This window comes from Streptomyces sp. NPDC088116 (assembly GCF_044741745.1).
In the GTDB taxonomy this organism is placed as follows: domain Bacteria; phylum Actinomycetota; class Actinomycetes; order Streptomycetales; family Streptomycetaceae; genus Streptomyces.
Genome location: NZ_JBIUTF010000002.1, coordinates 1,105,822 through 1,221,164, shown reverse-complemented (window position 1 = coordinate 1,221,164; position 115,343 = coordinate 1,105,822). Strand labels below are relative to the sequence as shown.

Annotated in this window: 92 protein-coding genes and 1 tRNA gene (2 of these 93 only partly in view); 37 read left to right on the top strand and 56 right to left on the bottom strand. The window is 70.3% G+C overall.

The features are described from left to right. Positions 1–1,396: the 5' portion of a 30S ribosomal protein S1 gene (gene rpsA / locus ACIOJD_RS11625; RefSeq protein ID WP_401885778.1), read on the bottom strand. The gene continues 110 nt to the left of window position 1, outside the view; only the first 1,396 of its 1,506 coding nucleotides appear in the window; it begins with the start codon at positions 1,394–1,396; the stop codon falls past the left edge of the window. 342 nt (positions 1,397–1,738) lie between these two features. Between rpsA and ACIOJD_RS11620 the strand changes: the two genes are divergently transcribed. Together ACIOJD_RS11620 and hrpB are read left to right on the top strand one after the other, a co-directional pair. Next, entirely contained in the window at positions 1,739–2,689 is a 951-nt protein-coding gene (locus ACIOJD_RS11620; RefSeq protein ID WP_401911180.1) for a class I SAM-dependent methyltransferase, read from the top strand. 115 nt (positions 2,690–2,804) lie between these two features. Then, positions 2,805–5,432 carry an ATP-dependent helicase HrpB gene (gene hrpB / locus ACIOJD_RS11615; protein WP_401911177.1) on the top strand — a complete coding sequence of 876 codons (2,628 nt, stop codon included), beginning with the start codon at positions 2,805–2,807 and terminating at the stop codon, positions 5,430–5,432. A gap of 101 nt (positions 5,433–5,533) precedes the next feature. On the opposite strand, the gene ACIOJD_RS11610 is transcribed toward hrpB, so the two are convergent. Both ACIOJD_RS11610 and polA read right to left on the bottom strand, forming a co-directional pair. After that, positions 5,534–7,276 carry a lytic transglycosylase domain-containing protein gene (locus ACIOJD_RS11610; protein WP_401911174.1) on the bottom strand — a complete coding sequence of 581 codons (1,743 nt, stop codon included), beginning with the start codon at positions 7,274–7,276 and terminating at the stop codon, positions 5,534–5,536. A gap of 353 nt (positions 7,277–7,629) precedes the next feature. After that, positions 7,630–10,341, bottom strand: coding sequence for a DNA polymerase I (gene polA / locus ACIOJD_RS11605; protein ID WP_401911172.1), 2,712 nt, complete (start codon positions 10,339–10,341; stop codon positions 7,630–7,632). Between the two features lie 266 nt (positions 10,342–10,607). On the opposite strand from polA, the gene ACIOJD_RS11600 reads away from it, so the two are divergent. The 7 genes from ACIOJD_RS11600 to ACIOJD_RS11570 all read left to right on the top strand — a co-directional run bounded on the left by ACIOJD_RS11600 (position 10,608) and on the right by ACIOJD_RS11570 (position 19,912). Further along, a complete protein-coding gene (locus tag ACIOJD_RS11600) occupies positions 10,608–12,896 on the top strand; it encodes an FdhF/YdeP family oxidoreductase (protein ID WP_401911169.1) in 2,289 nt (762 codons plus the stop codon). A 191-nt stretch (positions 12,897–13,087) separates the two neighbouring features. Continuing rightward, positions 13,088–13,615, top strand: coding sequence for a PaaI family thioesterase (locus ACIOJD_RS11595; RefSeq protein ID WP_401911166.1), 528 nt, complete (start codon positions 13,088–13,090; stop codon positions 13,613–13,615). 617 nt (positions 13,616–14,232) lie between these two features. After that, a complete protein-coding gene (locus tag ACIOJD_RS11590) occupies positions 14,233–15,465 on the top strand; it encodes a branched-chain amino acid ABC transporter substrate-binding protein (RefSeq protein WP_401911163.1) in 1,233 nt (410 codons plus the stop codon). Positions 15,466–15,568: 103 nt separating this feature from the next. After that, positions 15,569–16,498, top strand: a complete 930-nt coding sequence (locus tag ACIOJD_RS11585) for a branched-chain amino acid ABC transporter permease (RefSeq protein ID WP_401911161.1) — start codon at positions 15,569–15,571, stop codon at positions 16,496–16,498. Positions 16,499–16,503: 5 nt separating this feature from the next. Then, complete coding sequence (locus tag ACIOJD_RS11580; RefSeq protein ID WP_401911159.1) at positions 16,504–18,309, top strand: branched-chain amino acid ABC transporter permease; 1,806 nt, start codon at positions 16,504–16,506, stop codon at positions 18,307–18,309. Positions 18,310–18,314: 5 nt separating this feature from the next. Continuing rightward, positions 18,315–19,199 carry an ABC transporter ATP-binding protein gene (locus ACIOJD_RS11575; RefSeq protein WP_401911157.1) on the top strand — a complete coding sequence of 295 codons (885 nt, stop codon included), beginning with the start codon at positions 18,315–18,317 and terminating at the stop codon, positions 19,197–19,199. Beyond that, entirely contained in the window at positions 19,196–19,912 is a 717-nt protein-coding gene (locus tag ACIOJD_RS11570) for an ABC transporter ATP-binding protein (RefSeq protein WP_401911154.1), read from the top strand. The genes ACIOJD_RS11575 and ACIOJD_RS11570 overlap by 4 nt, the downstream gene beginning before the upstream one ends. A gap of 91 nt (positions 19,913–20,003) precedes the next feature. On the opposite strand, the gene ACIOJD_RS11565 is transcribed toward ACIOJD_RS11570, so the two are convergent. Beyond that, positions 20,004–20,657, bottom strand: a complete 654-nt coding sequence (locus ACIOJD_RS11565) for an ANTAR domain-containing response regulator (RefSeq protein ID WP_401911151.1) — start codon at positions 20,655–20,657, stop codon at positions 20,004–20,006. A 99-nt stretch (positions 20,658–20,756) separates the two neighbouring features. Between ACIOJD_RS11565 and ACIOJD_RS11560 the strand changes: the two genes are divergently transcribed. Continuing rightward, a tRNA-Leu gene (locus tag ACIOJD_RS11560) sits at positions 20,757–20,831 on the top strand. A gap of 108 nt (positions 20,832–20,939) precedes the next feature. Next, the gene (locus ACIOJD_RS11555; RefSeq protein WP_401911149.1) at positions 20,940–21,722 is read left to right on the top strand and encodes a transcriptional regulator; all 783 of its coding nucleotides are present in this window, start codon (positions 20,940–20,942) and stop codon (positions 21,720–21,722) included. 10 nt (positions 21,723–21,732) lie between these two features. On the opposite strand, the gene pyk is transcribed toward ACIOJD_RS11555, so the two are convergent. Both pyk and ACIOJD_RS11545 read right to left on the bottom strand, forming a co-directional pair. Continuing rightward, positions 21,733–23,166, bottom strand: coding sequence for a pyruvate kinase (gene pyk, locus ACIOJD_RS11550; protein WP_401911147.1), 1,434 nt, complete (start codon positions 23,164–23,166; stop codon positions 21,733–21,735). Positions 23,167–23,376: 210 nt separating this feature from the next. Next, entirely contained in the window at positions 23,377–24,093 is a 717-nt protein-coding gene (locus ACIOJD_RS11545) for an SIMPL domain-containing protein (protein WP_401911757.1), read from the bottom strand. A gap of 302 nt (positions 24,094–24,395) precedes the next feature. Between ACIOJD_RS11545 and ACIOJD_RS11540 the strand changes: the two genes are divergently transcribed. Further along, positions 24,396–26,231 carry a 5'-nucleotidase C-terminal domain-containing protein gene (locus ACIOJD_RS11540; protein ID WP_401911145.1) on the top strand — a complete coding sequence of 612 codons (1,836 nt, stop codon included), beginning with the start codon at positions 24,396–24,398 and terminating at the stop codon, positions 26,229–26,231. A 66-nt stretch (positions 26,232–26,297) separates the two neighbouring features. Here ACIOJD_RS11540 and ACIOJD_RS11535 read toward each other — a convergent pair whose 3' ends face one another. The 4 genes from ACIOJD_RS11535 to ACIOJD_RS11520 form a co-directional block, all read right to left on the bottom strand. After that, positions 26,298–27,707, bottom strand: a complete 1,410-nt coding sequence (locus ACIOJD_RS11535) for a lysine N(6)-hydroxylase/L-ornithine N(5)-oxygenase family protein (protein ID WP_401911143.1) — start codon at positions 27,705–27,707, stop codon at positions 26,298–26,300. Positions 27,708–28,081: 374 nt separating this feature from the next. Continuing rightward, on the bottom strand, positions 28,082–30,679 hold the full coding sequence (gene pepN / locus ACIOJD_RS11530) for an aminopeptidase N (RefSeq protein WP_401911142.1): 2,598 nt from the start codon (positions 30,677–30,679) through the stop codon (positions 28,082–28,084). A 317-nt stretch (positions 30,680–30,996) separates the two neighbouring features. After that, the gene (locus ACIOJD_RS11525) at positions 30,997–31,383 is read right to left on the bottom strand and encodes a chorismate mutase (protein ID WP_401911139.1); all 387 of its coding nucleotides are present in this window, start codon (positions 31,381–31,383) and stop codon (positions 30,997–30,999) included. A 97-nt stretch (positions 31,384–31,480) separates the two neighbouring features. Then, positions 31,481–32,344: an AraC family transcriptional regulator gene (locus ACIOJD_RS11520; protein ID WP_401911755.1), complete on the bottom strand. Its 864-nt coding sequence runs from the start codon at positions 32,342–32,344 to the stop codon at positions 31,481–31,483. Between the two features lie 280 nt (positions 32,345–32,624). On the opposite strand from ACIOJD_RS11520, the gene ACIOJD_RS11515 reads away from it, so the two are divergent. Continuing rightward, complete coding sequence (locus ACIOJD_RS11515; protein WP_401911136.1) at positions 32,625–34,541, top strand: beta-galactosidase; 1,917 nt, start codon at positions 32,625–32,627, stop codon at positions 34,539–34,541. Between the two features lie 116 nt (positions 34,542–34,657). Here ACIOJD_RS11515 and ACIOJD_RS11510 read toward each other — a convergent pair whose 3' ends face one another. After that, positions 34,658–35,542, bottom strand: a complete 885-nt coding sequence (locus ACIOJD_RS11510; protein WP_401911134.1) for a S1 family peptidase — start codon at positions 35,540–35,542, stop codon at positions 34,658–34,660. A 331-nt stretch (positions 35,543–35,873) separates the two neighbouring features. On the opposite strand from ACIOJD_RS11510, the gene ACIOJD_RS11505 reads away from it, so the two are divergent. Both ACIOJD_RS11505 and ACIOJD_RS11500 read left to right on the top strand, forming a co-directional pair. After that, a complete protein-coding gene (locus tag ACIOJD_RS11505; protein WP_401911752.1) occupies positions 35,874–36,722 on the top strand; it encodes a hypothetical protein in 849 nt (282 codons plus the stop codon). A 44-nt stretch (positions 36,723–36,766) separates the two neighbouring features. Then, the gene (locus ACIOJD_RS11500; RefSeq protein WP_401911132.1) at positions 36,767–38,395 is read left to right on the top strand and encodes an ankyrin repeat domain-containing protein; all 1,629 of its coding nucleotides are present in this window, start codon (positions 36,767–36,769) and stop codon (positions 38,393–38,395) included. A gap of 76 nt (positions 38,396–38,471) precedes the next feature. On the opposite strand, the gene ACIOJD_RS11495 is transcribed toward ACIOJD_RS11500, so the two are convergent. The 6 genes from ACIOJD_RS11495 to ACIOJD_RS11470 form a co-directional block, all read right to left on the bottom strand. After that, positions 38,472–38,858, bottom strand: coding sequence for a barstar family protein (locus tag ACIOJD_RS11495; protein ID WP_401911129.1), 387 nt, complete (start codon positions 38,856–38,858; stop codon positions 38,472–38,474). A gap of 72 nt (positions 38,859–38,930) precedes the next feature. Next, positions 38,931–39,323 carry a ribonuclease domain-containing protein gene (locus ACIOJD_RS11490; RefSeq protein ID WP_401911127.1) on the bottom strand — a complete coding sequence of 131 codons (393 nt, stop codon included), beginning with the start codon at positions 39,321–39,323 and terminating at the stop codon, positions 38,931–38,933. Between the two features lie 229 nt (positions 39,324–39,552). Continuing rightward, on the bottom strand, positions 39,553–41,133 hold the full coding sequence (locus ACIOJD_RS11485; RefSeq protein WP_401911124.1) for a DEAD/DEAH box helicase: 1,581 nt from the start codon (positions 41,131–41,133) through the stop codon (positions 39,553–39,555). A 93-nt stretch (positions 41,134–41,226) separates the two neighbouring features. Beyond that, entirely contained in the window at positions 41,227–41,430 is a 204-nt protein-coding gene (locus ACIOJD_RS11480; protein WP_015607926.1) for a cold-shock protein, read from the bottom strand. A 347-nt stretch (positions 41,431–41,777) separates the two neighbouring features. Continuing rightward, a complete protein-coding gene (locus ACIOJD_RS11475) occupies positions 41,778–42,278 on the bottom strand; it encodes a pyridoxamine 5'-phosphate oxidase family protein (RefSeq protein ID WP_401911121.1) in 501 nt (166 codons plus the stop codon). A 55-nt stretch (positions 42,279–42,333) separates the two neighbouring features. Continuing rightward, positions 42,334–43,071 (bottom strand): SDR family oxidoreductase, encoded by a 738-nt coding sequence (locus ACIOJD_RS11470; RefSeq protein ID WP_401911118.1) that lies wholly within the window; start codon positions 43,069–43,071, stop codon positions 42,334–42,336. A gap of 93 nt (positions 43,072–43,164) precedes the next feature. On the opposite strand from ACIOJD_RS11470, the gene ACIOJD_RS11465 reads away from it, so the two are divergent. The 4 genes from ACIOJD_RS11465 to ACIOJD_RS11450 all read left to right on the top strand — a co-directional run bounded on the left by ACIOJD_RS11465 (position 43,165) and on the right by ACIOJD_RS11450 (position 47,783). After that, positions 43,165–44,028, top strand: coding sequence for a LysR family transcriptional regulator (locus ACIOJD_RS11465; RefSeq protein ID WP_401911115.1), 864 nt, complete (start codon positions 43,165–43,167; stop codon positions 44,026–44,028). Between the two features lie 55 nt (positions 44,029–44,083). After that, positions 44,084–44,551, top strand: a complete 468-nt coding sequence (locus ACIOJD_RS11460; protein ID WP_401911113.1) for a PPOX class F420-dependent oxidoreductase — start codon at positions 44,084–44,086, stop codon at positions 44,549–44,551. Between the two features lie 524 nt (positions 44,552–45,075). After that, positions 45,076–46,053, top strand: a complete 978-nt coding sequence (locus ACIOJD_RS11455; protein WP_401911110.1) for a 4-hydroxy-3-methylbut-2-enyl diphosphate reductase — start codon at positions 45,076–45,078, stop codon at positions 46,051–46,053. 170 nt (positions 46,054–46,223) lie between these two features. Then, positions 46,224–47,783, top strand: coding sequence for a purine-cytosine permease family protein (locus ACIOJD_RS11450; RefSeq protein WP_401911108.1), 1,560 nt, complete (start codon positions 46,224–46,226; stop codon positions 47,781–47,783). Positions 47,784–47,949: 166 nt separating this feature from the next. Here the strand turns inward: ACIOJD_RS11450 and pabB are convergent, their stop codons facing one another. The 11 genes from pabB to ACIOJD_RS11395 all read right to left on the bottom strand — a co-directional run bounded on the left by pabB (position 47,950) and on the right by ACIOJD_RS11395 (position 65,687). Further along, positions 47,950–50,064, bottom strand: a complete 2,115-nt coding sequence (gene pabB / locus ACIOJD_RS11445; protein ID WP_401911105.1) for an aminodeoxychorismate synthase component I — start codon at positions 50,062–50,064, stop codon at positions 47,950–47,952. Positions 50,065–50,185: 121 nt separating this feature from the next. Continuing rightward, entirely contained in the window at positions 50,186–51,193 is a 1,008-nt protein-coding gene (locus ACIOJD_RS11440) for a diiron oxygenase (protein ID WP_401911102.1), read from the bottom strand. A gap of 54 nt (positions 51,194–51,247) precedes the next feature. Beyond that, positions 51,248–52,090, bottom strand: a complete 843-nt coding sequence (locus ACIOJD_RS11435; protein WP_401911100.1) for an arylamine N-acetyltransferase — start codon at positions 52,088–52,090, stop codon at positions 51,248–51,250. 69 nt (positions 52,091–52,159) lie between these two features. Then, complete coding sequence (locus ACIOJD_RS11430; RefSeq protein WP_401911097.1) at positions 52,160–52,987, bottom strand: 4-hydroxybenzoate octaprenyltransferase; 828 nt, start codon at positions 52,985–52,987, stop codon at positions 52,160–52,162. A gap of 98 nt (positions 52,988–53,085) precedes the next feature. Then, entirely contained in the window at positions 53,086–54,255 is a 1,170-nt protein-coding gene (locus ACIOJD_RS11425; RefSeq protein ID WP_401911094.1) for a cytochrome P450, read from the bottom strand. 360 nt (positions 54,256–54,615) lie between these two features. Next, a complete protein-coding gene (locus ACIOJD_RS11420; RefSeq protein WP_401911091.1) occupies positions 54,616–55,494 on the bottom strand; it encodes an SAM-dependent methyltransferase in 879 nt (292 codons plus the stop codon). Between the two features lie 46 nt (positions 55,495–55,540). Then, positions 55,541–56,575, bottom strand: a complete 1,035-nt coding sequence (locus ACIOJD_RS11415) for a polyprenyl synthetase family protein (protein ID WP_401911090.1) — start codon at positions 56,573–56,575, stop codon at positions 55,541–55,543. Between the two features lie 839 nt (positions 56,576–57,414). Further along, positions 57,415–58,173 carry a vWA domain-containing protein gene (locus ACIOJD_RS11410; RefSeq protein WP_401911087.1) on the bottom strand — a complete coding sequence of 253 codons (759 nt, stop codon included), beginning with the start codon at positions 58,171–58,173 and terminating at the stop codon, positions 57,415–57,417. 248 nt (positions 58,174–58,421) lie between these two features. After that, on the bottom strand, positions 58,422–59,882 hold the full coding sequence (locus tag ACIOJD_RS11405; RefSeq protein ID WP_401911084.1) for a glutamate synthase subunit beta: 1,461 nt from the start codon (positions 59,880–59,882) through the stop codon (positions 58,422–58,424). Next, the gene (gene gltB, locus ACIOJD_RS11400; RefSeq protein ID WP_401911082.1) at positions 59,875–64,452 is read right to left on the bottom strand and encodes a glutamate synthase large subunit; all 4,578 of its coding nucleotides are present in this window, start codon (positions 64,450–64,452) and stop codon (positions 59,875–59,877) included. Before gltB ends, ACIOJD_RS11405 begins: the two co-directional genes overlap by 8 nt. A 506-nt stretch (positions 64,453–64,958) precedes the next feature. Next, positions 64,959–65,687 carry a VIT1/CCC1 transporter family protein gene (locus ACIOJD_RS11395; protein ID WP_401911079.1) on the bottom strand — a complete coding sequence of 243 codons (729 nt, stop codon included), beginning with the start codon at positions 65,685–65,687 and terminating at the stop codon, positions 64,959–64,961. Positions 65,688–66,008: 321 nt separating this feature from the next. Between ACIOJD_RS11395 and ACIOJD_RS11390 the strand changes: the two genes are divergently transcribed. The 7 genes from ACIOJD_RS11390 (at position 66,009) to ACIOJD_RS11360 (ending at position 74,443) form a co-directional block, all read left to right on the top strand. Continuing rightward, complete coding sequence (locus ACIOJD_RS11390; RefSeq protein ID WP_401911076.1) at positions 66,009–67,034, top strand: ADP-ribosylglycohydrolase family protein; 1,026 nt, start codon at positions 66,009–66,011, stop codon at positions 67,032–67,034. Positions 67,035–67,423: 389 nt separating this feature from the next. Then, the gene (locus ACIOJD_RS11385; protein WP_401911750.1) at positions 67,424–68,851 is read left to right on the top strand and encodes an ADP-ribosylglycohydrolase family protein; all 1,428 of its coding nucleotides are present in this window, start codon (positions 67,424–67,426) and stop codon (positions 68,849–68,851) included. After that, positions 68,748–70,037 (top strand): ADP-ribosylglycohydrolase family protein, encoded by a 1,290-nt coding sequence (locus ACIOJD_RS11380; protein ID WP_401911073.1) that lies wholly within the window; start codon positions 68,748–68,750, stop codon positions 70,035–70,037. Before ACIOJD_RS11385 ends, ACIOJD_RS11380 begins: the two co-directional genes overlap by 104 nt. Then, positions 70,034–71,548: an ADP-ribosylglycohydrolase family protein gene (locus ACIOJD_RS11375; RefSeq protein WP_401911070.1), complete on the top strand. Its 1,515-nt coding sequence runs from the start codon at positions 70,034–70,036 to the stop codon at positions 71,546–71,548. Before ACIOJD_RS11380 ends, ACIOJD_RS11375 begins: the two co-directional genes overlap by 4 nt. Continuing rightward, positions 71,545–72,429: a ribokinase gene (rbsK, locus tag ACIOJD_RS11370; RefSeq protein ID WP_401911067.1), complete on the top strand. Its 885-nt coding sequence runs from the start codon at positions 71,545–71,547 to the stop codon at positions 72,427–72,429. The genes ACIOJD_RS11375 and rbsK overlap by 4 nt, the downstream gene beginning before the upstream one ends. Beyond that, positions 72,426–73,652 carry a CaiB/BaiF CoA transferase family protein gene (locus ACIOJD_RS11365; protein ID WP_401911064.1) on the top strand — a complete coding sequence of 409 codons (1,227 nt, stop codon included), beginning with the start codon at positions 72,426–72,428 and terminating at the stop codon, positions 73,650–73,652. The genes rbsK and ACIOJD_RS11365 overlap by 4 nt, the downstream gene beginning before the upstream one ends. Positions 73,653–73,699: 47 nt before the next feature. Further along, on the top strand, positions 73,700–74,443 hold the full coding sequence (locus tag ACIOJD_RS11360; protein WP_401911748.1) for an HpcH/HpaI aldolase/citrate lyase family protein: 744 nt from the start codon (positions 73,700–73,702) through the stop codon (positions 74,441–74,443). 166 nt (positions 74,444–74,609) lie between these two features. Here ACIOJD_RS11360 and lgt read toward each other — a convergent pair whose 3' ends face one another. The 11 genes from lgt to hisI form a co-directional block, all read right to left on the bottom strand. Next, positions 74,610–75,716 (bottom strand): prolipoprotein diacylglyceryl transferase, encoded by a 1,107-nt coding sequence (gene lgt / locus ACIOJD_RS11355; protein ID WP_401911061.1) that lies wholly within the window; start codon positions 75,714–75,716, stop codon positions 74,610–74,612. A gap of 90 nt (positions 75,717–75,806) precedes the next feature. Continuing rightward, a complete protein-coding gene (locus tag ACIOJD_RS11350) occupies positions 75,807–76,688 on the bottom strand; it encodes a DsbA family protein (protein ID WP_401911059.1) in 882 nt (293 codons plus the stop codon). A 76-nt stretch (positions 76,689–76,764) separates the two neighbouring features. Further along, positions 76,765–77,577: a tryptophan synthase subunit alpha gene (trpA, locus tag ACIOJD_RS11345; RefSeq protein ID WP_401911056.1), complete on the bottom strand. Its 813-nt coding sequence runs from the start codon at positions 77,575–77,577 to the stop codon at positions 76,765–76,767. Then, positions 77,574–78,809, bottom strand: a complete 1,236-nt coding sequence (trpB, locus tag ACIOJD_RS11340; protein ID WP_401911053.1) for a tryptophan synthase subunit beta — start codon at positions 78,807–78,809, stop codon at positions 77,574–77,576. Before trpB ends, trpA begins: the two co-directional genes overlap by 4 nt. Positions 78,810–79,118: 309 nt before the next feature. Then, positions 79,119–79,328 carry a tryptophan biosynthesis modulator TrpM gene (trpM, locus tag ACIOJD_RS11335; RefSeq protein ID WP_401911050.1) on the bottom strand — a complete coding sequence of 70 codons (210 nt, stop codon included), beginning with the start codon at positions 79,326–79,328 and terminating at the stop codon, positions 79,119–79,121. Positions 79,329–79,335: 7 nt separating this feature from the next. Beyond that, positions 79,336–80,145, bottom strand: coding sequence for an indole-3-glycerol phosphate synthase TrpC (gene trpC / locus ACIOJD_RS11330; RefSeq protein ID WP_401911048.1), 810 nt, complete (start codon positions 80,143–80,145; stop codon positions 79,336–79,338). Positions 80,146–80,325: 180 nt separating this feature from the next. Further along, positions 80,326–80,799, bottom strand: coding sequence for a DUF2752 domain-containing protein (locus tag ACIOJD_RS11325; RefSeq protein WP_401911745.1), 474 nt, complete (start codon positions 80,797–80,799; stop codon positions 80,326–80,328). A gap of 214 nt (positions 80,800–81,013) precedes the next feature. Next, positions 81,014–81,325: an HGxxPAAW family protein gene (locus ACIOJD_RS11320; RefSeq protein ID WP_401911045.1), complete on the bottom strand. Its 312-nt coding sequence runs from the start codon at positions 81,323–81,325 to the stop codon at positions 81,014–81,016. A gap of 172 nt (positions 81,326–81,497) precedes the next feature. Continuing rightward, entirely contained in the window at positions 81,498–82,190 is a 693-nt protein-coding gene (locus ACIOJD_RS11315) for a TIGR02234 family membrane protein (RefSeq protein WP_401911042.1), read from the bottom strand. A 94-nt stretch (positions 82,191–82,284) separates the two neighbouring features. Beyond that, positions 82,285–83,772, bottom strand: coding sequence for an anthranilate synthase component I (locus ACIOJD_RS11310; RefSeq protein ID WP_401911040.1), 1,488 nt, complete (start codon positions 83,770–83,772; stop codon positions 82,285–82,287). 75 nt (positions 83,773–83,847) lie between these two features. Beyond that, on the bottom strand, positions 83,848–84,225 hold the full coding sequence (gene hisI, locus ACIOJD_RS11305; RefSeq protein WP_401911038.1) for a phosphoribosyl-AMP cyclohydrolase: 378 nt from the start codon (positions 84,223–84,225) through the stop codon (positions 83,848–83,850). Positions 84,226–84,309: 84 nt separating this feature from the next. Here hisI and ACIOJD_RS11300 point away from each other — a divergent pair, with 84 nt between their 5' ends. Next, a complete protein-coding gene (locus ACIOJD_RS11300; protein ID WP_401911035.1) occupies positions 84,310–84,945 on the top strand; it encodes a TIGR03085 family metal-binding protein in 636 nt (211 codons plus the stop codon). 52 nt (positions 84,946–84,997) lie between these two features. On the opposite strand, the gene ACIOJD_RS11295 is transcribed toward ACIOJD_RS11300, so the two are convergent. From ACIOJD_RS11295 to hisD, 10 genes are all read right to left on the bottom strand, one after another. Further along, on the bottom strand, positions 84,998–87,985 hold the full coding sequence (locus ACIOJD_RS11295) for a LuxR C-terminal-related transcriptional regulator (RefSeq protein ID WP_401911033.1): 2,988 nt from the start codon (positions 87,983–87,985) through the stop codon (positions 84,998–85,000). A gap of 188 nt (positions 87,986–88,173) precedes the next feature. Then, complete coding sequence (locus ACIOJD_RS11290) at positions 88,174–89,127, bottom strand: alpha/beta hydrolase (protein ID WP_401911030.1); 954 nt, start codon at positions 89,125–89,127, stop codon at positions 88,174–88,176. A 250-nt stretch (positions 89,128–89,377) separates the two neighbouring features. Further along, the gene (gene hisF / locus ACIOJD_RS11285) at positions 89,378–90,145 is read right to left on the bottom strand and encodes an imidazole glycerol phosphate synthase subunit HisF (RefSeq protein ID WP_401911028.1); all 768 of its coding nucleotides are present in this window, start codon (positions 90,143–90,145) and stop codon (positions 89,378–89,380) included. Next, on the bottom strand, positions 90,142–90,600 hold the full coding sequence (locus ACIOJD_RS11280; RefSeq protein ID WP_401911026.1) for a RidA family protein: 459 nt from the start codon (positions 90,598–90,600) through the stop codon (positions 90,142–90,144). Before ACIOJD_RS11280 ends, hisF begins: the two co-directional genes overlap by 4 nt. Then, positions 90,597–91,358: a bifunctional 1-(5-phosphoribosyl)-5-((5-phosphoribosylamino)methylideneamino)imidazole-4-carboxamide isomerase/phosphoribosylanthranilate isomerase PriA gene (priA, locus tag ACIOJD_RS11275; RefSeq protein WP_401911023.1), complete on the bottom strand. Its 762-nt coding sequence runs from the start codon at positions 91,356–91,358 to the stop codon at positions 90,597–90,599. The genes ACIOJD_RS11280 and priA overlap by 4 nt, the downstream gene beginning before the upstream one ends. After that, entirely contained in the window at positions 91,358–91,993 is a 636-nt protein-coding gene (gene hisH, locus ACIOJD_RS11270) for an imidazole glycerol phosphate synthase subunit HisH (protein ID WP_401911021.1), read from the bottom strand. Before hisH ends, priA begins: the two co-directional genes overlap by 1 nt. Then, the gene (locus tag ACIOJD_RS11265) at positions 91,990–92,157 is read right to left on the bottom strand and encodes a hypothetical protein (RefSeq protein ID WP_401911018.1); all 168 of its coding nucleotides are present in this window, start codon (positions 92,155–92,157) and stop codon (positions 91,990–91,992) included. The genes hisH and ACIOJD_RS11265 overlap by 4 nt, the downstream gene beginning before the upstream one ends. Continuing rightward, positions 92,154–92,747, bottom strand: coding sequence for an imidazoleglycerol-phosphate dehydratase HisB (gene hisB / locus ACIOJD_RS11260; RefSeq protein WP_401885623.1), 594 nt, complete (start codon positions 92,745–92,747; stop codon positions 92,154–92,156). Before hisB ends, ACIOJD_RS11265 begins: the two co-directional genes overlap by 4 nt. Further along, on the bottom strand, positions 92,744–93,880 hold the full coding sequence (locus ACIOJD_RS11255; protein ID WP_401911016.1) for a histidinol-phosphate transaminase: 1,137 nt from the start codon (positions 93,878–93,880) through the stop codon (positions 92,744–92,746). The genes hisB and ACIOJD_RS11255 overlap by 4 nt, the downstream gene beginning before the upstream one ends. Then, positions 93,877–95,199 (bottom strand): histidinol dehydrogenase, encoded by a 1,323-nt coding sequence (hisD, locus tag ACIOJD_RS11250; protein ID WP_401911014.1) that lies wholly within the window; start codon positions 95,197–95,199, stop codon positions 93,877–93,879. Before hisD ends, ACIOJD_RS11255 begins: the two co-directional genes overlap by 4 nt. A 269-nt stretch (positions 95,200–95,468) precedes the next feature. Between hisD and ACIOJD_RS11245 the strand changes: the two genes are divergently transcribed. The 4 genes from ACIOJD_RS11245 (at position 95,469) to ybaK (ending at position 99,629) form a co-directional block, all read left to right on the top strand. Further along, entirely contained in the window at positions 95,469–97,013 is a 1,545-nt protein-coding gene (locus ACIOJD_RS11245) for an oxidoreductase (protein WP_401911742.1), read from the top strand. A 335-nt stretch (positions 97,014–97,348) separates the two neighbouring features. Beyond that, positions 97,349–98,365, top strand: coding sequence for a hypothetical protein (locus ACIOJD_RS11240; RefSeq protein ID WP_401911011.1), 1,017 nt, complete (start codon positions 97,349–97,351; stop codon positions 98,363–98,365). Between the two features lie 5 nt (positions 98,366–98,370). Continuing rightward, positions 98,371–99,111, top strand: coding sequence for an LON peptidase substrate-binding domain-containing protein (locus tag ACIOJD_RS11235; RefSeq protein WP_401911009.1), 741 nt, complete (start codon positions 98,371–98,373; stop codon positions 99,109–99,111). A 17-nt stretch (positions 99,112–99,128) separates the two neighbouring features. Further along, entirely contained in the window at positions 99,129–99,629 is a 501-nt protein-coding gene (ybaK, locus tag ACIOJD_RS11230) for a Cys-tRNA(Pro) deacylase (RefSeq protein ID WP_401911006.1), read from the top strand. Positions 99,630–99,833: 204 nt separating this feature from the next. Here the strand turns inward: ybaK and ACIOJD_RS11225 are convergent, their stop codons facing one another. From ACIOJD_RS11225 to ACIOJD_RS11210, 4 genes are all read right to left on the bottom strand, one after another. Continuing rightward, entirely contained in the window at positions 99,834–100,502 is a 669-nt protein-coding gene (locus ACIOJD_RS11225) for a DUF2567 domain-containing protein (RefSeq protein ID WP_401911004.1), read from the bottom strand. 34 nt (positions 100,503–100,536) lie between these two features. After that, the gene (locus ACIOJD_RS11220) at positions 100,537–101,373 is read right to left on the bottom strand and encodes an ABC transporter permease (protein WP_401911002.1); all 837 of its coding nucleotides are present in this window, start codon (positions 101,371–101,373) and stop codon (positions 100,537–100,539) included. Between the two features lie 139 nt (positions 101,374–101,512). Further along, positions 101,513–102,484: an ABC transporter ATP-binding protein gene (locus tag ACIOJD_RS11215; protein ID WP_401911739.1), complete on the bottom strand. Its 972-nt coding sequence runs from the start codon at positions 102,482–102,484 to the stop codon at positions 101,513–101,515. Positions 102,485–102,611: 127 nt separating this feature from the next. Beyond that, positions 102,612–103,988 (bottom strand): NYN domain-containing protein, encoded by a 1,377-nt coding sequence (locus ACIOJD_RS11210; protein WP_401911001.1) that lies wholly within the window; start codon positions 103,986–103,988, stop codon positions 102,612–102,614. A 232-nt stretch (positions 103,989–104,220) separates the two neighbouring features. On the opposite strand from ACIOJD_RS11210, the gene ACIOJD_RS11205 reads away from it, so the two are divergent. Continuing rightward, positions 104,221–104,400 carry a hypothetical protein gene (locus ACIOJD_RS11205; RefSeq protein WP_401910998.1) on the top strand — a complete coding sequence of 60 codons (180 nt, stop codon included), beginning with the start codon at positions 104,221–104,223 and terminating at the stop codon, positions 104,398–104,400. A gap of 75 nt (positions 104,401–104,475) precedes the next feature. Here the strand turns inward: ACIOJD_RS11205 and dnaE are convergent, their stop codons facing one another. Next, positions 104,476–108,012: a DNA polymerase III subunit alpha gene (dnaE, locus tag ACIOJD_RS11200; RefSeq protein ID WP_401910995.1), complete on the bottom strand. Its 3,537-nt coding sequence runs from the start codon at positions 108,010–108,012 to the stop codon at positions 104,476–104,478. A 301-nt stretch (positions 108,013–108,313) separates the two neighbouring features. Between dnaE and ACIOJD_RS11195 the strand changes: the two genes are divergently transcribed. The 4 genes from ACIOJD_RS11195 to ACIOJD_RS11180 all read left to right on the top strand — a co-directional run bounded on the left by ACIOJD_RS11195 (position 108,314) and on the right by ACIOJD_RS11180 (position 113,145). Continuing rightward, positions 108,314–109,654: a DUF2252 domain-containing protein gene (locus ACIOJD_RS11195; protein ID WP_401910993.1), complete on the top strand. Its 1,341-nt coding sequence runs from the start codon at positions 108,314–108,316 to the stop codon at positions 109,652–109,654. A 115-nt stretch (positions 109,655–109,769) separates the two neighbouring features. Further along, on the top strand, positions 109,770–110,453 hold the full coding sequence (locus tag ACIOJD_RS11190) for a hypothetical protein (protein WP_401910991.1): 684 nt from the start codon (positions 109,770–109,772) through the stop codon (positions 110,451–110,453). Positions 110,454–110,557: 104 nt separating this feature from the next. Further along, the gene (locus ACIOJD_RS11185; RefSeq protein WP_401910989.1) at positions 110,558–111,373 is read left to right on the top strand and encodes a DsbA family protein; all 816 of its coding nucleotides are present in this window, start codon (positions 110,558–110,560) and stop codon (positions 111,371–111,373) included. Between the two features lie 194 nt (positions 111,374–111,567). Continuing rightward, positions 111,568–113,145, top strand: coding sequence for a serine/threonine-protein kinase (locus ACIOJD_RS11180; protein ID WP_401910986.1), 1,578 nt, complete (start codon positions 111,568–111,570; stop codon positions 113,143–113,145). Positions 113,146–113,349: 204 nt separating this feature from the next. Here ACIOJD_RS11180 and ACIOJD_RS11175 read toward each other — a convergent pair whose 3' ends face one another. Next, on the bottom strand, positions 113,350–113,919 hold the full coding sequence (locus ACIOJD_RS11175) for a dienelactone hydrolase family protein (RefSeq protein ID WP_401910983.1): 570 nt from the start codon (positions 113,917–113,919) through the stop codon (positions 113,350–113,352). A gap of 58 nt (positions 113,920–113,977) precedes the next feature. Here ACIOJD_RS11175 and ACIOJD_RS11170 point away from each other — a divergent pair, with 58 nt between their 5' ends. Continuing rightward, a complete protein-coding gene (locus ACIOJD_RS11170) occupies positions 113,978–115,087 on the top strand; it encodes a mechanosensitive ion channel family protein (RefSeq protein ID WP_401910982.1) in 1,110 nt (369 codons plus the stop codon). A gap of 65 nt (positions 115,088–115,152) precedes the next feature. Here the strand turns inward: ACIOJD_RS11170 and ACIOJD_RS11165 are convergent, their stop codons facing one another. Beyond that, a protein-coding gene (locus ACIOJD_RS11165) for a Na+/H+ antiporter (protein WP_401910979.1) crosses the window boundary here: on the bottom strand, positions 115,153–115,343 show its final stretch. It continues 1,396 nt past the right edge of the window; 191 of the gene's 1,587 nt are visible here — the last part of the coding sequence; its start codon lies off the right edge, out of view; the stop codon is at positions 115,153–115,155.

Here is a 115,343-nt window from a genome sequence, read left to right as displayed (position 1 = left end):
CCGGAGCGCTGCCGGCACCGGCGGGCGCGGCAGCACCCTCGGCAGCGGCGGCCTCGTCGGCCTCGCGGGACTTGATGACCTGAGCCTGGTGCTGCTCGAAGCGCGTCTGCGCCTCGGCGTACTGGGTCTCCCACACCTCGCGCTGGGATTCGAAGCCCTCGAGCCAGTCGTTGGTCTCGGGGTCGAAGCCCTCGGGGTAGATGTAGTTGCCCTGGTCGTCGTAGGACGCCGCCATGCCGTAGAGCGTCGGGTCGAACTCGACCGCGGCCGGGTCGCCACCGAAGGCCTCGTTGGCCTGCTTCAGCGAGAGGCTGATGCGGCGACGCTCCAGGTCGATGTCGATGACCTTGACGAAGATCTCGTCGTTGACCTGGACGACCTGCTCCGGGATCTCCACGTGGCGCTCGGCCAGCTCGGAGATGTGGACCAGACCCTCGATGCCCTCGTCGACGCGGACGAACGCACCGAACGGAACGAGCTTCGTGACCTTGCCGGGAACGACCTGGCCGATCTGGTGCGTCCGGGCGAACTGCTGCCACGGGTCTTCCTGCGTCGCCTTGAGCGACAGGGAGACACGCTCGCGGTCCATGTCCACGTCGAGAACCTCGACGGTGACTTCCTGGCCGACCTCGACAACCTCGGAGGGGTGGTCGATGTGCTTCCAGGACAGCTCGGAGACGTGCACCAGACCATCGACGCCGCCGAGGTCCACGAACGCACCGAAGTTGACGATCGAGGAAACGACGCCGGAGCGGACCTGGCCCTTCTGCAGGGTCGTGAGGAAGGTCTGACGGACCTCGCTCTGGGTCTGCTCCAGCCAGGCACGGCGGGACAGCACCACGTTGTTGCGGTTCTTGTCCAGCTCGATGATCTTGGCCTCGAGCTCCTTGCCCACGTAGGGCTGGAGGTCGCGGACACGACGCATCTCGACGAGGGAAGCCGGCAGGAAGCCACGGAGGCCGATGTCGAGGATGAGACCACCCTTGACGACCTCGATGACGGTACCGGTGACGATGCCGTCTTCTTCCTTGATCTTCTCGATCGTGCCCCAGGCGCGCTCGTACTGAGCACGCTTCTTGGACAGGATGAGACGGCCTTCCTTGTCCTCCTTCTGGAGAACCAGGGCCTCGATCTCATCGCCCACGGCGACGACCTCATTGGGGTCGACGTCGTGCTTGATCGAAAGCTCGCGGGAAGGAATGACGCCTTCGGTCTTGTAACCGATGTCGAGCAGGACCTCGTCCCGGTCGACCTTCACGATGACGCCGTCGACGATGTCGCCGTCGTTGAAGTACTTGATCGTCTCGTCGATCGCGGCGAGGAAAGCTTCCTCGTTACCGATGTCGTTGACCGCAACCTGCGGGGTGGTGGCGGTGGTCTCGGTGCTGCTCGTCATGTGGGAAAGGGCTCCGGTACGGACATTGAGTCGTAGGTACTGCTACGCCGAGAGCCCGATATCGCCTCTGCACCAACCGGACAGCCAAGGAAGCGCCGCCCCTGGACAAATAGGGAAAGCGCCTCGACAACCGAGGGGTCTTATATACAGATGCGAGCGCGGCTGCTACGTCTGAGGCGCGCAAGCCCGCAGCGCAACCTTTAGCATACGGGGGCAGCCGGGCGGGGTCAATGCGCGAACGCGCACACCCGGGGTGGAACCTCTCATACCCGGCACAACAAGCGTTTGATGAGGCCACAACGGCCCCACGACCACTCTTCGCACACTACGACGACGGGCACGATGATCCAAGAGCACGCAGCCGAAGCCGGACACACGACGCCGGGAACCGGACATGGCACCGAACCCGTACCCGACTCCGTACCCGAACCCGAACTCGACTCCGTACCCGTACCCGTACCCGTACCCGAACTCGACTCCGGACTCGAACCCGAACCCGAAGCCACCCGCCGCGACAGCGGGGAGGTGGAGAGCAGCCGGGCCAACCGCGGCTGGTGGGACCGGAACGCCGACGACTACCAGATAGAGCACGGCACCTTCCTGGGGGACGACCGGTTCGTCTGGGGCCCGGAGGGGCTCGACGAAGTGGAGGCCGGACTGCTCGGCCCGCCGGAGTCGCTGGAGGGGCTGGACGTCCTGGAGATCGGGGCGGGCGCCGCCCAGTGCTCCCGCTGGCTGGCCGCGCAGGGCGCGCGCCCGGTGGCGCTGGATCTCTCGCACCGCCAGCTCCAGCACGCACTGCGCATAGCCGAGGGCCGCTCCCTCACCTTCCCGCTGGTGGAGGCGGACGCGGGTGCGCTGCCCTTCCGTGACGGCTCCTTCGACCTCGCTTGTTCCGCCTACGGCGCCATCCCCTTCGTCGCCGATCCGGTGAAGGTGTTCCGCGAGGTACGGCGGGTGCTGCGGCCCGGCGGGCGCTGGGTCTTCTCCGTCACGCACCCGATCCGCTGGGCGTTTCCGGACGAGCCGGGGCCCGAGGGCCTGTCGGTCTCGTCCTCGTACTTCGACCGCACTCCCTATGTCGAGCAGGACGAGGAGGGGCAGGCGGTGTACGTCGAGCACCACCGGACGGTCGGCGACCGGGTACGGGACGTCGTCGCGGGCGGCTTCCGGCTGATCGACCTGGTGGAGCCGCGGTGGCCGGAGTGGAACACCCAGGAGTGGGGCGGCTGGTCCCCGCTGCGGGGGAACCTGATCCCGGGATCGGCGATCTTCGTCTGCGTACGGGACTGAACCGCCGCTCGCGTACGGTACTGAGCCGCCCGTTCGCGTACGGGACTGAACCACCCGCTCTCCTGTCAGCGGGACCGAGTGGGGCCGAGGGGCTCGCGGGTACGAGACTGAGCGGGTGATCCGCGACGACATCCTCGGCAGTCTTCCCGTACATACGGCCGTCCCCGCGCTGAAGAGCGCCCTCGAAGAGCACGGCTGCGCGGTGCTGTGCGCGCCGCCGGGGACGGGCAAGACGACGCTGGTCCCGCTGGCGCTGGCGGGGCTGCTCGGCGACGGACCGGCGCGGCGGGTCGTCGTCGCCGAGCCGCGGCGGATCGCGGCACGTGCGGCGGCCCGCCGGATGGCCTGGCTGCTCGGTGAGCGCGCCGGGGAGCGCGTCGGCTTCACCGTGCGCGGGGAGCGCGTGGTGGGGCGCGACACGGTGGTGGAAGTGGTGACCACCGGGGTGCTCCTGCAGCGGCTCCAGCGCGATCAGGAACTGGCCGGGGTCGATGTGGTGATCCTCGACGAGTGCCACGAGCGGCATCTGGACGCGGACACCGTGGCCGCTTTCCTGCTGGATGTACGGGCCGCGCTGCGGCCGGAGCTACAGCTGGTGGCGGCGTCGGCGACGACCGACGCGGCCGGCTGGGCGCGGTTGCTGGGGGACGCGCCGGTGGTTCAGGCGCGGGGCGTCTCGTATCCGGTGGAGGTGGTCTGGGCGCCGCCCGTGAAGCCCGTACGGCCGCCCCACGGCATGCGGGTCGATTCGGCGCTGCTGACGCATGTGGCGTCGGTCGTGCGGCGGGCGCTGGCCGAACGGGACGGTGACGTGCTCTGTTTCCTGCCGGGAGTGGGGGAGATCGGCCGGGTGGCGGGCCTGCTGGGAAGCACCGGCGCCGAGGTCCTCCAGGTGCACGGGCGGGCACCGGCGGCGGTACAGGACGCGGTGCTGGCCGGTTCCTCGGGCGCTTCGGGTTCTTCGGCAGCCGGATCTTCGGGAGCTTGCGGCTCTTCGGGCGGTCGGCGGGTCGTCCTGGCCACGGCGGTCGCCGAGTCGAGCCTGACCGTGCCGGGCGTACGGATCGTCGTGGACGCGGGGCTCGCGCGTGAGCCCCGTACCGATCACGCCCGGGGGCTGAGCGCCCTGACGACGGTGCGGGTGTCGCAGGCGGGCGCCCGGCAGCGGGCCGGGCGGGCCGGGCGCGAGGCGCCCGGGGCCGTCTACCGCTGCTGGACCGAGGCCGAGGACGGCCGGCTGGCCCGCTTCCCCTCCCCCGAGATCAAGGTCGCGGATCTGGCGGCCTTCGCGCTCCAGGCCGCGTGCTGGGGCGACCCCTCGGCGGACGGCCTCGCCCTGCTGGACCCGCCGCCGGCCGGTGCGCTGGCCGCCGCGCGCGCGGTGCTGACCGCGATCGGCGCGGTGGACGGGAACGGGCGGGTGACGGACCGGGGCGTACGGATGGCCAGGGTCGGCCTGCACCCCCGGCTCGCGCGGGCGCTCCTCGACGGCGCGCGGCAGGTGGGCGCGCGCCGGGCGGCGGAGGTCGTGGCCCTGTTGAGCGAGGAGCCGCCGAGGTCGTACGGGGACGATCTGACGGCGGCGTGGCGTGCGGCCCGTGGGGGCGGGAGCGGTGACGCGTACGCCGCGCGCTGGCGGCAGGAGGCGCGGCGGCTGACCTCGGCGGCGGAATCGGCATCAGGATCGGTCGCGCGATCGGTATCGGGCTCGGGCTCGGGATCGGCGGCGATCTCGGCGTCGGCCGCCGGGCGGGAGCGGGGCGGCGCGGCCGGCACCGATGACGCGGTCGCCGGGCTCGTCGTGGCGCTCGCCTTTCCGGAGCGGGTGGCGCGGGCCCGGGGCGACGGGACATATCTGATGGTGTCCGGCACCGGGGGCGAACTGGGCGACGGTTCGCGGCTGCGCAGCGCGCCCTGGCTGGCGGTGGCGGTCGCTGACCGGCCGGCCACGGCCGCCGCCGCGCGGGTACGGCTCGCCGCGGTCATCGACGAGGACACGGCGCGGACCGCGGCCGGGCAGCTGCGTGTGGCGGGCGAGGAAGTGCGCTGGGAGGGCGGCGATGTCGTCGCACGGCGGGTGGAACGGCTCGGCGCGGTCGAACTGTCCGTACGCCCCCTGAAGGCGCCGGAGCCGCCCTTGGTACGCGCGGCTCTCCTGGACGGGCTACGGCGCGAGGGACTCGGCCTGCTGCGCTGGACGCGGGACTCGGAGGGGCTGCGCGAGCGGCTCGGTTTTCTGCACCGGGAGCTGGGCGGGGCCTGGCCGGACGTCTCTGACGCGGCTCTGCTGGAACATCCGGACGCCTGGCTGGAACCCGAACTGTCCAGGGCCCGGCGCCGGTCGGACCTGGCCCGGCTCGACGCGGGCCAGGCGCTGCGGCGCCTGCTGCCCTGGGCGACGGGCGAGGCCGCACGGCTGGACGAGCTGGCGCCGGAACGTATCGAGGTGCCGAGCGGGTCGCGGGTACGGGTGGAGTACGGCGGGCCGCAGCCCGTACTGGCGGTGAAACTCCAGGAGTTGTTCGGCCTCCGGGAGACCCCTGCGGTCGCCGGGGTTCCGGTACTGGTCCACCTGCTCTCCCCGGCGGGGCGCCCCGCGGCCGTGACGGCGGACCTGGCGTCCTTCTGGCAGGAGGGGTACCGGGCCGTACGGGCGGAACTGCGCGGCCGCTATCCCCGCCACCCATGGCCGGAGGACCCGTCCACGGCCACGGCGACGCGCCGCACGAACAACCGGCGGTGACGTTCACGCGCGTACACACGCGTGAACGCGTCCCGCCCTCCGTCCGGTCGGCCGGTCGGAGGGCGGGACGGCATACGGCGCCGAAGAGTTGAGGCCTGGGGTCAGGCGACCTTCAGCTCGATCGTCAACGTCGCGCCGCCCTCGGTTTCGAGGCGGAGCAGGAACGTGCCCGCCGTGCCGTCCGCGAAGATCTTCGGGAGCCGGAGGACACCCTGGGCGTCGGTCTTGAGGTCCGTCAGCTCGCGGAGCGGGTTGCCCTTCGCGTCCTTGAAGTAGGGGCCCTTGCCGTGCGGGGTGACGTCGGCGGCGGAGGTGATCATGGTGGCGGTCACCGCCACGCCCGATGCCACGGCGTTCTTGTACGTGGCCGTGACCTCGACCGGCTCGGCGAACTCGGTGCCGGGCGCGGCCGTCAGCTCCTTGTCGGAGGTCCTGGCGAGAGCGTCCGCCTGACGGGCGGTGACGGTCGCGGCGTGGTCGGCGGGTGCGATGCCCCGGACGGTGGTGGTGGCCCGGATCGTGAAGTCACCGGCCTTCTCGCCCGCTTGGAGGGCCGGGGCGATCGCCATGCCGTCCTTGGTCGTGATGAGGGTGACCTCGGACTTGGCTCCGAGGAAGCGGGCTTCCGTGTCACCGATGATCTCGAAGCGGACCGGCACCCCGGCGACGGGCTCGGCCTTCGCGTCGACGGCACGCACCGCGATCCGTCCGGCGAACTGGCCGCCGGCCACGGCGGTCAGCGTCCCCGTGCCGGCCTTCTGCAACTGCTTGACAACGGGCTTGGGGGGCTGGGGAGGCGTGGGGGTGGTGGACGGAGGCGTGGGTTCCGGGCTGCCGCTGCCGCCACCGCCGGGCTTCGTCGGACTCGAACCGCCACCGCCGGGCTTCGTCGGGCCCGAACCGGCACCGCCCCCGGGCTTGGAGGGCGACGAACCGGGAGGGCTGGGGCTCGGCGTGTGCTGGGGCTTCGTCGGGCTCGGGGTCGGGCTGGTGCTCGGACCCGGCGTCGGCGAGGAGGCGGAACTGTCCGGACCGCGGTCGGCGGGCAGCACGCCGGTACCGTCCGGGACCTCGTGCGTACCGTTCTTGTAGTACTGGAACCAGGTCAGGACCGTGTTCAGGTACTCCTGCGAGTGGTTGTAACTGAGGATGGCCTGGTGCAGACCGGCGTCGGCGGAGAGGTCCCGGTTCGCGTGGCAGAGATACTTCGCGGCCGCCAGCGCGGCGTCGTAGATGTTGTTGGGGTCCTCGCTGCCGTCGCCGTTGGCGTCCTGGCCCCAGGTCGCCCAGGTCGAGGGGATGAACTGCATCGGGCCGACCGCCCGGTCGTGGGTCGTGTCGCCGTCGTACTCGCCCTTGTCGGTGTCGGAGATGTTGGCGAACCCGACGCCGTTGAGCACCGGGCCGAGGATCGGCGCGTGTGTGGTGCCGTTGGCGTCCACCCGTCCGCCGCGTGCCTGGCCCGACTCGACCTTGCCGATCGCGGCGAGCAGTTGCCAGGGCAGGTTGCAGCCCGGCTTGCTCTCCGCGAGGGCCGCTTCCGCCTGCTTGTACGCGGCCAGCACCGTGGCCGGAATACCCGCTTGCGCCGGACCCGTGGCCGGCAGGTCTATCGAGGTACCCGGCTTGCCGGGCGTGGTGAGCGGCGGAAGCTCGGTGTAGTACGGGGAGTTGCCGGTGGCCGAGGTGCCGGGGGGCGGGGTCGCGTCGGCGGCCCGGGAGTCACCCGTGCCCGTGGGGATGGCGCCGGGCGCCTGCGAGGCGGAGAGTGCCGCGATGGCGGCGGCGGCCACCGCAGTGGTGGTCGCACTTCTGCGCAGTCGGCGACCGAATAGCGCTGTCATATGTCTGGTCCCTCCCCGTGGTCGGCTTTCCGCGCTCCCCGCGCGAGGACACAGGCGACCCTACGTCAACTCGTGGCCCCAGCACACCGGTCCGTGACGGCCTTTCACCGGTACGCCGTCCGGCGGGGTGCGGGTGCGGGTGCGATGTGTGGGTGGTCCGGGGGCCGGGGCCTCCGGAGCGCATGTCGGGACCGCATGATGTACGGCGTGTGCGGCCGGTGGGCAGCGGTGCGGGTTGTCGTACGCCACACATCACGCTCTACGTCCGCACACGTCACCTCCTGCGCCCCCGTCCCCCTCCCGCCCGTCGCCCGGCTGCCGGTGTCGTTGTGCGGGAGGGGTCGGCGCAGTGATCAGTGCGCCGCCGACTCCCAGTTGTCGCCCACGCCCACCGAGACATCCAGCGGCGCCCGCAGTTCGACCGCGGTCGGCATTTCCCGGCGCAGCAGCTCCTCCACCCGGTCACGCTCGCCCGGGGCGATCTCCAGGACGATTTCGTCATGGACCTGGAGGAGCATCCGGCTGTTCAGGGAAGCCTCGGTCATCGCCCGGTCGACCTTGAGCATGGCCACCTTGACGATGTCCGCCGCCGTGCCCTGGATCGGTGCGTTGAGGGCCATGCGCTCGGCCATCTCACGGCGCTGCCGGTTGTCGCTGTTGAGGTCGGGCAGATAGCGGCGGCGGCCCAGCATCGTCTCCGTATAGCCCGTGGCCCTGGCCTCCACGACCGCTCGGTGCAGATAGTCGCGGACGCCTCCGAAGCGCTCGAAGAAGGTGTCCATCAGCCCGCGTGCCTCGGCCGCCTCGATGTTCAGCTGCTGGGAGAGGCCGAACGCCGAGAGCCCGTAGGCCAGTCCGTACGACATCGCCTTGATCTTCCGGCGCATCTCGGGGTCCACGGCGGACTTCTCCACACCGAACACCTGGGAGGCGACGGTGGTGTGCAGGTCCTCACCGGAGGTGAAGGCCTCGATCAGCCCCTCGTCCTCGGAGAGATGGGCCATCACCCGCAGCTCGATCTGGCTGTAGTCGGCCGTCATCAGCGACTCGTAGCCCTCGCCCACGACGAAGCCGCGGCGGATGGCCCGGCCCTCGTCGGTGCGCACCGGGATGTTCTGGAGGTTGGGATCGGTGGAGGAGAGCCGGCCGGTCGCCGCCACGGTCTGGTTGAAGGTGGTGTGGATCCGGCCGTCCGCTCCGATCGTCTTGATCAGGCCCTCGACCGTGACCCGCAGCTTCGCCTGCTCGCGGTGGCGCAGCATGATGACCGGCAGTTCGTGCTCGGTCCGGGCGGCGAGCCAGGCCAGCGCGTCCGCGTCCGTGGTGTAACCCGTCTTGGTCTTCTTCGTCTTGGGCAGGCCCAGCTCGCCGAAGAGGACTTCCTGGAGCTGCTTGGGCGAGCCGAGGTTGAACTCATGGCCGACGGCGGCATGCGCCTCCTTCACGGCCTGCTGCACGGCGCCCGCGAACTGCTGCTCCATGGCCTCCAGATGCGACCGGTCGGCGGCGATGCCATGGCGCTCCAGCCGGGCCAGCAGCACGGAGGTCGGCAGCTCCACATCATGGAGCAGCTCGGTGGCACCGACCTCACCCAGCCGCTCGGTGAACGCGTCCCCCAGGTCGAGGACCGCCCGCGCCTGTGTCATCAGCGCCTCGGCCTCGGCCTGCTCGTCCGTACCGAAGGCGAGCTGTCCGTCGGCGGCGGCCGCCGGGGCCAGCTCCCGGCCGAGGTATTCGATGGCCAGCGCGTCCAGGGCGAAGGAGCGGCGGCCCGGCTTGACCAGGTAGGCGGCCAGGGCGGTGTCCATCGTGACGCCGTCGACCCGCCAGCCGTGCTCGGGAGCGACCCGCATGGCGCTCTTCGCGTTGTGCATGACCTTGGGCCGGCCGGCGTCGGCGATCCAGGCCGCGAAGGCCTGCTCGTCGGCCTCGTCCAGCTGGGTCGGGTCGAACCAGGCGGCGGCGCCACCCGCGGCGGCGAGCGCGACCTCGGCGACACTGCCGGTGCCCAGCGCCCACGTGTCGGCCGTGGCGACACCGAGCGGCTGTGCTCCGTGCTCGGCCAGCCAGGGCGCGAGCTCTCCCGAGCCGAGGACCGCGCCGTCCAGCTCGACACCGGCGGCGGGCGGCGGGGCCTCGTCCTCGACGGCGCCGGGGTCCACGGCGAGCAGCCGCTCACGCAGGCTGGGGTTACGGATCTCCAGCACGTCCAGCACGCCCTTGACGGCCGCACGGTCGTACGGGGCGCGCTCCAGGTCCCGCGCGCTCTTGGGCAGCTCGACGTCCTTCACCATCTCCGTGAGCCGGCGGTTGAGCCTGACCGACTCCAGGTGGTCACGGAAATTCTGGCCCGCCTTGCCCTTGACCTCCTCGGCGCGCGCCACCAGCTCGTCGAAGGAACCGAACTGGTTGATCCACTTCGCGGCGGTCTTCTCCCCCACCCCCGGAATGCCGGGCAGGTTGTCGGACGGGTCGCCGCGCAGCGCCGCGAAGTCCGGATACTGGCTGGGCGAGAGCCCGTACTTCTCCTGAACCTTCTCGGGTGTGAAGCGCGTCAGCTCGGAGACGCCCTTCGTCGGATACAGCACCGTCGTGTGCTCACTGATCAGCTGGAACGAGTCCCGGTCTCCCGTGACGATGAGCACCTCGAAGCCCGCGGCCTCGGCCTGGGTGGCGAGCGTCGCGATGACGTCGTCCGCCTCGAAGCCGTCGATCGCGAACCGGTCCGCGTGCATCGCGTCGAGCAGCTCGCCGATCAGCTCCACCTGCCCCTTGAACTCGTCGGGCGTCTTCGAGCGGTTCGCCTTGTACTCCGGGAACTCCTCGGAGCGCCAGGTCTTGCGGGACACGTCGAACGCCACGGCGAAATGCGTGGGCGATTCATCACGCAACGTGTTCGCCAGCATCGACGCGAAGCCGTAGATGGCATTCGTCGGCTGACCGGTCGCGGTCGTGAAATTCTCCGCGGGCAGCGCGAAGAACGCCCGGTACGCCAGAGAGTGCCCGTCCATGAGGAGCAGGCGAGGACGGTTGTCTTCGGTCTTCTTCGATGCTGTCTCAGCCACAGACCCGATCCTGCCACGCCCCACTGACATTCCCGACCGGCGCGATCCCGGCCGCCCCTCGCTCGCCCCCGACCAGCGCGAACCCGGCCACCCCGCACACGACCCCGGCCGCCCCGGCCGCCGCCCCGCAACAACCGGGCTGCACACCCGCCGGGCGGGCCCGCGCACCGGGCCGGCCCCACCCGTCCGGACTCGGACTCCCCACCGTCAGTGGCGCGTGACAGGATCGGCCCCAAACCGAGAACGCGTACCCGAGGGAGAGCGTGATGGCCAGCAAACCGCCCGCAGGTGACCCGGTCCAGGACGCGCCAGAGGTCTCGGCCCCCAAACACGCGGCCGCGGGACTCCCCGCCATCGCGCACACACTCCGTATCGCCCAACAGCAGATGGGCGTGCGGCGCACCGCTCAGACGCTGCTCAAGGTCAACCAGAAGAACGGTTTCGACTGCCCCGGCTGCGCCTGGCCCGAGGGCGACCACCGGCACACCGCGGAATTCTGTGAGAACGGCGCGAAGGCCGTCGCGGAAGAGGCGACACTGCGCCGGGTCACCCCCGAGTTCTTCGCCGCCCATCCGGTGTCCGACCTCGCCTCCCGCAGCGGCTACTGGCTGGGGCAGCAGGGCCGGATCACCCAGCCCATGCTGCTGGAGCGGGACACAGAAGGACCGGGCGGCGACCACTACGCGCCGGTGAGCTGGGAGCGGGCCTTCGCGATCATCGCGGAGGAGCTGACGGCGCTCGGCTCCCCCGACGAAGCCCTCTTCTACACTTCGGGCCGCACCAGCAACGAAGCCGCGTTCCTGCTCCAGCTCTTCGCCCGCGAATTCGGCACGAACAACCTCCCCGACTGCTCCAACATGTGCCACGAGTCGTCCGGCTCGGCGCTCTCGGAGACCATCGGCATCGGCAAGGGCAGCGTCTCCCTGGAAGACCTCCACCAGGCCGACCTGATCATCGTCGCCGGACAGAACGCGGGCACCAACCACCCCCGGATGCTCTCCGCGCTGGAGAAGGCCAAGGCGGCCGGCGCCCGGATCATCTCGGTCAACCCGCTGCCCGAGGCCGGCCTGCAACGGTTCAAGAACCCGCAGACCCCCCAGGGCATGATCAAGGGCGCCGCCCTCAACGACCTCTTCCTCCAGATCCGTATCGGCGGCGACCAGGCCCTCTTCCGGCTGCTCAACAAGCTGATCCTTCAGACCCCGGGCGCGGTCGACGACACGTTCGTGGCGGAACACACCCACGGGTACGAGGAGTTCACCGCCGCCGCGCAAGCCGCCGACTGGGACGAGACCCTGGCCGCCACCGGCCTGGAGCGCGCGGAGATCGAACAGGCCCTCTCCCTCGTCCTCGCCTCGGAACGCACCATCGTCTGCTGGGCCATGGGCCTCACCCAGCACAAGCACTCCGTGCCGACCATCCGCGAAGTCGTCAACTTCCTGCTGCTGCGCGGCAACATCGGCCGCCCCGGCGCGGGCGTCTGCCCGGTGCGCGGGCACTCCAACGTGCAGGGCGACCGCACGATGGGCATCTTCGAGCGCCCCGCCCCCGCCTTCCTCGACGCCCTCGACCGGGAATTCGGCATCACCTCGCCACGCCACCACGGCTACGACGTCGTCCGGTCCATCGAGGCGCTGCGCGACGGCGAGGCCAAGGTCTTCTTCGCCATGGGCGGCAACTTCGTCGCCGCGACCCCCGACACCGACGTCACCGAAGCCGCGATGCGCCGCGCCCGCCTCACCGTGCACGTCTCCACCAAACTCAACCGCTCGCACGCGGTGACCGGCGCACGCGCGCTGATCCTGCCCACCCTGGGCCGCACCGACAAGGATTTCCAGGCGGGCGGCCGTCAGATCGTCACCGTCGAGGACTCCATGGGGATGGTGCACGCCTCCCGCGGCAACCTCCCGCCCGCGAGCCCCCACCTGCTCTCCGAACCCGCCATCGTCGCCCGCATGGCACGCGCCGCCCTGGGACCCGCCTCCACCACCCCGTGGGAGGACTTCGAGAAGGACTACGCGAACATCCGCGACCGGATCGCCCGCGTCATCCCCGGCTTCGAGGACTTCAACGCGCGCGTGGCCCGCCCCGGCGGCTTCGCGCTCCCGCACGGCCCCCGCGACGAACGCCGCTTCCCCACCGCCACCGGCAAGGCCAACTTCACCGCCGCGCCCGTCGAGTTCCCGAAGCTGCCCGAAGGGCGGCTGCTGCTCCAGACCCTGCGCTCGCACGACCAGTACAACACCACCATCTACGGCCTCGACGACCGCTACCGCGGCATCAAGGGCGGCCGCCGGGTCGTGCTGGTGAACCCCGAGGACGCGGCCGAACTGGGCCTCACCGACGGCGCGTACACCGACCTCGTCAGCGAGTGGAAGGACGGCGTGGAGCGCCGCGCCCCCGGCTTCCGGGTCGTCCACTACCCCACCGCACGCGGCTGCGCCGCCGCCTACTACCCGGAGACCAATGTGCTGGTCCCGCTCGGCTCGACGGCCGACACGAGCAACACCCCGGCGAGCAAGTCCGTCGTCGTGCGCTTCGAGCAGTCCGCCTGAGCGGCCTGGAGCAGCCGGCCTCGGACAGCCTGGGCCCGGCCTCCGGACCGGGGCTCTGCCGGGCCGGTCGTCGCGGTCCCGGGACGACCGGCCCGACAGAACCTAAGCGTTTGCTCAGCCGTGTCTGATAGACAGGACAAGACGGTGCACACAGCACGCACTTGACGACCACAGCCGATCGGAGCCGGGCCATGGGTGAGCAGTCCACCACGAAGTTCCCGCAGGGGATCATCGACGAGTACGCCGCGCTCGGCGTCGACCTGCCCGCGCTCTTCTCCGCCGGACACCTGGGCACCCGTATGGGCGTGGAGATCGTCGAGGCGTCACCGGACCGCGTCGTCGGCACCATGCCCGTCGAGGGCAACACGCAGCCGTACGGACTGCTGCACGGCGGCGCCTCGGCCGTCCTCGCGGAGACCCTCGGCTCCATCGGCGCGATGCTCCACGGCGGCAGCTCCAAGATCGCCGTGGGCGTGGACCTCAACTGCACGCACCACCGCGGCGTCCGCAGCGGCATCGTGACCGGCGTCGCGACCCCCGTGCACCGCGGGCGCACCACCACGACGTACGAGATCGTCATCACCGACGAGCACGGCAAGCGCGTCTGCAGCGCCCGGCTCACCTGCCTGCTCCGCGACGCCGGAACCGATGCCCGTGCCGGCTCCGGCGCCGCCACCAGCACGGACACCCCGGCCGCCGGCGACGGTACGCGAGACTGACCGCACGAGACGCGCGGACCCGGCCGGCCGGGCGCACGAGCCCGGCCGGTCGGATCACGCAACCCGGCCGTACGGACCGGCCCGCCCCGCCGGCGGGCCCGACGCCACTTCCCGAACGCGCCCCAGCCCCACCCCAAGTACCGCAAAAGCCCGGCCCACAGCTAAAAGCGCCTACGGGCACTCATGTGCGCAATGCGGAAAAGAGCCGCAGAATCCAGGATTCCCTTTCCTGGACGTAACGCCGCGTAATAAGGGCGCAACATGGAAGCGGAGTCCCTCCCTCCTCGGAATCCGCCCCGCCGATCCTTCCCGACACCCGGGACGGCCCGCCCACAAAACCGTCCGCACGGCGGGCACCTCGGCCCCGTCCTGCTGGTTCCTCGCAGCCCGCGCGGCCAAAGAGCCCCAAACCCCTCTTTCAGCCACGCAATTGATCTACACAAACCCCTCCGTAGTAACAAGAGAGTCACAGCATGGTCCACACCTCTGCTGCATTCCTGTGACTCGTGCTTATAGTCACTGCCAGTCACTGCGCCGCCGGAATCCCTTCGAGTTCGGCTCCGGCGCTCGACCCGGCGTTTCCAGAAGGGGCGCCGCGCCAGGGGAAAGGCCTGAACGTGCGTCACCGTTCCTTCTTCTTCATCACCACCGCGATCACCGCGGGGGCACTCACACTGTCCGCCTGCGGCTCCCGCGACGACAGCGGCAGCGGTGACGGCGGCGGCACCACCGTCGTCATCGGCCTCGACGCGCCGCTCACCGGCGACCTCTCCGCGCTCGGCCAGGGCATCAAGAACTCCGCCGACCTCGCGGTCAAGACCGCCAACAAGAACAAAGAGGTCGACGGAGTCACCTTCAAACTGGAGGCCCTCGACGACGTCGCGCAGGCCTCCACCGGCCAGCAGAACGCCACCAAGCTCGTCTCCAACAACGACGTCATGGGCGTCGTCGGCCCCCTCAACTCCGACGTCGGCCAGTCCATGCAGAAGGTCTTCGCCAACGCCAACCTCGTCCAGGTCTCGCCCGCCAACACCAACCCCGAGCTGACCCAGGGCAAGGACTGGCAGAGCGGCAAGAAGGTCCGCGGCTTCAAGACGTACTTCCGTACCTCGACGACGGACGCCATCCAGGGCCCGTTCGCCGCGCAGTACATGTACAACGAGAAGAAGCTCAAGAAGGTCTACGTCATCGACGACAAGAAGACCTACGGAGCCGGCCTCGCCGCCACCTTCGCCCAGGAGTTCAAGAAGCTCGGCGGCAAGGTCGTCGGAAGCGACCACATCAACCCCGACGACAAGGACTTCTCCTCCGTCGCCAGCAAGGTCGCCGCGACCGACGCCGAACTGGTCTACTACGGCGGCGAATACCCCGCCGGCGCCCCCCTCGCCAGCCAGATCAAGAACGCCGGCGCCAAGATCCCCACCATCGGCGGCGACGCGCTCTTCAGCGCCGAGTACATCAACCTCGCCAAGGCCAACGCCGAAGGCGACTTCGCCAGCTCCGTCGGCGCCCCGCTCGAGACCCTCGACACCGCCAAGAAGTTCATAGCCGACTACAAGAGCGCCGGCTACAAGGACGCCTTCGAGGCGTACGGCGGCTACTCCTACGACTCCACCTGGGCCATCATCCAGGCCGTCAAGGCCGTCGTCGAGAAGAACGACGGCAAGCTCCCCGAGAGCAAGGACGCCCGCGAGCAGATCACCGCGGCCATGCAGGACGTCAGCTTCGACGGAGTCTCCGGCAAGGTCGGCTTCGACGAGTTCGGCGACACCACCAACAAGCAGCTCTCCCTCTACGAGGTCAAGAACGGCAAGCACGTCGCGGTCACGAGCGGCGAGTTCGAAGGCTGATCCGAGCCCTCCGGCCCCACCCCGTACATCTGAATACCGCGCGGGGGCGCCACAAGCGCCCCCGCGCGGCCGTATCTGACCACACTCACTCGGAGGCCCCGCGGTGAACGATCTGCCGCAGCAACTTGCCAACGGCCTGCTACTCGGCGCGCTGTACGGACTCATCGCAATCGGTTACACGATGGTCTATGGCATAGTCCAGCTCATCAACTTCGCCCACGGCGAAATATTCATGATCGGCGGCTTCGGCGCGCTGACCGCCTACCTGTGGCTGCCCGCCGGCACCAGCCTCCTGCTCGCCCTGCCCCTCATGATCCTGATGGCCATGGCCTGCTCCGTACTCGTCGCCATAGGCGCCGAACGCTTCGCCTACCGACCCCTGCGAAGCGCCCCCCGGCTGGCACCACTCATCACCGCGATCGGCCTCTCCATCGCACTCCAGCAAGCCGTCTGGGCCTTCTACCCCGACGCCACCAAGTCCCGCCCGTTCCCCGAATTCGACGGCGGACGACTCGACCTCGGCGCCTTCGCCATCGGACGCGGTGACCTCTTCCTCCTCATCGCGGCCCCCGCCTGCATGATCGGCCTCGGCTTCTTCGTCTCCAAGACCCGCACCGGCCGCGCCATGCAAGCCACCTCGCAGGACCCCGACACCGCCAAGCTCATGGGCATCAACACCGACCGCATCATCGTCACCGCCTTCGCCATCGGCGCCGCGTTCGCCGCCATCGCCGCCGTCGCCCACGGCCTCAAATACGGCGAAGTCAACTTCAAGATGGGCTTCATCGCCGGCCTCAAGGCCTTCACCGCCGCCGTCCTCGGCGGCATCGGCAACATCTACGGCGCCATGATCGGCGGACTCGTCCTCGGCCTCACCGAAGCCATGGCCACCGCCTACATCGAGAACATCCCCGGCATGTCGCAGTTCGGCGGCGGAGCCTGGAAGGACGTCTGGGCCTTCGTCCTCCTCATCCTCGTACTGCTGCTGAGGCCCCAAGGCCTCCTCGGCGCACGCGTCGCGGACAGGGCGTGATACCCATGACCACCACCACACCCCAGCAGGACACCCCGGCCACCACCCAGCACACCCCGCCGGTCATCCCCCTGCCCACCTCAGCCGCCCGCGCGGCCACCGCCCTCGGCGCGCTCCTCACCCTCGCGAGCACCTTCCTCGCCTGGACCTGGACCGCGGAATTCCCCGGCGACCTCACCGTCACCGGCTACCCCGGCGGCCTCCAGGTCCTCACCCTCACCGGTGCCCTCCTCACCCTCATCTTCACCACCGCCACCTACGGCATCCGAGGCCTCGGCTGGCTCACCCCCGGCGGCAAGAGCAGCGCCGTCCTGCTCCTCGCCCTCGGCACCTTCGCCACCACCTGGTACACGATCATCGCCATCGCCGTCGAACTCGGCGGACTCGCCAACCTCGAACCCGGCGGCTGGGTCGCCGCCGCCACCTCCCTCCTCACCCTCGTCGCCGCGTTCGGACTCCCCATCGACGTCCCCGCCGACACCGACAGCCAGGGCCGCACCCCGACACTCCCGCAACGCTTCGTCCAGGCCTTCAAAGCCCCCGTACCGGACAAGGCCGCACCGCTCCCGTCCTGGTTCGAAATCGTCATCATCGCCGTATCCTTCGGCCTCGGCCTGTTCGTCTTCACCTACGGGATCGACACCGAATACGCCGAACTCTTCATCGGCTTCCTCCTCATGGTCGGCTTCGGCACCACCGCCGTCGCCCGCGCCGGACTCAACCGCCGGCTCGCCACCCTCACCGCCACCCACAAGAACGTCACCGTGACCGCGGCCTTCGTCGCCGCCTTCGCGTTCCCGTTCACCCAGAGCAACGACGCCTACGCCACCATCGGCGCGAACATCCTCATCTTCGCCACCGTCGCACTCGGCCTCAACGTCGTCGTCGGCCTCGCCGGACTCCTCGACCTCGGATACGTCGCCTTCCTCGGCGTCGGCGCCTACACCGCGGCCCTCTTCTCCGGCTCGCCCTCCTCCACCATCGGGATCCAGCTCCCCTTCTGGGCAGCCGTACTCGCCGGCGCCGCCGCCTCACTCATCTTCGGCGTCGTCATCGGCGCCCCCACCCTCCGCCTCCACGGCGACTACCTCGCCATCGTCACCCTCGGCTTCGGCGAGATCTTCCGCATCGCCATGCAGAACATGGACGGCGCCTCCGGTCCCGACATCACCAACGGACCCAACGGCATCCCCAACATCCCCGACCTGGAACTCTTCGGCTTCAACCTCGGAGAGCCCCACACCGTCCTCGGCGTCGAACTCGGCAGGTTCTCCAACTACTACCTGCTCATGCTGTTCTTCACGATCATCGTCGTGACCGTCTTCCGCCGCTCCGACCAATCACGCATCGGCCGCGCCTGGGTCGCCATCCGCGAAGACGAGACAGCAGCCCGCGCCATGGGCATCAACGCCTTCCGGCTCAAACTCCTCGCCTTCGCCCTCGGCGCCACCCTCGCCGGAATGGCCGGCACCGTACAGGCCCACGTGACCTTCACCGTCACCCCCGCCCAGTACAAATTCGTCGAAGCCGTACCGCCCAACTCCGCCTTCCTCCTGGCAGCGGTCATCCTCGGCGGCATGGGCACCGTCAGCGGCCCCCTCATCGGCGCCTCACTGCTCTACCTCATCCCGGCCAAACTCCAATTCATGTCCGACTACCAACTGCTCCTCTTCGGCATCGCCCTCATCCTCCTCATGCGATTCCGCCCCGAAGGCCTCATCGCCGACCGCAGGAAGCAGCTCGAATTCCACGAGACCGGCCAACTCGACGCCCCCAAGGGCGATATCGGCCTCAGCAAAGCGGGGACGTGACCCAGATGACCACCGACACCACCCAGACCAGCGTGGCCACCGGCACCCCCGTCCTCCACGCCTCCGGCGTCACCATGCGCTTCGGCGGACTCACCGCCGTACGCGACGTCGAACTCACCGTCAACAGCGGCGAGATCGTCGGCCTCATCGGACCCAACGGCGCCGGCAAAACCACCTTCTTCAACTGCCTCACCGGCCTCTACATCCCCACCGAGGGCACCGTCTCCTACAAAGGAAAAGTCCTCCCCCACCGCTCCCACCTCGTCACCCAGGCCGGCATCGCCCGCACCTTCCAGAACATCCGGCTCTTCGCCAACATGACCGTCCTGGAAAACGTCCTCGTCGGCCGCCACACCCGCACCAAAGAAGGCCTCCTCTCCGCACTCCTGCGCGGCCCCGGATTCAAAAAAGCCGAACGCGAATCCGAAGAACGCGCCATGGAACTCCTCGAATTCACCGGCCTCGCCCACAAACGAGACCACCTCGCCCGCAACCTGCCCTACGGAGAACAGCGCAAGCTCGAAATCGCCCGCGCCCTCGCCAGCGAACCCGGCCTGCTGCTCCTCGACGAACCCACCGCGGGCATGAACCCCCAGGAGACCAGGACCACCCAGGACCTCGTCTTCGCCATCCGCGACCAAGGCATCGCCGTCCTCGTCATCGAGCACGACATGCGCTTCATCTTCAACCTCTGCGACCGCGTCGCCGTCCTCGTCCAAGGCGAGAAACTCGTCGAAGGAACCGCCGAGGTCGTCCAAGGGGACGAACGCGTCGTCGCCGCCTACCTCGGCACCCCCTACGAAGGCGCCCCCGGCGCCGAAGAGGCCTCCGAAGTGGAGGCCGCCGAGGCGAAGCAGAACACGCCCGGCACAGAAGGAGACAACCAGTGACCGCCCTCCTCGAGGTCGAAAACCTCAAGGTCGCCTACGGCAAGATCGAAGCCGTCAAAGGCATCTCCTTCAGCGTCGAAGCCGGCCAGATCGTCACCCTCGTCGGCACCAACGGCGCCGGCAAGACCACCACCCTGCGCACCCTCTCCGGACTGCTCAAGCCCGCGGGCGGCCGCATCACCTTCGACGGCAAACCCCTCGACGGAGTCGGCGCACACAAAATCGTCGCCCTCGGCCTCGCCCACTCCCCCGAAGGCCGCCGGATCTTCCCCCGGCTCACCATCACCGAAAACCTCCAGCTCGGCGCGTTCCTCCGCGACGACAGCGACGGCATCGCCAAGGACATCCAGCGCTCCTACGAGCTCTTCCCGATCCTCGGCGAACGCCGGAAACAAGCCGCGGGCACCCTCTCCGGCGGCGAACAGCAAATGCTCGCCATGAGCCGCGCCCTCATGTCACGGCCCAAACTCCTCATGCTCGACGAACCCTCCATGGGACTCTCGCCGATCATGATGCAGAAGATCATGGCCACCATCAGCGAACTCAAGGAGCAGGGCACCACCATCCTGCTCGTCGAGCAGAACGCCCAGGCCGCGCTCTCCCTCGCCGACCAGGGCCACGTCATGGAAGTCGGCAGGATCGTCCTCTCGGGCAGCGGACAGGACCTCCTGACCGACGAATCCGTCCGCAAGGCGTACCTCGGCGAGGACTGACCCCGAACCGAGCGACCCACACACGTCAGGAGGCCCGCCCCGATGTTCCGGGGCGGGCCTCCTGACGTACGGAACCGGGACGGGCCGCGAGCTACTGTCCCTTCGACGCCTTCTTCTCACCCGCGTCCTCGATGACCGCCTCAGCCACCTGCTGCATCGACAACCGCCGGTCCATCGACGTCTTCTGAATCCAACGGAACGCCGCCGGCTCCGTCAGCCCGTACTGCGTCTGCAACACCGACTTCGCCCGGTCCACCAGCTTCCGCGTCTCCAGCCGCTGCGAAAGATCCGCGACCTCCTGCTCCAGCGTCTTCAGCTCCGTGAACCGCGACACCGCCATCTCGATGGCCGGCACCACATCACTCTTGCTGAACGGCTTCACCAGATACGCCATCGCCCCGGCGTCCCGCGCCCGCTCCACCAGATCACGCTGGGAGAACGCGGTCAGCATCAGGACCGGCGCGATGGACTCCTCCGCGATCTTCTCGGCGGCGGAGATCCCGTCCAGAACCGGCATCTTCACATCGAGGATCACCAGATCCGGCCGGTGCTCCCGGGCCAGCTCGACGGCTTGCTCACCGTCACCGGCCTCACCGACGACCGAATAGCCCTCTTCTTCGAGCATCTCTTTGAGGTCGAGGCGGATCAGGGCCTCGTCCTCTGCGATGACGACGCGTGTCGTCAGCGGCGGGACGTGGGACTTGTCGTCGTCGTCGACGGGCTGGGGCGACTCGGGGGCGGTCACGGGGGCTCCTCGTTCCAGACAGGGTGCTGCTCCCCATGAGCCTACCGAGCTGCGGTAAAGTAGGCCCAGGCGGGGGACCTTAATCCCTTGCATTCTCAGGCCCCAGTACTCCAACTGGTCAGAGAGGCCGCTCTCAAACAGCGGACAGTGTGGGTTCGAATCCCACCTGGGGCACTTTCCTTCGATTCCAAGGTCACGGGAAAGCTCGCGTCAACCACTTGATCGCGTGAATTTCCACGGTTCCGTGACCATGTGCCGGGCTTCTTGACCAGCATCGGCCCCATGTACGACCTCCAGACACGACAGCGAGCGTTGTCGCTGGTCGACCGGGGACAGAGCCTCAGCGCCGTCAGCAAGCAGACTGGCATATCCCGCGCGGCGATCCGCTCATGGCAGATCCGAATCGACCCGCTTCCTCGTATGCGGGGACGGACAACCGCCTGCCCAAGGTGTCTGCCCGAGCCGGTCGCACCGGCCGACTCCGCTTCGTACGCCTACCTGTTGGGCCTCTACCTGGGTGACGGCTGTATCAGTCGCCACCGTCATGGCGGCTACTACCTGCGTATCGCGTGCGCGGATGCCTGGCCCCGCCTCATCGACCGGTGCCGCACCGCGATCACCGCTGTCCGGCCCGGGAACACCGTATGCCTCCTCCAGAAGCAGGGGTGCGTCATGGTGACGTCCTACGACAGGCACTGGCCGTGCCTGTTCCCTCAGCACGGGCCGGGCAAGAAACACGATCGCCCCGTCGGCCTCGAACCCTGGCGGCAAGACATCGTGGACGCGCACCCGTGGGAGTTCGTACGCGGCCTGATCCACTCCGAACGCTGCCGCGTCACCAACTGGACTGAGAAGATCATCGGTGGTGTGCGCAAGCGGTACGAATACCCTCGCTACTTCTTCTCCAACGCGTCCCGCGACATCCTGCGGCTCTTCACCGACGCCCTCGACTCGGTCGGCGTCGAGTGGAAACCCGCCAACCAGAACCGCGCCGTCCAGAACGTCTCCGTCGCCAAGCGCGCCTCCGTCGCTCTCATGGATGCGCGCATCGGGCCCAAGTACTGACCCGTACCCGCTACTTCGGGCTGTCGTCCTCGCCGATGTGGTGCACCCGTACCAGGTTCGTCGAGCCCGCCACTCCGGGCGGGGAGCCTGCCGTGATCACCACGATGTCGCCCTTCGCGCAGCGGCCGATCTTGAGCAGTTCCTCGTCCACCTGCGCGACCATCGCGTCCGTGGAGTCCACGTGCGGGCCGAGGAACGTCTCCACGCCCCATGTGAGGTTCAGCTGGGAGCGGGTGGCCGGGTCGGGGGTGAAGGCCAGGAGCGGGATCGGGGAACGGTAGCGGGAAAGGCGTTTGACGGTGTCGCCGGACTGGGTGAAGGCGACCAGGAACTTCGCGCCGAGGAAGTCGCCCATCTCGGCCGCCGCGCGGGCGACCGCGCCGGCCTGGGTGCGGGGTTTGCTGCGTTCCGTGATGGGGGGCAGGCCCTTGGCGAGGATGTCTTCTTCCGCCGCTTCGACGATGCGGCCCATCGTCCTGACGGTCTCGACGGGGTATTTGCCGACGCTGGTCTCGCCGGAGAGCATCACGGCGTCCGTTCCGTCGATGACGGCGTTGGCGACGTCGGATGCCTCGGCGCGGGTGGGGCGGGAGTTCTCGATCATCGAGTCGAGCATCTGGGTGGCGACGATGACGGGTTTGGCGTTGCGCTTGGCCAGTTTGATGGCGCGCTTCTGGACGATCGGGACCTGTTCGAGGGGCATTTCGACGCCGAGGTCGCCGCGGGCGACCATGATGCCGTCGAAGGCGGCGACGATGTCGTCGATGTTCTCGACGGCCTGGGGCTTTTCGACTTTGGCGATGACGGGGAGCCGGCGGTCCTCCTCGTCCATGATGCGGTGTACGTCGTCGATGTCGGCGCCGCTGCGTACGAAGGAGAGGGCGATGACGTCGGCGCCGGTGCGCAGGGCCCAGCGGAGGTCTTCGATGTCCTTGTCGGAGAGGGCGGGTACGGAGACGGCGACGCCGGGGAGGTTGAGGCCCTTGTGGTCGGAGACCATGCCGCCTTCGACGACGCGTGTGTGGACGCGGGGTCCGTCGACGGAGGTGACTTCGAGGGCGACCTTGCCGTCGTCCACGAGGATGCGTTCGCCGGTGGTGACGTCGGCGGGGAGTCCTTCGTAGGTGGTGCCGCAGGTGTGGCGGTCGCCTTCGAGGGGTTCGACGGTGATGGTGAACTCGTCGCCGCGTTCAAGGAGTACGGGGCCTTCGCTGAAGCGGCCGAGGCGGATCTTCGGTCCTTGAAGGTCGGCGAGGATGCCGACGCTCCGGCCGGTTTCTTCGGCGGCTTTGCGTACGCGCCGGTAGCGCTCCTCGTGGTCGGCGTAGGTGCCGTGGCTGAGGTTGAGGCGAGCTACGTCCATTCCGGCCTCGACCAGTGCCTTGATCTGGTCGTACGAGTCGGTGGCGGGCCCCAGGGTGCAGACGATTTTCGCTCGGCGCATATGTCGAGCCTAGACCTTACCGACCGGTAGGGATTTGGTCGTACATGACTACTCAACAACCCCTGTGTGAAAGGTAATTGACAAGAGTTGAATTGTGCGCGGGGGTGCTCCGATGAGCATTTTTCGCTTTGTCGGAACGCGGTCAAAGAACGTGGAAGTGACAGGACGCGGAAGTGACAGAACGTGGGAGTGACGGGAAGTCGTGGAGTGTCAGGAGGTGAGGTCCGGCGGGGTCATGGTGAAGCGCGCGTTCACCTGCGCGTACACGGTCTGGCGCTGTGGTTCGAGGTCGAGTGCGGGGGCTTCGGTCGCTTCGGCGCTTCCGTAGCTCATGCCGCGCAGTCCGCCGGGAGCGGCCGGCATGCCGTATCCGGCGCTGTTCTCCGCACCGAGGTCGGCGAGCTCGACCAGGGCCGCGAGGTGGGCGCCGAGGGCTCCGGCGTATTCGCGGGCGCGCTGGACGGCTTCCCGTACGGCCTGGCGGCGGGCTTCGCCGTGGGCCGGTGAGTCGGGGCGCAGCGCCCACCAGGGGCCGGTGACGTGGGTGAGTTCGAGGTCGGCGAGGCGGGTGGTGAGTTCGCCGAGGGCGGTGAAGTCGGCGAGTTCGGCGCTGAGGTGGACGCTGCCGTGGTAGGCGCGGACGCGTTCGCCGCGTCCGTGGCGGGTGAGTTCGGGGCTGATCGAGAAGGAGCCGGTTTCGAGTTTTTCGACGGAGTCGCCGTAGGTCTTGATGAGGGCGAGCACTTCGGTGTTGCGGCGGGTGAGGTCGTCGAGTGCGGTGCGCCGGTCGGTGCCTCGGGCGCTGATGGCGATGCTGATCCTGGCGATTTCCGGGTCGACCACCAGGCGTGCTTCGCCTCGGACGGCGACCCTGGGGGTGTCGGGGGTGCCGTAGGGGGCGGCGGGGGTGGGTGCGTCGGTGGTCACTGGGGCTCCCTCGTAGGTCGGCGGCCGGCCGCCGACCCGTACGGCGGTTGTCGCTGGGCGGCGATGACCCGCTGTACGGCGGCTGTCGCCGGCCAACTGCTGTGCGCGCTTCACGTACATGAGCTGCATGCGTACGTGCTCCATGCGTGCTCCATGTACGTGCTCCACTCTCGCATTCGGGTCCGACAATCGGCGGTCACCCGATCGAAACCGTACGAGGGTGTTGCGGTGCGGGTCTGTGAGCCAGAATCTACGCGCGTCGTGCATCGGATCGAGGGACGCATGGGATCGAGGGAGAAGAAATGCCGCTGAACCGTAGGACGTTCCTGGGCAGTACCGCTGCCACCGGTGCTGGTGTGGCGCTGGCGGGAGGGGTGGCGGGGCCGGCCGAGGCCGCCGGCCGGGGCCCTGGCGCGGGTCACGGTCATGACGGTGGCCATGGGGGTGCGGGGAAGGGGAAGCGGTATTCGTTCACCGTGATGGGGACGACCGACCTGCACGGCAACGTGTTCAACTGGGACTACTTCACGGACAAGGAGTTCGACGACGCGGCTCACAACGATGTGGGGCTGGCCAAGATCTCCACGCTGGTGGATCAGGTCCGTGAGGAGAAGGGCCGTCACAACACGCTGTTGATCGACGCGGGTGACACGATCCAGGGCACCCAGCTTTCGTACTACTACGCCAAGGTCGATCCGATCACCGCCGCGCGGGGTCCGGTGCATCCGATGGCGCAGGCGATGAACGCGATCAGTTATGACGCGGCGGCGCTCGGCAATCATGAGTTCAATTACGGTATTCCGGTGCTGCGGAAGTTCGAGGAGCAGTGTCGTTTCCCGCTGCTCGGTGCCAACGCACTGGACGCGAAGACGTTGAAGCCCGCTTTCGCACCGTATGTGATCAAGAAATTGCGGACGCCGTTCGGGCGTGAGGTGAAGGTCGCGGTTCTCGGGCTGACGAATCCCGGTATCGCGATCTGGGACAAGGCGAATGTCCAGGGGAAGATGACGTTCCCGGGGCTGGAGGAGCAGGCGGCGAAGTGGGTGCCGAAGCTGCGGTCCATGGGTGCGGATGTGGTGTTGGTGTCGGCGCATTCGGGGACGGACGGTTCGTCCTCGTACGGCGATCAGCTCCCCTATGTGGAGAATGCCGCGACGCTGGTGGCGGAGCGGGTGCCGGGTATTGACGCGATTCTGGTCGGGCACGCGCATGTGGAGATCCCGGAGCGCCGGGTGGTGAACAAGGAGTCCGGCAAGGATGTGGTGTTGTCGGAGCCGCTCAAGTGGGGTCAGCGGCTGACGCTCTTCGATGTGGATCTGGTGTGGGAGCGGGGTTCCTGGACGGTCGAGAGGGTCGGTTCGCGGGTCCTGAACTCCAACACGGTCGCCGAGGACAAGAAGATCACCCGGCTGCTCTCGGACGAGCACCGCAAGGTGGTGGCGTATGTCAACCAGGTGATCGGTACGTCGACCGCGGCGATGTCCACGGCCGACGCGCCGTGGAAGGACGAGCCGATCATCGATCTGATCAACCATGTCCAGGTGGAGACGGTGAAGGCGGCGCTGGCCGGTGGTGAGTGGGCGGGGCTGCCGGTGTTGTCGCAGGCGTCGTGTTTCTCGCGTACGGCTGGTATCCCGGCCGGTGATGTGACGATCAGGGCCGCGGCGGGGCTTTATCCGTTCGAGAACACCCTGGAGGCACGGCTGTTGACGGGCGCTCAGATTCTGGAGTACTTGGAGTATTCGGTGAGGTATTACGTCCGGACGGCGGCCGGTGCGCCGGTGGACACGTCGAAGCTGACGAATGCCGACAGTATTCCGGATTACAACTATGACGTGGTGTCGGGTCTGACGTACGAGATAGACATCGCGAAGCCGGTGGGTTCGCGGATCGTGAATGCGCGGTTCGGGGGTGCGGCGGTGGATCCGGCGGCGAAGTTCGTACTGGCGGTGAACAATTACCGGGCGAGCGGGGGCGGGAACTTCCCGCATGTCGCGGCGGCTCAGCAGTTGTGGGCCAATTCGGACGAGATCCGTAACACGATCATCGGGTGGGTACGGGAGGCGGGGACGGTCGATGCGGGCGCGTTCGCCTCGGTGGACTGGAAGTTGACGCGGGACGGTACGCCGGTCTTCTGATCCGGGAGTGCCCGGAGGAAAACCCACGGTTTCCTTGGGCTTCCTCCGGCGTGCTTCCGATGAGTTTCAGCGTACTTCGGTGAGTGGGACCAGGCCCCTTGGCTCGGGCAGCGAGCGGGTCTGGTTCCGGCCGTCGAGGCCGAAGCTGGTGAACGCGGTGCGCCGGGGCAGTGGGTAGGGCTCTTTGCCGGTGAGGTGGTTGAGGATGGTGGCGCTGCGCCAGGCCGCGAGCCCGAGGTCGGGTGCGCCGACGCCGTGGGTGTGCCGTTCGGCGTTCTGTACGTAGACGGAGCCGGTGACGCCGTCGTCGAGCATGATCCGGTGGTGCTCGTCGATGCGGGGGCGTTCGGCGTTGTCGCGGCGCATGTACGGGTCGAGCCCGGCGAGGATCCGGTCGAGGGAGCGTTCGCGGTAGCCGGTGGCGAGGACGACGGCGTCGGTGGTGAGCCGGGAGCGGGCGCCCTGTTGTGCGTGTTCGAGGTGGAGTTCGACTTTGGTGACGGCGACGCGTCCGGCGGTGCGGACGGAGACTCCGGGGGTGAGGACGGCGTCGGGCCAGCCGCCGTGGAGTGTGCGCCGGTAGAGCTCGTCGTGGATGGCGGCGAGGGTGTCGGCGTCGATGCCTTTGTGGAGCTGCCACTGGCGGGGGACGAGATCGTCGCGTACCTGCTGGGACAGGGCGTGGAAGTAGCGGGTGTAGTCGGGGGTGAACTGTTCCAGGCCGAGCTTGGAGTACTCCATGGGCGCGAAGGCTTCGGTGCGGGCGAGCCAGTGGATCTTCTCGGCTCCCTTGGGGCGGGCGCGCAGCAGGTCGAGGAAGATCTCGGCGCCGGACTGGCCCGATCCGATGACGGTGATGTGGCCGGCGGCCAGGAGCCGTTCGCGGTGTTCGAGGTAGTCGGCGGCGTGGATGACGGGGGCGGCGGGGGCGGCGACGAGGGGTTTGAGGGGGTCGGGGATGTACGGCTCGGTGCCGATGCCGAGGGCCACGTTGCGGGTGTGGGCGCGGCCGAGGGCGGCGGCTTCGCCGTCGGTGCCGAGCTGGGTGAAGTCGACTTCGAAGAGGGCGCGTTCGGGGTTCCAGCGGACGGCGTCGACCTGGTGGCCGAAGCGGAGTCCGGGGAGTTGCCGGCTGACCCAGCGGCAGTAGGCGTCGTATTCGGCGCGCTGGATGTGGAAGCGCTCGGCGAAGTAGAAGGGGAAGAGCCGGTCGCGGGCCTTGAGGTAGTTGAGGAAGGTCCAGGGGCTGGCGGGATCGGCGAGGGTGACCAGGTCGGCGAGGAAGGGCACTTGGAGGGCGGCGCCGTCGATGAGCAGGCCGGGGTGCCAGTGGAAGGCGGGGTTCTGGTCGTAGAAAGTGGCGTCGAGTCCGCCGTGGACGCCGTCGGCGAGAGCGGCGAGGGAGAGGTTGAACGGGCCGATGCCGATGCCCACCAGGTCGCGGGGCTGGTCGAGTTCGGCGGGTTGGGCGGTCATCGGCAGATACTGCCTTCCACGAGTCGGGCGCCCGGGGGTCCCGGGGGTCGGTGGTGGTGCCTACGGGGGACAACGATCCGGACCCGGGAGTGGTATCGCCGTGGGCGCAAGTGTGGTGAAGGACGGCTGAAAAGACTCCACTTGGCCCCGCCCCGGATCCGCCGTACGCGTGTACGTGCGCCTGCGCGGTGCGTGCGTGTACGGCGGACCCCGGCCCCGCCCCGGGGCGCGCTCTCGGCGCAGCCCGCGGGGTTGCCGGTGCCCGCGGGTTTGCCGGTGCCCGCGGGGTTGGTGGTGCCCACGGGTTTGCCGGTGCCCGCGGGGTTGGTGGTGCCCGTGGGGTTGGCGGCCGGTCGGACCGCGCCGGACGACGGTCAGCCGGTCGGCCGGGCCGTACGGACCCGCAGCGCCCGGTGGGCGTCGTCGAGCTGGTCGGCGAGTTTGCGACGCAGCGCCGGGATCATGTCCGTACGGTCCAGGCACTCCTGGCCGAGGCGCAGTGATTTGGCGTCGATGGCGTACGCGGGGAAGGCATAGCGGCCCGCGGCGTCGGCGATGGCGGGGCCGCGGCGGTCGGCGAGGGCGACGGCTTCGGGGTAGTAGCGGGGGACGTATTCCTGTACGAGGTCCGCCTGTTCGGGATGCCAGAATCCTCGGGCGGTGGCGCTGAACAGGTAGTTGGAGAGGTCGTCGGAGTCGAACATCGAGGCCCATGCCTGGGCTTTGGCGGCCGGGTCGGGCAGGGCGGCACGGCAGCGTGCGGCGCCTTCCTGGCCGGTGGCGCTGGGGTCGCGGTCGAGTTCGGCGTCGATGGTGGCGGCGTCGACGGCGCCGAGTACGGCGAGGCGGGTGAGAATGCGCCAGCGCAGGTCGGGGTCGAGTTCGGGGCCGCCGGGGACGCTGCCGGAGTGGAGCCAGTCCTGGATGGTGTCGGGCTGGGTGGCGGCGTCGATGAAGTGGCGTACGGCGGTGAGGCGCAGCCCGGGGTGGTTACCGTCCTCGGTGCGGCGGATGAGGTCGCGGCAGACGCTGGTGAGGGTGGCGAGGGCGGCGGGCCGGTTCTCGGGGGTGAGGTAGCGGTCGGTGATCTGGCCGGCGGCGAAGGCGAGGACGCCTTGGACGATGGCGAGGTCGGTTTCGAGCGGGAGGTGGGTGCGAGCGGCGCCGAGGTAGGCGGCGGGTGTCATGCCCGGGGTGGCGGGGGGCATGTCCGATCCGCCGTGTGCCGGGGAGTCGCTGCCGCCGTCGCGGACCAGGTCGCGGGCGGCGTTCCAGATGACGGTGCGGGTGAGGGGGTCGGGGATGCCGGAGAGGGCACACAGGGCGGTGTCCCAGGAGGGGCCGTCGAGCCGGACCTTGGCGTAGGTGAGGTCGCTGTCGTTGAGGACGAGGAGGGCGGGACGGCGGCCGGTACGGGTGCCGGTCCCCGTCCCGGTGCCGGTGCCGGTGTCGGCGTCCGCGCCGGGGCTGTCGGGTACCGGGAGGTCGAGTGCGAAGCGCTCGCGTTCGATGAGGCGGGCGGGGTCGACGGGGTCGATGTCGTAGGCGCCGACGGCGATGTGGTGCGGGCGGCTGCCGTCTCGTACGACTCCGAGGTTCCACGCGGTCGCGCTGCCGGTGATCTCGGGGGTGAGGGTGTCGACGCCGGTGGTACGGAGCCACTGGGCGGCCCAGGCGTGCACATCGCGCTCGGTGGCCCGGCCGAGGGAGTCGATGAAGTCGGCGAGGGTGGCGTTGCCGAACTTGTGCCGGGCGAAGTGGATGTTGATACCGGCGAGGAAGTCCTTCTCGCCGAGCCAGGCGACGAGTTGGCGCAGTGCGGAGGCGCCCTTGGCGTAGGAGATGCCGTCGAAGTTGAGCAGGGCGGACGCGGTGTCGGGGACGGCGTCCGGGTCGGGGGCGACGGGGTGGGTGGAGGGACGCTGGTCGGCGTCGTATCCCCAGGCCTTCCTGCCGATGCCGAAGTCGACCCAGGTGTCGGTGAAACGGGTGGCTTCGGTGAGGATCTGGTAGCCCATGTACTCGGCGAAGGACTCGTTGAGCCAGATGTCGTCCCACCAGGCGAGGGTGACGAGGTCGCCGAACCACATGTGGGCCATTTCGTGGGCGATGACCACGGCGCGGGTCTGCCGCTCGGTGTCGGTGACGGCGGAGTGGTAGACGTATTCGTCGCGGAAGGTGACGAGGCCGGGGTTCTCCATGGCGCCCGCGTTGAACTCGGGGACGAAGGCCTGGTCGTACGAGTCGAAGGGGTAGGGCTCGTCGAACTTCTCGTGGTAACGGTCGTAGCAGGCACGGGTGATGTCGAAGAGCTCGTCGGCGTCGGCGTCTAGGTGGGTCGCGAGGGAGCGCCGGCAGTGGATGCCGAAGGGCAGTCCGGCGTGTTCGGTGCGTACGGAGTGCCACGGGCCGGCGGCGACCGCGACGAGGTAGGTGGAGATGAGCGGGGTGGGCGCGAGGGTCCACTGGCGCGGGCCGGTCTGCTGGGCGATGCCGTTACCGAGGACGGTCCAGTGGTCCGGTGCGGTGACGGTGAGTTCGAAGACGGCTTTGAGGTCGGGCTGGTCGAAGGCGGCGAAGACGCGCTGGACGTCGTCCAGGAACAGCTGGGTGTAGACGTAGGTTTCGCCGTCGGTGGGGTCGGTGAAGCGGTGCATGCCTTCGCCGGTACGGGAGTACCGCATGTCGGCTTCGACGCGCAACTCGTGCTCGCCCGCGCCGAGTCCGGTGAGTGCGAGCCGGTTCCCGGTGAGCGCCGCGGGGTCGAGGGGCTGTCCGTCGAGGGTGACGGAGCGCAGACCGGCCGGCTTGATCTCGACGAAGGTGTCTCCCGCGGCCCGTGCGGTGAAGTGAACGACGGTACGGGAGTCGAAGGTGTCGTCGCCGGTGGTGAGATCGAGAGCGATCGTGTACCGGTGGACGTCGAGGAACTGGGCTCGGGTCTGCGCTTCGTCGCGCGTCAGTACGGACATGGGGCCATGCTGCCCGATGGGCCGCAGGGCGCGCAGCAGTGTTCTTTGCGCTGTCAGCGCACGGCGACGGCTCCGCGGGCCTGTGCCAGGGGCCCTTGTGACGTGAGGGGAAAGTGGAGCGGCGTCACTGCCCCCGGTGGTACGTATCCGCAGCCGTTCCGCAGCCGTTGCTGTCGCTTCGGCTGTCGCTTCGGCTGTCGCTTCGGCTGTCGCTTCGGCTGTCGCTTCGGCTGTCGCCTGTCAACGCGCGGGGTGGCTCCGGCGTTCCCGTACGGAGCGGTGCGTGGCCGTCCGCCTGTGGTCGGCCCGTACGGCCGTCACGACGACGGTGTCCCGCCGCCGGCGGCGCCTTCCCCACCGTCCACAGTGCTCTCGCCACCGGTCCCGCTGCGTGTCTCGTCCGCGATCGTCTCGTGGTGGCGGATCACCTCGGCGACGATGAAGTTGAGCAGCTTCTCGGCGAAGGCCGGATCCAGCCTGGCGCTCTCCGCCAGCTGCCGGAGCCGGATGATCTGGCGGGCCTCGCGGGCCGGGTCGGCCGGGGGCAGCTGGTGTTCGGCCTTGAGGAGGCCGACCTGCTGGGTGCATTTGAAGCGCTCGGCGAGCATATGGACGACGGCCGCGTCGATGTTGTCGATGCTTTCGCGGAGGCGGTTCAGTTCGGCGCGTACGGAGTCGTCGATGCCGGCGTTGCTCGTGGTCATGGTCCGGCAGCTTAGACGGACCGGCGTTCGACCGGCTGAGGGTGGCCAGGATGCGGGATCGGGGCGCGGTCAGAGGGGCGGGATCAGAGGGGCGGGATCACGACGCCGGGGCCGGGACGTCGTCGCCCCGGCCGGCGCCCGGGACCGCACGGGCCTGCTGTTCTCGGAACCGGACGGGGGCCATGCCCACCCGGCGGGTGAACAGTCGGGAGAAGTAGGCGGGGTCGTGATAGCCGACCCGGCGGGCGACCGCGGCGACGGGGAGTTCCGTGGCGGCGAGGAGTTCCTTGGCGCGGCCGAGCCGGATACCCAGGAGGTAGTCCTTGGGCCCGCGGCCGACGGCCCTGCGTACGACCGTGCGCAGTTCGGCGGGGGTCATTCCGTGGCGGGCCGCGTGTTCGGCGACCGTGAGCGGGCGGCAGGCGTCGCGGGTCAGTGCCTGGAGCACCGGGTCGCCCTCGGCGTCGACGTCGGCGCGGGCCCGGCGCAGTACGACGAGGAGTTCGTGTACGGCCGCGCCCGTCTCGACTTCGAGCAGCGGGTTGCCCCGGCGGGCGGCGCGGGCGATCCGGGCGACGGCGGCTCGGGCGCCGGTCGCGTCGGAGAGGGGGACGACGGGCCGGTCGGGCTCGATGTAGCCGAGTTCGGTGTAGGTGGCGGTGGCGGGTCCGGTGAAGGCGACGAAGCTCTCGTCCCAGCCGTGGTGCTGGTCGGGGCCGTAGTGGTGGGGGGTGCCGGGCGTCAGCCAGAGCACCGCGGGCGCGCTGACGGTGGTGCGCCGCCCGTCCGCCGACCGGAACCAGCCGCTGCCCGCGCTGATGACGACGGCCACATGGTGGTCGAGGGTGCGCGGTCCGACCGTGGGCAGACAGCCGTGCTGGAGTCCGACGCCGAGGCAGACGAGGCCGAGGCGGTGGTGGGCCGGGCTGGGGGTGAGATACCGCATCCACGTGTCGTACATCCGCTTCCGCCCTTTCTCCCTGTCGCTGTCGCTGGTCCTGTCCCTGTCCCTGTCGTCGTCCCTGTCGTCGTCCCTGTCGCTGTCCCTGTCGCCGTCCCTGTCGCCGTCCCTGTCGCCGTCGCCGTCGCTCTCACCAACCGGCATCCCACCTCTTCGGTTGTGTCCAAACAGAGCTGATCTTTGTCCATGGACCGTCCGCTCGCCAGGGGGAGAAGGTGGGCCATGACCAGTGACGGAACGCACGGCGGGCCGAAGGACAACGGGCAGGAGAGCGGTAACGGTGGCTGAGTTCACGGTGGGGGACGAGCATTTTCTGGTGGACGGCCGGCCGGTCCGGCTGCTGTCGGGGGCGCTGCACTACTTCCGGGTCCATGAGGCGCGCTGGGGCCACCGGCTCGCGATGCTGCGCGCCATGGGCCTCAACTGCGTGGAGACGTACGTCCCGTGGAATCTCCATGAGCCGGAGCCCGGCCGTCACCACGACGTGGCGGCGCTCGGCCGGTTCCTGGACGCGGCGCGCGAGGCGGGGCTGTGGGCGATCGTACGGCCGGGCCCGTACATCTGCGCGGAGTGGGACAACGGCGGTCTGCCGCACTGGCTGACGGGCCCGCTGGGCGCGCGGGTGCGGACACGGGACGCGGCGTTTCTGGGGCCGGTGGAGCGGTGGTTCCGCCGTCTGCTGCCCCAGGTCGTGGAGCGCCAGATCGACCGGGGCGGTCCGGTGATCATGGTGCAGATCGAGAACGAGTACGGGAGTTACGGCACCGACCAGGTCTATCTGGGCCGGCTCACCGAGCTGGTCGGGGAGTGCGGCGTGACGGTTCCGCTGGTCACCTCGGACGGGCCCGAGGACCACATGCTCACCGGCGGCTCCGTCCCCGGGCTGCTCGCGACGGTCAACTTCGGCTCGGGTGCGCGCGCCGCCTTCGACGTACTGCGCGCGCACCGGCCCCACGGACCGTTGATGTGCATGGAGTTCTGGTGCGGCTGGTTCGAGCGCTGGGGCGGGGAGCGGGTCGTACGGGACCCGGCGGACGCGGCCGCCGCGCTGCGGGAGATCCTGGAGGCGGGCGCCTCGGTCAATGTGTATATGGCGCACGGCGGGACGAACTTCGCCGGCTGGGCGGGCGCCAATCGCTCCGGTGAGCTGAACGGGGGCGCGCTGGAGCCGGATGTGACGTCGTACGACTACGACGCGCCGATCGACGAGGCGGGGCGGCCGACGGAGAAGTTCCGGCTGTTCCGCGAGGTGTTCGCGCAGTTCCAGGACGGTCCGCTGCCCGAGGTCCCGCCGGCTCCGCCCGCGCTGGCCGGTCCCGTACGGGCGGAGTTCACCGGGTGGGCGTCGCTGGACGAGGTCATGGACACGCTCGGCGGGCCCGAGTCCCGGACGGCGCTGCCGCCGTCCTTCGAGGAACTGGACGTCGACCGGGGGCTGGTGCGCCACCGGCTGACGATCCCGGGGCCGCGCAAGCCCGGTCCGCTCACCCTGGCCGGGCTGCGCGACATGGCCGTGGTGTACGTCGACGGCGTACGGGCCGGGGTGCTGAGCGGGGAGGCCCCGGCGCTCGCGGAGCCGGTGGCCGGGCCGGCGTCGGTCGAGATCTGGGTGGAGTCGCTGGGCCGGGTCAACTACGGGCCGCGCCTCGGCGAGTCGAAGGGCATCACGGGCGGGGTGCTGCACGAGTTGCAGTATCTGCACGGGGTACGGTCCCGGGGCCTGCGGCTGGACGCGTTCGACGACGCGTCGGCGGTCGGGCGGATCCCGCTCAAGGCACCGGAGTCGGCACCGTCGTTGACGCCGGAGTCGGCACCGTCGTTGACGCCGGAGTCGGCACCGTCGTTGACGCCGGAGTCGGCACCGTCGTTGTCCCCGGAGTCGGCTCCGGAAGCGGACCGGGAGACCGGCTCGGAAGCGGACGCGCAGCCGGCACACCGCCGGGTTCCGGACCGGCTCGGTCACCGGGGGCTGTACCGCGCGGAGTTCGAGGTCCGTGGCGTCGGCGACGCCTCGCTCACCCTCCCCTCCTGGACCCGGGGCTTCGTCTGGGTGAACGGTTTCTGCCTGGGCCGCTACTGGTCGCGGGGGCCCCAGGAGTCGCTGCACGTTCCCGGTCCGGTGCTGCGCGAGGGCGGCAACGAGCTGTGGGTGCTGGAGCTGGAGGCCGCGGGCGAGGGGTACGTACAACTCGGCTGACCGAGGCGGGAAGAGAACCAGATCAGGAGGAGAGACGGGAAGAGAGGGACGGACAGGGCACGTTGGCCCCCGTCCGCCCCTCTCCTACGTGTATGTCCCGCTGTTCAGCTCGGTGCTCAGAGGGTCGAGGCGGCCGACTGGATCGCGGAAGCGAAGTTCGAGACCTCGGTGTAGACACCGGGGTATCCGGGGCGGGCGCAGCCGTTGCCCCAGCTCACGATGCCGATCTGGATGAAGGCTCCGGCGTTGTCCTTGCGGAACATCGGGCCACCCGAGTCGCCCTGGCAGGTGTCGGTGCCGCCCTGGGAGTATCCGGCGCAGATCTCTTCGGCGGCTATGATGTCGCCGCCGTACGACGCGCTGCAACTGGCGTCGGAGACGAACGGAACGGTCGCCTTGAGGAGGTAGCGCTGCTGGCCGCCGCCCTCGGTGGCCGCGCCCCAGCCGGCGACGGTGAAGTTGCCGGTGTTGTACGTGGCGTTGGTGGCGATCTTCAGGGTCGGCTGGTTGATCGGCGACGCGAGCTTGATCAGCGCCCAGTCCTTGCCCGAGCCGTTGTAGCCGGGGGCCTGGAGCACCTTGGTGGACTTGACCTTGATGGCGCTGGTGCTCTGGAGGTCCACGACCCCGGCGGTGGCCGTGATGCTGGTGTTGTTCCCGGAGCCGTCCACACAGTGCGCGGCGGTCAGGACGATGGTCGAGGAGTACAGCGCGCCGCCACAGCCCATGGAGAGCCGGACCATGAAGGGGAATTCACCCTGCGCGGCGCGGGTGCCACCGACGACGGGCGGCGCGACGGGCGCGGCGGCCTTGGTGGTCTTGTCCGGCGCGGGCGCGGCGGAGGCCGAGCTGGGCTGAAGACTGACAGCGGCGAGAACGACGGCGCCGGCGGCGGCGCATCTCTTGAGGACACCCAGAACGCTCAAGGGTCTGCCTTTCGTGGGGGCTGCTGGAGGTGGGGGTGGTGCGGCGGGTAGCGCTCGATCGCCGGGCCCGGTCATTGCGCGTAGATGTGACACGCGCAGACCTGAGACGAACAGATCTGACACGCGTAGATCTCACACGTGGGGCTGACATGGGCTCGACAAAAAAGCGTGATGCCGGATTATGCGGAGAAGATCAGCGAAGTCACAAGAGGCAGTTTTCAGCCATCCCGAGGACACGTTTGCCGGACACTGTCCGCTGAACGGACGGATCCCCCGCCGCCCCAGGCCCGTCCCCGTAAAGTTGACGCGGTGCGGGCCGGGCTCCGTCCGGCCCCGGACCGTCCTTCGAGGGGGTACGGATGTGACGAACGGCGGCGAGGTCGTCCACGGCTATCCGCACATCGAGATGGCGCGAGCGGCGATCACCGCGCTCTACCGGCGCCTCTCCCCCGACGGCATCCGCTCGTACGCGACCAGCGTCGCCCCCGCCGATGTGGCCTTCTCCGACGTGGACGATCTCCATCTCGGCACCCAGCGGGTGGCCCGCGCCCTGGTGGGGCAACTGCGCCTGCCGGACGCGCGCGTGATCGTGAGCTTCCGCGAGATGCGGCACGCGGCGAACGTCGAGCTGACGGCCGGGCCCGAGTACTTCATCGAGCTGAACAACCGTTTCCGCAGCCACCGCAGGGACATCGGCGCCGCCCTGGCCCACGAGATCACCCATGTCCTGCTGCACCGGCTCGGGCTGAGCTTCCCCGGCACCCGCGACAACGAGATCCTCACCGACACCGCAACCACCTATCTGGGTGCGGGCTGGCTGCTGCTCGACGCGTACCGCGAGGACCGCGACTCCAGCCAGAAGCTCGGCTATCTCACGCCCGAGGAGTTCGGCTACGTACTGGCCAAGCGCGCGCTGGTCTTCGACGAGGACCCCCGGATCTGGTTCACCAGCCCGCAGGGCTACACGTCGTATACGAAAGGCAGGGCGCGGGCGCTGCGCGACGAACAGCAACCGCCGCTGACCACCGCCGGCTGGTCGGGCCGGCACCGCTATGCCAAGGACCGCCGGTACGCCCTCGATCATCCGGGCGCCGCCACGGACCCGTCCTCGCCCTACGCGTTCGAGCTGCTGCCGGAGGGACCGCGGGTCTCGTTCCCCTGCCCGACCTGCCATCAGCGCATCCGGATCCCCGTCCAGGGCCGGGTCCGGGCGCGGTGCGGACTGTGCCGGACGGTACTGGAATGCGACACCTGAACGCCTGAACGACGCCGATACCGGGGCGAACGTAGGGTCGAAGCATGACGAAAGAGCCCGCGGCGGATACCCAGGCACTGTTCGAGGCGGTGTACGGCGGCGAGAGTGACGCCGTCGTCCGCCTGCTCCGGGCGGGCGTGCCGGCCGAGGCGACCGACAGCGAGGGCCAGACAGCTCTCTACCTGGCGGCTGTCAGCGACGAGGCGGGGCTGGTACGGCTGCTGCTGGCTGCGGGCGCCGACCCGCAGCGGGCGAGCGGCCCGGAGCGCGGGGATCTGCCGCTGTGCGCGGCGGCCTGCGGCGGGCACACCGAAGTCGTCCGGGCCCTGCTGGCGGCGGGCGCCCGGCCCGACAGCCGGGAGCAGTTCGATTTCACGGCCGTCACGTGGGCGGTGGTCCAGGGTTTCCCCGACACGCTGGAGGCGCTGCTGGAGTACGGCGCCGACCCCGACCTGCCGAGCCCCGGCGGTGAACCGCCCCTCCAGCTGGCCGCCCGCCGTGGCTCCACACCGTCCGTACGGGTCCTGCTGCGCTACGGCGCGGGCGCGCACGCCGGAACAGCCGACGGCACACACGACGGAGCGCGCGACGAAACGCACAATGCCGACGGCGTGCGCCTCGGGGCGCGCGAAGCGGCGCTCGCCGAGGCACGGCGCTGGATGGCGCTCGACGTGGAACAGGAACTGCGGGACGGCCTGCTGCGCGCCTATGGCGACGGATACGAGACGGTCGTACGCCGGATCGAGGAGGACGGCTCACTGACCGTCGTGGTCGAACTGCTGCGGGACGGCGAGCCGATGGCCGGGCAGGAGCAGCAGACCGGGCACGCGGCCGTCGCGACACTCCTGGAGGCGGAGCTGGGCATCGCGACCCCGTACGAGGAGCTGGCGGGGCGCGCGCTGCACTGCGGCGATCCCGGGCGGGACGACTGGACCGAGTCGGTGGCCGCGCTGTCGCGGCGCGGCGACGAGGAGACGTTCCAGGCGGCGGCTGCCTGGTGCGCGAGCGACGAGCCGTTGCGGCGGGCCTTCGCCGCCGGTGTACTGGCGCGGCTGGGCACGGCGGACGGGGCGGACGGGGCGAGTCCGTTCACGGCTCGCGCGGTGCCCCTGCTGCGCGAGCTGTCCCGGGAAGCGGAAACGGCCGAGCCGGAGCTGGTCCGCGTGGTGGTGCGGGGCCTGGGCCTGCACGGCGACCCGGCCGCGCTGCCGGAGATCCTGCGCCACACCGCCCATCCGGACGCCGCGGTACGGCGCCAGGTCGCGCTGGCGCTGGCCGGACTCGTACCGACCGGAAATGGCGAGGACGAGCGCGAATGTGACGACGGCTCCGGCCACGCCGGGGTGCGGGCGCTGATCCTGTTGAGCAGGGACGCGGACGCCTCGGTCAGGGACCGGGCGGTGCCGGCCCTGGCGGAGGTGGACGCGGACACCCACGAGATCCGTGAGGCGCTGGCGGCCCGGCTGAACGACCCGGACGCGGACACTGCGGCGGAGGCGGCCAAGGGTCTGGCGGTCCGTCAGGATCCGCGCGCGGTCGATGTGCTGGCCCGGATCCTCGCCGACGAGGATCCCGGCGGTTACGCGCGGGCGACGGCGGTGGCCGCCGTACGGTACGTACCGCACGGCCCGGAGCGGCGGCGGCTGGAGCGGACGCTTCCCCGGCGCCGCTGATCAGAGGGACGGCACAACCCCGGGCGCCCCAAGGGCCACGAGCCTTGTCCAACGATCCGGCCGACCGGCCGACCCGTCAGAGAAGGCGGAGCACGCCGGGCGCTTCCTCCTCGATGAGCCGCACCAGCTCGTCGAAGACCGTGGTCCCCCGGCCGGCCCGTACCTCGTCCAACCGCACCTGGATCGCGGCCCTGTTGCCCGGCGCCGCACGCTCCAGCCGCCGCTGGAGCGTGCGCACGGTCTCCTCCTGGCCCAGGGCCCGGCGCGAGAGTTCGTGCCGGCGCCACTCGATGACGAAGTCGCCGTCGTCCGGCGTTCCGTACCCGCCGGAGAGGCAGTCGGCGAGCGCGTCGAGATTGCTCCCGAAGTACCCGCCGGGCCCGTTCACGGCCGCACCGATCACCTGCCAGAAGCGGTCGAGGCCGGTGACCTCCGCCCCGTCGATCACATACGTCACCGTCATGGGACGGAGGTTACCTTCCGGTTGTCTCAACGGCCGTGACTCGGCGGCCGTGGCTCAGCAGCTGTACGTGACTCAGCAGCTGTACTTGACCAGCGAGAACGACGCGTAGTGGTCGGACGTGTAGTAGTCCTCGTCGGTCTTGTTGCCCGTGACGATGCGGCGAGCGCCACGGTTGGACGAGCCCGGGGTGATGACCGTGTACTCGTGGTAGTAACTGGCGGACTGGCTCGGCAGGATGCCTTCGCGGTTCTGGAAGACGCCGCCGTCCTGGGAGTACGGGTACGGCCCGCCGACCTCGATGAGGTCGAGGGTGTCGTGTGCCTGGGACGGCAGGTTGGAGTAGCAGATGCTGCCGACCGCGGTGGGGGCCGCGGTGGCGGCGGTGGCGGTGACCCCGCCGACCAGGAGCGTGGAGACCAGGGCGGCGACGCCGCCGAGGGTGGCGATACGTGGGGGAATTCGCATGGCACCTATGATGACGCGCGTAGACGCGTACACGTCAATCCCAACTACGGGTAATTTCCCGGAAGTTAACCATCGGTCCCGAGTCCGTAGCGTGCCGTACATCCACGCCGTAGAACCCGCCGCGGACCGAGACCGCCCCCGGATCTCACGCCCTGCCCCTTCCCGGGGCAGCCAAAAGCCCGGCACCGCGCTGAACGCGATGCCGGGCTCGAGCAGTTGACGGACGGCCTCAGGCGGCGGTGCGACGCCCGCCCTCGGTGCCCCGTCCCGGACGGCTCCGGCGGCCCCGGCTGCCACGGGAGGCGCTGCCGCCACCGAGCCGCGCCGCTCCGCCGGAGGAGGCGCCTCGGGCAGACCCGCCGGAGGTGGCACCGGCCGCGCCGCCACCGCCGGTGTTCTTACGGGCCGGCCGCGACGGCCGCGACTTCTGCTTCGCCTGGACGACGGGCTGCGGCACGTCGATGGTGACGGCCACCCCGGAGGGCTCCCGCGCACCGGTGAGCTGTGTCAGCTCCTCGTCCGTCGACTTGATCCTGGCCGACCTGGGCGCGATACCCGCGTCGGACATCAGCCGGGTCATCTCGCGCCGCTGCTCGGGCAGCACCAGCGTGACCACACTGCCGGACTCCCCCGCGCGGGCGGTGCGCCCGCCACGGTGGAGGTAGTCCTTGTGGTCGACGGGCGGGTCGACGTTCACGACGAGGTCGAGGTCGTCGACATGGATGCCACGGGCCGCGACATTGGTCGCCACGAGGCAGGTGACCAGGCCGGTCTTGAACTGTTCGAGCGTCCGGTTGCGCTGCGGCTGCGAACGGCCGCCGTGCAGCCCGGAGGCCCGTACACCGCTCGCCAGCAGTCGCTTGACCAGCCGGTCCACGGAACGCTTGGTGTCCAGGAAGAGCAGCACCCGGCCGTCACGCGCCGCGATCCGCGTGGTGACTTCCTTCTTGTCCGTCTCGTCCAGGACGTACAGCACGTGGTGTTCCATCGTGGTGACCGCACCCTGGGACGGGTCGACGGAGTGGACCACGGGGTCGTTGAGGTACTGCCGTACGAGCCGGTCGATGTTCTTGTCCAGCGTCGCCGAGAACAGCATCCGCTGCCCGTCCGCCTCGACCTGCTTGAGCAGCGCCGTGACCTGGGGCATGAAGCCCATGTCGGCCATCTGGTCGGCCTCGTCGAGCACGGTGATGGAGACCTGGTCGAGCCGGCAGTCGCCGCGCTCGATGAGGTCCTTGAGCCGTCCCGGCGTGGCGACGAGCACCTCGGCGCCGCGCCGCAGCGCGCCCGCCTGCTTGCCGATGGAGAGTCCGCCGACGACCGTGGTCAGCTTCAGATTGACGGCGGTGGCGTACGGCGTGAGCGCGTCGGTCACCTGCTGCGCCAGCTCGCGCGTGGGCACCAGCACCAGGGCGAGAGGCGCGCGCGGTTCGGCACGCCGGCCGGCGATGCGGGCGAGCAGTGCCAGGCCGAAGGCGAGGGTCTTGCCCGATCCGGTGCGTCCACGGCCGAGTATGTCGCGGCCGGCGAGGGAGTTCGGCAGAGTCGCGCCCTGGATGGGGAACGGCTCGGTCACGCCCTGCGCGGTAAGGGTCTTGAGCAGGCCGGCGGGCATGTCCAGCTCGTCGAACGCCTCGACGGCGGGCAGTGCGGGGGTGAGGGTTTCCGGCAGCGTGAATTCCTGCGGGCGCGCGGCGGCGCGGCGGGCGGGTGCCTTCGCCGAGCCCTTCGCGGGTCCCTTGGCGCGGGAGTTCACCGGGCGCTTGCCGGCGGGTCGGGCAGCACGGGCCGGGCGTTCGGGTCGAGTCATACGGAAAAATGCCTTCCTGGGCCTGAGGACAGCGCGAGCCGGGGCCCGCACCTGCACGGTGCGGGCCCCGGCTGCGAGGTACGCGTCCGGGAACTAGGCCGGGACGATGTTCTCCGCCTGCGGGCCCTTCTGGCCCTGCGTGACGTCGAACGAGACCTTCTGGCCCTCCTGGAGCTCACGGAAGCCCTGGGTGGCGATGTTCGAGTAGTGGGCGAAGACGTCGGCGCCGCCGCCGTCCTGCTCGATGAAGCCGAAGCCCTTTTCCGAGTTGAACCACTTCACGGTGCCAGTAGCCATGTCATTCTCCTAAAACAGGTGCAGAGCCGGAAATCCGCACTTTACGAATTCCTCGTCGCCGCATTGAGCCCCATCCGGAGAAGCCGGCAAAAACAATAATGCGCCTGAGGAACATTCCCGTCAGGCGCACATAAAGTTCATGGGTACCAAAACTGCAACGCAGTCAGCCTAGCACGCCCCGGTGGCGGGAATCGAGCGGGTCGCCGAGGAAGATCGCGACACCCGCCGGCACCCGCCCCCGGCGGCCTCCAGCGCGGCCGGGGCCGCCTCGCAACAGCCCTTCGACGCCCGCCGCCCCTCCCCTCTCGTCCCCTCCCCTCTCCTCTCACCCCTCCCGGCGCGTCCCCTCACCCCTCCTCGCGCGGCGGGCTGTCGTCGCCCCGCCGCCGTACGGTGCGCAGCGCCCGCTCCGGCCGCCAGACCTGTACGAACAGCTCGTCGCCGTCCATACCGGTCCGTACGACCTCGGCGAGATCCGCGCGGAAAAGATGGAACGGCAGCGGCGGCGCGACCGTCTCGGCGAACCGTGCGAGCACAGCGGCGTCGGTCACCTCCACCGCACGCCCGCCGACCCGGACGTCGCCGTCCTCCATCCTGTCGCCCGCACCCGGATTCGCGTGTACGGCGAAACGCGGATCGCGCAGCAGATCCTGCGCCTTTCGGGAATTCGGCATCATGCCGAGCCACAACTCCCCGAAACGGAAGGCGACTTCGAGTCCGGTCAGACGCGGGGAGCCGTCACCGCGGAGAGTGCCGAGGACATGGTGGGGGTACTTCTCGAATCGCCGCTGAACGGTCTCGGCGAAGCGCGGCTCCGCCGAGACGAAATCGGCCCAGGTGAATGTCATGCGTACAGCCAACCGTGGATACCCGACATCTTCTGTCGCCATTTTCGTCAGGCGGTCACCAGGGGACGACGCCTTCGTCCTCGAAGAACGAGCCGGTCGGGCCGCCGTCGGGCAGCGTGGCGAGCCGGATCGCCGTGGCCGCGCCCTGCTCAGCGGTGCGGGGCCCCTGGAAGCCGGTGAAGTCGGTCGCGACCAGTCCCGGGCAGGCGGCGTTGATCAGGATGTCCGTACCGGCGAACTGCCGGGCGTACTGCACGGTGACGGCGTTGAGGAACGTCTTCGACGGCGAGTAGGCGGCCATGACGGGGCCGATCTCGATGTCCGGGTCCGCCTGCCGGGTCAGGGAGCCGACGGAGCTGGAGACGTTGACGATGCGTGGCGATGTCGAGCGTCGCAGCAGCGGCAGCATCGCGTTGGTCACCCGGATGACACCGATGACGTTGGTCTCCACTACCGTGCGGAGCACGTCGAGGTCGAGCGTGGTCGGGTCCTGCCCCCACCCCGGCCCCATCTCTCCCGAGATGCCGGCGTTGTTGACCAGGACGTCCAGGCGCCCGGCCTGCCGTTCGACCAGTTCCGCGGCATCGGTGACGCTCCGGTCGCCGGTCACGTCCAGCGGCACTCCGAACGCGTCCACCCCGGCGGCGCGCAACTCCTCGACGGCGGCCTCGAGTCGGGCCCCGTCACGGGCTCCCACACCCACGCGATACCCGAGGGCGCCCAGCCCGTTCGCGATTTCGTAACCGATCCCCTTGTTCGCGCCGGTCACCAGCGCGGTCTTCGTTTCGTTCATGCCTCCGATACTCGCTCGCGGACGAGCGACGCATCCAACACCGACGCGGTGCCCTGTCATACCCGGCAGGTATCACCGAAGTAGGGTGTGGCCGTGGACACCTTGGAGACACGCGAGTTGAGGTACTTCACGGCCGTCGCGGAGGAACTGCACTTCGGCCGCGCCGCCGAGCGCCTCGGGATGGCCCAGCCACCCCTGTCCCGGGCGATCCAGCAGCTCGAGCGGCGCCTCGGCGTCACCCTGCTGGAACGTAACCGCCGCGGTGTCTCCCTGACCGGCGCCGGAGAGGTGCTGCTGCACGAGGGCCGTGCGGCCCTCGACGCGACGACCGCCGCCGCTCGCCGTACCCGTCGCGCCGGTGGCGCCGACAGTCCGGACGGCCCCCGAGATCGCCTGGTGCTGGCGGTGAAGGCCGCCGGGTCCCACGAACTGCTGCGGAAGCTTCTCGACGCCTACGCGGCCGAGCCCGACGCCGCCGAGATCGAAGTGCTGCCGAGCGGCATGTGCGAGCAGGAAGAGATGCTGCGCGACGGTCGTGCCGACGCGGCGTTCATGCACGCGCCGTTCAACTCCCTCGCCGGATTCGACAGCGAGGAACTGCTGACCGAGGGACAGAGCGCCATCCTGCCCGCCGGTCACCCCCTCGCCGCACGCAAGACGCTGTCCCTGGCCGACATCAGCGACATCCCCGGTCTCCCCCTCGCCCGCTGGCCCCGCCACGGCACGTACCCGCCCGGCCCGGGGCCCGAGATCCACGACCAGACGCAACTGGCCCAGCTGATCGCCCTCGGACGCACCGCGGCCGTCTTCCCCGACTCCGCCCGCGCCTGGCTGTGGGCCGAGCACACCGCCGTCCCCCTGACCGACGCACCCCCCGTCGTCACCCACATCGCCTGGCCCGCGCACAGCCGCTCCCTCGCCCTGGCCGGACTGATCCGCACGGCCGCGCGGCTATGACCGTGCGAGGCACTCGACTTGATCCGCAAGGATGCGAGGGAGTACGAAGGTGAGCATGAGCACCGACGCGAGCGACACCGGGCTGACCCAAGCGATCCGCGCACGGATCGAGGCGCCCACCTTCTGGTACGTCGCCACCACCGCGCCGGACGGTTCGCCGCACATCAGCCCGATGTGGGTCGGGCTCGACGGCGACCTGGTCTTCTTCAACACCTCGATCGGCCGGGTCAAGGAGCGGAACCTGCGCAATGATCCGCGTGTGTCCCTCTCCCACGCCGATCCGGACAATCCCTACGACCGCGTACAGATCCGCGGCCGGGCCGTCCGGTTCGTGGAAGGGCCGCAGGCGGAGCGGGACATGGACGGGCTCACCCGTACATATCTGGGAGCCGAGCGCTACCCGTGGCTGCTCCCCGGCGAGCAGCGGGTCACCGTACTGATCGAGCCCTCCCGGGTACGCCACGTCGTCGGCGTGGAGCCCTTCCCGCCCGGCGTCCTGCCGTCGCCGGGCTCTGACAGCTGAAGCGCGTCCCTACGCTCAGGTCCGGTCGAGCCGCACCGCGGAATGGTTCCGGGTCCCGAAGTCCTGATGCTCCGGCCCGGGAGGCACCGACCGCGCGCCCCCGGGATCGTCGAGCACGGCTTTTCGTGCCGGGACCGGCCGAGGAAATGGGTAGGTACAGCACAAGCAGCACCCTTGGTCAACCTGCGGTCAACACTCGTGTCGGCACGTCTGTGACCGCGACCTGTTCAGTCGTACGGACCGTCCGTTACCGTAGCGTTGTGCTGTTTCAGCTGCGACCCCTGGTGCGCGATGCCCTTACCGAGCCGCCCGTGACCCCAAGGTCTGTGCGTCGGGCGGCCATCCGGGTCCCGACCTGGGCGTAGTGGAACTGGCCATCGCCCCGCACCCGCGTCTTCGGCTCGCCCCGCGATGAGCGCTCAGCGACGCCAGAACACACTCACCACACTGGACACCGTCGCCCTCCCACTCCACATCATGGCCGTACTGCGTTCCCTGACCTTCCCCACAACGTCGAGGACCACATGACGAACTCGCCCGCAGTATCCGACCCGGCCGCACAACCCCGCCGCGTCCTGCTCGCCTCTCCCCGCGGATGGTGCGCGGGCGTGGACCGCGCCGTGCTCGCCGTCGAGAAGGCCCTGGAACAGTACGGGGCGCCCATCTACGTCCGCCACGAGATCGTGCACAACAAACACGTCGTGCAGACCCTGCGGAACAAGGGCGCCATATTCGTCGAACGCACGGACGAGGTGCCCGAGGGGGCCATCGTCCTGCTGTCCGCCCACGGCGTCGCCCCGACCGTCCACGCCGAAGCCGCCGAGCGCAACCTCGCGACCATCGACGCGACCTGCCCGCTGGTCACCAAAGTCCACAAGGAAGCCGTCTGGTACGCGCGGGAGGACTACGACATCCTCCTGATCGGCCACGAAGGACACGAAGAGGTCATCGGCACCAGCGGCGAAGCCCCCGACCACATCACCCTGGTCGACGGCCCCGACGACGTCGCGGATCTCTCGGTGCGCGACGAATCCAAAGTGGTCTGGCTCTCCCAGACCACCCTCTCCGTCGACGAGACCATGGAAACCGTCGATGCCCTCAAGACGCGCTTCCCGAACCTGACCTCCCCGCCCAGCGACGACATCTGCTACGCCACGCAGAACCGCCAGACCGCGGTGAAGAAACTCGCCGAGGACGCCGAACTCGTCATCATCGTCGGCTCCAAGAACTCCTCCAACTCCGTCCGCATGGTCGAGGTCGCCCTCGACGCCGGCGCGCCCGCCGCCCATCTGGTCGACTTCGCTCACGAGATCGACGAGGCCTGGCTGGAGGGCGTCAGCACGGTGGGGCTGTCCTCCGGCGCCTCCGCCCCCGACGTCCTGGTCGACGGCGTACTGCAATGGCTCGCCGAGCGCGGCTACGCCGATGTCGAGACCGTGACGACCGCCGACGAGTCCATCACCTTCGCCCTCCCCCACGAGCTCCGTCGCAACCTGCGATGACACCACAGGCGGCTGTCCCGCTCCTGTGCGGGACAGCCCCTGGATGAGTAAGTCCGAAGTCGCCCCATCCTCCCCAGCCCGCGCCACCGACGGTTGCCGCTGGTCAGGGGCGGGACGCAGACTGTGGCCCCGCCCCTGACCACGGGGCGATGCCACAGGCGGACCGGAGGATGAAACCCGTGACCACGTCGATCACCGAGATCGAGACCCATGGCGTCGAACGCATACCGGACGAGGACCGGTCGGCCCGCCCGATCGACCTCTTCCGGCTGGCTTTCGGCGGCGCCAACACCTTCGCGACCTGCGTACTCGGCGCCTTTCCCGTCCTGTTGGGGCTGTCCTTCCTGCAAGGTCTCGCGGCGACCGTCCTCGGCCTGGTCGCCGGGGCGCTGCTGCTCGCCCCCATGGCGCTGTTCGGCCCGGCGAACGGCACGAACAACGCGGTCTCGTCCTCGGCACACCTGGGAGTCCACGGCCGGATCGTCGGCTCGTTCCTCTCGCTGCTCACCGCCATCGCGTTCTTCTCGATCTCGGTGTGGTCCTCGGGTGACGCGCTCATCGGCGGGGCCCACCGGCTCGCCGACGTACCGGAGTCGGAGTTCTCGTACGGCGTCGCCTACGCGGTGTTCGCGGTCCTCGTCCTCATCGTCTGCGTCTATGGCTTCCGCTTCATGCTGCTGGTCAACAAGGTTGCCGTGACGGCCGCGTCGGCGCTCTTCGTGCTGGGCGCCGTCGCCTTCGGCGACGATTTCGACCCCGGCTACGCGGGCACCTTCGCCTCGACCGCCGACCCGCTGTTCTGGCCGTCGTTCATCGGCGCCGCACTGATCGTGCTGTCCAACCCGGTCTCCTTCGGCGCCTTCCTCGGTGACTGGTCCCGCTACATCCCGGCCGCGACACCGCGCCGCCGGGTGATGGGCGCCGCGTTCCTCGCCCAGCTCGCCACCCTGCTGCCGTTCGTCTTCGGCCTGGCCACCGCCTCGGTCATCGCCACAAAGGCCGCCAAGTACGTCGACCCGGCCGCCCCCAACTACGTCGGCGGGCTGCTGGCGATCTCGCCCGGCTGGTACTTCCTGCCGCTGTGCCTGATCGCACTGATCGGCGGCCTGTCCACCGGCACCACGGCGCTCTACGGCACCGGCCTCGACTTCTCCAGCGTCTTTCCGCGCTTCAGCCGGGTCCGGGCGACCTTCCTCATCGGGGCACTGTCGATCGTGTTCCTCTTCCTCGGCCGGTTCGCCCTGAACCTGACCCAGTCCATCTCCACCTTCGCGACGCTGATCGTCACCTGCACCGCGCCCTGGATGACCGTGATGGTTCTCGGCTATGTCACCCGCCGTGGCTGGTACGACGCGGAGGCGCTGCAGGTCTTCAACCGCCGTCAGCGCGGCGGCCGTTACTGGTTCACTCACGGCTGGAACTGGCGCGGGATGTCCGCCTGGCTGGTGTCCGCCGTCGTGGCGCTGCTCTTCGTGAACCTGCCGGGCCAGTTCGTCGGCCCGCTGGGCGACCTCGCGAACGGGGCCGACATCTCCCTGCCGGTCGGTCTCGCCCTCGCGGCCATGAGCTACCTCGGCCTGCTGATCGCGTTTCCCGAACCGCGCGCGGTGTACGGGCCGGACGGCCCCCGCCTCGTGCGGGCCTCCGCCGCCGACACTCCGCCCATCACCGACTCCCCGGGCGGCCCCGACGACCTCTCCGCCACCGCGACCGCTCCCGAGCACACCTGAGCGGCAATGGCCGCGGCGGCCTCCGGCACGGTGCCCGACTCGACGTGTTCGGATCAGGCCTGCGCGGGCGCGCGGGCGGCTACGACGGGGGATCTACGACAGCAACGAGCCCCCGGTGACCAACCTGGCCGGGGGCTCGCTCACGTATTCACTGGACCCGCGGCGCCTACGAGCGCGGAACCCTCGCCTTCGGCAGTGCCCGCAAAGTCGCTTGGGCCTTGAGCAGCATCTCCTCGTACTCCGCCTCGGGGTCGGAGTCGAGGACAATGGCGCCGCCCGCGCCGATGGTCAACTCACCGTCGTGGCTCACGGCGGTGCGGATGGTGATGCTGAGGTCGGTGGTGCCCGTGTATCCGATGAAGCCGAGGGCTCCTGAGTAGACTCCGCGGGCTTCGTCCTCCAACGTGTCGATGATCTCCATGGTGCGCAGCTTCGGCGCTCCCGTCATGGATCCGCCGGGGAAGCAGGCCCCTACCGCGTCGACGACGGACGTGTCGTCGCGCAGCGTCCCGGTGACCGTGGAGACCAACTGGTGCACGGTGGCGTACGACTCCGTCACCATGAGTGCCGGGACAGCGACGCTGCCGACCTCGCAGATCCGTCCGAGGTCGTTGCGGAGCAAATCCACGATCATGAGATTCTCCGCGCGCGTCTTGGGATCCATCTGCAAGGAGCGCCGCCTCTCATCATCGGTTCGCGGGTCCGGGTGACGGGGCGCTGTTCCCTTGATCGGTTTGGTCTCCACCGTGCGAGCGGCGTCCACCTTGAGGAACCGCTCGGGCGAGGAGCTGAAGACCGTGACCTCGCCGAGGCGCAGAAACGCGGCGTAAGGAGCGGGGTTGAGCCGGCGCAGGCGCTGGTAGTAGGCGACATCGTCCACTGGTGCGGGCAGGCGGAGTTTGTTGGTGAGGCATATTTCGTAGCTCACGCCCTCCCGCAGTAGTCGATCGCACTCATGGATGTCGGCCAGGTACTGGGTGCGCGGGCGGACCAGGCGTTTCGACGCGTCATGGTTTTCGGCGAGGGGCGGCGGAGACGTGTCGGGCCGTGCTGTGGGCAGGTCGGCCAGTGTGGGGACTACGGTACTGATCCACTTCTGGGCGGCGTCCACGTCCTGCTGCTCGCACACGGCGACGACATAGGTACGGTTTTCGGCGTGGTCCACGGCGATGAATCGGTCGGCTTGAAGCCACACGGCGTCCGGGGTCTGGGACCGGTGGGTGCGGTCGGCGCCGAGATCGGCCTTCAACTCGTAGCCGAAGTAACCGACGTAGCCGCCGGCGAAATCGAAGGGCAACTCCTCGGTACCGGTGACCACGCGGCCGGTGCGGCGGTTGAGGGCGTCGAAGATGGTGCCGTCTTCCAGACGCGGAATACCTCCCGCGGGGTCCACGACGACATGCTGGTCTTCCACACGGTAGGTCAGCATCTCCGTTCCGGGCTCTTCCGCGGAGCCGAAGAAGGAGAAGCGGGCCAGGCCCGGTTCGACGTGCGAGCTGTCGAGCCAGAAGGAGCGTGCGCCGGCGCCGTACAGGTCCAGGAACGCGGCCTCGGCGTCGACGGCTCCGTCCAGGACGCCGACCTGCACCTGGAGTCGTACGGGGTCCGGGTGCGGAGTCGACGGTGCGACGGACGCGGCCAAGTCACCGGTTCCGGTGGTGACTTGGCGATCGCGGATGCCGGTACTGCCCTCGTGCGAGCCCGGGGCGAGTGCCAGGTCGCGGAAGTTCGCCAGGAGGAGCGCACCGTGCTCCGTGCAGATCGACTCGGGGTGGAACTGCACCCCCCACCAGGGGCGGTCGCGATGAGCCAGACCCATGACCACGCCGTCCTCGGCGCGCGCGGTGATCCGGAGATGCGCGGGCACGGGTTCGGCGATGCTCAGTGAGTGGTAGCGCACGGCGGTGAACTCCTGCGGGATACCGGCGAAGAGTCCGTCACCGCTGTGCTGGATCGTGGACAGGTATCCGTGTCGGGGCTGCGGGGCGGGGGTGACCCGCGCGTCCGCCAGGAGTCCCATGCCCTGGTGCCCGAGGCACACGCCCAGGACCGGAAGCCGGGCGTCCTCCAGGATGTCGCGGGAGCGGCCGAAGTCGCGGGGGATGGCCGGGTGCCCCGGTCCCGGCGAGATGACCGCGGCATCGAAGTCGTTCAGATCGAGATGGTCCCAGTCCGCGGTGTCGTTCCGTACGACGACGGGCGGTATGCCGTACACCTTCGCTATGAGCTGGTACAGGTTGTAGGTGTAGGAATCATAGTTGTCGATCAGCAGGACGCGCATGGGTTAGCACCAAGTGTTTGTCGGAGGCGGAAGAGAGGAGAGTGCGGGCACCTCCCGGTCCAGTTGGATCGCTGCTTGGCTTGCTTGGCTCAGACATCGGATGCAGCGTGGTCGGTGGCCGTCAGGAGGCTTCGGTCGTCACCGTCGACCAGTCGAAGGGGACGGAGTCGAAGACATCCAGCTCTTCGCACAGTTGCCGCAGCCCGCTGAAGTCCTGAAGGAGCCGTCCACGGCCGGAGGCGTTCTGGATGTCTTGCAGCATCTGTCCGCCCCCCTCCACTTCGAGTAGTTCCAGGATCCTCGCCCAGGTCGTGAAGTCGTGGGCGGAGAACGCCTCCATCCCGTCGGCCAACGCGGTGAGGAAATAGTCGCGTTGTTCGGCACCAAAACGCTTCCATGCCTCTTGAACGACGGTGTTCGCGATGGAGGCGTGACAGTATTCGTCACGGTTGTGCAGGACGGCCGTCAGACGGTTCACGGGCTGGATCTCGTGATCCTCGGCGATGAGGTCCAGGTGGGCGTTTATGGAGACTTCCGCAACCGTGGTGAAGGCGAGTGAGACCAGAGCCTGATGCTCGGGTGTCTCGGCGGCGGAGAGCCGGTGCGCGTGCCGGCGTGTTTTGTATCCGAGCGGAAGTGCGGAATCGGGCATGCGCCAGCCGCGTTGCCGACGCGTTACGGCACTGGCGTTCAGGTGCATCAGCGTGTGGTATTGCTCATCGACCATGGCTTGTGTCACCGCGATTGCCATGGATTCGTCCAGCCCGGTGTCGAAGGCTTCTTTGGCGATCAGGCTGAACCCCGGGTTGACCACGAACTGCTCGATGTCCATGATGTTCTTGTTGAACGCCACCCAACCCCACGCAAGAATCCTGGCCTTGACCTCGTCGTCGAGAGCAAGATATGTAGGGTGGGTCCGGAAAGGCAGCAGGGCTACGGGGAAGTCCGGCCTGTCCTGCTCGAACACGTCGTCCAGGCTTTCTTCCCGCCGCCTCACCGTCGCGCGCCGATTCCAGTTGTCGGCCAGCCTGCTGAGGATGGCGTTCTCCACTGCGTCATTCGGATCATGTTCCGGGAGCGACCGCAGCCGTTCCACCAAGGAGAATGCTCCGAATTCTGGATTGATCATTCTTATAACCTCCCCCACTGTCGATGGACAGGCCGGGCGGACACTCGGTCCAGGTCAGTTCCGACCGGCTCCCGCCGTGCCGGCCATGGTCTTGAGAGACTGGACTTCGGTCGGGTCCAATGTGACCCCGAAGATCTTCTCGGGAGCAGAAAGCGTCTCGTCCTCGTCCAGTTCCCGGTGACTTGCCGGCTCTCCAGGACGGATTTCGGTGAGCGCGTTGCCGATGAGGACGTGCCTCACGGTGGGCTGTGTGCGCTGGAGGATCACCCGGTGGTTGAACGGTGAGCGAGGGTGGGTCCTGCAGAAGTGGTTGAGGATCTCGAAGTCCGCCGGATAGCGCGCGTCCGTGGTGAAACCGTAGATCTCCGCGGGTCCCTCGGCCCGCAGGAATCGCAGTACGTGTTCACCGTGCGGTTCCCGCACCATGTCGAAGGACCAATCGCCGTCCACCGTTGCGCCGTCGGCGATTCGGATCGGCTCGTGCAGTCCGTATCCACCGAAACTCACATCGAAGAGCCAGCGTTCGTCGTCCAACTCGACACACAGAGCGACATGGACGGCGGGGCCGAATTTGTTTCCGGTACGGATCCGGGATCTGGCCGACAGCGCGGTGAAGGTGAACCCGATCCGGTCCAGCACGGCTGCCACCAGGACGACCTGTTCCATACACCAGCCGCCGCGGCCACGTCGCACGATCTTCTCCTGGACACTTTCCAGGTCCAAGGGCACCGCCCGCCCGAGTATCGCGTCAATGTTCTCGAAGGCGATGGCGTCGACGTGGGCGGCGTGCAGGCCCCGCAGCGTAGCGAGATCCGGAGCCACGTCGGCCACGTACCCCACGCGAGACAGGTAGGCGTCCAAGTCGACGCCATTTCCCTGCCACATCGAATCTGTCATCCGTATCCCATCCTTCAATCGTTGACGTGCTCGGATACCGGTACTGCGGCCGGCCGTGCATCAAGTCCGTCAGGTGAACTGTCCGGCGATCGCCGCCGCGAGAATGATCCAGCCGAAGTAGCGGTTGACGATGAAGGTGTCCCCGCAGGATTTCGGAACGTCCAGGTCCACGCGTACGACCAGATAGGAAAGCAGGAGCCCCGCCAACACGACGAGTACGTAGAAGGCCCAGCCCGTCCCCGCCTCGGCGCCGGCCCACAACGCGCTGGCGACGCTCAGCGCGATGAAGATGCCCAGCCACGCCTTGCTGGACTTTCCGAACATCAGAGCGGAAGACGTGACACCGATACTCCGGTCGTACTCCTTGTCCTGGTGGGAGTAGACCGTGTCGTGGAACAGGGTCCAGAAGAACCCGCACGCGTACAGGCCGAACACGGCCGGCGGGTAGTCGATCCGCCCGGTCACCGCCGTCCAGCCGGCCAGCGCATAAAAGTTGATCACCAACGCCAGCCATGCCGTGGGCCAGGCAAATATGCGCTTCATGTAGGGGTACGCGACGAGCAACGGGTACGAGGCCGCGACGACCAGGGCCGTTTCCTTGTTCACGATCGCCAGGATCAGCAGTGAAGCCACAGCCTGGGCGGCGGCGAAGAGGAGTGCGTTCCCGACGCTGATCGTCCCCGCCACGACAGGACGCGACGCCGTGCGGGCGACTTGGGCGTCGATGTCCTTGTCGATGACGTCGTTGACCGCGCAGCTCGCGCCGCGCACCAGTACCGCCGCGAGGGCGAGACACACCACCGCCGGCAGGTCTGGTCGCCCTTCGGTGGCGAGGGAGAAACTCCACAGTCCTGGAAGAAGGTAGAGCACGACACCCGTGGGTGCGTGCAGGCGCATCAATATGAGATAGGCACGGAGTGGCTCGGGGCTCTTTTTGACCAGGCGTGCGGATATTCGCGGGGATTTTTCGCGGCCCGCTGCCGCCGGGACGCCGGTCACCACGTCACCGGAAGTTCGACCAGCCCGCCGGTCAGTGTGTCGTGACGGAGCCTCAGTTCCTCGACGTCGACGGCCAGACGCATGGTCGGGAATCGCGTGACAAGTCCGGCGAGCGCCACCTGTAGCTGCATCCGAGCCAGCGGCGCGCCGACGCAGTAGTGCATGCCGTGCCCGAAGGTGAGGCTGCCCGCGGTCTCGCGAGTGACATCGACCCGTTCGGGGTCGGTGAAGACCGTCTGGTCGTGGTTGGCCGCGATGATGTTCAGCAGCAGGAGGTCTCCGGCCCGGACTGTGGTTCCGTCGATCTCCAGGTCCGTCAGCGCATAACGGGGCATTCCACCGTTGTGCGGGTTCGGCATCGACATCCGCAGGATTTCCTCCACCGCGCCCGGGATGAGGCTCGGATCGTCCAGCAATGTCTGCCGTTGCCCGGGGTTGGTCATCAACAGCAACGCACCCGTGCCGATTCGGGCCACCGTGGTCTCGTAACCACCGAACAGCAGCAACGCGGTCAGCCCCACGACTTCCTTGTCGTTGAGGCCCTCGGTCGCGCACAGCCTGGAGATGGCGTCATCGCCGGGATTTTTCCGCTTGTCGGCTACGAGCTGTTGGCAATAGCCGAACAACTCGCCGAGCCCCTGCTTGGACCGGACCGGGTCCTGCACATTGGCGGCGTCCTGGGTCCACTTGCTGAACTTGTCCTTGTCCTGATGGGGCACGCCGAGCCACTCGCACATCACCAGGATCGGAAGGGGCAGTGCCAGCGCCAGGCGCAGATCCACCGGCGACGTCTGCCCGGCCAACTCGTCCAGCAGTTGCTCGGTCAGCGTTTCGATGTGGGTTCGCAGCGCCAGCATGCGCTCGGGTGAGAAGTGCGGCTCCAGCACCGACCGCATCCGAGCGTGGTCGGTGGCGAAGCTGCCCAGCAGGCCGGCGAGGAACACGGACCCGCTGTCCCGGGCCGCGCCCGGATCAGGATTGGAACGGCTGAGCCGGTCGTCGTCCAAGAACTGCTGTACCTGAGCGTGACCGGTGACCAGCCAGGCTTCGTCCCCGTCGACCGTACGGACCCGATGGACCGTGCCCTGGGACTGGAGCGTGCGCAGCTGTGGTGCGACATGCAGCAGATGCGTCTGCTCGAAGGGCAGTTGAGCTGGGGTGTTCACTGAAATTCTCCACATCCTTATGGCCCGTGACAACCTCCGTCGGAGTCGACGCCGAGTGCAACCAGGCAGTCGCCCCCGCGGTACGAGACCCGGTCTCGTCGAAATGCCCCACGCCGCACCCACGGTCCGGCCGGTGACCGCCGGAACGGCGGGCGCCACTCGAGCACCGAGCATCATCTCGAGGGCACCCGCCGTGCGCGCGTGCGGCAGCCGGCCGTTGCCGTCAGGGGCCTGAATTGGGCGAGAGCGCCGCTGGTACGCCCCCGGCACACTGGTTCAGAGCGCGGTGTGTGCGGCTTGGGCGACTACGACCGGGGAGTTGAGTTCGTCGCTCCCGTGTCCGCGGAGCAACGGTTCGCCCTACGCCGGCGGTGTGTACTCGGCGACCACGACGATGTAGTTGAGCTCGTTGCTCCTGTGCCCGTCGAGGAACGGCTGCTCCACGCCGGTGGCCAGTCCCCACTGCGATCGCAGCTCCCAGTGAGGGATGGCCTCTTCGGTCAGGTCCCAGACCTGCGAGGGCACGAGGTGGTTGTCGGCGAGTGCCTTGAAGTATTCGCTGCGGTTGTTGATGTGGCAGTCGTAGTGCTCGTCGATGGCCTTCACCGCCGCGCTGTCGGTCGACACGGCGTCGTTGGCGCACCAGGTGACGCAGACGTAGCGGCCTCCCGGGCGCAGGAGCCGGGCGAACTCCGCGAAGGCCTCCGCGGGCTTGACGTACATGGTGGTCTCGTTGGTGTACACGGCGTCGAACGATCCGGTGGGCAGACCGGTGTCGCACATGTTGGCGAACTTGAAGGAGACCTTGTCGTCAACGCCGTGCTTCTCCTTGGCGAGACGCTCGGCGAACTCGATGTGGTGGGCGCAGAAGTTGACACCGACCACCTCGCACCCGAACCGCCGGTTGACGAGGAAGGACGTGCCGCCGCGACCCGATCCGCCGTCCAGCACCCTCGCGTCGGGCGAGAGCGGGGCCAGCCCGTGCAGCACCAGTTCGACCTGCTCGTTCTCTATCCGGGCCATTTCGGCGAGAATCGCCGCGTCCCGGTCGGGCTCGGGAACCTCCAGCACGGATTTGTCGAAGGGGCCGACGCCGTAGTGATGGTGGTACAGCCCGTCCTCCTCGCCCAGCAGGAGGTTGATCGGGTCCTGGGTCTTGGTTTCGTAGTGGGCCTGCGCCCGGCGCTCGAATTCGCTGCGGACGACAGGGGCTGCCGGGTTGTCGTGAGTAGTGGTCATGAAGTTAATCTCCGATTCACATGCCACCCCTGTCGGGCGGCGCTGGTCATACTGCGCGATTGACGATGCGGTCGAACAAGGTGGTCAGTTCGGCGGTCGCGGTGGGGGACAGTCCGGCTCGTCCGAGGTTCTCCACAGCCGAGTCCAGGTGGCCTCTGGACAGCCGCTCGGCCGTTTTGCGGCCGCCGGCCTCGTCGATGAGGTCGGCCAGCGTCTGGAGGTGCTCCGCCGTGGTGTTGTCCGCCTGCCACAGTCGGCCCAGGTGGTCACCGGGCGGGTTGTCGGCGGACAAGGCGGCCAGCACGGGGAAGGTCAGGTTGCGCCGTGTGATGTCTCCCCGGATGGGCTTCCCGGTCACCGCGGGATCGCCCCAGATGTCCTCGACATCATTGGAGATCTGCAAAGCGATGCCGAGATGCCGGCCCGCTTCACGCAGGGCGGCCAGGTCCTTCTCCGGTTTGCCCGCCCGTATTGCCGGCGTACCCAGTGACCATTCCAGCAGTGCTGAGGCTTTCTCCATCACCATGTGCTCGTACACCGCGAGGCCGGCTGAATCCGGCCGGATGGTGAGTTCGCGAGCCTGGCCCGCGTGAACCAGACCGAGGGCCTCGGTGAACGAGCCGGCTATTTCGTTGTGGCCGGGGCCGGAATCGTCCACGACCAGTCGCAGCCCAAGAGCCTGTAGCGCGTTCCCGGCGTGTATGGCCAGGCTCACGCCGAATACCTTCCACGCGGCCGGGCGGCCGCGGCGCAGCTCGTCCGAGTCGGCGATGTCGTCGTGGAGCAGGGTCGCGTTGTGCAGCAACTCCACCGCTGCCGCCTGGGACCGCACGTCCTCCGGCCGCAGGCCGACTCCATCGGCCACCGCCATCATGAGGCTGGCGCGAGTCAGTTTGCCGTCCCCGCCACTGCTGGGGTCACCGTGTTCGTCAATGAAGCCGAGGTGGTAACGGCAGACCCGGGACAGGGTCGACTCCAACTCGGAAACCTGCTGCTGAATAAAGGGCAATACCGTGGATCGCACTACCCTCGGCGAAAGGAGATCCTGGAGCCCAGCAGACGAGGTGACGTCTGTGCTCATCGCGGTTCTCCTCCAGTCGCGCGAGTGGAGCACATCTCGTTCGCGAATTGAACCACTGAACACTCATCAATGTGTTGAACGTGTTGCATATATGTCATCACACCTTTTCACCTCCTGCTCACCGTGCCATAAAAATATCGATGTGTGGAGGCCTGCACAAAAGCCCGTGATCACTCAGCATTACCGCAGTTCACGGTATACCGCTCCCGCGTTTCACATAACCAGGATCCAGTGGCGGTAACGGAATCCAGTCTGGGTGATCCCCCCAGTCGTGTCAACGATGCAGTGGACCTGGCAGTGACCGAGCTGTCTAAACCAAGTTTTTCCCCAGCTTGGGCGGTTTGAGCATCATGTAATTCCCCATCCCGAATTCTCCTGGGGGATCGCGCGGCCGACGATCAAATTTTTCCCCGGCATGGGCGGTTTGGGCATCATGTAATTCCCCATCCCGAATTCACCTGATTGGCCATGAGTAAGCGTTGCCCCGCCAGGCGCACCAACCGGAACCGGGCACGAATCGGTCCGCGAAATTGGCGGATACGGGCGACACTGCGCCCGTACGGCGGTGCGGGACGAGCATGCCGGTGCCGCGGCGGCCGCCGTACGCGTTCATCATGGTCGCGCCTGCGGCGTTCTTCGCGCCGGGCAGTTCCTTACCGGAATGCCGGATTCCAGAAAGGCGGCCAAGAAATGGCTGAAAAGATATGCGGATTCCCTGACCTGACTGAGTATGAGCAGGTCAGGTTGGCGTGCTTGACGTGAGTCTGGCTTGAATTAATCGCCTGCCGCTGCCTGCCTCGGCGGGATGTGTCCCTGCCCGGCAGGAGCCATTGGGAGCGTCACAGGACGATGCCCCGCGCCCGTGCGGCCGCCAGCCACTGCGGGAATTCGCCGACCAGCCGGTCGTACAGCGTGCCGTCCGGGACCTCGCGCGGGTCCTGGCCCGCGTGGAAGAATCCGGCGTTGTCGACGGCCCGCTTCTCCGGGACCGCGAGGTCGTCGAGCCTGCGGAGGAAGTCGAACTGGCGGCCGGCCGGGTCGCCGAAGCCGATGAACTGCCAGAACAGCGGCAGCTCGGCCGCCTTGCAGAGGTAGCGCTCGGCCGCCGGCCTGCTGATCGGGCCACCGTCCGTCTGGAAGACGACCAGCGCCGGGGCGGTCGAGCCGCGCTCCAGGTAGTGGTCGATCACGGCGTCCATCGCCAGGTGGTAGCTGGTCTTCCCCATGTGCCCCAGACCGGCGACGATCGTGGCGATACGGTCCTGGTGACCGGCGAGGGAGATGTCCGCCCGCGCGTCGATGTCCGTGGAGAAGATGACGACCGGGACGATCCCGTCGTCGTCCAGGTGCGCGGAGAGACCGAGCACCCGGTCCGCGAGGGCCTGGACGGTGCCGTCGCGGTAGTACTCCCGCATCGAGCCCGAGTAGTCGAGGACGAGATAGACGGCGGCGCGCTCCCCGCTCAGCCCGTTCTTCTCCAGCGACACCTTCGCGCTCTTGTAGAGGCCGACCAGCGCGGGCGCCGTCTCCTCCATCTTGCGCAGGCTGACGGCCGGACCGGCCGAGGCCGACGGAGCGGGACCAGGGGCGGTGACCATGCTCGGTCCTCTTCGGTCGACAGGGCTGAAGTCCCCTGATTCTTCCACCGATCGGGACACGCCGATCCGGGCTCGCCCGCGGTTGTCGCGAAGGACCCGAACGCACGCCACGGCGCCTGCCGTCGTCCGGTCGGGGACTTGGCAGACGCCGCGTCTTGCGGAGGCCCGGGAGACGCTCCCCGGGCCGACACCGCCCGTACGCCGTTGTACGGGAGTTTCTTATGGAAGGAACAGCTGTGGTGCGCGGATCAGACGGTCAGCGCGCGGTCCGTCGGCCGGATCGGCGACGGCAGGTCGCTGGCCCCGGTCAGGAAGCGGTCCACACCGCTCGCCGCCGAGCGGCCCTCGGCGATCGCCCACACGATCAGGGACTGGCCACGGCCCGCGTCACCGGCGACGTACACGCCGGGAACGTTGGTCGCGAACTCCCCGTCACGGGCGATGTTGCCGCGTGCGTCCAGCTCCAGGCCGAACTGCTCGACCAGGCCGTTCGCCTGGTCCGTGCCGGTGAAGCCCATGGCGAGCGTGACCAGTTGGGCCGGGATCTTCCGCTCGGTGCCGGGCTTCGGCGCCGGCTTGCCGTCCTTGAACTCCACCTCGACGAGGTGCAGGAACTGGACGTTGCCGTCCTCGTCGCCCTCGAAGTGGGTGGTGTTGACGGAGTAGACCCGCTCACCGCCCTCCTCGTGCGCGGAGGTGACCTTGTAGAGCATCGGGAAGGTCGGCCACGGCTGGTGCGGGGCACGCTCCTCGCCGGGCTTGGGCATGATCTCCAGCTGGGTCACCGAGGCGGCGCCCTGGCGGTGGGCCGTACCGACACAGTCGGCGCCGGTGTCGCCACCGCCGATGACCACGACGTGCTTGCCCTCGGCGGTGATCGGGGAGACGGTCAGGTCTCCCTCCTGCACCTTGTTGGAGAGCGGCAGGTACTCCATCGCGAAGTGGACGCCGTTCAGCTCACGGCCCGGTACGGGCAGGTCGCGAGAGACGGTGGCGCCGGCCGCGATGACGACCGCGTCGTACCGCTTGCGCAGCTTCGCCGCGTCGATGTCCCGGCCGATCTCGGTCTCCGTACGGAACTTGGTGCCCTCCGCGCGCATCTGCTCGATGCGGCGGTTGATGTGCGCCTTCTCCATCTTGAACTCGGGGATGCCGTACCGCAGCAGTCCGCCGATCCGGTCGGCGCGCTCGTACACCGCGACGGTGTGACCGGCCCGGGTGAGCTGCTGGGCGGCGGCCAGTCCGGCCGGGCCCGAGCCGATCACGGCGACGGTCTTGCCGGAGAGCCGCTCCGGGGGCTGCGGGGTGACGTCGCCGCTGTCCCACGCCTTGTCGATGATGGAGACTTCGACGTTCTTGATGGTGACGGCGGGCTGGTTGATGGCGAGCACGCACGCGGACTCACAGGGGGCCGGGCAGAGCCGTCCGGTGAACTCCGGGAAGTTGTTGGTGGCGTGCAGGCGCTCGCTCGCCGCCGTCCAGTCCTCGCGGTACGCGTAGTCGTTCCACTCGGGGATCAGGTTTCCGAGCGGACAGCCGTTGTGGCAGAACGGGATGCCGCAGTCCATGCAGCGGCCGGCCTGCTTGCTGATGATCGGGAGCAGCGAGCCCGGAACGTAGACCTCGTTCCAGTCCTTGACGCGCTCTTCGGCGGGGCGGGTCTCGGCGACCTCGCGCCCGGTGGTGAGGAAGCCCTTCGGGTCAGCCATTGGTCGCCGCCTCCATCATCTTCTCGGTGGTCTCGGTCTCCGAGAGACCGGCCAGCTCGGCGGCGTCCTTGGCGGCGAGCACTGCCTTGTACGTGGTCGGGATGATCCTGCTGAAGCGGTCCACCGCGGTGTCCCACTCGGCGAGCAGCTTCTCCGCGACGGTCGAGCCCGTCTCCTCCTGGTGGCGGCGCACCACGTCGTGCAGCCACTCCTTGTCGGCGGGGTCGAGGGGCTCGACGGCCGCCAGGTTCCCGGCGTTGACGTTGTCCGGGTCGAGGTCGATGACGTACGCGATACCGCCGGACATACCGGCCGCGAAGTTGCGTCCCGTCTCGCCCAGGACCACGGCGTGGCCACCGGTCATGTACTCGCAGCCGTGGTCGCCCACGCCTTCGGAGACGACCGTGGCGCCGGAGTTGCGGACGCAGAAGCGCTCGCCGGTGCGGCCGCGCAGGAACAGTTCGCCGGCGGTCGCGCCGTAGCCGATGGTGTTGCCGGCGATGGTGGAGTACTCGGCGAGGTGGTCGGCGCCGCGGTCCGGGCGGACGACGACGCGGCCACCGGAGAGGCCCTTGCCGACGTAGTCGTTGGCGTCACCCTCCAGGCGCAGGGTCACACCGTTCGGCAGGAACGCGCCGAAGGACTGGCCCGCGGAGCCGGTGAAGGTGATGTCGACGGTGTCGTCGGGCAGACCGGCACCGCCGAACTTCTTGGTCACCGCGTTGCCGAGCATGGTGCCCACGGTGCGGTTGATGTTGCGGATGGAGACCTGGGCGCGTACGGGCTGGGCGGACTCGGCGCTGTCGGCGTTCAGGGCATCGGCGGCGAGCTTGATCAGCTCGTTGTCGAGGGCCTTCTCCAGACCATGGTCCTGGTCGGTGGTCCGGTGGCGTACCGCGTTCTCGGGCAGCGCGGGCACGTGGAAGAGCGGCTTGAGGTCGAGTCCCTGGGCCTTCCAGTGGTTCACGGCCCGCTCGGTGTCGAGCAGTTCGGCGTGGCCGACCGCCTCTTCGATGCTGCGGAAGCCCAGTTCGGCGAGGATCTCGCGGACTTCCTCGGCGATGAACTGGAAGAAGTTGACGATGTACTCGGCCTTGCCGGAGAACCGCTCGCGCAGCACCGGGTTCTGGGTGGCGATGCCGACCGGGCAGGTGTCCAGGTGGCAGACGCGCATCATGACGCAGCCGGAGACGACGAGGGGCGCGGTCGCGAAACCGAACTCCTCGGCGCCGAGCAGCGCGGCGATGACGACGTCGCGGCCGGTCTTGAGCTGGCCGTCGGTCTGTACGACGATGCGGTCGCGCAGGCCGTTGAGCAGCAGCGTCTGCTGGGTCTCGGCGAGGCCCAGCTCCCAGGGGCCGCCCGCGTGCTTGAGGGAGGTGAGCGGCGAGGCGCCCGTACCGCCGTCGTGTCCGGAGATCAGGACGACATCGGCGTGCGCCTTGGAGACGCCCGCGGCGACCGTGCCGACGCCGACCTCGGAGACCAGCTTCACGTGGATGCGGGCCTGCGGGTTGGCGTTCTTGAGGTCGTGGATCAGCTGGGCGAGATCCTCGATGGAGTAGATGTCGTGGTGCGGCGGCGGGGAGATCAGGCCGACGCCGGGGGTGGAGTGCCGGGTCTTGGCGACCCACGGGTAGACCTTGTGGCCGGGCAGCTGGCCGCCCTCGCCGGGCTTGGCGCCCTGGGCCATCTTGATCTGGATGTCGTCCGCGTTGACCAGGTACTCGCTGGTGACGCCGAAGCGGCCGGAGGCGACCTGCTTGATGGAGGAGCGGCGGGCCGGGTCGTAGAGCCGGTCCGCGTCCTCGCCGCCCTCACCGGTGTTGGACTTGCCGCCCAGCTGGTTCATGGCGATGGCGAGGGTCTCGTGTGCCTCGCGGGAGATCGAGCCGTACGACATGGCGCCGGTGGAGAAGCGCTTGACGATCTCGGAGGCCGGTTCGACCTCGTCGATGGAGATCGGCTCGCGGCCCCCGGCGAAGTTGAACAGGCCGCGCAGTGTCATCAGCCGCTCGGACTGCTCGTTCACCCGGTCCGTGTACATCTTGAAGATGTCGTAGCGGCGCGAGCGCGTGGCGTGCTGGAGCCGGAAGACGGACTCCGGGTCGAAGAGGTGCGGTTCGCCCTCACGGCGCCACTGGTACTCGCCGCCGATCTCCAGCTTGCGGTGGCTCGCGGAGATCCCGGAGGCGGGGTAGCCCTTGGCGTGCCGGGCGGCGACCTCCTGGGCGACGACATCGAGACCGGCGCCGCCGATCTTGGTGGCGGTGCCGTTGAAGTACTTGTCGACGAAGGCCTGGTCGAGGCCGACGGCCTCGAAGACCTGCGCGCCCCGGTAGGAGGCGACGGTGGAGATGCCCATCTTGGACATGACCTTGAGGACGCCCTTGCCCAGCGCGTAGATCAGGTTGCGGATCGCCTGCTCGGGCTCCAGGCCCTCGATGAACGTACCGGCGCGTACGAGGTCCTCGACGGACTCCATGGCGAGGTACGGGTTGACGGCGGCGGCGCCGTAGCCGATGAGCAGCGCGACATGGTGCACCTCGCGTACGTCGCCGGCCTCGACCAGCAGGCCCACCTGGGTGCGCTGCTTGGTGCGGATGAGGTGGTGGTGCACGGCCGCGGTGAGCAGCAGCGAGGGCATCGGGGCGTGCTCGGCGTCGGAGTGCCGGTCGGAGAGCACGATGAGGCGGGCGCCGCTCTCGATCGCGGCGTCGGTCTCGGCGCAGATCTCCTCGATCCGGGCGGCCAGGGCGTCGCCGCCGCCGCCGACCCGGTAGAGGCCGGAGAGCGTCGCGGCCTTCATGCCCGGCATGTCGCCGTCCGCGTTTATGTGGACGAGCTTGGCCAGTTCGTCGTTGTCGATCACCGGGAAGGGCAGTGTGACGGTGCGACAGGACGCGGCGGTCGGCTCCAGGAGGTTGCCCTGCGAGCCGAGCGAGGAGCGCAGCGAGGTGACGAGCTCCTCGCGGATGGCGTCCAGCGGCGGGTTGGTGACCTGCGCGAAGAGCTGGGTGAAGTAGTCGAAGAGCAGCCGGGGCCGGGCGGAGAGCGCGGCGATCGGCGAGTCCGTGCCCATGGATCCGATGGGCTCGGTGCCGGCCCGTGCCATGGGCGCGAGCAGGACGCGCAGCTCTTCCTCGGTGTAGCCGAAGGTCTGCTGGCGGCGGGTTACCGAGGCGTGGGTGTGCACGATGTGCTCACGCTCGGGGAGGTCCTCCAGCTCGATCTCGCCGGCCTCCAGCCATTCCTGGTACGGCTGCTCGGCGGCGAGGGACGCCTTGATCTCGTCGTCCTCGATGATGCGGTGCTCGGCGGTGTCCACGAGGAACATCCGGCCGGGCTGGAGGCGGCCCTTGCGGACGACCTTGGCCGGGTCGATGTCGAGGACGCCGACCTCGGAGGAGAGGACGACCAGTCCGTCGTCGGTCACCCAGTAGCGGCCGGGGCGCAGTCCGTTGCGGTCGAGGACCGCGCCGACCTGGGTGCCGTCGGTGAAGGTGACACAGGCGGGCCCGTCCCACGGCTCCATCATCGTGGCGTGGAACTGGTAGAACGCGCGCCGGGCCGGGTCCATCGAGTCGTGGTTCTCCCACGCCTCGGGGACCATCATCAGCACGGAGTGCGGCAGCGAGCGGCCGCCGAGGTGGATCAGCTCCAGGACCTCGTCGAAGGACGCGGAGTCGGAGGCGTCGGGTGTGCAGACCGGGAAGATCCGGTCCAGCTTGTCGCTCTCCGCCTTGTCGTGGGAGCCGAAGGCGTCGGAGGCGAGCTGGGACTCGCGGGCCTTCATCCAGTTGCGGTTGCCCTGGACCGTGTTGATCTCGCCGTTGTGCGCGACGAAGCGGTACGGGTGGGCCAGCGGCCAGCTCGGGAAGGTGTTGGTGGAGAAGCGCGAGTGGACCAGGGAGATGGCCGTCGCGAAGCGCCGGTCGGAGAGGTCCGGGAAGAACGGCTCCAGCTGGCCGGTGGTGAGCATGCCCTTGTAGACGATCGTCCGGGCGGAGAGCGAGGGGAAGTACACCCCGGCCTCACGCTCGGCGCGCTTGCGCAGCACGAACGCCTTGCGGTCGAGGGCGATGCCCGTGCTCGTACCGTCCGCGACGAACAGCTGGCGGAAGGCCGGCATCGTCGCGCGGGCGGTGGCGCCGAGCAGCTCGGGGGCGACGGGGACCTCGCGCCAGCCGAGGACGGTCAGGCCCTCTTCGGCGGCGATCGTCTCGATGCGTGAGACGGCGTCCGCGGCGTCGTCGGCGGGCAGGAAGCCGATGCCGACGGCGTACGAGCCGGCCTCGGGGAGATCGAAACCGGCGACTTCGCGCAGGAAGGCGTCCGGGACCTGGAGCAGGATTCCGGCGCCGTCACCGGAGTCGGGCTCGGAACCGGTGGCACCGCGGTGTTCGAGATTGCGCAGTACGGTCAGCGCCTGCTCAACCAGTGCGTGGCTGGCTACACCGGTAAGGGTGGCCACGAACCCGACACCACAGGCGTCGTGCTCGTTACGGGGGTCGTACATCCCCTGGGGGGCGGGGCGACCGTCCATGGGCGACCAGGCGTCGGAACGCATCGGCTCTCCCGTCGTCGTCGTGGCATATGCGATTACCGAGGGACGACGTTGGCCCTCCGCTAAATTTCGTGCAGGTTACATGATGGAAAGCTTCTCGGGAAGCGGATATGACGTTCCACCATGTGGACACCGCTCGTAGCGGTGGATGGGGGGGCGCAGACGGACAGATCGTCGTCCGTTCGGCTGGGGCGGCGCGGGCTCCGTTGCCAGCAGCGCCTACGGCTCATGCCCGGTGATTGCGGATTCGAAACCGTCGGGTAACAGCTATGTGCGGGGCACCAGGCACAGTGTCCCACCGCGACGGGCGGAACGCCCGAGGACGTATGTCACAGGGTGGGCGCTTCGCCCCCTCGCCGCAAGGCCCCGGGAGGGGCTTTCCGGCCCCGGACTCCGCACCGGCTTTCCGCACCAGCTTCCGCCCCGGCTTTCCGCCCCGGACTCCGTACCGCCCCATCCTCCGCACCCGCCGCCGCACGCCGGACCGCCGCGGCGGTGCGGTGTGCGGGTCAGACCGCCGCGCCGAACAGCGCTCCGAGCCCGTAGGTGAGCGCCGCGGCCGTGCCGCCGAGGACCAGCTGCCGCAGCCCGCTGTACCACCAGCTGCGCGCGGTCACCCGGGCCACCAGCGCACCGCAGGCGAACAGCCCGGTCAGCGCGAGCAGCACCGCCGGCCACAGATCGGTGGCGCCGAGCAGGTACGGCAGTACGGGCAGCAGCGCGCCCAGGGCGAAGGAGCCGAACGACGACACCGCCGCGACCAGCGGGGACGGCAGGTCGTCGGGGTCGATGCCGAGTTCCTCGCGCGCGTGGATCTCCAGGGCCTGCTCGGGGTCCTTCGAGAGCTGCTCGGCCACCTCGCGGGCCAGCCCCGGCGTCACGCCCCGCGATACGTAGAGGGCCGCCAGCTCTTCCATCTCGTCGGCGGGGTGCTTCCTCAACTCCCGGCGTTCCACGTCCAGTTCGGCCTCGACCAGCTCCCGCTGCGAGGCCACCGAGGTGTATTCGCCGGCGGCCATCGAGAAGGCACCGGCCGCGAGGCCCGCGAGCCCGGTGATCACGATCGTCTGCTGGGAGACCGCTCCCCCGGCGACACCGGTCATCAGCGCCAGGTTGGAGACGAGTCCGTCCATCGCGCCGAACACCGCGGGGCGCAGCCAGCCGCCGTTCACATCGCGGTGCGTGTGATTGTCGCGGTGTGCCTCGTGCAGGGTCGCGTCGATCTCGATGATGGACATGTCTCTCCTCTTTCCACGGCGGTGGTCCCGGGCCCGTCGGCGGACCGTTCCACCCCCACCAACACTTCGAAAGTACGCACGAAAAATCGCTCCCGCCAGCAAGGAAGGCCGTACTTACCAGGTCTGATCCGGCGTCGGCGGAGGTGTCCGCCGCCCTGGTGGGCCGATCCCGGCGGGCCCTGTCCCCGCCGTGCGCTCCGTCCGTGCCGGCCGATGACCGCTGCCCGTGTCAGCCGGGTGACAGCGGCGTTTCCCGGACTCCCCGGGCATCCCGCGTGGCACAGATGCAGCGACCACCGGCTCGCGCGAAAGGGCCACACGATGGAGCTGATCGCAAGCGACCCCGCCTCTACCGCGGCCGCGGTACTCCGCGACCGGGCACGCGGCGCCCTGCTCGGTCTGGCCGTCGGCGACGCGCTGGGCGCCCCCGCCGAGAACATGCGGCCCTCCGAGATCCGTCGCCGCTGGGGCCGTATCGAGGGGTTCGTCGCCGAGAATCCGGCGGGCACGGACGACACCGAGTACACGATCTTCTCCGGTCTGCTGCTCGCCCGGCACGGCTCGGCCCTGACCGTGGCCCATGTCGAGAAGGCCTGGCACCACTGGCTCGCGGACCTCGACGAGGGCCCCTTCCGGGGAGCGGGCTTCAGCGAACGCGGCACGCTGGAGAATCTCCGGCGCGGTCTCGCCGCGCCGATCACCGCCCAGCACCGGCACGCCTGGAGCGACGGGCTCGCGATGCGGGCGGCCCCCTTCGGTGTCTTCGCGGCGGGCCGCCCGGACGAGGCCGCGCGGCTGGTCGCCGTCGACGGCCGGGTCAGCCATGACGGCGAGGGCATCTACGGCGGCCGGGCGGTAGCGGCCGGAGTCGCCACCGCCATGGCAGGCGCCGGGCCCGCCGCCGTGATCGCCGCCGCGCTCTCCGTCGTCCCCATGGACTCCTGGACGTCGCGCTCGCTGAGGCGCGCGGTGGTGGCGGCCCAGCGCGAGCACCGCGACACCCTCGCGATGGAACGCGCGGTGCGCTCGGCGGTGGTCATCGGCGGCTACCCCTGGACCGACCTGGCCCCCGAGGCGGTGGGCCTGGCCTTCGGCGCCTTCGCCGCGGCCCGCGGCGACTTCCGTACGTCGGTGCTGACGGCGGTCAACATGGGCCGCGACGCGGACACCACCGCGGCCGTCGCCGGCGCCCTGGCCGGGGCGCTCTCGGGGGCCGGGGCGATCCCTCCCGAATGGTCCTCGGTCATCGGCCCGGTACGGGGCAGCTGCCTCCCGTCGATGCGCGGCTACCACGTCCTGGACATCGCGGACCTGCTCACACCGGACGACGAAGAGGCCACGGCATGACAAGCACGGGACGGGACCACGAGCCCCGCCAGGCGGCACAGTCACCGCACACACCGCGGGCGTCACACGCAGTGAACCCAGGAGTGGCACCGCACACAACACACGCACCACAGGTACGGGCGGCCGGACCGGCACCGGCCGTCCTCCCGGGGACGGCCGGACCGGCACCGGCCGTCCCCGGGAGCACACTGCCGCCGCCCTGTGGAGAAGGCACGCCCCCCACCCGGGCCGGCCTCTTCACCCCGGGCACGGTCACCGGTCGCCCCCCAGGCACCCCGAGCGCCGGGACCACCGGCCCCCGGCCCCCGTCGGCCCCGGCCGGTGCCTCCCGGCCCCCGGGCGCGTCCGGCGGTGGTGACGCGCACACCGACTCGGGCCCGGCGGGCACACTGCCCGCACCCGGCACCGGCGAAAGCCGGCCCGACGGCCCTGCCCGGCCCGCCCCGGCCGGGGCCCACACCTCGTTCGCAGCGAGCGGTACGGCCGACGGCCCGGCGGGCGAGCGGCGGGTGCCGTACCGGGCGCACACCGGTACGGGCACTCCTTACGCGCCGGCCGGCGAAGGCCTCCGCGCCCATGAGCCCCCGCGCCGTATCGAGGGACTGCTCCTCGGGCTCGCCTCGGGGGACGCCGCCGGGTGGCCCGCCGCGCGGCACCGGGCGGCCCGGATGCCCGAGTGGACCCGGCGGCTCACCCGGGAACTGGACACCTTCGCCGAGCAGAACGCGACCACCACCCTGCCCGTCCCCATCGCGCTCAACCAGCCGCCCGAGCCGCTCAAGCTCGGCCCCTCCGACGACGCCGAGTGGGCCGCCTTCACGGCCGAGTCCGTCCTCGCCGCCGCGGGCGAGCCCTTCCAGGGGCTCAGCGCCGACCGCCGGCTGCGCGCCGCCGTGGACCTCGCCTGGAACGCGCTGGCCGACGAGATCGCCGCGGCCGCCGCCCGCGCGCCGGAGGTCGAGTCGGCCGTACTGCCCCTGCGCGCCCGGATCTCCGTACGCGCGGGGCTCGGCAACCTCGCCACCGGGCTGCGCCCGCCCGCCACCGGTCATGACAACCCGCACTACTTCGACGACGCGGGATGCGTACGGGCCGTCGTCCTCGCCGTCGTCCACCCGGGCGACCCGTCGGCCGCCGCCGAACTCGCCGAATTCGACGCCCGGTACACACAGGACGGCGACGGGGTGCACGGTGCCCGCGCCATGGCCGCGGCCGTCGCCACCGCGCTCGGCGGCGCGGACACCGAGGCCGCCGTGGACGCCGCCCTCGGCCAGCTCCCCCCGACCACCGAGATCGGCCGCAACGCCCGCCATGCCCTCAAGCTGGCCAGGGACTTCACCGACGAACCGGCCGGCGCGTTCGCCCTCGTACCGCTGCTGGAGCACCAGATCGTCGACCACGTCTACAGCTACGGAATCGCCGCCGCCGAAACCGTCCCGGTCGCGCTCGCCCTGGCGCTGGCGGCCCGGGGCAGCGTCACCGGGGCGGTGCCCGCCGCCGCGTGCCTCTCCCGCGTCGCCGACTCCGCGCCCGCCCTGGCCGGCGCGCTGACCGGCGCGCTCGGCGGTGGCGACGCCGTGCCCGCCGCCTGGCGGGACGCCTGCCGCACCCTGGCGGGCTGTGCGCTCCCCCGGCTCGCCGGGACGGATCTGGTGGAACTCGCCGGGCTGCTGACAGCCACGGAACTGACCACTTCGGGTGGACAATTCCGACATGACGACACTCGGCACACCACCGACACCGGCCTCGGACCCGCCCCCGACGTCCGCCGGTCCCCGGGCCTCGGCCGCTCCCACGACGGCGCTCACACTCGCTGACCGGATCGCCGGCTGCCTGATCGGCGCGGCCGTCGGTGACGCGCTCGGCGGTCCGGTCGAGGGGTACTCCGCCGAGCGGATCGTGGAGCGGCACGGGGGCCGGGTGTCCGGCATCGTCGGGCCGTGGAACGAGGACTGGCGCACCGCCCGCCCCCTCGCCCCGTACCACAAGGGCGACGGACACGTCACCGACGACACCTTGATGACGCACGCGCTGATCAGGGTGTACGGAACCGTCCGCGACCACCTCGACGCCTACGCGGTCGCGGACCATCTCGTCCCCGACCTGATGTCCACCCCGCGCTGGATCCCGGAACTGGAGGCCGAGGCGCTGCCCCTCCAGCGGATCTTCCTGGCCGAGAAGTGGATGGTCGCCCGGCTGCACTACGGACATGTCGACCCGCGCGAGGCGGGCACCGGAAACATCGTCAACTGCGGTGCGGCGATGTACATGGCGCCGGTCGGCCTGGTCAACGCGGCGCATCCGGTCGCCGCGTACGCCGAGGCGATCGATGTCGCGGGCGCGCACCAGTCCTCGTACGGGCGGGAGGCGGCCGGTGTGTTCGCCGCGGCGGTCGCCGCCGCCTGCGCACCGGACGCCACACCCGCCTCGGTCGTCGACACGTGCCTCGCCCTCGCGAAGGACGGCACGCGCGCCGCGATCGAGGCGGTGTGCGACGTCGCGGCCCGGCACCGCGACGCGGAGTCCGCGCAGCGCGGCCTGCGCGCGGCGATCGCGCCCTTCGACACGGTCGGCCCGGACTACCGGGCCCCGTCGCTGGGCGCCCGCCGCCCCTCCCGGCTGCACGCCGTCGAGGAACTGCCCATCGCCCTGGGCATGCTGCTGATCGGAGCGGGTGACTACCGCCGTACGGTGCTCGGTTCGGTCAACTACGGCCGGGACTGCGACTCGATCGCCACGATGAGCGGCGCGCTCGCGGGGGCGCTCGGCGGCGAGAGCGCGGTGCCCGCGGAGTGGTCGGAGCGTGTGGCCGAGGCGAGCCGCCTCGATCTGCGCGCCCCCGCGAGTGAGTTGACGCGGGTCGCGTACGAGGTGTTCACCCGCGACAGGGAACGGCGCCGCGCCCACGAAGCCGCCTTCGTACACCTGACAGCCCCCCAACTGACGGAGTCTCATCTGATGTCCACTCACCTGATGGACCATCACCTCACGGACGCGCGATGACCGGCCTGCGTGTCACCTGGGTACAGCCCGAGGACCTGATCGGCCACGAGCTGCGCCAGGCCGCGGAGGACGGCCGCGACGCGACACGGATCGCCCACCGCTGGTACGCGGCGGGCGGTCATCCGGCCCCGGCCCACGCGGGCGCCTCCCCGGGCCCGGCACCCGAGCGGCTGCGTGTCCGGGCGGAGGAGCTGCTGGACGAACTGGCCGCGATTCCGCCGGTGTTGACGCGGTGGGAGCCGACGGATCTGCCTGCGGTGAAGGCCGCGTGCCCGGAGTGGCCGGGCAGCCTGGCCGGCTCGCGGGCACGCACCGGCGGCACACCGGCCACTCTCAGCGTCCCCCAGCTGCACGCCGCGTGGCTGGGCCGGGCCGTCGGCTGTCTCCTCGGCAAACCCGTCGAGAGGATTCCCCTCCAGGGCATCCGGTCCCTCGCCCGCGCCACCGGCAACTGGCCGCTGCGCACCTGGTTCACCGCCGAGGGACTGCCCGCCGAACTCGCCGCCGCGTATCCGTGGAACCGGCGTTCCGCGCCGACCTCGCTCGCCGAGAACATCGACGGGATGCCCGAGGACGACGACCTCAACTACCCACTCCTCAATCTGCTTCTCCTCCAGCGCCACGGCCGGGACTTCACCACCGCCCAGGTGGCGCGGCTCTGGCTGGACGAGCTGCCCGCCGGGCGTACGTTCACCGCGGAGCGCGTCACGTACCGCAATCTGCTCGCCGGGATCGAGCCGCCGGACACCGCCCGGTTCCGTAACCCGTTCCGCGAGTGGATCGGGGCGGCGATCCGGGCGGACGTGCACGGCTGGACGCATCCCGGCGATCCCGCCGCGGCGGCGGCGCAGGCGCACCGGGACGCGACGCTCACCCACACCGCCAACGGGGTGTACGGCGCGATGTTCGTCGCGGCCACCATCGCGGCGGCGGCCCGGAACACCGAGCACGCGGAGAACACCGACGTACACACCTGTCTGCGGGCCGGCCTCGCCGTCGTACCACCGCGGTCGCGGCTCGCCGACGCGGTCCGTCTGGGAATCGAATCCGCCCGCGCGCACGAGGACTTCGAGTCGGTGGTGGACGTGCTCCACTCCGCTCTCGGCCATTACCACTGGGTGCACGCCGTGCCCAACGCGGCGCTCCTCGCCGCCGCCCTGACCCATGCGGACGGTGAGTTCGTCGGCTCCATCTGCCGTGCTGTGTCCGGTGGTTGGGACACCGACTCGAACGGAGCGACGGCCGGTTCGGTGGCCGGGCTGCTGGCCGGTCATCCGGCCCGGCTGCCCGAGGAGTGGACGGCCCCGCTGAAGAACCGGCTGGCCACGTCGGTGGGCGGTTTCGACGGCGTCGGCTTCGACGAGCTCGCCGAACTGACCCGGACGGCCACCCTGCCCCGGAGAGCCACCCGGACCGCGCCACCGGTCCCGGCCGCGAGTCCGGCTTCGCCCCTGAGCACGCCCTGGACCGCGCCCCGCACGGCCGCCCCCGGGGAGACACCCCGCCCATGACCGGCATCGTGGTGCTCGGCAGCACCAACATGGACCTTGTCACGTATGCCGCGCGCGCCCCCGGGCTCGGGGAGACCGTCATAGGACGTGAGTTCCGTACGATCCCCGGCGGCAAGGGCGCCAACCAGGCCGTCGCCGCCGCCCACGCGGGCGGTGAGGTGGCGATGATCGGCGCGGTCGGCGCGGACGAGTTCGGGCAACGGCTCCGGCACACGCTCGAAGCGTCCGGGGTCGACACCGACCTCCTGCGCACCGTCGAGGGCCACTCGGGCACCGCCCATGTCGTCGTGGACGACGAGGGCGGCAACGCGATCGTCGTGATCCCCGGCGCGAACGGCACCGTCACCGAACTCGGCCCCGGCGACGAGACCCTCATCGCCACCGCCGGCACGCTGCTCCTCCAGCTCGAACTCCCCCTGAGCGCCGTCCTGTCCGGGGCGGCGGCGGCCCACCGTCATTCCGTACGGACCGTCCTCACCCCGGCACCCGCCCAGCCGCTGCCTCCCGGGCTGCTCGCCACCATCGATCTGCTGGTCCCCAACGAGCACGAGGCGGCCGTCCTCAGCGGAGTCGCCGAGCCGCACGCGGCGGCCCAGGCGCTGCTTCGGCAGGTCCCCGAGGTCGTGATCACCCTCGGCGCCAAGGGCAGCCTGTACGCAGCCCGGGACGCGGAGCCCGTCACCGTGCCCGCGCCCCGGGTCACCGCCGTGGACACCACCGGCGCGGGCGACACCTTCGTGGGCGCTCTCGTCGTCGCGCTCGGCGAGGGCCGCCCGATGCCCGAGGCCATGCGCTGGGCGTCGGCGGCCGCCGCGCTCTGTGTCCAGCGCCACGGGGCATCCACCTCCATGCCGTACCGCAGCGAGATCGAGGCCACATGACCGCGCAGGCTCCCACCCACACCGATTCCTCCCGCCCGGCCCCGCCTCTTTCCGATCTGCGCGTCCTCGACCTGGCGACGCTCTTCGCGGGCCCGCTGGCCGCCACCCTGCTCGGTGACTTCGGCGCCGATGTGATCAAGGTCGAGCACCCCACCCGCCCCGACCCGTCGCGCGGACACGGCCCGTCCAAGGACGGGGTGGGCCTGTGGTGGAAGCTGCTCGGCCGCAACAAGCGCACCATCACCCTCGATCTGTCCACCCCGGGCGGCCGGGACCTGCTCCTGCGGCTGGCCGCCGAATCCGATGTGATCATCGAGAACTTCCGGCCCGGCACCCTGGAGCGCTGGGGCCTCGGCTGGGACGAGCTCTCCGCCGCCAACCCCCGGCTCGTACTGGCCCGGGTCACCGGCTTCGGCCAGTTCGGGCCGTACGCCCACCGCCCGGGATTCGGCACGCTCGCCGAGGCGATGAGCGGTTTCGCGGCCGTCACCGGCGAGCCCGACGGACCGCCCACGCTGCCGCCCTTCGGCCTGGCCGACTCGATCGCCGCACTGGCCACGGCGTACGCGGTGATGACCGCCCTGCACGCGCGGGCGGCGACGGGGCGGGGCCAGGTGGTCGACCTGGCGATCATCGAGCCGATCCTGACCGTCCTCGGCCCGCAGCCGCTCTGGTACGACCAGCTCGGCTACGTCCAGCCCCGTACGGGCAACCGCTCCCGCAACAACGCGCCCCGCAACACCTACCGCACCGCCGACGGCTCCTGGCTGGCGGTCTCCACCTCCGCCCAGTCGATCGCGGAGCGCGTGATGCTGCTGGTGGGCCGCCCCGAGCTGATCGGCGAACCGTGGTTCGCCACCGGCAGCGGACGCGCGGAGCACGCGGATGTCCTGGACGAGGCGGTCGGGAACTGGATGGCCCGGCACACCCGCGACGAGGCCATGGCCGCGTTCGAGAAGGCCGAGGCGGCCATCGCGCCGGTCTACGACATCCGCGACGTGATGGCGGACCCGCAGTTCCGCGCACTGGACACCGTCACCGAGGTCCCCGACCCCGAGCTGGGCCCGCTCAGGATGCAGAACGTCCTCTTCCGGCTCTCGGAGACCCCGGGCGCCGTCCGCTGGGCGGGCCGTCCGCACGGCGCGGACACCGGCACGGTCCTGGCCGAGCTGGGCCTCTCCACGTCCGAGATCTCCGCGCTCCACGAGGACGGCGCCCTGTGAACACGCCTCTGACCTGGCTGTACGTCCCCGGCGACCGCCCGGAGGTCATGACGAAGGCCCTGTCGTGCGGCGCGGACGTGGTGATCGTGGACCTGGAGGACGCGGTGGCGCCGGACCGCAAGGAGTACGCGCGCGCCGCCACCGTCGAGTTCCTGGCCGCACCGCATCCGGTCCCGGTCCATGTACGGGTCGCGGACGAGCGGGACGTCGTCGCGCTGGCCGCGCTGCCGGGGCTGTCCGGACTCCGGCTGGCGAAGGTCACCCACGCGTCCGACATCCACCGCGTCGCGGTACGCGCCCCCGACATCGCGCTGTACGCCCTGCTCGAATCGGCCCTCGCCGTGGAACACGCCCACACCATCGCCACCGCCCACCACGCGGTCCGTGGCCTCGCCCTGGGCGAGGCGGATCTCCGCGCCGACCTGGGCGTACGGCACGACTCCGGCCTCGACTGGGCGCGCAGCCGGGTCGTGGTCGCGGCCCGCGCGGCGGGCCTGGCCCCACCGGCGCAGTCGGTGTTCCCCGACATCCGGGACCTGGACGGGCTGGCCGCGTCCTGTGTCCACGGCCGCTCACTGGGCCTGCTGGGCCGGGCCGCGATCCACCCACGACAGCTCCCGGTCATCGAGCGCGCGTACCGGCCCACCGCGCGGGAGGTCGAGGAGGCCGAGGAGGTCATCGAGGCGGCGAACGGGGACGAGGGAGCGCTGGCGCTGGCGGACGGCCGCTTCGTGGACGCGGCGATCGTCGCGGCCGCACGGCGCACACTCACGCTGGCGGCCCGGAGGTAGCTGCGGGCGGGTCGGGCAACCGGGTCCGTCCCGCTTCCGACCGCTCCTCCCGCTCCTCGCATGTCCTCCCGCTCCTCACATGCCGATCGCCGGACAGGCCCGCGGCCCGTCCGGCGATCGATGACGCGGTGGGTACGTGCTCCGTACCCGTCACGCTCCGTACCCGTCAGCTCTTTTCGGTCGCCTCGGCGCCCGCGGCCACACCATCGGCCGGGCCGGGCTTGGCGGTCTTGTCCGCGTCCTTCGGCTTCTCCACCGGGTCCGATCCCGGCTCCGCCCCCGCGTCCGGCTTCGCAGCCTCAGCCGTGCCCGAAGCCGTGTCCTTGTCCGCGGCGGTGTCGGTGTCCGTGTCCTTGGACGTGTCCGTGTCTTTGGACGTGACCTTGTCCTTGGACGTGTCCGTGTCCGTGTCCGTGTCCTTGGACGTGACCTTGGCAGCGTCCTCAGCCGCGTCCGGCCCCAGCTCCGGCTCCACGATCTCCTCGCGCCCGGGGCGTACCCGCGCCGAGATGATGAGGTACGTGAGCGCCAGCAGGAAGACCAGCGCCGCCGTCCAGACGTTCAGCCGCAGGCCCAGGATGTGGTGCGCCTCGTCGACGCGCATGTACTCGATCCAGGCCCGGCCCACGCAGTACGCCGCGACATAGAGCGCGAACACGCGACCGTGTCCCAGCTTGAAGCGGCGGTCGGCCCAGACGACCAGCAGCGCGACGCCCACGCACCACAGCGACTCGTACAGGAACGTCGGGTGGTAGAGACCGGCCTCGCGGTTCGGCCCCGCGCTGATCTTCAGCGCCCAGGGCAGGTCAGTCGGCCTGCCGTACAGCTCCTGGTTGAACCAGTTGCCCCAGCGGCCGATGGCCTGGGCGAGGGCGATCCCGGGTGCGATGGCGTCCGCGTACGCCGGGAGCGGGATTCCGCGGCGGCGGCAGCCGATCCAGGCACCGACCGCGCCCAGCGCGATCGCGCCCCAGATGCCGAGGCCGCCCTGCCAGATCTTGAAGGCGTCGACCCAGTTCTCACCCTCGCTGAAGTACAGCTGGTAGTCGGTGATCACATGGTAGAGACGCCCGCCGACAAGGCCGAAGGGCACGGCCCAGACCGCGATGTCGGCCACCGTGCCGACATTGCCGCCCCGGGCGACCCAGCGCTTGCCGCCGAACCAGACAGCGACGAAGACACCGATGATGATGCAGAACGCGTAGCCGCGCAGCGGGAGCGGTCCAAGATGGAGCACTCCGGTAGCCGGGCTGGGAATGTAGGCAAGGTCCATGGCAGCACCGACGCTACATTGCCGGGCGGGACCCACCGCAACCCGCCCGGCAACTTATCCGTACAGGGATCAGGTCCAGATCGGTCCGGATCAGGCCGAAGGCGTCCCCCCTGGCGTCCCCGGAGCGGGCTCCGAGGCCGGAACGGAGCCGTCCGAGGGCGTGTCCGTCGCCGCCTTCCGGCTCTTGTTGGCCTCGGCGACCCACTTTTTCAGGTTGCCGGGCGAGATGTCCTCGCTGCCCTTCTTCGGGAAGACCGCCTCGCCGTTGAGCCGCACGGTCGGCGTCCCGGAGAATCCGCCCGTCCGGAATGCCTCGGCGGACTTGTTCACCCAGTCGTCGTGCGTGCCCCTGTCCACGCAGCCGCGGAAACCGGGCGCCGACTCCAGTCCGTCGATCTTGCCCGCCAGCTTCAGCAGATGACTGTTGTCGGCGAAGGCGTCATCGGTCTCCGGCGGCTGGTTCGCGTACAGCACGTCGTGGTACGGGGCGAACTTCCCGGCGTCCTGCGCGCAGGCCGCGGCATTGGCGGCGCGCAGTGAGCCGCTGCCGCCCATGTTGCCGTCGATGAGCGTGGCGAGGTGGTACTCGACCTTGAGCGCTCCCGCCTTCTCCAGCTGGTGGATCGTGCTTCGGTAGGCGTTCTCGAACTGGGCGCAGGCCGGGCAGCGGAAGTCCTCCCACACCGAGAGCGTGGACGGCGCGTCCTTCGCTCCCACACTGATGGCCAGGCCGTCCTTGCCGCTCACCCCCGACGGCGCGCTCGCCGGCCCCGCCGCTCCCGCGACGCCGCCCTTGTCCTTGCCGACGTTCGCCGCGACCAGGCCCACTACACCGACCAGGCCGAGGACACCGGCCACCGCCGCCGATACGACCAGGGTGCGCCTGCGCTTGTCGCGGACCTTGTCCGCTTCACGTTCCTGCTGGAGCCGCTCTCTCGCGCTCCTCTTTACCTCACGGTTCTTCTCGCTCACGCCCACAGCAACGAACCGGGGAGGCGCGTACGCACCTCCCCGGTCCCAGGTCCACTCATACGTGTGAGCCGACCCGTCAGCGCTTGCGAACGCCCTCGGCCAGCTCACCCGCCAGCGCGCGGACAGCGGCGACTCCCGCCGACGCGTCGGGCGCCTCCAGCATCCGCTTCACGAAGGCCGAGCCGACGATCACACCGTCGGAGAATCCGGCGACCTCGGCCGCCTGCTCGGCGTCGGACACCCCGAGGCCGACACAGACCGGCAGCTCGGTGGTGGCGCGCGTGCGGCGCACCAGATCCTGTGCCTCCAGGCCCACCGACGTACGGGTACCCGTCACGCCCATCAGCGAGGCCGCGTAGACAAAGCCGCTGCCCGCCTCCGTGATCTTCGCCAGCCGCTCGTCCCTGCTGCTGGGAGCCACCACGAAGACCGTCGCCAGACCGTTCTTCTCGGCGTGCTCGCGCCACTGAACGGACTCCTCGACGGGCAGGTCGGGCAGGATGCACCCGGCGCCGCCCGCCTCCGCCAGCTCGGTGGTGAAGCGCTCGACGCCGTACCGGTCGATCGGATTCCAGTACGTCATCACCAGGACGGGCTTGCCGGTCGCCTCGTGCGCCTCGCGGACCGTACGCATCACGTCCGCGATCTTCACCCCGCCCCGCAGCGCGATGTCGTCGGCGCTCTGGATGACGGGCCCGTCGAGCACCGGGTCACTGTGCGGCAGCCCGACCTCGACGATGTCCGCACCACCGTCGAAGACGGCCTTCACGGCCTCGATGCCCCCGTCGACGGTGGGAAATCCGGCCGGCAGGTAGGCGATCAGCGCGGCCCGGTTCTCCGCCTTCGCGGCGGCCAGGGTGTCGCTCAGCAGCTGAATGTTCCCGCTCACTTCGTGCCCTCGCCGTCGTACAGCCCGAAGTAGCGGGCGGCCGTGTCCATGTCCTTGTCGCCGCGCCCGGAGAGGTTGACGACGATCAGCCCGTCCTCACCGAGTTCCTGCCCCAGCTCCAGCGTCCCGGCCAGCGCGTGCGCGCTCTCGATGGCCGGGATGATCCCCTCGCTGCGGGAGAGCAGCAGCAGCGCCTGCATCGCGGCGTCGTCGGTGACCGCCCGGTACTCGCCCCGCCCGCTGTCCTTGAGGTACGCGTGCTCGGGGCCGATGCCCGGATAGTCCAGGCCCGCCGAGATCGAGTACGGCTCGGTGATCTGGCCTTCCTCGTCCTGGAGTACGTAGGACCGCGATCCGTGCAGGATCCCTGGCTCGCCGGCGGTCAGGGTGGCCGCGTGCTCACCGCTCTCGATCCCGTGTCCGGCCGGCTCGCAGCCCACCAGCCGTACGCCCTCGTCGGGGATGAACGCGTGGAAGAGCCCGATCGCGTTGGACCCGCCCCCGACACACGCGACGGCCGCGTCGGGCAGCCGCCCGGCACGCTGAAGGATCTGCCGCCTGGCCTCGACGCCGATGACCCGGTGGAAGTCGCGCACCATCGCCGGGAAGGGGTGCGGTCCCGCGACGGTCCCGAACAGGTAGTGCGTACGGTCCACATTGGCGACCCAGTCGCGGAACGCCTCGTTGATGGCGTCCTTCAGCGTCCGGCTGCCGGACTTCACGGCGACGACCTCGGCGCCGAGCATGCGCATCCGGGCCACGTTGAGCGCCTGGCGCTCGGTGTCGATCTCGCCCATGTAGATGGTGCATTCGAGCCCGAACAGCGCGCACGCGGTGGCGGTGGCGACCCCGTGCTGGCCCGCGCCGGTCTCGGCGATGACCCGGGTCTTGCCCATCCGCTTCGTCAGCAGCGCCTGTCCCAGCACATTGTTGATCTTGTGCGATCCGGTGTGGTTCAGGTCTTCCCGCTTGAGGAACACCCGGGCGCCACCGGCGTGTTCGGCGAACCGCGGGACCTCGGTCAGCGAGCTGGGCCGGCCGGTGTAGTTGACCAGAAGGTCGTCCAGCTCGGCGGAGAACGCCGGATCGGCCTTGGCCTTCTCGTACTCGACGGCGACCTCGTCGACCGCGGCGACGAGCGCCTCGGGGATGAACTTGCCGCCGTAGGCGCCGAAGTACCCGGTGGCGCCGGGGACGAGACCCTCGGGGTCAGGAATGAAAAACTCGGACATCGAAGAACGACTCCTCAGGAAACCAACGGACAGGAACGAGCTGTTGCGCCGCCGGCGACGCCCCCGCACCCGCACCCGCACGACGGACGCGGGAGGGCGAGCTGCGGTGACCAGTCTCCGGACGGGGAGCGCCGAAGGGCGGTGACCACGCGGAGAGGCCGCGTACCGATCACCTCGATCAGCGCTGAGCGGTCCGGGAACCGCGTCACGCGGGCGCGTGCTCGCGGTGCGCGACGCACCGGCACCGCACCCGGCCACCTGTCCGGGAACGGCACCACGCGGTACCGCGAAAAAACACCTACGGCGCGGCTACGCGCGCCATCGCATCCCGTTGACCTGACCGGGCTCGTCCCCGATCACGTACCGCACCCGCCGCCCGTGCACCCGCCGGGCCGGTGCCCGGCAGCCGCGCGGCCGGCACCCCCGCGCCAGCGGGGCGTGCGGCACGCGCGCCGGTACCCCGCCCGAGCGCGGGCCGGGGCGTGTGCCCGGCACACGGAGAACGACGGCTGTGGACATGGGGCGGTCAGTCCCGCCCGTGGCGCAGCGCCGGGTGGGCGCCGGCGGCGACGAGGTCGGCGACCGCGGACTTCGGGTCGCGCCCGGTGACGAGCGACTCGCCGACGAGCACCGCGTCGGCCCCGGCGTTGGCGTAGGCGATCAGGTCGTGCGGCCCGCGCACCCCCGACTCGGCGATCTTCACGATGCCGGCCGGGATCTCGGGCGCCACACGCTCGAACGTGCCCCGGTCGACCTTCAGGGTCTTCAGGTCGCGCGCGTTCACACCGATGATCTTCGCTCCGGCGTCGACGGCCCGCTCGACCTCGTCCTCGTCGTGCACCTCGACGATCGGGGTGAGCCCGATCGACTCGGCCCGCTCGATCAGCGAGACCAGCGCGGGCTGTTCCAGCGCGGCGACGATCAGCAGCACCAGGTCGGCGCCGTAGGCGCGCGCCTCCCACAGCTGGTACGAGGTGACGATGAAGTCCTTGCGCAGGACCGGGATGTCGACCTTGGCCCGTACGGCCTCCAGGTCGGCGAGCGAACCGCCGAAGCGCCGCTCCTCGGTCAGTACGGAGATGGCGGCGGCGCCGCCCGCCTCGTAGTCGGCGGCGAGCCCGGCCGGGTCGGCGATCGCGGCCAGCGCGCCCTTCGACGGGCTGGAGCGCTTGACCTCGCAGATCACCTGGACGCCCTCGGCGCCCAGCGCGGCGACACCGTCCTTGGCCTGAGGTGCCCTGGCCGCGCGCTGCTTGAGCTCGTCGAGGCCGACACGCGCCTGCCGCTCTGCGAGGTCGGCGCGGACGCCTTCGATGATCTCGTCGAGCACACTCACGCGAGGGCCCCCTTCCGGGACGGTGATGTCGATGCGGCCCCGGTCCTGTCGGACGCGGGCCGTATCACGTACGGATGGTGATCAAGTCGGCCGTTGGGCCAGGATCAGCCATATCGATGCTATCCGGAAGTGGCCGAAGGACCCGCATCCGGTTGGGCGAGCCTGCCACCACCTGGCGCTTCACGGTGCGAGCGACGAGCCGAAGGGCAGATTTCTGATCACTGTGAAAGCCAGGATCACCCCGCCGAGCGCCCACCACCAGAGGGGCCTGAGGCCGATCCGTACGGGGAGCCCTTTCCCGGCCCGTACGATCCAGACCGTCCACAGCACGGCGAAGAGCGCGTATCCGACGACGGCCGGCGCGTTGGCACCGAGGGCTCCGGCCAGGTCGCCGTGTGCGACGGCATGGGCGCTGCGCAGACCGCCGCAGCCGGGGCAGTAGACGCCGGTGAGGCCGTACAGCGGGCAGACGGGGTAGTGGCCGGATTCGTTCGGGTCGACCAGCCCCACGTATGTGAAGGCGGCGGCGACACCGGCGAGGGTGGCGAGCGGCGGGAGGAGCCGGCGGGCGAGCGAGGCCGGCGGCCGGACGGGCCGCCCGGGGCCGGCTGGACCAACAGAACCGGCGGGGCTCACGGAACCGACCGGGCGCATGGCGTCCGCGGAACGTGTCGAACCCTCGCCCGGATCGGGCGCGGCGGGGATTGTCATGGCGTCCACCCGGTGATTGTCACTGCTCCTGCCGGACGACGCAGCCCGGTCCGAAGCTCTCGCCGGACTGCCTCCGACCGGCTCCGCGCCCGAGCGCGACTGCCCGTGCGGGGCGGCCGGCCCGGACGGTCCCGGAGTCGCGGACGGTCCCGGAGCCTCAGACGGCCTGGGTCTGCGTCTCGGCCTTGGGCTGCGCGTGGACCTCCGCGGTCCCGGACTCACCCTGGGACTTGGCCCTTCCGATCTCGGCCCTGGCGCGCGCCATCGCCTCGGACTCCTTGGGCATGCCGAGACCGGCGGCCTTCATCACCATGCCGACGACACCGCCGAGCAGGGCGACGACCAGGCCGGCCCAGAACCCCAGCGCGTTCGCCGCCACCATGAAGACTCCCGAGATGCAGAAGCCGATGAACGAGATGGTGACACCGGTCCAGGCCGCCGGGGTGTGTCCGTGGCTGCTGCCCGCCATGAGTTGCTCCTCGTTGCTGTAGCGCTGTGTGAATCGAACGCTGTGTGAGTCGGACGCTCAACCGACATTGTCCCGCATGGGCGTACGGCACAGATCCGGGGGGTCGGGGTAGGCGCCCGGCCCGTGCGGCCCCGGTCGCCGGGGGCGCTCACCCCCCGCACCCGCCCTCGGGTCAGGCGTCGCGCGTCGGGTCCTCGCCCCGGTCCAGCGCCTTCCACACGTCCTCGGGGCGGTCCGGGTCCACGACGGGTGCCCGGCGGGCGGCGCGCGCCCGCACCGCGCCGCGCTCCCCGGAGTCGCCGGACGCGGCGCCCGCGTCGCGCTCGTACCGGCCGGACATCGCGGGCCACTGCCGCCCGTACCGCAGCGCGAGCAGCCCGGCGAGCAGGATCAGCACACTGGCCGCGGCGGTCACGTACGGCCACGCGGTGTGGCTCAGCGCGTCGATGGTGGCGGCGGTGTCGCCGGTGGTCCTGGCGGCCTTCTCGTCCAGGGCCGTGCTGTCCGACGCCCCGAGGAACGCCGCGGCGGTCGCGCCGGCGCCGCTCAGCGTGAGCAGTACGGAGACGAGCAGCCGCCCCGCTCCGCGGACGGCGAAGACGGCGACGAGCGCCGCGAGGCCGACCACGGCGAGGGCGGCGGGAACGCCGGTGACATCACGGCCGTCGGCATCGAGCGGTACGGCCCCGCCCCCGACGGCCGCGCTGCCCTCTGCCCAGACCTGGCCGGAGGCGATCAGCACCACGGCCGCGCCGACGGCGCCGAGCAGCAGTGCCACGGCGAGGCTGCGGCGGCTGCTCGGGGCGTCGGTCGCCGGGGTGGCGGTACGGGGCTGGGATACGGGTACGGCACTCACGCACCCCACTATCCCTCACCGCCCCACGTGCCCCGGGGCCCGGGGGTCCCGGGGCATCTCCTCGGCAGGGTGTTCCGCAGCAACCGCCCGGAAGAACGGAAGATCAGCCGCCGTTCAGCCGGTTCGCCGTGTGTACGGCGCGCAGCACCGCCGCCGCCTTGTTGCGGCACTCGGTGTCCTCGGAGACCGGGTCGGAGTCGGCGACGACGCCCGCTCCCGCCTGGACGTACGCCGTACCGTCGCGCAGCAGGGCCGTGCGGATGGCGATGGCGGTGTCGGAGTCCCCGGCGAAGTCGAGGTAGCCGACGCAGCCGCCGTACAGCCCGCGCCGGGTGGGCTCCAGCTCGTCGATGATCTGCATGGCGCGCGGCTTCGGCGCCCCGGAGAGGGTGCCCGCCGGGAAGCAGGCGGTCAGCACGTCGAAGGCGCCGCGGCCCTCGGCGACCCGTCCGGTGACCGTGGACACGATGTGCATGACGTGCGAGTACCGCTCGACCGACATGAAGTCCACGACCTCGACGCTGCCGGGCTCGCAGACCCGCCCCAGGTCGTTGCGGCCGAGGTCGACCAGCATCAGGTGCTCGGCGCGCTCCTTGGGGTCGGCGAGGAGTTCGTCGGCGAGCGCCTGGTCCTCCTGCGGAGTCGCGCCGCGCGGCCGGGTACCGGCGATGGGGTGGACCATCGCGTGCCCGTCCTCGACCTTGACCAGCGCTTCCGGGCTGGAGCCGACGACATCGAACCCGTCGAAGCGGAAGAGGTACATGTACGGGCTCGGGTTGGTGGCCCGCAGCACCCGGTAGACGTCCAGCGCGCTCGCGGTGACGGGGGTCTCGAAGCGCTGGGAGGGCACGACCTGGAAGGCCTCGCCCGCCCTGATCCGCTCCTTGATGTCCTCGACGACGTCCTGGTAGGCGGCGCCGCCCCAGCGCTCGGTGTACTCGGGCACCTCGGAGGCGGGCAGCGCGGTGGGCGCGGTGTGGACCGGCTCGGCGAGGTCGGCGGCCATGGCGTCGAGGCGGGCGACGGCGTCCGCGTACGCCTCGTCCACCCCGGTGTCGAGGTCGTTGTGGTTGATCGCGTTGGCGATCAGCAGGACCGTGCCGTCCCAGTGGTCGAGTACGGCGAGGTCCGAGGTGAGCAGCATGGTCAGCTCGGGGATGCGCAGATCGTCTCGCGCGTGGTCACCGATCTTCTCCAGCCGCCGGACGATGTCGTACCCGAGGTAGCCGACCATGCCACCGGTGAAGGGCGGCATGCCCGAGGAGAGGTCGCGGGGGGTGTGCAGGGTCTCGACGGTGGCGCGCAGGGCGGCCAGCGGATCGCCGTCGACAGGGACGCCGACGGGCGGGGTGCCGAGCCAGTGGGTGCGGCCGTCGCGTTCGGTGAGCGTGGCGGCCGACCGTACGCCGATGAAGGAGTAGCGCGACCAGGAGCGCCCGTTCTCCGCGGACTCCAGGAGGAACGTGCCGGGGCGCTCGGCGGCGAGCTTGCGGTACAGGCCGACCGGGGTGTCGCCGTCCGCGAGGAGCCGCCTGCTGACGGGGATGACACGGCGGTCCACCGCCAGCTTGCGGAAGGTCTCGAGATCCATGGGCGCTGACCCTACTCGTTGGTCGGTACTCATCACTCGTTGCTCATCGCTCGTCGTCGGGCTCGCGTCGCCCGTTCACCGGCCGAGCGGTAGTACGTCGACGTCGAAGCAGGTGCGCGCGCCGGTGTGGCAGGCGGCGCCCACCTGGTCGACCTGGACCAGGACGGTGTCGCCGTCGCAGTCCAGGGCCACGGACCTGACGTGCTGGACATGGCCCGAGGTGTCGCCCTTGACCCAGTACTCCTGGCGGCTGCGGGACCAGTAGGTGCAGCGGCCGGTGGTCAGGGTGCGGTGCAGGGCCTCGTCATCCATCCAGCCGAGCATCAGCACCTCACCGGTGTCGTACTGCTGGGCGATCGCCGGGACGAGCCCGTCGGCGGTGCGCTTGAGGCGGTCGGCGATGGCGGGATCGAGTCCGCCGCTGCGGCCGGTGCCCGCGGTCGTGCTGCTCATACGGCCATTGTGCCGCGTCCGCGCGGCGGGGCGGGTGGGACGTCCACTGGGCGGACGGGGCGGGGCCGCCGTACGCTTGCGCACATGTCGACCCATGCCAAGCGTGAACGACTTCTGCTCGCCGACCTGTTGGAGGCGACGGGCCCCGATGCGCCGACGCTCTGCGACGGCTGGCTGACCCGCGACCTCGCGGCCCATGTGGTGGTGCGCGAGCGCCGCCCCGACGCGGCCGGCGGCATGCTGCTGGCCGCGCTCAGGAACCGGCTGGAGCGAGTGACCGCCGAGTATCTCGCGAAGCCGTACGAGGAGCTGATCCAGCTGATCCGTACGGGACCGCCCCGGATGTCCCCGTACGGCATCAAACAGCTCGACGAGGTGGCGAACACCGTCGAGTTCTATGTCCACACCGAGGATGTCCGGCGGGCCCAGCCGGACTGGACGCCCCGGGAGCTGGACCGTGTCTTCTCGGACACGCTGTGGGCGCGGCTGGAGAAGGGCGGCCGGATGATGGGGCGGAAGTCGCCGGTGGGCCTGGTGCTGCGCCGTCCGGACGGCCAGACGGCCGTGGCCCACCGCGGCACGCCGGTGGTGACGGTCACCGGGGAGCCGGGTGAACTGATCCTCTTCGCGTTCGGACGGCAGAGCGTGGCGGATGTGCAGCTGGAGGGGGACAAGGAAGCGATCGAGCGGGTACGGGAGACGAAGCTGGGCCTCGCGTAGAGGCTGCCCGGCGAGCACCGGCCGGCAGTCGTCGGCCGGTGCTCGCCGCAGGTCAGAGGTCGCGGCTCAGGCCGTGACGGTCCTGCGTGTCCCGCTCGTCCCGGTCGAGCAGTCGCGGGTCCAGCAGTCTCGCCAGCTCCGTTCGTGAGCGCACCCCCAGGGTCGCGAAGACGTTCCTCAGATGGTGATCGACGGTCCGGGTGCTCAGTGAGAGCCGCAGGGCCACCTCCCGGTTGGTCGCGCCCTCGGCCACGCACCGGGCGACGCGCTGCTGCTGGGGGGTGAGCAGGACCAACGGTCCCGGCGAGGCCGCGCCGCGCTCCCCCGGGACCGCCTCGCCCGCGGCGCGCAGTTCGCCCCGTACCCGCCCGGACCAGAGGCGGGCGCCGCAGCGTTCGAAGCCGACCAGGGCGTCCCGCAGCGGGCCGCGCGCCTCGCGGGTTCTGCGCTGTCTGCGCAGCCAGTGCCCGTACAGCAGTTGAGTACGGGCCCGTTCGAAGTCGCCGCCCGCGTGCTCGTGATGGGCAAGCGCCTCCTCGTACCGGGCCGCCGCCTCGGCGGGCGGCGCCAACAGGGCGCGGCAGCGGGCCAGTTGGGCCGGTGCTTGGAGGTCGGCGGTCCGTGCCGTCCAGGCCGCGAACTCCTCGACCACCGCGTACGCCTCGGCGCCCCGGCCCGCCAGTACGGCCGCCTCCACGAAGCACGGTACGGCCGGTATGAGGACGGCGAAGTGGCCGCGCCGAGGCCCGGGGCGGACCAGTGGGGCGAGCCGCGCGGCGGCCTGGGCGGATCTGCCGTCGGCCAGCTCGGCACGGCCGACCGCCCATCCGGCGAGCGTGGCCGCCTGGGTGAGTCCGTGCGGCCCCGCGTCCGCCAGGGTCGCCTCGGCGTGTTCGGCGCAGGTCCGGGCGTCGCCCTCGACGGACGCGGCGAGGGCGAGGATCGCGTGCAGATGGGCGGCGGCGTTGCGCTGGCCCAGGCGGCCGGCGGCGGCGAGCCCCTCGCGGGCATGGGCGCGGGCGCTCGCGTGGCGGCCTGCGCGGAGTTCGCCGTACGCGAGGTGTTCCAGGGCCTGGGGCAGCAGCGCGTCCGGGCCACGCGCGCGGACGGCGGCCAGCGCCCTGGCGCCCGCCCGGCACGCGGTGTCCACCTCGCCGAGGGCGAGCGCGGCGATCCCGGCCCGCAGGAGCCGGGCCGGGTCACCGGGGCCGGGGCGGGTGCCGGAAGGGTGCGCCTCCCCGGCGACAGGGGGACCCTCCCCGGCGGAACCGGAACCGGAAGCGGCTGCGGCTGCGGCTGCGGCTGCGGCTGCGGCTGCGGCTGCGGCTGCGGCTGCGGCTGCGGAAGGGGAAGGGGAAGGGGAAGGGGAAGGGGAAGGGGAAGCGCCGGAGCCCGGAGACCTGGCGCCGGAATCAGCGCCCGCGGGCTCCGCACCGCCCCGTAGCAGCGCCCGCCCCGCCTCCGGCCGACCGTCGAGCACGGCGCACATGCCCGCGCGGTACCGCTCCAGCTCCGGATCGCTCCGGCTCACCGGGATCCGCCGCATCGCGTCGAGACAGCCCGGCGCGTCGCCCATGGCCCAGGCCGCCTCGGCCGCGCCCAGCAGGGCGCCCGCCGTACGGCCCTCGTCGTACGGGGCGAGCAGCGACGCCGCCGTGAGCAGGGCCTCCCGCGCGTCCGCGACCGGTCCGTCGCGCAGGTCGAGCAGGCCCCGTACGTAATGTGCCCGGCCGGGCGCGGGTACGGCGCGTACCCGGGCCAGCAGGACGCGCGCCCGGCCCGGTTCCCCGGCGAGCCAGGCAAGTTCGGCGGCGGCGGCGAAACGGGCGGCGCGCAGGGATTCGTCCGTGGTGAGTCCGGCGGCCCGGGTCAGGGCCGCGGCGCGGTCGGCGTGGGGGCGCGGCGGGACGGCGGCGGCGGCCAGTTCCCCGGCCAGCGCCGGATCGTGGCCGTCCGTCGCGCAGGCCCGCTGGACCAGCCGGGGCAGGGTCTCGTGCGGCCCGTCGAGCGCGGCGGCCAGCAGCTGGTGCACCGCCCGGCGGCGGGCGGGCGGTGACCTTCGCAGCACCGCCCGGCGTACGAGCGGATGCGCGAAGTGGACGCGGCCGGCCCCGCGGTGCACCACCCCGGCCGCCTCGGCCGGAGCGAGCGGGCCGAGGCCGATCCCGGCCGGCCGCCCCGCGCGCAGCAGCAGGACCGCGTCGGCGCCCGCGCCTTCGGGCTCGTGCTCCTCGGCCGCCGCGGCGAGGAGCAGCAGCATGCGGGTGTCGCCGGACAGCGCCGCGAGTGGGGCGGCGTAGGCGCCGAGCAGGTCCTCGCCACCGGTCGGCGGCCGTGGCAGTGGGTGACGCCCTGTCATCTGGCTGTCCGTGAGGTGTGCGGCGAGCGCCGCGATCAGCCGGGGGTTGCCGACGCCCTCGTGCCGTAGCTCCTCCCGTACGGCGGCGTCGATCCGGCTGTCCGTCAACTGGTCGAGCAGCTTGGCCGAGGCGGCGGCGCCGAGCGGTGCGAGCCGCAGCGCGGGCAGTCCGGCGAATGCCTCCGCGCCGTCCCGGTGGTCCGCGACGGTGAGCAGGGCGGCCACCCGGGACCCGGCAGCGAGCCGGCGCACCGCGAAGGCCAGTGCGGTACGCGAGTCGGGGTCCCAGGCGTGGGCGTCGTCGACACAGACCAGCAGCGGGCGCCGGGCGCCGAGGCCGGCCAGCAGGTCGAGCAGGGCGGCGGGCGCGATCCCCGAACGCAGGACCTCGGCGGGCGGTACGGGCAGCGGGAACCGCGCCGAGCAGAGCAGCGCGTGCACTCCGCTGTACGGCAGCAGCCGTTCGGCCGGGGCCGCCGTGGCGTGCAGGACCGCTCCGTGGCCGTGACGGTCGAGGGTGTGGCGTACCAGCGCGCTACGGCCGAGCCCCGGCGGCGCGGTCAGTACGAGCGTGCCGCCGGTCCCGGCGGCCAGTCGCGCCAGCATGGCTTCCAGGACGGCGAGTTCACCGCTTCGTCCGTACAGCCGCAGGGGGCGGTGCACGGTCGTCGATGGGGTCACGCCCGTCACGTTACTGCTGCGTAAACAACCCTGGAAGACTCGTGTCCATCACCGGACCGGGCGAAGCGGCGGGGGGCGGGGAGGACAGCCACCCGCAGCGGTCGCTTACCGCACCGGGACACAGCGGAGTTGCCGGCGGCGACCGCATTGCACCACCGGCAACTCGCTTACAAAATAAGCTAGTTGATTCAGGAAGTGTGCGGGCAGTTGCCGCGGTATTCCTCGATGGTCGCGCTCGGCGCGGGGACCGGGCAGAGAAACTGTTCGTAGCGGGTGTCGCTGTCGATGAACCGCTTCAGCCAGGACACGCTGTACTTCGCGATGGTGGTGTTCGCCGTGGTCGGCGTGGAGTGCGTGGCGTTGTTGAGTTCCAGATACGCCTTGTCGAGCGTGCTGGGCAGCGACTGGTAGAACGGTTCGGAGAACGAGGCGACGGGTGCGACGGTATCGCCGTCCGCCCCGACCACCAGGGTGGGTGTGCGCACCTCGGGCCAGGTGCTGTCCAGGTTCCAGCCGGTCAGCGGGATGGCCGCCTTCAGTGACGTACGGCTCTTGGCCGCCTCCAGTGAGCCGCCACCGCCCATCGAGTGGCCCATGACGCCGAGGCGCGCGCTGTCGATCCGGCCGCTGACCGTCGAACGCTGCGTCAGATAGTCGAGGGCCGCGAGGAGTTGACGGCCACGGCTGTCGGGCGCGTCGAGGGTGGTGTTCGTGTCGATGGTGAAGACGACGAAGCCCTGGGAGGCCAGTCGCGGTCCGAGCCAGGCGACGCTGGACTGGGTGGCGGTGAAGCCGGGGGAGATGGCCACGGCCCCGAATGTGCCGTCCGCGGTGGAGGTCGGGTAGTAGACCGTGCCCCCGCGGAAGCCGGTGACGCTCGCCGAGGGGACGGTGGTCTTCGAGACGGCGTAGTGGCCGCTGACGGCCTCGATGCTGGACACGGTCGGCGCGGGACCGCGCTCGTACGGATTGGCCGCGACCGTGGCCGCCGACGTGGTCGTGGCCTGGGCGCCCGAAACACCGGGGATCAGCGCGGCGAACAGGCCGACGGTCGTGACCGAGGCCGCCCACAGGCTCCGGGCGCGACGCGGGCGGTCAGGGGTACGGCGGGGAACTCGCGCCTGAGAGTGCGGTCGCACCATGGGGGGGTCCTCTCGGTCGTGGCGGAGCCACACCGGAGGCCGTGGGGGTGCACCGGAGTGGGACCGCCATTTCACTGGCGGTCGCCACTGTCGCGGCGCAACTCGCGCGGAGGCATCGGCAAGTTCACCGGTCTTGATGAACCGGCCTCGTCACGAGTGGACGTCAACGCGGTCCGAAGTCAGCGCTGATGAAGTGCTGACGACCGAAATCGACACCGCTGCTCGACGCACTGCTGCTCGGTGCCCGGTGTCAGCGCACCGGATGCCCCGCCTCCCGCAGCGTCTCCTTGACCTCCGAGATCCGCAGATCACCGAAGTGGAAGACGGAAGCGGCCAGTACGGCGTCGGCACCGGCGGCGATGGCGGGCGGGAAGTCCGCGAGCCGGCCCGCGCCCCCGGACGCGATGACGGGCACGGAGACATGCTTGCGGACGGCCGCGATCATCTCCGTGTCGTAGCCGTCCTTCGTGCCGTCGGCGTCCATCGAGTTCAGCAGGATCTCCCCGGCGCCCAACTCGGCGGCCCGGTGGGCCCATTCGACGGCGTCGATGCCCGTGCCCTTGCGTCCGCCGTGCGTGGTGACCTCGAACGACACCGCCCCGGACGCGGACGTGGTCCGCCGCGCGTCCACCGACAGGACCAGCACCTGGCGCCCGAAGCGCTCGGCGATCTCCCGGATGAGGCCGGGCCGCGCGATGGCCGCCGTGTTGACCCCGACCTTGTCGGCGCCGGCCCGCAGCAGCTTGTCGACGTCCTCGGGGGTACGCACGCCCCCGCCGACCGTGAGCGGGATGAAGACCTGCTCGGCGGTGCGGCGCACCACGTCGTACGTGGTCTCGCGGTCGCCGGACGACGCGGTGATGTCGAGGAACGTCAACTCGTCGGCGCCCTCCGCGTCGTACAGGCGGGCCATCTCGACCGGGTCGCCGGCGTCCCGGAGGTTCTGGAAGTTGACGCCCTTGACGACCCGGCCTTTGTCGACGTCCAGGCAGGGGATCACCCGTACCGCGAGCGTCATTCCGCACCTCCCCGGTAGGCCTCGACCTCGACCTCGACGACCAGGCTCGGGTCGATGAAGCCGGAGACGACGATCATCGAGGAGACCGGGCGTACGGCGTCGAACAGTTCCTTGTGGGCGCGGCCCACGTCCTCGGCGTCCCTCACGTGAGTGATGTACATGCGCGTGCGCACCACGTGTCCGGCTCCGAGGCCCAGTTCCTCCAGCGCCTTGACGGCGACCCCGAAGGCGGTCCTGGCCTGCTCGTACGGGCCGCCGGAGGAGATCCTGCCGTCGACGACCGATGTGCAGCCCGCCACCAGGACAAGGCCGTTCGGAAGCTCCACCGCGCGGGAGCAGCCGACGGACTCCTCCCAAGGGCCGCCGGACGAGATCTTCCGTACCGTCCCGGCCGGTACGACGCCGGTGCCGGCCCGAGCGCCGTCCGTCCCGGTGCCGTCGCTCCCGTCGCTCATCCGTTCACCGCCGCGAGCGCCTCTTCCAGGGTGAACGCCTTGGCGTAGAGGGCCTTGCCGACAATCGCGCCCTCGACTCCCGCGGGCACCAGTGTGGCGAGCGCGCGCAGGTCGTCCAGCGAGGAGACACCGCCGGAGGCGACAACCGGCTTGTCGGTCGCGGCGCAGACGTTCTTCAGCAGTTCCAGGTTGGGGCCCTGGAGGGTGCCGTCCTTGGCGATGTCGGTGACGACGTAGCGCGCGCAGCCCTCGGAGTCGAGCCGGGCCAGGGTCTCGTACAGGTCGCCGCCGTCGCGGGTCCAGCCGCGGCCCCGGAGGGTCGTGCCGCGTACGTCGAGACCGACCGCGATCCGGTCGCCGTGCTCGGCGATGATCTTGGCGACCCACTCGGGGGTCTCCAGCGCGGCGGTGCCGAGGTTGACCCGGGTGCAGCCGGTGGCGAGGGCGGCGGCGAGCGAGGCGTCGTCGCGGATGCCGCCGGACAGCTCGACCTTGATGTCCATGGCGGCGGCGACCTCGGCGATCAGCGCCCGGTTGTCACCGGTGCCGAAGGCCGCGTCGAGGTCGACCAGGTGCAGCCACTCGGCGCCGGAGCGCTGCCAGGAGAGCGCGGCTTCCAGAGGGGAGCCGTACGAGGTCTCCGAACCGGACTCGCCATGGACGAGCCGGACGGCCTGGCCGTCGCGGACATCGACGGCCGGAAGGAGTTCGAGCTTCGGCTCAAGAGACGCGGGGGACTCAGGAGACTGAGGAGACATCAGAGGGTTCCGATCCAGTTGGTCAGCAGCTGGGCGCCGGCGTCGCCGGACTTCTCGGGGTGGAACTGGGTGGCCCACAGTGCCCCGTTCTCCACGGCCGCGACGAACGGCTCGCCGTGGGTGGACCAGGTGACCCTGGGGGCACGGATCTTGGCGTTGGTGACTTCCAGGCTCCAGTCGTGCACGGCGTACGAGTGCACGAAGTAGAAGCGCTCCTCGGGGCCGAGCCCGGCGAACAACTGGCTGTCCGACGGCGCCTCGACCGTGTTCCACCCCATGTGCGGGACGATCGGGGCCTGGAGCGGGCCGACCGTGCCGGGCCATTCGTCGAGGCCGTCGGTCTCCACGCCGTGCTCGATGCCGCGCTCGAAGAGGATCTGCATGCCGACGCAGATCCCCATGACGGGGCGGCCACCGGCGAGCCTGCGGCCGACGATCCAGTCACCGCGGGCGGCGGTGAGCCCCTTCATGCAGGCGGAGAAGGCACCGACGCCGGGCACGAGCAGCCCGTCGGCGTTCATGGCTCGGTCGAAGTCGCGGGTGATCTCGACCTCCGCGCCGGCGCGGGCGAGGGCGCGTTCGGCGGACCGGACATTGCCGAATCCGTAGTCGAACACCACGACGCTCTTGGTCATTCCCAGATCCCTTGGATACGCAGGCCACCGGCGACCAGACACAGCACGGAGCACAGGCTCAGCAGCATGATCACGCCCGTGGGCAGCTTCTGCTTGGAGAAGGAGTACACGCCACCAGCCAGAAACAGACCGACGACGATCAAAATGGTGGACAGACCGGTCACAGAGCGCCCTTGGTCGAAGGAAGGATTCCGGCCGCGCGCGGGTCACGCTCCGACGCGTACCGCAGAGCGCGGGCGAGGGCCTTGAACTGGCACTCCACGATGTGGTGCGCGTTGCGCCCGTACGGGACGTGGACGTGCAGCGCGATCTGGGCCTGGGCGACGAAGGACTCCAGGATGTGCCGGGTCATCGTCGTGTCGTACTCGCCGATCATCGGCGCCATCTTCTCGGGCTCGGTGTGGATCAGGTACGGACGCCCGGAGAGGTCCACCGTCACCTGCGCCAGCGACTCGTCGAGCGGCACCGTGCAGTTGCCGAAGCGGTAGATGCCGACCTTGTCGCCGAGCGCCTGCCGGAACGCGGCGCCCAGCGCGAGGGCGGTGTCCTCGATGGTGTGGTGCGAGTCGATGTGCAGATCGCCCTCGGTCTTCACCGTGAGGTCGAACAGGCCGTGCCGGCCCAGCTGGTCGAGCATGTGGTCGTAGAAACCGACCCCGGTCGACACATCGACCTTGCCGCTGCCGTCGAGATCGATCTCGACGACGACGGAGGTCTCCTTCGTACTGCGCTCCACGCGGCCGATGCGGCTCATGCGCTCTGCTCCTTCTTGAGATCACGTACCGCGTCCAGGAACGCGTCGTTCTCGGGCGGGGTGCCGGCGGTGACCCGCAGCCAACCCGGCACGCCGTTGTCACGGACGAGGACACCCCGGTCGAGGATCCACTGCCAGGCGGCGTGGGAATCCTCGAAGCGGCCGAACTGTACGAAGTTCGCGTCCGAGTCGGAGACCTCGTAACCGATCTCGCGCAACGCGCCGACCAGGCGGTCCCGCTCGGCCTTGAGCGTCTCGACGTATCCCAACAGCGTATCGGTGTGCTCCAGCGCGGCCAGCGCGGTGGCCTGGGTGACCGCCGACAGGTGGTACGGCAGGCGCACCAGCTGGACGGCGTCGACCACGGCGGGGTGCGCGGCGAGGTAGCCCAGGCGCAGTCCGGCCGCGCCGAAGGCCTTGGACATCGTGCGGGACACGACCAGGTGCGGCCGGCCCTCGAGGAGCGGCAGCAGGGAGGCCCCGTGGCTGAACTCGACGTACGCCTCGTCCAGCACGACCAGGGACGGCTTGGCCGCCTGGGCCGCGTCGTACAGCGCCCGGACCGTGTCGGCGTCGACCGCCGTGCCCGTCGGATTGTTGGGCGAGGTGATGAAGACGACGTCGGGACGGTGCTCGGCGAGGGCCTTCCGCGCGGCCTCCACATCGATGGTGAAGTCCTCGTTGCGCGGCCCGGAGAGCCAGCCGGTGCCGGTGCCGCGCGCGATGAGGCCGTGCATCGAGTACGACGGCTCGAAACCGATCGCCGTACGGCCGGGGCCGCCGAAGGTCTGGAGCAGCTGCTGGATGACCTCGTTGGAGCCGTTGGCGGCCCAGACGTTCGCCGCGGTCAGCGGGTGTTCCCCGGTGCGGGAGAGGTACGCGGCCAGCTCGGTGCGCAGCTCGACCGCGTCCCGGTCCGGGTAGCGGTTGAGACTCCGGGCGGCCTCGCGGACCCGCTCGGCGATCCGCTCGACCAGCGGCTCGGGCAGCGGGTAGGGGTTCTCATTGGTGTTGAGCTGCACGGGGACGTCCAGCTGGGGGGCGCCGTACGGGGACTTGCCGCGCAGCTCGTCCCGTACGGGCAGGTCGTCGATCCCGAGAGACGAGGACTCGGGTACTTCGGTCGAACTCACTTGCCGGGCACCTTCCACTCGAACCGCGCCTTGAGCGCCGCGCCGTGCGCGGGCAGATCCTCCGCCTCGGCCAGTGTCACCACGTGGTGGGTGACCTCGGCGAGCGCGTCCTTCGTGTAATCCACGATGTGGACGCCGCGCAGGAAGGACTGGACGGACAGCCCCGAGGAGTGGCAGGCGCAGCCTCCGGTCGGCAGTACGTGGTTGGAGCCCGCGCAGTAGTCGCCGAGCGAGACCGGCGCGTACGGGCCGACGAAGATCGCGCCCGCGTTACGGACCCGGGCGGCCAGCTCGGCGGCGCCGGCGGTCTGGATCTCCAGGTGCTCGGCGCCGTACGCGTCGACGACCCGCAGGCCGTCCTCGACGGAGTCGACCAGCACGATGGCGGACTGCCGGCCGGCCAGCGCGGGGCGGACCCGGTCCTCGATGTGCTTGGTCGCCGCTACCTGCGGTGCCAGCTCCTTCTCCACCGAGTCGGCCAGCTCGGCCGAGTCGGTGACCAGCACGGCCGCGGCGAGCGGGTCGTGCTCGGCCTGGCTGATCAGGTCGGCGGCGACATGCACGGGATCGGCGGTCGAGTCCGCGAGGACCGCGATCTCGGTGGGTCCGGCCTCGGCGTCGATACCGATCCGGCCGGTGAAGTAACGCTTGGCGGCGGCGACCCAGACATTGCCGGGACCGGTGACCATGTTCACGGGCGCGCACTCGTCGGTTCCGTACGCGAACATCGCGACGGCCGTGGCGCCACCCGCCGCGTACACCTCGTCGATCCCGAGCAGCGCGCACGCGGCCAGGATCGTCGGGTGCGGCAGCCCGTCGAACTCACGCTGCGCCGGTGAGGCCAGGGCGATCGACTCGACGCCCGCCTCCTGTGCCGGGACCACGTTCATGATCACGGACGACGGGTAGACGGACCGGCCGCCCGGCGCGTAGAGCCCCACACGCTCGACCGGCACCCACTTCTCGGTGACCGAGCCACCGGGCACGACCTGGGTGGTGTGCGAGGTACGCCGCTGAGCCCGGTGGACCAGCCTGGCCCGCCGGATCGACTCCTCCAGGGCGGCCCGTACGGCGGGGTCGAGCCCCTCCAGGGCCTTCGCGAGGGCGGCCAACGGCACCCGTACCCGCTCCAGCCTCACGCCGTCGAACCGCTCCGCGTACTCGATCAGCGCCGCCGTACCCCGATGATGCACGTCCTCGCAGATGGGCCGCACTTTCTCCAGGGCGGCTTCCACGTCGAACTCGGCTCGGGGCAGCAGGTCACGCAGCGCCGCACCCTCGGGGAGGGTGTCGCCGCGCAGATCGATTCGTGAGATCACGGGGTCAATTCTCGCAGACCGGATCAGGCCGCCGGTCCCACGTATCACTGGCTGATACGTGTTCCGGAACCTGGTCTTCACGACTAGCGTTCAGTACGTCACCCAGCGGGAACAACGCTTGTAACAACCAACTGTCATCACGTGCACAGACCACTACCTGTCATCAGTTGTTCGGACCATCTGTACGCACACGGGGAAGCGGAGGCGCGGCAGTGACCGAGCCGCAGAACGACGAATCTCCCGACTGGCTCAGCGCGGCGGAACTTGGCATGTGGCAATCGTTCCGCAACGGCAGTACGTACGACCTGAGCACTTCGGATCCACTGCTCGACGACCCTTTCTCACCACACCCCTGGGACACGGAACGCAGCGTCCGCGCCCGGGTGATCGCCCTGCTCCTGCTCAGCGGACCGGCCGCACTGCCGGGCCGCGTCGCCGCGCTCAAGCTGCGCGGGGTGCAGATCACCGGCACGCTCAACCTCGCGGGCGGCACCGTCGCCCCGTACGTCGAGCTGAACCACTGCCGCTTCGAGAACGAGGTGGTGCTGCCCGAGTCGCGCTTCACCACCCTGCGCATGGTCGGCTGCGCGATACCGAGACTGGAGGCGGCCCGGCTGCAGACCGAGGGTGATCTGCATCTGCCGCGCTGCCGGGTCGAGCGGGGCATCCGGCTCACCGACGCGCAGATCGGCACCGATCTGCTGATCAGCCAGATCGATGTACGCCCCGACCGGCTGGGCCGGGCGATCACCGCCGACGGCATGTGTGTCGCGCAGGACCTCCAGGCCGACCAGATCGAGACACACGGCGAGGTCAGCCTGCGCGGCGCCAAGATCGGGGTCTCCCTGAGCATGCGCGGCAGCCGGCTGCGCGGCGCGCGGGACCGCCGCGCGCTCAACGCCCCGCAGCTGACCGTGGAGCGCTCGCTCTACCTGGCGAGCGCCTGGGTGAGCGACGAGACCGGCACCTCCGGGGCCACTCCCCCGCACGGCGTCGGGCAGGTCTCCACACCGGTCCTGGGCACGCGATTACAGCGATTCGAGTGCCGTGGCGGGGTACGGCTGGACGACGGCCGGTTCGGTGACGCGATCGACCTGGAGCAGGCACGATTCTTCCTGGCCCCCAAGGAAGAGCTGTCGCTGCGCCGGATCGCCACCCCCGAGCTGCGGTTCAAGTGCGAACGCGTCGAGGAGGGCCGGGTCGTCCTGAGCGGCGCGAAGATCATCACCCTGGTCGACATGTCGACCAGCTGGCCGGGTCCCGGCGGCCTCGCCATGGGTGGCTTCGCGTACGAGAACCTCGTCCCGTTCGGCCACTTCCCGCTGCTCAGGCGGCTGGAATGGGTGGAGGCCGCGACCCCGGAGTACTCCCCCGAGCCATACGAACGCCTCGCCCAGGTGCTGCGCAACAGCGGCGAGGACGCGGACGCGCGCGAGGTCCTGCTGGCCAAACAGCGACGCCGCCGCGCGACCATGCCACTGGCCGCGAAGCTCTGGGGCTACCTCCAGGACTGGACGGTCGCGTACGGCTACCGCCCCGGCCGTGCGGCGCTGTGGATGGCGATCCTCTGGGGAGCCGGCACGATCGCCTTCTCCCGCCACGCCCCACCGGCGATGAAAGCCGTCGAACACCCGGAGTGGAACCCGGCGCTCTACGCCCTGGACCTGCTGGTACCGGTGATCAACCTGGGCCAGGACGGGTACTGGCGGCTCCAGGGCGGATGGCAGTGGGTGGGGGCCGCGCTGGTCCTGCTGGGCTGGATCCTGGCGACCACGGTGGCGGCGGGGGCGAGCCGCTTGCTGCGGCGCAGCTGACGGGCGCCGTCCGGCGGGGTACGGGGCGGTGTGCACCGTTGTGGGTGCGGGGACCGGGGCCTCCGGAGGCGCATGTCCGGACTGCATGATGTACGGCGTGTCCGGCTCCGTTCTTCGGGTGCGGGTTGTCGTACGCCACACATCACGCTTTACGTCCGGACACGTCACCTCCTGCGGCCCCGGCCCCCTCCGGCCCGTCGTCCGACTGCCGGTCGCGGTGGCGCCTACTTCTTTGCCGTTTCTTGACCTTGCCCGGGACAACCTTCGCTCCGATACCAAAGCTTGACAGCCGCCCCCTGGCGCCTCCGTCACCTGCGGTTTTCAATGTCCGCACCATGTCCTTGCTTCGCGCCCTGATCAGCACCGCGCGCATGATCCGGCACACCCCGCAGCTGGGCGTCGGGCTGCCTCCGGACGACGCGGTACTGCTCGATGCCCCCGACGAGCGGCTCGCCCCCGCTCTGGTGGCCGCCGCTCTCGGCGAGTACGAGCCCGCGGCGAAGCTGCTCGCGATCACGCGCGAGTCCGCCGAGTGGGAGAACCGCGACCGCTATGTGGCCCGGCTGGCCGCCTTCGCCCATGGCCGTGACGCGTGGCTGGCCGCCTGGCTGCGCGGCGCGCCGCGCGATCCCGACGCGCTTCTCGTCCGGGCGGAGCTGGCTGTCCGCAGGGCCTGGGAGTCGCCGGCACGGGCCGAGCGGCTGCGTGAGAGCGGTCCGCTGATCGACGCGGCGGCCGACGGCGACCCGCGCGATCCGGTGCCGTGGCGCGTCGCGCTCGATCACGCACGCGGTACGCGTGTCCCGCACACCGCCTTCGAGTCGCTGTGGGAGCAGGCCGTACGCCGCTCCCCGCACCACTACGGCTGCCATGTCTCGGCGCTCCAGTACCTGTCGGCCGAGTGGTACGGCTCGCACCGCGAGTGCTTCGACTTCGCCGAACAGGCGGCGCACGACACGCTGCCGGGTTCGCTCGTGCGGGCGCTGCCGGTACGCGCGGCCTTCACCCAACTGCTCAGCGGTGAGCCCACCTCCGCACAGGCCGACCGGATCGACGCGGCGGCGGATCTCGCGATCGAGGTCTCCGCCGGGTACGAGGCGGGCGATCCCTGGCCGGCCGAAATCCGCAATCTGCTGACGTACGTCCTGGTGGAGCGGGGCCGATGGGACGCGGCGCTGGAGCAGTTCCGGCTGATCGGACCGTACGCGACCTCCTTCCCGTGGACCTGTTTCACCGACGATCCGCTCGGCCGGTTCCTCGAAACACGGGACGGCGTCAAGATCCAGGTGGCCTCCACAATGCCTTTAAGCAACCGGGCCGCCCGGAGAAGGCCCCATGGCCATTACGCTTGACCGTTGTGACCACCGCACGCCTCCCTCTCTTCCCGCTGAACGCGGTTCTGTTCCCGGGCCTCGTCCTGCCCCTGAACGTCTTCGAGGAGCGCTATCGCGCGATGATGCGTGAGTTGCTCAAGACCGACGAGTCCGAGCCGCGCCGCTTCGCCGTGGTCGCCATCCGCGACGGACACGAAGTCGCGCCGAGCGCACCCGGAATGCCCGACGGTACGGCCGCGCCCGAGCCGGGGCCCACCGCCGGCTTCGGCCCCGAACCCCTGACCGCCTTCCACTCGGTGGGCTGTGTCGCCGACGCGGCGACGATCCACGAACGCCCGGACGGCAGCTTCGAGGTGATGGCCACCGGCACGACCCGTGTCCGGCTGCTGTCGGTCGACGCGAGCGGCCCGTATCTGACGGCGGAGGTGGAAGAGCTGCCGGAGGAGACCGGGGAGGGCTCGGGCGCTCTCGCCGAGGGCGTACTGCGGGCGTTCCGCAGCTACCAGAAGCGACTGGCCGGGGCGCGCGAGCGCTCGCTGTCCGCGAGCGACGAACTCCCGGACGAGCCCTCGGTGGTGTCGTATCTGGTCGCCGCCGCCGCCGTACTCGACAACCCGTCGAAGCAGCGGCTGCTGGAGGCCCCGGACGTCGCGGCGCGGCTGCGCGAGGAGCTGAAGCTGCTGCGGTCCGAGACGGCGGTGATCCGCCATCTCCCCTCGCTGCCCGCCACGGATCTGACCAAGACTCCGACGAGCCCCAACTGACTCAGAAATGAACCGCGTTGGCCAAGAAGTCCAAGAAGCAGCAGTCCGGAGGCACCCCGGCGACGGTCGCGCTGACGGCGGCGGGTACGGCGTACACCCTGCACGCGTACGAGCACGACCCGGCCTCGCCCTCCTACGGAGAGGAGGCGGCCAAGGCACTGGGCGTGTCTCCCGACCGGGTCTTCAAGACGCTGGTCGCCGAGGTCGACGGCGAACTGACCGTGGCCGTCGTCCCGGTGGCCGGCTCGCTGGACCTCAAGGCCCTCGCGGCGGCGGTCGGCGGCAAACGGGCGGTGATGGCGGACCCGGCGGCCGCTGAGCGGACGACGGGTTATGTACGCGGCGGGATCTCCCCGCTCGGCCAGCGCAAGCGGCTGCGTACGGTCCTGGACAGCTCGGCGGACGGGCACGCGACGATCTGCGTCTCGGCCGGCCGCCGGGGCCTGGAGGTCGAACTGTCCCCGACGGACCTGACAGCGCTCACCGCGGCGGTACTGGCACCCATCGGCCGCGTCTAGGTTCTGTCCGGTCGGTCTTGTCGGATCGGCCCGCGGCGTCCGGCGCCGTGGATCGCAAGGCGCCGGGGCGCCCGCAGGGTGGTTTCCTGTGGGCGTTCCGGCAACGCGGCGAGGTGGCGCCCGCCGCGGTAGCGGGCTGACGTCACCGCGGCGTCGCGGGCCCGCGACGATCCGCCGGACAGGCCCGAGGGCGTCCCTGAAGGACTACGAGGGGCCGTCCTGCGCCGGACCGTCGTACGCCGACGTCGGCGCCGGTCCCCAGTCCTCCTCCGGTTCCGGATCGCGCGGGCCGAACAGCGCGGTCAGGGCCAGGTGGACCACCATCGCCGCGACGGGCCACGCCAGCAGCCCGCCCTTCGCGTTCAGTTCGAGCGGCGCGTCGAAGGTGACACCCTTGCCGGCCGCCTTCGCGTGCGCCACCACGTCCGACGTGGGGCCGAGCCACACGCCGAACCTCCAGGCCAGCACCGAGCCCAGCAGCCCGCCCAGCGCCAGGCCCGCCACCAGCGGAATGCCGCCGTGCCTGCGGGCCAGGAAGACCAGCGCGCCACTGACCACGCCGAAGGCGAGCGCCAGCAGGATGAACGTACCGTCGGAGGCGATCGCCTCCTCACCCTCCGTGTCCTTGAGGTAGACCGCCGTACTGTCCGAGACGAGGGGGACACGCGGCGCCAGCCACAGCCACAGCAGCCCGAGCAGCAGGCCCGACACCGCGATCGCGACCAGTACCACGGCGGCCTGTCGCACCTCGGTCCTCATATCGGGCCCGTCCTGCGCCTCCTCCGCCCCCGGAAAGGGCGAGGCTCCGCCGGGCGGCTTCTGCCACGGGTCGTCGTGCGGCGGCTGGTGAGGCGGTGTCAGAGGTGCGGTCACTCCGCCATCGTGCCAGGCCCGGCCGCCGCATGCCTCATCGGACCGCGGCCCGCCGGTACGCCCAGGTCGCGACGGCCAGCGAGAAGACCCCCACGGCCGCGCAGACCGCGAGATCGAAGGCGACGGCCGCCCAGTCCGGGTGCGCGTCGAACGTACGGGCGAGCGCCTCGACGCCGTATGTGGACGGCAGCAGATCCCGTGCGTACGTGATCGGCCCCGGCAGCCGGTCCGCGGGCAGCACGCCCAGCAGCAGCGCCGCGGTCATTCCCAGCTGGCCCAGCAGGGTCGCCAGTTCCTGGCGGGGCGCGAGCAGGCCGAGCGCCGCGCCGAGACCGGCGAGGGCCGCACCCGACAGCGGGATGACCGCCACCAGCACCCAGAGGTGGGTCAGGGGCAGCTGGAAGAGCACGCTGCCGGTCACGGCCGTGACCGCGGTACCGGGCACCGTGAAGGAGGCGTACGCCCCGGCCGCACCGAGCACCACGGCGGCGGGCGGCACGGGCAGGGTCGCGTAGTGGTCCAGGCCGCCGCTCGCCCGCAGCTGGCCGAAGTACTGGGCGAGGAGATTGAGCGCCACGAACGCGACGACCAGCACCGTCGACCCGGCGACCACCGCCCGCGCCTCGTCGCCCCCGTCGACCACACCCCGCATCAGGATCATGATCCCGACGGACTGGAAGGTCGCCACGAAGAGCAGCGGAATCCGGGCGACCCGGGCCCGCGACAGCTGTGCGCGGTAGACGGCCGCGAGCGAGGGCAACAGCCGCGCCCGGGGCGCGAGAGGCGCGGGCCTGCCGCCGGCCGCCTGGGCGGGAATGTCTGCCGTCGGCCGGATTTTCCCGGACACGGCCTCCGCAGGCACGATGCTCACCTGGCGCTGCTCCTGTTCGGTACATGCGATACGGACAGACGGGTACGGTCCGCGGGGCCCCACCCTGTCACGGCGTCCAGGGACACGGGACGAGCAGGCGGCACCACACTCGTCCGCCCATCCGTGACCGTACCGCCCCTCATGCCTTCACCAACCCCTTCGCCCGCCCGCCGAGCGCCAGGTACACGTCCTCCAGGCTGGGCGTCGCGAGCGTGAAATCGTCCAGCGCCGCGAACGCCGCGCCCCCGGTCACCGCGGCGACCGCCGCACGCGCCTCGTCCGGAGCGAGCCTCAGCACCCAGCGGCGCCCCGACTCCTCGGCGGAACCGCGCAGAGCCGCGACCTCGGGAACATCGAGCGGCGCACGCTCACGCCACACGAGTTCGACCCTGACCTCTCCCGCGACCTGTTCCTTCAGGCCCGCCGGAGTGTCACAGGCGATGACCTTGCCGCGCTCCAGCACGGCGACCCGGTCGAGCACCGTCTCCGCCTCGATGACGTTGTGGGTGACCAGCAGTACGGTCGCCCCGTGCTCGGCCCGCCGCCGGTCCACCGCGGCCCACACCGCACGCCGCGCTACGGGATCCATGCCGGTGGTCGGCTCGTCGAGCACCAGCACGGACCGCTCCCCGACCAGCGCGGCGGCGAAACAGGCCAGCCGCCGCTGCCCGCCGGACAACTTCTTGAGCGGACGCCCGGCGATCTCGGTGAGCCCCAGCTCCCCCAGCACCACATCCCGCTCCAGCCGCGCCTCCCGCAACGCGAGCCCCCGCAGCCGGCCGGTGGTCTCCGCGGCGAGCGACACGGTCAGTTCGTCCAGCGCGGACGATTCCTGACCGAGGTAACCGATGAGCCGGGAGGCACGCTCGGGATGGCGCACCAGATCGTGCCCGAGAACCTCGACACTGCCGGAATCGGGCCGCATCAGCCCGGTGAGCTGTCGTACGAGCGTGGACTTGCCCGCCCCGTTGGGCCCGAGGAGACCGAAGATCTCACCACGCCGGATCTCAAGGGAAATCCCATCGGTGGCACGCACCGCGGGCGTCGCGGGAACCCCACGCCTACCGCGCGCGGCGGGGTACGTCTTGACCAGATCGCGCACCACGCACACCGTACTCACGAACAACGACCATACGTTGTGCCAAGGCGGCGGCTTTTTTCGGGGCTCGGTTCATCTCGGGGGCGCGGGCAGAAACCGACGGCGGCGACACCGCCCCCACCGGACGGCGAAACCCCACCTACACCGACGGCGCCTGATCCGCCGCCGCCCGCACATCGATCTCCCGCCAGAACCCCGCCCGAATCGCATACCGGTCGTGCTCGTCGATCTGGTCGTCCTTGTGTGCCAGCAGCCCGAACCGCGCCGCGTACCGCAGCAGTTCACCGTCGATCCGGTGCGGAACCCGCGGGTACATCACGGACAGCTTCTGCACATGGTTCGCCTCCGGCAGCCGTTCCATCCAGCGCCGGGCGAAGACCTGCCCCACCTCGAAGGGGTCGCCCCCCACCGTCGTGATGTCCTCCTCGCGGTCGGCCCAGCGCTGCTCGGCGCTGGTGAGCTGGGCCAGTGTCGGCAGGGACGCCGTCTCCGGGGGCTCGCCCGCCGTACCGGCGCCGGGCCGCTCGACCCATCCCTTGTCGGAGGACCAGCGGAGCGTCGCGCCCGCCGGATGCGGGCCCTGCGGCGGGGCGGCCGACGGGGCGGCGGCCCCCGGTCCGCGCAGGCTCGCCAGGTCCTTCGGGGTGGGGACGCTCCTGGCGCCGGGGGAACCGGCATGGGAATCGGAACCGTGCTCGGCGGGCGGGACCACCACCCCGTTCCGCCCGTTCGCGACACCGACCCGGTCGACCGCGCCGACGGCCCCCACCGGGCCGCCCCCGCCGGCCGCACCCGTACCCGCACCCGCTCCCGCCGGGGCCGCCGCACCACCCGCCGCCGCCTCCGCCTCGGCCGCCCGCTCCGCCGACGCGGCGAGGGCCGATTCGGGCAGCGGCGCGGAGAGGATCGCGGCGATCTCGGGGCGCGGCGCGGGCGACGGCGCGCAGACGCCGCCCAGGTCCTTGGGGCGTACGGCCTTGGTGATCCAGGTCCGGTCGAGCACGCGCCGTTCGTCGGCCTCGGCGACCAGGTCCTCGGACTGGTTGTAGTCGCCGTCCGCGGCCTGGACGGCCCAGAGGTGTACGGCGACGCCATGCTCCTTGGCGGACATCAGGCCGGGCAGCAGATCGCCGTCCCCGGTCACCAGCACCACATCCGAGCATGCGCGATTTCTGGCCAGTTCGGTCAGCTCGGCGTGCATCGCGGCGTCGACGCCTTTCTGCGCCCAGCGCCCATCACTGCGAGTCAGCGCGCCGAGTCGTACGGTTACGCGGGGCATCACCCGCAGGCGTCTGTGCTCGGGCTGCGGGACCCGGTCGGGGGCCCCGTCGAACCAGTAGATACGAAGCAGCGGCTGTTCCGTATCGGCTTCGGCCCGCTCGCGCAGGCCCTGAATGAGGGCGGCATGGTCGACGGTGATGCGGGAGCGGGCCGGTTCTCCGGCGAGGAGACTCGCGGCGGCGCCCAGCAGATAACCGGCGTCCACCAGGACGACGCAGCGGTCCACGTATTCCACCCTCTTTCGGGAACCTCGGGACAGGGAGATCGGGAGTTACTGCGGGTTTCCTTCGAGTCTGCCCGACAGCGAGAGGCTTAACGTCCGGAACTCGATCATCGGCGTGGCGTATCTCGGGGTGACCCGTTGACAAGGACCCACTACACACGGCAATGATCCAAAATGCGCCTTTTCCTAGCCTATGTGAGGCTGAACGCGGCCCTGGCCCCCACATTCCCGCAGGAGGCACACCATGGCTAAGAACAAGAACCGAGATCGTGGTGGCAAGCAGCGCAACAGACCGGCCGCGGAGCACGAGTCCGAGCAGTCCAGGTCCTCGTCCCAAGACGCTTCGACAGAGGAGAAGCTGTCGCACATAACGCCGTCGGACGTAGCCGAGAAGGGCCGCCAGAAGCGCTTCGGCCACAACTGACGGCCCGCACGCACGAACGAGGGGCACACCCGCAACCGGGCGTGCCCCTCACACATGCGTACAAGCTGTATGTCCTTACCCGGCCAGGCAGGCAGGGCCGAGCAGGACCTTCAGGTCACCGAAGAGCGCCGGGTCGGGCTGGACCCGGTGCCGGTCGAGCCGGAGCACCGTGGTCTTCCTGGCGCCCTGGAGCTTGATCCTGACCTCCGAGTTGCCCCGGTGGTGGCTGAGGATCTCGCCGAGCCTGCTGATCATCGGCGGGGTGACCTTCACCGTGGGGATGGTGATGGTGACGGGCGCGTTCGTCCCGGCGGACGACAGGTCCGGGACGGCCAGCTCCATGGCGACCAGCCGGGGGATGTCCTCGCGCTTGTCGAGGCGGCCCTTGACGAAGACCACGGTGTCCTCGACCAGCTGGGTCGAGACCAGCTGGTAGGTGGCGGGGAAGAACATGCACTCGATCGAACCGGCCAGGTCCTCGACCGTCGCGATCGCCCAGGCGTTGCCCTGCTTGGTCATCTTGCGCTGGAGGCCGGAGATGATGCCGCCGATGGTCACGACCGCGCCGTCGCCGTGCTCGCCCCCGGTGAGCTGCGAGATCGCGGCGTCCGACTTGTCGGAGAGGACGTGCTCGATGCCGAAGAGGGGGTGGTCGGACACATACAGGCCGAGCATCTCGCGCTCCTGCGCGAGCAGGTACGACTTGTCCCACTCGATGTCGGAGAACTCGATGTCGAGCCCGAAGCCGGGCTCGCTGGTCTCCTCGTCACCGCCGCCGAAGAGGTCGAACTGCCCCTCGGCCTCCTTGCGCTTGACCTGCACCACGTTGTCGATCATCGGCTCGTGGTGGGCGACCAGCCCCTTGCGGGTGTGCCCCATCTCGTCGAAGGCACCCGCCTTGATCAGCGATTCGACCGTGCGCTTGTTGCAGACGACCGCCTCGACCTTGTCGAGGAAGTCCGGGAACGTGGCGTACTTCCCCTTCGCCTTACGGCACCGGATGATCGAATCCACCACGTTCTGCCCGACGTTGCGCACCGCCGTCAGACCGAACAGGATCACGTCGTCACCCTGCGCCGCGAAGTTCGGCTGCGACTCGTTCACACTCGGCGGCAGCACCTTGATCGCCATCCGGCGGCACTCGTTCAGATAGACGGCCGACTTGTCCTTGTCGTCCTTCACCGAGGTGAGCAGCGCCGCCATGTACTCGGCCGGATAGTTCGCCTTCAGGTACGCGGTCCAGTAGGTGACCAGTCCGTACGCGGAGGAGTGCGCCTTGTTGAACGCGTATCCGGCGAACGGGACCAGCACGTCCCACAGGGCCTTGATCGCCTCGTCGGAGAAGCCGTTCTTCTTGGCTCCGGCGTGGAAGAGAACGAAGTTCTTCTCCAGCTCGTCGGCCTTCTTCTTGCCCATCACGCGGCGCAGGATGTCGGCCTCGCCCAGGGAGTACCCGGCGATGATCTGGGCGGCCTTCTGCACCTGCTCCTGGTACACGATCAGGCCGTGGGTGAGGCCGAGGACCTCCTTGAGGGGCTCCTCCAGCTCCGGGTGGATCGGCGTGATCTCCTGCTGGCCGTTCTTGCGCAGCGCGTAGTTCGTATGCGAGTTCATACCCATCGGGCCCGGCCGGTACAGGGCCGAGACGGCGGAAATGTCCTCGAAGTTGTCGGGCTTCATCAGCCGGAGCAGCGACCGCATCGGCCCGCCGTCGAACTGGAAGACGCCGAGCGTGTCGCCCCGGCAGAGCAGTTCGTACGTCTTGGGGTCGTCCAGCGGGATCGTCAGCAGGTCGAGTTCTTTGCCCTTGTTGGCCTTCACCATCTTGACGGCGTCGTCCATGATGGTCAGGTTCCGCAGGCCCAGGAAGTCCATCTTCAGCAGGCCGAGCGACTCACAACTCGGGTAGTCCCACTGGGTGATCGTGACGCCGTCGGTGTGCCGGACCCAGACCGGGACATGGTCGGTGATCGTCTCGCTGGACATGATCACGCCGGCCGCGTGCACACCCATCTGCCGGACCAGGCCCTCCACACCCTTCGCGGTGTCGATGACCTTCTTCACGTCCGGCTCGTTCTCGTACATCCCCCGGATCTCGCCCGCCTCGCTGTAACGCGGGTGCTTGGGGTCGGTGATGCCGTTGAGGTCGATGCCCTTGCCCAGGACGTCCGCGGGCATGGCCTTGGTGAGCCGGTCGCCCATCGCGTACGGGTAACCCAGCACGCGGGCCGAGTCCTTGATGGCGTTCTTCGCCTTGATCTTGCCGTACGTGCCGATCATGGCGACCTTGTCGGCGCCGTACTTCTCCGTCACATACCGGATGACCTCACCGCGCCGACGCTCGTCGAAGTCGATGTCGACATCGGGCATCGAGATGCGCTCGGGGTTGAGGAACCGCTCGAAGATCAGCCCGTGCTCGATCGGGTCGAGGTCGGTGATGCCCATCGCGTACGCCACGATCGAACCGGCGGCGGAACCACGGCCGGGGCCGACCGCGATGCCGTTGTTCTTGGCCCACATGATGAAGTCGGCGACCACGAGGAAGTACCCCGGGAAGCCCATCTCGATGATGATGCCCATCTCGTACTCGACCTGCTTGAGCCGGTCGTCCGGGATGCCGTCCGGGTAGCGGCGGGCCATGCCGCGCAGGGTTTCCTCGCGGAACCAGGTGACCTCGGTGAACCCGTCGGGCACATCGAACTTCGGCATCAGGTTGCGCTCTTCGAACCAGCCCGTGGTGTCGACCTGCTGAGCCACCAGGAGGGTGTTGGCGCAGCCTTCCTGCCAGGCGTCGGAGGAGTCGATGGCGTACATCTCGTCGGTGGACTTGAGGTAGTAGCCGGTGCCGTCGAAGCGGAAGCGGTCGGGGTCGGAGAGGTTCTTGCCGGTCTGGATGCACAGCAGGGCGTCGTGGGCGACGGATTCGTTGCTGTAGGTGTAGTGGGAGTCGTTGGTGACGATGGGGGGGATGCCGAGCTTCTTGCCGATTTCCAGGAGCCCGTCGCGGACGCGGCGTTCGATCTCGATGCCGTGGTCCATCAGTTCCAGGAAGTAGCGGTCCTTGCCGAAGATGTCCTGGTACTCGGAGGCCGCCTTCACCGCCTCGTCGAACTGCCCCAGCCGCAGGCGTGTCTGAAGCTCACCGGACGGGCACCCGGTCGAGGCGATCAGCCCCTCGGACCACTTGGCGATGGTCTCCTTGTCCATCCGCGGCCACTTCTGGAGCCATCCCTCCGCATACGCGTCCGAGGACAGCCGGAAGAGGTTGTGCAGTCCTGTCGCGTTCGACGCCCAGATCGTCTTGTGCGTGTAACCACCCGAACCGGACACATCGTCCCGCTTCTGATGCGGCTGCCCCCACTGGATCTTGCGCTTGATCCGCCGCGACTCCGGCGCCACATACGCCTCGATCCCGATGATCGGCGTCACCCCCGCCTTCTTCGCCTGATGGAAGAAGTCGTAAGCACCATGCAGATTGCCATGGTCCGTCATCGCGATATGCGACATGCCCATTTCCTTGCAGGCATTGAACATGTCCCCCAGCCGCGCGGCACCGTCCAGCAGCGAGTACTGGGTGTGGACATGCAGGTGCGTGAAAGGCGGCTTGGTCACGGCGGGGGCCTCCAGCGAACGTACGACACGGTGTTTTTCCGGGCGAGATCCCCGGGTCCTCAGTGCCGCGGACCTTCTGCGGGCAGACTGAGGGGACAGCATCGAAGTCTACGTCCCGGGACCGACAGCGGGCGGGCACTCGCGCACGGCTCCGTGCGTTGCCCCCTACTGAGGGGGCCTGACCCGGTCCGCGAGAATCGGGCGCGAGCCCGTGCGGTTCACACGGACCGAGGGGGCGTGTCCGCCCCGTCCGTCCCGGCCCATTCCATCCCATTTGCCATGCACCAGGAGGCACCCAGCGATGTCGGTCCCGCGACCTGTTGAAGCAGCTGACGAGCAGCGCGGCGAGGAGATACTCGCCGTTTTCGACACCGCGTTCGGTGAGCTTCTGGCAGCCGATCCAGCAGCTTTCCGGGTGAAGTTCCGGAAGATGGCGGCTTCCGCGTTCGCCTTCTACCGGGGCACGGCGTGCCTGTTCTACAACGACCTGGAGCGGGAGCGCGGCGCGGAAGCGGCCGGCGGTCCGTTCCTGGACGAGCGCACCGCCCGGGTGTGGATCCACGGCGACCTGCACGCCGAGAACTTCGGCACGTACATGGACGCCAACGGCCGGCTGATCTTCAACGTCAACGACTTCGACGAGGCGTACATCGGCCCGTTCACCTGGGACCTGAAGCGTTTCGCCGCGTCCCTGGCGCTGATCGGCTACACCAAGGCCCTCAGCGACGAGCAGATCAGCGAGCTGGTGGAGATCTACGCGGGCGCCTACCGCGAGCGGATACACGCCCTGGCCACCGGCGCCAAGAACGACGAGGTGCCGCCCTTCACGCTGGACACCGCCGAGGGCCCGCTGCTGACGGCGCTGCGCTCGGCCCGCTCGCTGACCCGCTTCGGGCTGCTCGACTCGATGACCGAGATCCGTGAGTACGAGCGGCGCTTCACCCCGGGCGGCGGCTCCGTCGAGCTGGACGCGGCCACCCGGTACAAGATCCTCGCGGCCTTCGACGGCTATCTGGAGACCCTGCCCGAGTCCAGCCTGGACCGCCCCGACTCCTACCGGGTGAAGGACGTCGTGGGACGGCGCGGCATCGGTATCGGCTCCGCGGGGCTGCCCTCGTACAACATCCTTCTGGAGGGCAACAGCGACGCCCTGGAGAACGATGTGGTGATCTACATGAAGCAGGCGCAGACCCCGGCGGTCTCCCGGCACATCACCGACGGCGCCGTGCGCGAGTACTTCCAGCACGAGGGCCACCGCACGGTGATCTCGCAGCGGGCGCTCCAGGCGCACGCCGACCCGTGGCTGGGCTGGACCGAGCTGGACGGGAGGGGGCAGCTGGTGGCGGAGATCTCGCCGTACGCCGTGGACCTGGACTGGTCGGATCTGGACGACCCGGAGGAGATCGCGGCGGTCGTCGCCGATCTCGGCAGGGCCACGGCCACCATGCACTCGGCGGCGGACGACGAGAGCGGCCATTCGCTGGTGCCGTTCTCCACGGAGCGGGCCATCGACGCGGCGATCGCGGCCGACGAGGACGGTTTCGGCCGGCTGCTGGTGGACTTCGCGCACGAGTACGGGGCGCGGGCCAGGGCCGATCATCAGATCTTCGTGGACCTGTTCCGCAACGGACGCCTGGCCTGAGGCAGGACCAGCGCCTGGGATCCGAAAGGCTCCGAATCCGATAGGTCCGCGGGCCCGGGGCGCCTTTCGGATTCTTAGGGATCGTTTACCCGGGCTCGTGGCACACTCGGCGACGATGGACATATCCGGGACGCGGCTCAGGGCGGCGCGGGCAGCACTCTTCACGGCACTGGTCGTGACGCTGTCCGCGGGCTCCCATGTGCTGCTGTCCCGGGCCCCGCTCCCGTGGTCCGTGGTGGCCGGGCTGAGCGCGGTGGTGTTCCTGCTCTCCTACGCGGCGGCGGGCCACGAGCGGGGCTTCTGGCGGATCGCCGCCCTGCTCGTCCCGCTGGAACTGGCCGCCGACACCGTCTTCACCAGCGGGCAGGCCGTCTGTTACGGCCCGACGGGCGGCCCCGTGTCGGGGCCGCTGCGCTCGGTCGGCCTCGATGTCCTGTGCGGGAGCGCTTTCGGTGCGCCGCTGCCGGGCGTGGATCCCTCCCAGGGCGTCGCGGCCGGCGTGCCGCACTCCCCCGACCAGGCACTGCCGTGGCTGCTGCTCGCCACTCATGTCTCGATCGGGCTGCTGGCCGCGCTCTGGCTGCGGCACGGCGAGTCCGCGCTGGGCGGGCTGGTACGGGCCGTGGCCGCGTTCGCGTTCCGGCCGCTGCTGATCGCGGTCGCCGTGGTGGGGACGGTCCGCGGTGCCGTACGGCGCGGGGTGTGCCCGGCGGGCCGCCCGAGGCTGTCCCGTACGCGTCTCCTCGTGCACTCCGTAGGACGGCGGGGGCCGCCGAGCCTCGCGCTCGGCGCTGCCTGAACGACCCGGCCCGGGTTCCGGGCCGGCCGGCAGCCCCTCCCTCCCCGTCCCCCGCGTCAGCGGCCGCACGTCATCACGCACGTCTTCACACGGAGTGAACCATCATGAGCGCACGGAACAACCAGACCAACAAGGCAGCCGCCCGCGAGCGGCTGCGCCAGGAGCGCGAACGTCAGGCGAAGAAGGACAGGATCCGCCGGCAGATCGTCGTCGCGGGCTCGGTCGTCGGGGTCCTCGCGATAGCCGCCGGCGTGGGCTTCGCCGTCGTACAGGCCAACAAGCCCTCGCACTGGTCGGCGGTGAAGGAGGAGAAGAACGTCGTCGCCCCGAAGAACACCGAGGGCACGGACGGTACGACCGTCGTCATCGGCAAGAAGGACGCCAAGAACACCCTCGAACTGTACGAGGACTCCCGCTGCCCGGTCTGCGCGAGCTTCGAGCAGTCGGTCGGCAAGACGGTCCAGAGCGATGTCGACTCCGGCAAGTTCAGGCTCAAGTACATCGGCGCGACCTTCATCGACAACTCCGACAACGGCACCGGCTCGAAGAACGCCCTGTCCGCGCTGGGCGCGGCGCTCAATGTGAGCCCCGAGGCCTTCCTGGAGTACAAGAGCGCGCTCTACTCGAAGCAGTTCCACCCGCAGGAGACCGAGGACAAGTTCGCCAAGGACAGCTATCTGATCGAGGTGGCCGACTCGGTGAAGGAGCTCAAGGGGAACAAGGCGTTCCAGAAGGCCGTCACGGACGGTACGTACGACGCCTGGGCGATGAAGATGTCCGCCACCTTCGACAAGAGCGGTGTGCAGGGCACTCCGGCGCTCAAGATGAACGGCGAGAAGCTCACCGCCGAGGGCAGCGAGAACCCGCCCATGACGGTGGCCCAGTTCAACGCCGCGATCGCCAAGGCCCTGAAGGCGTAAGAGGGTTTGTCACCGGGCGGGCCGGGCATCGGTCCGCCCGGCGGGTTCAAGTCACCGGACCCGTACGGCGGTTCAGGGCACCGGCCCGTCCGGCGACTCAAGACGCCTGGCCCGCACGGCGGTTGAGGACGAACCCGGCAACCGGCCGGTACCGACCCGGTGAACCGACGTCGCCACCGCACTAAAGTGGCCCCATGCGCGCGGGTCAGGGCAGGACGATCGACGGCCGGTTCGAGTTGCTGGAGCGGCTCGGCGGCGGAGGCATGGGCACGGTCTGGCGGGCCCGTGACAACGCGCTGCACCGCGAGGTGGCGCTGAAGGAGGTCAGGGCGCTCGATCCCGCGATGGCCGCCGCACATCCGGACTCCTCGCGCATCCTGCGCGAGCGGGTGCTGCGCGAGGCCCGCGCACTGGCCAGGATCAGCCACCCCCATGTGGTGACCATCCACCACATCGTGGACGAGGGCCCGCATCCCTGGATCGTCATGGAGCTGCTGACCGGCGTCTCGCTCCAGGACCGGCTGGCGCGAGGCCCGTTGGAGCCCGGGGAGGCGGCGCGGGTGGGCCGTCAGGTGCTCGCCGGGCTGCGTGCCGCGCACGCGGCCGGGATCCAGCACCGCGATGTGAAGCCCGCCAATGTGATGCTGCGCGCGGACGGACGCGCGGTCCTCACGGACTTCGGCATCGCCGCGCTGCACGGCTCGGCCTCGATCACCATGACTGGTGATCTGATCGGATCGCCCGAGTACATCGCCCCGGAGCGCGTCCGGGGCACCGACGACAATCCGGCCTCCGACCTGTGGTCGCTCGGCGTGGTGCTGTACGTGTGCGTGGAGGGCACGAGTCCGCTGCGCCGCGCCACGTCGCTGGCCACGCTCGCGGCCGTACTGGACGAGCCGGTGCCGCCGCCCGTACGGTCCGGGGCGCTCGAACCCGTACTGAACGCCCTGCTCGTACGGGACCCCTCGGCGCGGCCCGACGCGCAGGAGCTGGACAGGATGCTGGCGCGGGCCGAGTCGGGCGGCGCGCCGGACGGGTCGCGGCGGACGGACGGGGCAGGGCAGGCGGACGGGGCAGGGCAGGCGGACGGCTCCACCTCGCCTTCGGCCTGGAACGCCACGGCCCAGCTGCCCGTACCGCCGCCGACCCGGCTGGAGCGCCCGCGGCCGACTCCGGTGCACGGCGTCCAGGCTCCTGGGTCCGGGTACGGAACCGCCCCGGCGGCCGAGCCGCGGCCCCCGGCCGCCCGGCGCCGTACACCGGTGATCGTCGCCGCGGTCGCGGTGGCCGTGGCGATCGTGGCGGCCACCGCGCTGGCCCTGACCCTGCGGGGGTCCGGCGAGCAAGACGCGACGGGCGCCGGAGCCGAGGCGGGCGGGACCAGGACCTCGCCGACGGGCCCCACGAATTCCCCGAGCCCTTCCGCCAGTTCCGTGCCCACGGCGACCGGCTGGATCGCCCAGCTGGCCTCCATAAAGAAGACGAAGGGCGTGGCCGCCCGCGACCGCCAGGAGAAGGCGCTGCGCGACGCGGGCATCGACAACGTCCAGTACGTGGACAGCGATCTGCACACCTCGCTGACGGCGGGCTACTGGGTGTTCTACGTCCCCGGCTTCGTGGACGGCTTCGACGCCGTCGACTGGTGCGGGATCAAGGGCATGGCCAAGGAGGCCTGCTTCGGCCGCTACGTCAGCGACAGCGCCGCCGACCGCCACTACCTGTGCAACCCGGCCGCGGGCGGCGGTACGACGGGCCGCTGCACGCGGTCCTGACACGAGTCGCGGCAGCCGGTGTCACGACTCCCGCGCGTGCCGGGTCAAGCCGTGCCGGACCGGCACGGAGCGTGTCGGTCCGGCCCAGAGCATGTCCGGCCGACCCAGAGCATGTCGGGCCTGCTCAGAACATGTCCGGCCGGCCCAGAGCATGTCCGGCCGACCCAGAGCGTGTCGGTCCGGCCCAGAGCATGTCCGGCCTGCTCAGAGCGTGTCGATGAAGGCGAGCGCCGTCCGCCAGGTCTCCTCCGCGGACGTCTCGTCGTAGTCCCGCAGCTCCGGGTCCGTGTACAGATGCCCGGCTCCCGGGTAGCGGTAGACCTCCACATCGGCCCCGGCCCGCCGCATCCGCAGGTACCACGCCGTCAGCCAGTCGTGCGGCTCGAACGGATCCGGGTCGGCCACATGCAGCTGTACGGGCAGCTCGTCCACGGACGCGTCCTCCGCGATGTCGGACGTGCCGTGCAACAGCAGCAGCCCCCGGGCCTTCTCGTCGCCCAGCGCCAGATTCTGCGCGATGGAGCCACCGAGCGAGAAGCCCGCGTACACCAGACCGCGTTCGGAGTACGGCGCGGCGGCCAGGACCGCGCGCCGCAGCAGCTCGTCCTTGCCGATCTTGTCCTTCAGCTCCATGCCCGCCTCCACCGTGTCGGCGGTTTGTCCCTCGAAGAGGTCGGGCACCCGCACGTCGTGGCCGGCGGCACGCAGCCGGTCGGCCGCCGCACGCACGGCCGGGCGAAGGCCGTACACGGAGTGGAAAAGCATGATGTCCATCCGGCCATCCTGCCAGCTCCGCCCGTTTCGGAACGATCGAGGGAGCCGTCGGCGAACCATGGAGAACGTACTGCGCCCACTGACCGTGCTCGGTGGTTCGGTCCTGCTCACCGTGGCGCTCGGCTGGGCTGTCGACCTGCTGCTGCGCCGCGCGGACGCGCGCCACCCCGAGACCCCGCTGTGGGGACTGCTGCGCCGCTGCCGGCTGCCGTTGCAGGTGGTCCTGTTCACCGCCCTGCTGCGCGGCACCTACCGGGTGACCCGCTGGCGGATCATCGAGGACAACCGGGGCGGGATCGGGCAGGCGCTGTCCCTGGTGCTCATCGGTGCCGGTGCCTGGCTGGTCGTACGGATCGTGTCCGCCGTGGTGGAGTCGACGTACGCCCGCTACGCGTCCTCGACCCGCGATCCGGCCCGGCTCCGCCGTGTCCGTACGCAGGTGACGCTCATCATGCGGATCGCTACCGCCGTCGTCGTGGTGGTGGCGGTGGCCGCGATCCTGCTCACCTTCCCCGACCTGCGGTCCATCGGTACCTCGATGCTGGCCTCGGCGGGCATCATCGGCATCGTCGCCGGTGTCGCCGCGCAGTCCACCCTCGGCAATCTCTTCGCCGGCTTCCAGATCGCGTTCGGCGACATGGTGCGGATCGGCGACACGGTGGTGGTGGACGGCGAGTGGGGCGTGATCGAGGAGGTCACGCTCACCTTCCTCGCCGTACGGACCTGGGACGAGCGGCGCATCACGATGCCGGTGTCCTACTTCACCAGCAAGCCCTTCGAGAACTGGTCACGCGGCGGGGCCCAGATGACCGGCACGGTCTTCCTCCAGCTGGACCATTCCGCGCCGGTGCCGCTGATGCGCGAGCAGCTGCACCGGATCCTGCTGGAGTGCGCGGCCTGGGACGGCCGCGACTGGAGCCTGGCCGTCACGGACACCACCCCCAGCACGATGGAGGTACGCGCGGTCGTCACGGCCAAGGACGCGGACGACATCTGGACGGCCCGCTGTGCCGTACGGGAGCAGCTGCTGGCATGGCTGACCGAGCATCATCCGTACGCCCTGCCGAAGATCACCACGGCTCCCGCCGAGAAGATCCCGCCGCAGGGCCGGCTCCCGTCGCCCGCGTTCGAGGACGACGCGGACCACCCGCGCACCGGCCGCGGCTGAGGCACCGGACCGAGGTACGTCAGGGCCCGCCGGGGCATCGCCACCTGACGCCGGCCGGTGCGGGGTCAGTGCATGCTGCGTACGTCCAGCTGCCGCAGGACGCGGTCCACCACCTCGGGGTCGGCGCCCGGCTCGTTGCGCGCCGAGAGGACCTCGTGCCGGGCCGCCGACATCATCTCGCGCTGGATCCGCTGGACCGTCCTGACCCGGTCCACGCGCTTGGCGACCCACTCGCGCCGCTCGTCGTCCGCCAGGT

What these genes read in the sequence shown, in the direction of transcription:
- ACIOJD_RS11450 (WP_401911108.1), top strand. Translation starts at nt 46,224, where the DNA reads ATGAAACCCGTGACCACGTCGATCACCGAGATCGAGACCCATGGCGTC.
- ACIOJD_RS11600 (WP_401911169.1), top strand. Translation starts at nt 10,608, where the DNA reads ATGGCCAGCAAACCGCCCGCAGGTGACCCGGTCCAGGACGCGCCAGAG.
- ACIOJD_RS11185 (WP_401910989.1), top strand. Translation starts at nt 110,558, where the DNA reads ATGAGCGCACGGAACAACCAGACCAACAAGGCAGCCGCCCGCGAGCGG.
- ACIOJD_RS11300 (WP_401911035.1), top strand. Translation starts at nt 84,310, where the DNA reads ATGTCGACCCATGCCAAGCGTGAACGACTTCTGCTCGCCGACCTGTTG.
- ACIOJD_RS11415 (WP_401911090.1), bottom strand. Translation starts at nt 56,575, where the DNA reads ATGAGCACAGACGTCACCTCGTCTGCTGGGCTCCAGGATCTCCTTTCG.
- ACIOJD_RS11485 (WP_401911124.1), bottom strand. Translation starts at nt 41,133, where the DNA reads ATGACTCGACCCGAACGCCCGGCCCGTGCTGCCCGACCCGCCGGCAAG.
- ACIOJD_RS11325 (WP_401911745.1), bottom strand. Translation starts at nt 80,799, where the DNA reads ATGCGCCCGGTCGGTTCCGTGAGCCCCGCCGGTTCTGTTGGTCCAGCC.
- ACIOJD_RS11390 (WP_401911076.1), top strand. Translation starts at nt 66,009, where the DNA reads ATGGAGCTGATCGCAAGCGACCCCGCCTCTACCGCGGCCGCGGTACTC.
- ACIOJD_RS11475 (WP_401911121.1), bottom strand. Translation starts at nt 42,278, where the DNA reads ATGACATTCACCTGGGCCGATTTCGTCTCGGCGGAGCCGCGCTTCGCC.
- ACIOJD_RS11495 (WP_401911129.1), bottom strand. Translation starts at nt 38,858, where the DNA reads ATGACGGTGACGTATGTGATCGACGGGGCGGAGGTCACCGGCCTCGAC.
- ACIOJD_RS11310 (WP_401911040.1), bottom strand. Translation starts at nt 83,772, where the DNA reads ATGGATCTCGAGACCTTCCGCAAGCTGGCGGTGGACCGCCGTGTCATC.
- ACIOJD_RS11420 (WP_401911091.1), bottom strand. Translation starts at nt 55,494, where the DNA reads ATGACCACTACTCACGACAACCCGGCAGCCCCTGTCGTCCGCAGCGAA.
- ACIOJD_RS11535 (WP_401911143.1), bottom strand. Translation starts at nt 27,707, where the DNA reads ATGACCGCCCAACCCGCCGAACTCGACCAGCCCCGCGACCTGGTGGGC.
- pepN (WP_401911142.1), bottom strand. Translation starts at nt 30,679, where the DNA reads ATGTCCGTACTGACGCGCGACGAAGCGCAGACCCGAGCCCAGTTCCTC.
- trpM (WP_401911050.1), bottom strand. Translation starts at nt 79,328, where the DNA reads ATGTCCACAGCCGTCGTTCTCCGTGTGCCGGGCACACGCCCCGGCCCG.
- ACIOJD_RS11405 (WP_401911084.1), bottom strand. Translation starts at nt 59,882, where the DNA reads ATGGCTGACCCGAAGGGCTTCCTCACCACCGGGCGCGAGGTCGCCGAG.
- ACIOJD_RS11505 (WP_401911752.1), top strand. Translation starts at nt 35,874, where the DNA reads ATGGCGCGAGCGGCGATCACCGCGCTCTACCGGCGCCTCTCCCCCGAC.
- ACIOJD_RS11175 (WP_401910983.1), bottom strand. Translation starts at nt 113,919, where the DNA reads ATGGACATCATGCTTTTCCACTCCGTGTACGGCCTTCGCCCGGCCGTG.
- hisF (WP_401911028.1), bottom strand. Translation starts at nt 90,145, where the DNA reads ATGACGCTCGCGGTACGGGTGATCCCCTGCCTGGACGTCGACAAAGGC.
- ACIOJD_RS11395 (WP_401911079.1), bottom strand. Translation starts at nt 65,687, where the DNA reads ATGTCCATCATCGAGATCGACGCGACCCTGCACGAGGCACACCGCGAC.
- ACIOJD_RS11540 (WP_401911145.1), top strand. Translation starts at nt 24,396, where the DNA reads ATGCCGCTGAACCGTAGGACGTTCCTGGGCAGTACCGCTGCCACCGGT.
- rbsK (WP_401911067.1), top strand. Translation starts at nt 71,545, where the DNA reads ATGACCGGCATCGTGGTGCTCGGCAGCACCAACATGGACCTTGTCACG.
- ACIOJD_RS11525 (WP_401911139.1), bottom strand. Translation starts at nt 31,383, where the DNA reads ATGACCACGAGCAACGCCGGCATCGACGACTCCGTACGCGCCGAACTG.
- ACIOJD_RS11610 (WP_401911174.1), bottom strand. Translation starts at nt 7,276, where the DNA reads ATGACAGCGCTATTCGGTCGCCGACTGCGCAGAAGTGCGACCACCACT.
- ACIOJD_RS11240 (WP_401911011.1), top strand. Translation starts at nt 97,349, where the DNA reads ATGTCCTTGCTTCGCGCCCTGATCAGCACCGCGCGCATGATCCGGCAC.
- lgt (WP_401911061.1), bottom strand. Translation starts at nt 75,716, where the DNA reads ATGGACCTTGCCTACATTCCCAGCCCGGCTACCGGAGTGCTCCATCTT.
- ACIOJD_RS11455 (WP_401911110.1), top strand. Translation starts at nt 45,076, where the DNA reads ATGACGAACTCGCCCGCAGTATCCGACCCGGCCGCACAACCCCGCCGC.
- ACIOJD_RS11180 (WP_401910986.1), top strand. Translation starts at nt 111,568, where the DNA reads ATGCGCGCGGGTCAGGGCAGGACGATCGACGGCCGGTTCGAGTTGCTG.
- trpB (WP_401911053.1), bottom strand. Translation starts at nt 78,809, where the DNA reads ATGTCCGAGTTTTTCATTCCTGACCCCGAGGGTCTCGTCCCCGGCGCC.
- ACIOJD_RS11290 (WP_401911030.1), bottom strand. Translation starts at nt 89,127, where the DNA reads ATGGTGCGACCGCACTCTCAGGCGCGAGTTCCCCGCCGTACCCCTGAC.
- ACIOJD_RS11510 (WP_401911134.1), bottom strand. Translation starts at nt 35,542, where the DNA reads ATGACCGGGCCCGGCGATCGAGCGCTACCCGCCGCACCACCCCCACCT.
- ACIOJD_RS11360 (WP_401911748.1), top strand. Translation starts at nt 73,700, where the DNA reads ATGACGAAGGCCCTGTCGTGCGGCGCGGACGTGGTGATCGTGGACCTG.
- ACIOJD_RS11365 (WP_401911064.1), top strand. Translation starts at nt 72,426, where the DNA reads ATGACCGCGCAGGCTCCCACCCACACCGATTCCTCCCGCCCGGCCCCG.
- ACIOJD_RS11580 (WP_401911159.1), top strand. Translation starts at nt 16,504, where the DNA reads ATGACCACCACCACACCCCAGCAGGACACCCCGGCCACCACCCAGCAC.
- hisB (WP_401885623.1), bottom strand. Translation starts at nt 92,747, where the DNA reads ATGAGCCGCATCGGCCGCGTGGAGCGCAGTACGAAGGAGACCTCCGTC.
- ACIOJD_RS11620 (WP_401911180.1), top strand. Translation starts at nt 1,739, where the DNA reads ATGATCCAAGAGCACGCAGCCGAAGCCGGACACACGACGCCGGGAACC.
- pabB (WP_401911105.1), bottom strand. Translation starts at nt 50,064, where the DNA reads ATGCGCGTCCTGCTGATCGACAACTATGATTCCTACACCTACAACCTG.
- ACIOJD_RS11575 (WP_401911157.1), top strand. Translation starts at nt 18,315, where the DNA reads ATGACCACCGACACCACCCAGACCAGCGTGGCCACCGGCACCCCCGTC.
- ACIOJD_RS11380 (WP_401911073.1), top strand. Translation starts at nt 68,748, where the DNA reads ATGACGACACTCGGCACACCACCGACACCGGCCTCGGACCCGCCCCCG.
- ACIOJD_RS11245 (WP_401911742.1), top strand. Translation starts at nt 95,469, where the DNA reads ATGTGGCAATCGTTCCGCAACGGCAGTACGTACGACCTGAGCACTTCG.
- hisI (WP_401911038.1), bottom strand. Translation starts at nt 84,225, where the DNA reads ATGAGCAGCACGACCGCGGGCACCGGCCGCAGCGGCGGACTCGATCCC.
- ACIOJD_RS11320 (WP_401911045.1), bottom strand. Translation starts at nt 81,325, where the DNA reads ATGGCGGGCAGCAGCCACGGACACACCCCGGCGGCCTGGACCGGTGTC.
- ACIOJD_RS11595 (WP_401911166.1), top strand. Translation starts at nt 13,088, where the DNA reads ATGGGTGAGCAGTCCACCACGAAGTTCCCGCAGGGGATCATCGACGAG.
- ACIOJD_RS11410 (WP_401911087.1), bottom strand. Translation starts at nt 58,173, where the DNA reads ATGGTCACCGCCCCTGGTCCCGCTCCGTCGGCCTCGGCCGGTCCGGCC.
- ACIOJD_RS11520 (WP_401911755.1), bottom strand. Translation starts at nt 32,344, where the DNA reads ATGTACGACACGTGGATGCGGTATCTCACCCCCAGCCCGGCCCACCAC.
- ACIOJD_RS11435 (WP_401911100.1), bottom strand. Translation starts at nt 52,090, where the DNA reads ATGACAGATTCGATGTGGCAGGGAAATGGCGTCGACTTGGACGCCTAC.
- ACIOJD_RS11555 (WP_401911149.1), top strand. Translation starts at nt 20,940, where the DNA reads ATGTACGACCTCCAGACACGACAGCGAGCGTTGTCGCTGGTCGACCGG.
- ACIOJD_RS11205 (WP_401910998.1), top strand. Translation starts at nt 104,221, where the DNA reads ATGGCTAAGAACAAGAACCGAGATCGTGGTGGCAAGCAGCGCAACAGA.
- ACIOJD_RS11195 (WP_401910993.1), top strand. Translation starts at nt 108,314, where the DNA reads ATGTCGGTCCCGCGACCTGTTGAAGCAGCTGACGAGCAGCGCGGCGAG.
- ACIOJD_RS11470 (WP_401911118.1), bottom strand. Translation starts at nt 43,071, where the DNA reads ATGAACGAAACGAAGACCGCGCTGGTGACCGGCGCGAACAAGGGGATC.
- ACIOJD_RS11440 (WP_401911102.1), bottom strand. Translation starts at nt 51,193, where the DNA reads ATGATCAATCCAGAATTCGGAGCATTCTCCTTGGTGGAACGGCTGCGG.
- ACIOJD_RS11490 (WP_401911127.1), bottom strand. Translation starts at nt 39,323, where the DNA reads ATGCGAATTCCCCCACGTATCGCCACCCTCGGCGGCGTCGCCGCCCTG.
- ACIOJD_RS11170 (WP_401910982.1), top strand. Translation starts at nt 113,978, where the DNA reads ATGGAGAACGTACTGCGCCCACTGACCGTGCTCGGTGGTTCGGTCCTG.
- ACIOJD_RS11480 (WP_015607926.1), bottom strand. Translation starts at nt 41,430, where the DNA reads ATGGCTACTGGCACCGTGAAGTGGTTCAACTCGGAAAAGGGCTTCGGC.
- hisH (WP_401911021.1), bottom strand. Translation starts at nt 91,993, where the DNA reads ATGACCAAGAGCGTCGTGGTGTTCGACTACGGATTCGGCAATGTCCGG.
- ACIOJD_RS11280 (WP_401911026.1), bottom strand. Translation starts at nt 90,600, where the DNA reads ATGAGCGACGGGAGCGACGGCACCGGGACGGACGGCGCTCGGGCCGGC.
- pyk (WP_401911147.1), bottom strand. Translation starts at nt 23,166, where the DNA reads ATGCGCCGAGCGAAAATCGTCTGCACCCTGGGGCCCGCCACCGACTCG.
- ACIOJD_RS11190 (WP_401910991.1), top strand. Translation starts at nt 109,770, where the DNA reads ATGGACATATCCGGGACGCGGCTCAGGGCGGCGCGGGCAGCACTCTTC.
- gltB (WP_401911082.1), bottom strand. Translation starts at nt 64,452, where the DNA reads ATGCGTTCCGACGCCTGGTCGCCCATGGACGGTCGCCCCGCCCCCCAG.
- ACIOJD_RS11375 (WP_401911070.1), top strand. Translation starts at nt 70,034, where the DNA reads ATGACCGGCCTGCGTGTCACCTGGGTACAGCCCGAGGACCTGATCGGC.
- ACIOJD_RS11460 (WP_401911113.1), top strand. Translation starts at nt 44,084, where the DNA reads ATGAGCACCGACGCGAGCGACACCGGGCTGACCCAAGCGATCCGCGCA.
- ACIOJD_RS11500 (WP_401911132.1), top strand. Translation starts at nt 36,767, where the DNA reads ATGACGAAAGAGCCCGCGGCGGATACCCAGGCACTGTTCGAGGCGGTG.
- priA (WP_401911023.1), bottom strand. Translation starts at nt 91,358, where the DNA reads ATGTCTCCTCAGTCTCCTGAGTCCCCCGCGTCTCTTGAGCCGAAGCTC.
- ACIOJD_RS11430 (WP_401911097.1), bottom strand. Translation starts at nt 52,987, where the DNA reads ATGCGCCTGCACGCACCCACGGGTGTCGTGCTCTACCTTCTTCCAGGA.